The organism is Actinomadura chibensis NBRC 106107 (genome assembly GCF_001552135.1).
Taxonomy (GTDB): Bacteria; Actinomycetota; Actinomycetes; order Streptosporangiales; family Streptosporangiaceae; genus Spirillospora; species Spirillospora chibensis.
In genome coordinates this window covers 1-104972 of the sequence record NZ_BCQP01000052.1, presented here as the reverse complement: position 1 = coordinate 104972, position 104972 = coordinate 1, and the positions used below count along the sequence as shown (strand labels likewise).

General features: G+C 72.5%; 90 protein-coding genes. 37 read left to right on the top strand and 53 right to left on the bottom strand.

All coding sequences use genetic code 11. The features are described from left to right. Positions 1-687 (top strand): AMP-binding enzyme (locus tag ACH01S_RS29245; RefSeq protein WP_157406329.1); only part of this gene is annotated, 687 nt, incomplete at its 5' end. On the opposite strand, the gene ACH01S_RS29240 is transcribed toward ACH01S_RS29245, so the two are convergent. From ACH01S_RS29240 to ACH01S_RS29230, 3 genes are all read right to left on the bottom strand, one after another. Then, a complete protein-coding gene (locus ACH01S_RS29240) occupies positions 680-1342 on the bottom strand; it encodes a TetR/AcrR family transcriptional regulator (RefSeq protein WP_067898638.1) in 663 nt (220 codons plus the stop codon). The two genes, ACH01S_RS29245 and ACH01S_RS29240, sit on opposite strands and share 8 nt — an antisense overlap. Before the next feature lie 19 nt (positions 1343-1361). Further along, positions 1362-2519 carry an amidohydrolase family protein gene (locus ACH01S_RS29235; RefSeq protein ID WP_067898635.1) on the bottom strand — a complete coding sequence of 386 codons (1158 nt, stop codon included), beginning with the start codon at positions 2517-2519 and terminating at the stop codon, positions 1362-1364. A gap of 71 nt (positions 2520-2590) precedes the next feature. After that, the gene (locus tag ACH01S_RS29230) at positions 2591-3565 is read right to left on the bottom strand and encodes an amidohydrolase family protein (RefSeq protein WP_067898632.1); all 975 of its coding nucleotides are present in this window, start codon (positions 3563-3565) and stop codon (positions 2591-2593) included. Between the two features lie 237 nt (positions 3566-3802). On the opposite strand from ACH01S_RS29230, the gene ACH01S_RS29225 reads away from it, so the two are divergent. Genes ACH01S_RS29225 through ACH01S_RS29205 form a run of 5 tightly spaced genes read left to right on the top strand, consistent with a single transcriptional unit; the run spans position 3803 to position 9056 of the window. Next, positions 3803-5323 (top strand): ABC transporter substrate-binding protein, encoded by a 1521-nt coding sequence (locus ACH01S_RS29225; RefSeq protein WP_169809378.1) that lies wholly within the window; start codon positions 3803-3805, stop codon positions 5321-5323. A 33-nt stretch (positions 5324-5356) separates the two neighbouring features. Continuing rightward, positions 5357-6316, top strand: coding sequence for an ABC transporter permease (locus tag ACH01S_RS29220; RefSeq protein WP_083981267.1), 960 nt, complete (start codon positions 5357-5359; stop codon positions 6314-6316). Continuing rightward, a complete protein-coding gene (locus tag ACH01S_RS29215; RefSeq protein ID WP_067898626.1) occupies positions 6313-7191 on the top strand; it encodes an ABC transporter permease in 879 nt (292 codons plus the stop codon). Before ACH01S_RS29220 ends, ACH01S_RS29215 begins: the two co-directional genes overlap by 4 nt. After that, positions 7184-8257, top strand: coding sequence for an ABC transporter ATP-binding protein (locus tag ACH01S_RS29210; RefSeq protein ID WP_067898623.1), 1074 nt, complete (start codon positions 7184-7186; stop codon positions 8255-8257). The genes ACH01S_RS29215 and ACH01S_RS29210 overlap by 8 nt, the downstream gene beginning before the upstream one ends. Then, the gene (locus tag ACH01S_RS29205) at positions 8250-9056 is read left to right on the top strand and encodes an ABC transporter ATP-binding protein (protein WP_067898621.1); all 807 of its coding nucleotides are present in this window, start codon (positions 8250-8252) and stop codon (positions 9054-9056) included. Before ACH01S_RS29210 ends, ACH01S_RS29205 begins: the two co-directional genes overlap by 8 nt. 50 nt (positions 9057-9106) lie before the next feature. Here the strand turns inward: ACH01S_RS29205 and ACH01S_RS29200 are convergent, their stop codons facing one another. The 6 genes from ACH01S_RS29200 to ACH01S_RS29175 form a co-directional block, all read right to left on the bottom strand. Beyond that, complete coding sequence (locus ACH01S_RS29200) at positions 9107-10678, bottom strand: sulfatase family protein (protein WP_067898618.1); 1572 nt, start codon at positions 10676-10678, stop codon at positions 9107-9109. Between the two features lie 72 nt (positions 10679-10750). Further along, the gene (locus ACH01S_RS29195; protein WP_218010440.1) at positions 10751-12253 is read right to left on the bottom strand and encodes a sensor histidine kinase; all 1503 of its coding nucleotides are present in this window, start codon (positions 12251-12253) and stop codon (positions 10751-10753) included. Then, positions 12250-13011 carry a response regulator transcription factor gene (locus ACH01S_RS29190; RefSeq protein WP_067898615.1) on the bottom strand — a complete coding sequence of 254 codons (762 nt, stop codon included), beginning with the start codon at positions 13009-13011 and terminating at the stop codon, positions 12250-12252. The genes ACH01S_RS29195 and ACH01S_RS29190 overlap by 4 nt, the downstream gene beginning before the upstream one ends. Positions 13012-13034: 23 nt before the next feature. Beyond that, a complete protein-coding gene (locus ACH01S_RS29185; RefSeq protein WP_067898612.1) occupies positions 13035-15092 on the bottom strand; it encodes an ArnT family glycosyltransferase in 2058 nt (685 codons plus the stop codon). Further along, positions 15089-16393 carry a bifunctional glycosyltransferase family 2/GtrA family protein gene (locus ACH01S_RS29180; protein WP_083981266.1) on the bottom strand — a complete coding sequence of 435 codons (1305 nt, stop codon included), beginning with the start codon at positions 16391-16393 and terminating at the stop codon, positions 15089-15091. The genes ACH01S_RS29185 and ACH01S_RS29180 overlap by 4 nt, the downstream gene beginning before the upstream one ends. A 190-nt stretch (positions 16394-16583) precedes the next feature. Then, positions 16584-18761, bottom strand: coding sequence for an MMPL family transporter (locus ACH01S_RS29175; protein ID WP_174564919.1), 2178 nt, complete (start codon positions 18759-18761; stop codon positions 16584-16586). A gap of 122 nt (positions 18762-18883) precedes the next feature. On the opposite strand from ACH01S_RS29175, the gene sigJ reads away from it, so the two are divergent. Beyond that, positions 18884-19789: an RNA polymerase sigma factor SigJ gene (sigJ, locus tag ACH01S_RS29170; RefSeq protein WP_067898610.1), complete on the top strand. Its 906-nt coding sequence runs from the start codon at positions 18884-18886 to the stop codon at positions 19787-19789. Positions 19790-19794: 5 nt separating this feature from the next. Here the strand turns inward: sigJ and ACH01S_RS29165 are convergent, their stop codons facing one another. The 5 genes from ACH01S_RS29165 to ACH01S_RS29145 form a co-directional block, all read right to left on the bottom strand. Next, positions 19795-20451, bottom strand: coding sequence for a Rieske (2Fe-2S) protein (locus ACH01S_RS29165; protein WP_067898663.1), 657 nt, complete (start codon positions 20449-20451; stop codon positions 19795-19797). A gap of 10 nt (positions 20452-20461) precedes the next feature. Beyond that, a complete protein-coding gene (locus ACH01S_RS29160; protein ID WP_067898607.1) occupies positions 20462-21076 on the bottom strand; it encodes an RNA polymerase sigma factor in 615 nt (204 codons plus the stop codon). Positions 21077-21218: 142 nt separating this feature from the next. Then, entirely contained in the window at positions 21219-22160 is a 942-nt protein-coding gene (locus tag ACH01S_RS29155) for a metallophosphoesterase family protein (RefSeq protein ID WP_067898604.1), read from the bottom strand. After that, the gene (locus ACH01S_RS29150) at positions 22157-22636 is read right to left on the bottom strand and encodes a cupredoxin domain-containing protein (RefSeq protein WP_067898601.1); all 480 of its coding nucleotides are present in this window, start codon (positions 22634-22636) and stop codon (positions 22157-22159) included. Before ACH01S_RS29150 ends, ACH01S_RS29155 begins: the two co-directional genes overlap by 4 nt. 20 nt (positions 22637-22656) lie before the next feature. After that, complete coding sequence (locus ACH01S_RS29145) at positions 22657-23925, bottom strand: vanadium-dependent haloperoxidase (protein WP_067898599.1); 1269 nt, start codon at positions 23923-23925, stop codon at positions 22657-22659. A gap of 136 nt (positions 23926-24061) precedes the next feature. Here ACH01S_RS29145 and ACH01S_RS29140 point away from each other — a divergent pair, with 136 nt between their 5' ends. Beyond that, entirely contained in the window at positions 24062-24526 is a 465-nt protein-coding gene (locus tag ACH01S_RS29140) for a hypothetical protein (protein WP_067898597.1), read from the top strand. Positions 24527-24642: 116 nt separating this feature from the next. Here ACH01S_RS29140 and ACH01S_RS29135 read toward each other — a convergent pair whose 3' ends face one another. The 14 genes from ACH01S_RS29135 to ACH01S_RS29070 form a co-directional block, all read right to left on the bottom strand. Then, positions 24643-25809 carry an LLM class flavin-dependent oxidoreductase gene (locus ACH01S_RS29135; RefSeq protein WP_067898594.1) on the bottom strand — a complete coding sequence of 389 codons (1167 nt, stop codon included), beginning with the start codon at positions 25807-25809 and terminating at the stop codon, positions 24643-24645. A gap of 68 nt (positions 25810-25877) precedes the next feature. Next, positions 25878-26879, bottom strand: a complete 1002-nt coding sequence (locus tag ACH01S_RS29130; protein ID WP_067898591.1) for an ABC transporter substrate-binding protein — start codon at positions 26877-26879, stop codon at positions 25878-25880. Continuing rightward, a complete protein-coding gene (locus ACH01S_RS29125; protein WP_067898588.1) occupies positions 26876-27613 on the bottom strand; it encodes an ABC transporter ATP-binding protein in 738 nt (245 codons plus the stop codon). Before ACH01S_RS29125 ends, ACH01S_RS29130 begins: the two co-directional genes overlap by 4 nt. After that, positions 27586-28413: an ABC transporter permease gene (locus ACH01S_RS29120; protein ID WP_067898585.1), complete on the bottom strand. Its 828-nt coding sequence runs from the start codon at positions 28411-28413 to the stop codon at positions 27586-27588. Before ACH01S_RS29120 ends, ACH01S_RS29125 begins: the two co-directional genes overlap by 28 nt. 190 nt (positions 28414-28603) lie before the next feature. Then, positions 28604-29125 carry an NADPH-dependent FMN reductase gene (locus ACH01S_RS29115; RefSeq protein ID WP_067898582.1) on the bottom strand — a complete coding sequence of 174 codons (522 nt, stop codon included), beginning with the start codon at positions 29123-29125 and terminating at the stop codon, positions 28604-28606. A 36-nt stretch (positions 29126-29161) separates the two neighbouring features. Beyond that, positions 29162-30298 (bottom strand): LLM class flavin-dependent oxidoreductase, encoded by a 1137-nt coding sequence (locus ACH01S_RS29110; RefSeq protein WP_067898578.1) that lies wholly within the window; start codon positions 30296-30298, stop codon positions 29162-29164. Beyond that, the gene (locus ACH01S_RS29105) at positions 30295-31491 is read right to left on the bottom strand and encodes an LLM class flavin-dependent oxidoreductase (protein ID WP_067898575.1); all 1197 of its coding nucleotides are present in this window, start codon (positions 31489-31491) and stop codon (positions 30295-30297) included. Before ACH01S_RS29105 ends, ACH01S_RS29110 begins: the two co-directional genes overlap by 4 nt. Continuing rightward, a complete protein-coding gene (locus ACH01S_RS29100; protein WP_067898573.1) occupies positions 31488-32816 on the bottom strand; it encodes an NtaA/DmoA family FMN-dependent monooxygenase in 1329 nt (442 codons plus the stop codon). Before ACH01S_RS29100 ends, ACH01S_RS29105 begins: the two co-directional genes overlap by 4 nt. Before the next feature lie 31 nt (positions 32817-32847). Next, the gene (locus ACH01S_RS29095; protein ID WP_083981264.1) at positions 32848-33360 is read right to left on the bottom strand and encodes a flavin reductase family protein; all 513 of its coding nucleotides are present in this window, start codon (positions 33358-33360) and stop codon (positions 32848-32850) included. Then, complete coding sequence (locus ACH01S_RS29090; protein ID WP_067898569.1) at positions 33357-34550, bottom strand: LLM class flavin-dependent oxidoreductase; 1194 nt, start codon at positions 34548-34550, stop codon at positions 33357-33359. Before ACH01S_RS29090 ends, ACH01S_RS29095 begins: the two co-directional genes overlap by 4 nt. A 246-nt stretch (positions 34551-34796) precedes the next feature. Beyond that, positions 34797-36020 carry an FAD-dependent oxidoreductase gene (locus ACH01S_RS29085; RefSeq protein WP_067898566.1) on the bottom strand — a complete coding sequence of 408 codons (1224 nt, stop codon included), beginning with the start codon at positions 36018-36020 and terminating at the stop codon, positions 34797-34799. Between the two features lie 14 nt (positions 36021-36034). Continuing rightward, positions 36035-36733 carry a maleylpyruvate isomerase family mycothiol-dependent enzyme gene (locus ACH01S_RS29080; protein WP_067898563.1) on the bottom strand — a complete coding sequence of 233 codons (699 nt, stop codon included), beginning with the start codon at positions 36731-36733 and terminating at the stop codon, positions 36035-36037. Next, positions 36733-37566, bottom strand: a complete 834-nt coding sequence (locus ACH01S_RS29075; protein ID WP_067898559.1) for a fumarylacetoacetate hydrolase family protein — start codon at positions 37564-37566, stop codon at positions 36733-36735. The genes ACH01S_RS29080 and ACH01S_RS29075 overlap by 1 nt, the downstream gene beginning before the upstream one ends. Then, entirely contained in the window at positions 37566-38690 is a 1125-nt protein-coding gene (locus ACH01S_RS29070) for a cupin domain-containing protein (protein WP_067898556.1), read from the bottom strand. The genes ACH01S_RS29075 and ACH01S_RS29070 overlap by 1 nt, the downstream gene beginning before the upstream one ends. A 78-nt stretch (positions 38691-38768) precedes the next feature. On the opposite strand from ACH01S_RS29070, the gene ACH01S_RS29065 reads away from it, so the two are divergent. Continuing rightward, positions 38769-39542 (top strand): IclR family transcriptional regulator, encoded by a 774-nt coding sequence (locus tag ACH01S_RS29065; RefSeq protein ID WP_067898553.1) that lies wholly within the window; start codon positions 38769-38771, stop codon positions 39540-39542. 8 nt (positions 39543-39550) lie between these two features. Here ACH01S_RS29065 and ACH01S_RS29060 read toward each other — a convergent pair whose 3' ends face one another. Beyond that, positions 39551-40207 carry a TetR/AcrR family transcriptional regulator gene (locus ACH01S_RS29060; protein ID WP_218010439.1) on the bottom strand — a complete coding sequence of 219 codons (657 nt, stop codon included), beginning with the start codon at positions 40205-40207 and terminating at the stop codon, positions 39551-39553. 185 nt (positions 40208-40392) lie between these two features. Here ACH01S_RS29060 and ACH01S_RS29055 point away from each other — a divergent pair, with 185 nt between their 5' ends. The 8 genes from ACH01S_RS29055 to ACH01S_RS29020 all read left to right on the top strand — a co-directional run bounded on the left by ACH01S_RS29055 (position 40393) and on the right by ACH01S_RS29020 (position 48020). After that, positions 40393-41946: a bifunctional 3-(3-hydroxy-phenyl)propionate/3-hydroxycinnamic acid hydroxylase gene (locus tag ACH01S_RS29055; protein WP_067898547.1), complete on the top strand. Its 1554-nt coding sequence runs from the start codon at positions 40393-40395 to the stop codon at positions 41944-41946. Between the two features lie 29 nt (positions 41947-41975). Further along, the gene (locus ACH01S_RS29050) at positions 41976-42911 is read left to right on the top strand and encodes a VOC family protein (RefSeq protein ID WP_067898544.1); all 936 of its coding nucleotides are present in this window, start codon (positions 41976-41978) and stop codon (positions 42909-42911) included. Beyond that, entirely contained in the window at positions 42911-43756 is an 846-nt protein-coding gene (locus ACH01S_RS29045) for an alpha/beta fold hydrolase (protein ID WP_067898541.1), read from the top strand. Before ACH01S_RS29050 ends, ACH01S_RS29045 begins: the two co-directional genes overlap by 1 nt. A gap of 612 nt (positions 43757-44368) precedes the next feature. Continuing rightward, positions 44369-45091 carry a S1 family peptidase gene (locus ACH01S_RS29040; protein WP_067898538.1) on the top strand — a complete coding sequence of 241 codons (723 nt, stop codon included), beginning with the start codon at positions 44369-44371 and terminating at the stop codon, positions 45089-45091. 33 nt (positions 45092-45124) lie between these two features. Then, on the top strand, positions 45125-45688 hold the full coding sequence (locus ACH01S_RS29035) for a snapalysin family zinc-dependent metalloprotease (protein ID WP_067898535.1): 564 nt from the start codon (positions 45125-45127) through the stop codon (positions 45686-45688). A gap of 193 nt (positions 45689-45881) precedes the next feature. Next, positions 45882-46562, top strand: a complete 681-nt coding sequence (locus ACH01S_RS29030) for a hypothetical protein (protein ID WP_067898532.1) — start codon at positions 45882-45884, stop codon at positions 46560-46562. Between the two features lie 13 nt (positions 46563-46575). Further along, the gene (locus ACH01S_RS29025) at positions 46576-47469 is read left to right on the top strand and encodes an MBL fold metallo-hydrolase (RefSeq protein WP_169809377.1); all 894 of its coding nucleotides are present in this window, start codon (positions 46576-46578) and stop codon (positions 47467-47469) included. Then, positions 47466-48020: a carboxymuconolactone decarboxylase family protein gene (locus tag ACH01S_RS29020; protein WP_067898526.1), complete on the top strand. Its 555-nt coding sequence runs from the start codon at positions 47466-47468 to the stop codon at positions 48018-48020. Before ACH01S_RS29025 ends, ACH01S_RS29020 begins: the two co-directional genes overlap by 4 nt. On the opposite strand, the gene ACH01S_RS29015 is transcribed toward ACH01S_RS29020, so the two are convergent. The 8 genes from ACH01S_RS29015 to ACH01S_RS28980 all read right to left on the bottom strand — a co-directional run bounded on the left by ACH01S_RS29015 (position 48014) and on the right by ACH01S_RS28980 (position 57228). Next, a complete protein-coding gene (locus ACH01S_RS29015) occupies positions 48014-48817 on the bottom strand; it encodes an SDR family oxidoreductase (RefSeq protein WP_067898523.1) in 804 nt (267 codons plus the stop codon). The two genes, ACH01S_RS29020 and ACH01S_RS29015, sit on opposite strands and share 7 nt — an antisense overlap. A 38-nt stretch (positions 48818-48855) precedes the next feature. Beyond that, positions 48856-49959, bottom strand: coding sequence for an ABC transporter substrate-binding protein (locus ACH01S_RS29010; protein WP_067898520.1), 1104 nt, complete (start codon positions 49957-49959; stop codon positions 48856-48858). A gap of 61 nt (positions 49960-50020) precedes the next feature. After that, positions 50021-51184 carry an acyl-CoA dehydrogenase family protein gene (locus tag ACH01S_RS29005; protein ID WP_067898516.1) on the bottom strand — a complete coding sequence of 388 codons (1164 nt, stop codon included), beginning with the start codon at positions 51182-51184 and terminating at the stop codon, positions 50021-50023. Continuing rightward, positions 51184-53430, bottom strand: coding sequence for an acetate--CoA ligase family protein (locus ACH01S_RS29000; RefSeq protein WP_083981263.1), 2247 nt, complete (start codon positions 53428-53430; stop codon positions 51184-51186). The genes ACH01S_RS29005 and ACH01S_RS29000 overlap by 1 nt, the downstream gene beginning before the upstream one ends. Then, positions 53430-54164 (bottom strand): enoyl-CoA hydratase/isomerase family protein, encoded by a 735-nt coding sequence (locus ACH01S_RS28995; protein WP_169809375.1) that lies wholly within the window; start codon positions 54162-54164, stop codon positions 53430-53432. The genes ACH01S_RS29000 and ACH01S_RS28995 overlap by 1 nt, the downstream gene beginning before the upstream one ends. Before the next feature lie 135 nt (positions 54165-54299). After that, positions 54300-55463 carry an ABC transporter ATP-binding protein gene (locus tag ACH01S_RS28990; protein WP_067898507.1) on the bottom strand — a complete coding sequence of 388 codons (1164 nt, stop codon included), beginning with the start codon at positions 55461-55463 and terminating at the stop codon, positions 54300-54302. Next, a complete protein-coding gene (locus tag ACH01S_RS28985) occupies positions 55460-56338 on the bottom strand; it encodes an ABC transporter permease (protein ID WP_169809374.1) in 879 nt (292 codons plus the stop codon). The genes ACH01S_RS28990 and ACH01S_RS28985 overlap by 4 nt, the downstream gene beginning before the upstream one ends. Next, entirely contained in the window at positions 56335-57228 is an 894-nt protein-coding gene (locus tag ACH01S_RS28980) for an ABC transporter permease (protein ID WP_083981261.1), read from the bottom strand. Before ACH01S_RS28980 ends, ACH01S_RS28985 begins: the two co-directional genes overlap by 4 nt. Positions 57229-57581: 353 nt before the next feature. Between ACH01S_RS28980 and ACH01S_RS28975 the strand changes: the two genes are divergently transcribed. The 11 genes from ACH01S_RS28975 (at position 57582) to ACH01S_RS28925 (ending at position 71476) form a co-directional block, all read left to right on the top strand. Next, positions 57582-58841 (top strand): PucR family transcriptional regulator, encoded by a 1260-nt coding sequence (locus tag ACH01S_RS28975; RefSeq protein WP_067898504.1) that lies wholly within the window; start codon positions 57582-57584, stop codon positions 58839-58841. 140 nt (positions 58842-58981) lie between these two features. Beyond that, positions 58982-60415: an aldehyde dehydrogenase family protein gene (locus tag ACH01S_RS28970; protein WP_067898501.1), complete on the top strand. Its 1434-nt coding sequence runs from the start codon at positions 58982-58984 to the stop codon at positions 60413-60415. Continuing rightward, positions 60412-62058: a thiamine pyrophosphate-binding protein gene (locus ACH01S_RS28965; protein ID WP_067898499.1), complete on the top strand. Its 1647-nt coding sequence runs from the start codon at positions 60412-60414 to the stop codon at positions 62056-62058. The genes ACH01S_RS28970 and ACH01S_RS28965 overlap by 4 nt, the downstream gene beginning before the upstream one ends. A gap of 72 nt (positions 62059-62130) precedes the next feature. Next, positions 62131-62760 carry a PadR family transcriptional regulator gene (locus ACH01S_RS28960; protein ID WP_067898496.1) on the top strand — a complete coding sequence of 210 codons (630 nt, stop codon included), beginning with the start codon at positions 62131-62133 and terminating at the stop codon, positions 62758-62760. 52 nt (positions 62761-62812) lie between these two features. Next, complete coding sequence (hutU, locus tag ACH01S_RS28955) at positions 62813-64447, top strand: urocanate hydratase (RefSeq protein WP_067898493.1); 1635 nt, start codon at positions 62813-62815, stop codon at positions 64445-64447. Continuing rightward, positions 64444-65595, top strand: coding sequence for a CaiB/BaiF CoA transferase family protein (locus tag ACH01S_RS28950; protein WP_067898490.1), 1152 nt, complete (start codon positions 64444-64446; stop codon positions 65593-65595). The genes hutU and ACH01S_RS28950 overlap by 4 nt, the downstream gene beginning before the upstream one ends. A 5-nt stretch (positions 65596-65600) precedes the next feature. Next, complete coding sequence (locus tag ACH01S_RS28945) at positions 65601-66710, top strand: GDSL-type esterase/lipase family protein (protein WP_067898487.1); 1110 nt, start codon at positions 65601-65603, stop codon at positions 66708-66710. A 142-nt stretch (positions 66711-66852) separates the two neighbouring features. After that, complete coding sequence (locus ACH01S_RS28940; protein ID WP_083981260.1) at positions 66853-68073, top strand: M20 family metallopeptidase; 1221 nt, start codon at positions 66853-66855, stop codon at positions 68071-68073. Beyond that, complete coding sequence (locus ACH01S_RS28935) at positions 68066-69355, top strand: M20/M25/M40 family metallo-hydrolase (RefSeq protein WP_067898479.1); 1290 nt, start codon at positions 68066-68068, stop codon at positions 69353-69355. The genes ACH01S_RS28940 and ACH01S_RS28935 overlap by 8 nt, the downstream gene beginning before the upstream one ends. Positions 69356-69363: 8 nt before the next feature. Next, positions 69364-70815: a flavin-containing monooxygenase gene (locus tag ACH01S_RS28930; RefSeq protein ID WP_067898475.1), complete on the top strand. Its 1452-nt coding sequence runs from the start codon at positions 69364-69366 to the stop codon at positions 70813-70815. A 1-nt stretch (position 70816) separates the two neighbouring features. After that, on the top strand, positions 70817-71476 hold the full coding sequence (locus ACH01S_RS28925) for a carboxymuconolactone decarboxylase family protein (RefSeq protein ID WP_067898472.1): 660 nt from the start codon (positions 70817-70819) through the stop codon (positions 71474-71476). Positions 71477-71527: 51 nt separating this feature from the next. Here the strand turns inward: ACH01S_RS28925 and ACH01S_RS28920 are convergent, their stop codons facing one another. Together ACH01S_RS28920 and ACH01S_RS28915 are read right to left on the bottom strand one after the other, a co-directional pair. After that, complete coding sequence (locus ACH01S_RS28920; RefSeq protein ID WP_067898469.1) at positions 71528-73831, bottom strand: outer membrane protein assembly factor BamB family protein; 2304 nt, start codon at positions 73829-73831, stop codon at positions 71528-71530. Positions 73832-74109: 278 nt separating this feature from the next. Then, on the bottom strand, positions 74110-74445 hold the full coding sequence (locus ACH01S_RS28915; protein ID WP_067898466.1) for a hypothetical protein: 336 nt from the start codon (positions 74443-74445) through the stop codon (positions 74110-74112). Positions 74446-74988: 543 nt separating this feature from the next. Here ACH01S_RS28915 and ACH01S_RS28905 point away from each other — a divergent pair. From ACH01S_RS28905 to ACH01S_RS28895, 3 genes are all read left to right on the top strand, one after another. Next, positions 74989-75801 carry a helix-turn-helix domain-containing protein gene (locus ACH01S_RS28905; RefSeq protein WP_067898461.1) on the top strand — a complete coding sequence of 271 codons (813 nt, stop codon included), beginning with the start codon at positions 74989-74991 and terminating at the stop codon, positions 75799-75801. Continuing rightward, a complete protein-coding gene (locus tag ACH01S_RS28900) occupies positions 75798-75989 on the top strand; it encodes a DUF397 domain-containing protein (protein WP_067898458.1) in 192 nt (63 codons plus the stop codon). Before ACH01S_RS28905 ends, ACH01S_RS28900 begins: the two co-directional genes overlap by 4 nt. A gap of 246 nt (positions 75990-76235) precedes the next feature. After that, positions 76236-78212 (top strand): multicopper oxidase family protein, encoded by a 1977-nt coding sequence (locus ACH01S_RS28895; protein ID WP_246236834.1) that lies wholly within the window; start codon positions 76236-76238, stop codon positions 78210-78212. Between the two features lie 68 nt (positions 78213-78280). Here ACH01S_RS28895 and ACH01S_RS28890 read toward each other — a convergent pair whose 3' ends face one another. Beyond that, on the bottom strand, positions 78281-78769 hold the full coding sequence (locus ACH01S_RS28890) for an NUDIX hydrolase (protein WP_246236836.1): 489 nt from the start codon (positions 78767-78769) through the stop codon (positions 78281-78283). Here ACH01S_RS28890 and ACH01S_RS28885 point away from each other — a divergent pair. Together ACH01S_RS28885 and ACH01S_RS28880 are read left to right on the top strand one after the other, a co-directional pair. After that, positions 78749-79108, top strand: coding sequence for a hypothetical protein (locus ACH01S_RS28885; RefSeq protein WP_067898453.1), 360 nt, complete (start codon positions 78749-78751; stop codon positions 79106-79108). The two genes, ACH01S_RS28890 and ACH01S_RS28885, sit on opposite strands and share 21 nt — an antisense overlap. A 207-nt stretch (positions 79109-79315) precedes the next feature. Continuing rightward, positions 79316-79807: a hypothetical protein gene (locus ACH01S_RS28880; RefSeq protein ID WP_067898450.1), complete on the top strand. Its 492-nt coding sequence runs from the start codon at positions 79316-79318 to the stop codon at positions 79805-79807. A gap of 258 nt (positions 79808-80065) precedes the next feature. Here ACH01S_RS28880 and ACH01S_RS28875 read toward each other — a convergent pair whose 3' ends face one another. The 4 genes from ACH01S_RS28875 to ACH01S_RS28860 form a co-directional block, all read right to left on the bottom strand. Next, positions 80066-81994 carry an RCC1 domain-containing protein gene (locus ACH01S_RS28875; RefSeq protein ID WP_218010438.1) on the bottom strand — a complete coding sequence of 643 codons (1929 nt, stop codon included), beginning with the start codon at positions 81992-81994 and terminating at the stop codon, positions 80066-80068. Between the two features lie 148 nt (positions 81995-82142). Continuing rightward, positions 82143-83120 carry an NAD(P)/FAD-dependent oxidoreductase gene (locus tag ACH01S_RS28870; protein WP_067898445.1) on the bottom strand — a complete coding sequence of 326 codons (978 nt, stop codon included), beginning with the start codon at positions 83118-83120 and terminating at the stop codon, positions 82143-82145. Further along, entirely contained in the window at positions 83117-85378 is a 2262-nt protein-coding gene (locus ACH01S_RS28865) for a LodA/GoxA family CTQ-dependent oxidase (protein ID WP_067898442.1), read from the bottom strand. Before ACH01S_RS28865 ends, ACH01S_RS28870 begins: the two co-directional genes overlap by 4 nt. Before the next feature lie 10 nt (positions 85379-85388). Further along, the gene (locus ACH01S_RS28860; protein WP_067898439.1) at positions 85389-86495 is read right to left on the bottom strand and encodes a ferritin-like domain-containing protein; all 1107 of its coding nucleotides are present in this window, start codon (positions 86493-86495) and stop codon (positions 85389-85391) included. Positions 86496-86873: 378 nt separating this feature from the next. On the opposite strand from ACH01S_RS28860, the gene ACH01S_RS28855 reads away from it, so the two are divergent. After that, a complete protein-coding gene (locus ACH01S_RS28855; protein WP_067898436.1) occupies positions 86874-87836 on the top strand; it encodes a M28 family peptidase in 963 nt (320 codons plus the stop codon). 10 nt (positions 87837-87846) lie between these two features. Next, positions 87847-89103: a M14 family metallopeptidase gene (locus tag ACH01S_RS28850; RefSeq protein ID WP_067898433.1), complete on the top strand. Its 1257-nt coding sequence runs from the start codon at positions 87847-87849 to the stop codon at positions 89101-89103. A gap of 101 nt (positions 89104-89204) precedes the next feature. Here the strand turns inward: ACH01S_RS28850 and ACH01S_RS28845 are convergent, their stop codons facing one another. From ACH01S_RS28845 to ACH01S_RS28800, 9 genes are all read right to left on the bottom strand, one after another. Then, positions 89205-90044 carry an NAD(P)H-binding protein gene (locus tag ACH01S_RS28845; protein ID WP_067898430.1) on the bottom strand — a complete coding sequence of 280 codons (840 nt, stop codon included), beginning with the start codon at positions 90042-90044 and terminating at the stop codon, positions 89205-89207. A gap of 70 nt (positions 90045-90114) precedes the next feature. Continuing rightward, complete coding sequence (locus ACH01S_RS28840) at positions 90115-90585, bottom strand: methyltransferase family protein (protein ID WP_218010437.1); 471 nt, start codon at positions 90583-90585, stop codon at positions 90115-90117. Between the two features lie 601 nt (positions 90586-91186). Next, the gene (locus tag ACH01S_RS28835) at positions 91187-92833 is read right to left on the bottom strand and encodes a methyltransferase (protein WP_169809373.1); all 1647 of its coding nucleotides are present in this window, start codon (positions 92831-92833) and stop codon (positions 91187-91189) included. 285 nt (positions 92834-93118) lie between these two features. Beyond that, positions 93119-97279 carry an nSTAND1 domain-containing NTPase gene (locus ACH01S_RS28825; protein WP_169809372.1) on the bottom strand — a complete coding sequence of 1387 codons (4161 nt, stop codon included), beginning with the start codon at positions 97277-97279 and terminating at the stop codon, positions 93119-93121. A gap of 166 nt (positions 97280-97445) precedes the next feature. Further along, complete coding sequence (locus tag ACH01S_RS28820) at positions 97446-98306, bottom strand: alpha/beta fold hydrolase (protein WP_218010436.1); 861 nt, start codon at positions 98304-98306, stop codon at positions 97446-97448. Continuing rightward, positions 98303-99478, bottom strand: coding sequence for an acyl-CoA dehydrogenase family protein (locus ACH01S_RS28815; RefSeq protein ID WP_067898416.1), 1176 nt, complete (start codon positions 99476-99478; stop codon positions 98303-98305). Before ACH01S_RS28815 ends, ACH01S_RS28820 begins: the two co-directional genes overlap by 4 nt. Continuing rightward, positions 99475-100323 carry an alpha/beta fold hydrolase gene (locus ACH01S_RS28810; protein WP_067898413.1) on the bottom strand — a complete coding sequence of 283 codons (849 nt, stop codon included), beginning with the start codon at positions 100321-100323 and terminating at the stop codon, positions 99475-99477. The genes ACH01S_RS28815 and ACH01S_RS28810 overlap by 4 nt, the downstream gene beginning before the upstream one ends. Continuing rightward, positions 100320-101237 (bottom strand): VOC family protein, encoded by a 918-nt coding sequence (locus tag ACH01S_RS28805; protein ID WP_083981253.1) that lies wholly within the window; start codon positions 101235-101237, stop codon positions 100320-100322. Before ACH01S_RS28805 ends, ACH01S_RS28810 begins: the two co-directional genes overlap by 4 nt. Then, positions 101234-102409 (bottom strand): acyl-CoA dehydrogenase family protein, encoded by a 1176-nt coding sequence (locus ACH01S_RS28800; RefSeq protein WP_067898410.1) that lies wholly within the window; start codon positions 102407-102409, stop codon positions 101234-101236. Before ACH01S_RS28800 ends, ACH01S_RS28805 begins: the two co-directional genes overlap by 4 nt. Before the next feature lie 221 nt (positions 102410-102630). Here ACH01S_RS28800 and ACH01S_RS28795 point away from each other — a divergent pair, with 221 nt between their 5' ends. Together ACH01S_RS28795 and ACH01S_RS28790 are read left to right on the top strand one after the other, a co-directional pair. Further along, on the top strand, positions 102631-103587 hold the full coding sequence (locus ACH01S_RS28795) for an isocitrate lyase/PEP mutase family protein (protein ID WP_083981252.1): 957 nt from the start codon (positions 102631-102633) through the stop codon (positions 103585-103587). Then, the coding region (locus tag ACH01S_RS28790; protein ID WP_067898407.1) for an FAD-dependent oxidoreductase at positions 103584-104972 on the top strand (1389 nt) is incomplete at its 3' end. The genes ACH01S_RS28795 and ACH01S_RS28790, both read left to right, overlap by 4 nt.

The following is a 104972-nucleotide window of genomic DNA, read 5'->3' as shown; positions in this document are numbered from 1 at the left end:
CCGATCGCCCCGGCGCTGCTGACCGCCGCGCGGGCGGCGCTCGGCTGCGACTTCGTCCAGGTCTACGGGCTGACCGAGACGTGCGGGACGGTCTGCACGCTCAGCGCCGAGGAGCACGACGAGGCGGGCCCGCACCTCGGCTCGGCGGGACGGCCGGTGCCGGGCGCCGAGGTCCGCGTCCTCGACCCGGTGGACGGGCGCGTCCTGCCGCCGGGCGAGGTCGGCGAGGTGGCGCTGCGGACGCCGTGGCTCATGGCGGGCTACTGGGGCATGCCCGAGCGGACCGCCGAGGCGGTGGACGCCGACGGCTGGTTCCGCAGCGGCGACGCGGGCTACCTGCACGGGTCCGGCCACCTGTACCTGACCGACCGCATCACCGACATGATCGTCAGCGGCGGGGAGAACATCTACCCGGCCGAGGTCGAGAACGTCCTCGCCGAGCATCCGGCGGTGCTGGAGTCGGCCGTGGTGGGCGTGCCGGACGACCGGTGGGGCGAGACGGTGCTCGCCGTCGTCGTGCCGCGCCCCGGCGCCGCGCCGGACGCGGACGAGGTGATCGCCTTCTGCCGGGAGCGGCTCGCGCACTACAAGTGCCCGCGCCGCGTCCGGGTGGTGGACGCGCTGCCGCGCAACGCCTCGGGGAAGATCCTGCGGAGGAAGCTGCGCGGCCCCGCGACGGCTAGCTGAGCCCGGCCGGCGCCGCCCCCCGGACCCGTGCCGCGGGGGCGGCGCCGTCCGGCGGCGCGTTGAAGAAGACCGTCCGGTACCAGATGGCGGCGAGGGTGCGGATCGCCGTCTCGTCGTCCGGCGCGGGGACGTCCTCGTCGCCGCCGCCGACCATCCACACCCAGCAGAACGACTCCAGGGTGGACACCAGCGCGGACGCCAGCACCTCGGTGTCGAGGCCCGCGTCGTACCCCTCGGCGCGGGCCCGGACGATCCCGTCGACGACGCTCCGCACGCCCGCCGCCCGGTTGCGCCGCCATTTGCGCGCGTACTCGGGGTCGGTCATCGACATCTGGAAGACCCCGATCATCTCGGGCAGGTACTTCCGGTAGCCGTGCCAGTAGGCGCGCACGGCCTCCACGATGTTCTCGTACGGGTCGCCCTTGTGGTGCAGGCGCGCGGTCGTGCCCTGCACCTCGGAGGAGAACTGCCCGAGCAGCGCTTCGAGCAGTTCCTCCTTGTTGTCGTAGTAGTTGTAGAACGACCCGGCCGAGCGTCCCGCGGCCTCCGCGATGTCGGAGATCTTGGCGTTGAAGTAGCCCTTCTCGGCGAACACCTTGCGGGCCGCCTCGATGAACGCCGCCTCCGTCCGCCGGCCCTTCGGAGTGCTGGCCATTCCGTCCGGTCCTCCAGCGCTACCGCTCGCCGAGCGCGGACGGCGCGAAGCCGTAGACGCGCTTGGCGTTCGCGATCCGAAGCTTGTACTGGTCCTCGTCGGACAGGCCCGCGAGCTGCGCGTCGATGGCCTTCCGGACGTCCGGCCAGATCGAGTCGCCGTGCGGGTAGTCGACCTCGCACATCACGTTGTCCACGCCGAGTTCCTCGAAGAACCGGGTGCCGACGTGGTCGTCGATGAAGGCGCCGAAGACGTTCCGCCCGAAGTAGTCGCTCGGACGGTGCTCCAGCGTCGTGTCCACCCAGTCGGGACGGTCGTCGTAGTACCGGTCCATCGTCTGGAGCTGGTAGGGGATCCAGCCGATGCTGGCCTCGGAGTAGACGACGCGCAGGTTCGGGAAGCGGTCGAACGTCCCCGAGAAGATGTACTCCGTCATGGAGTAGGGCGCGTTCAGCCACACCTCGCTCATGTGGGTGAGGTAGTCGCCGTCCGGCGGGGAGTCCACGCGGGACGACGACCCGATATGGCACGACAGGGGGAGGTCCATCTCCTGGGCGGCGGCGAACACCGGGTCCCAGTAGCGGTCCTTGTCGTAGAGGGACGGGAAGCCCTGGTGGTGCGGCCGCTCCGAGAAGACGACGCTGCGCACGCCGCGCGGGGCGACGCGCTCCAGTTCCCTGACGGCGAGCGCCGGGTCCCACATCGGGACGAGGACCGCCGGGATCAGCCGTCCCGGGGCCGCCGCGCACCACTCCTCGGTGATGAAGTCGTTGTAGGCGCGGATGCACGCGTAGGAGAGGTCGCGGTCGGGGTTGAGGTTGAGGTACGTCCCGCCGAAGCCCGGCATGGTGGGGAAGCACATCGAGGCGAGGACGCCCGCGGCGTCCATGTCCTCCAGGCGGCGCTCGACGTTGGAGCACCCGTCGTACAGGTCCTCGAACCGGGGGACGATCCGCCGCCGCTCCCGCGTCGAGAGCTGGTCGACCGAGCACATCATCCCGGAGAAGAACCGGACGTCGCCGTCGAAGTCCCAGGCGATGCCCTCGTCCCCGCGCTCGACCACCTTCGGCGCGCGGTCGCGGTACCTGGCCGGGACGCGCGACGTCCAGGTCCCGGCGGGCTCGATGACGTGGTCGTCCACCGAGATGACTGCCCATTCTTCTGCCGCTTCCGCCATGGGCGGGTGCTCCTTCCAGTCCGGGAAAAGGGATGCCGGGGGCGGGCCGGGCGCCAGAGCCCGGCCGGGCGTCAGAGCCCGAGGATCCGCTCGGCGTTGCCGTGGGCGATCTTGGCGCGGTCGGTCTCCGAGATCGGGGCCTCGTCCAGGAACCGCACCGCGACGTCGGTGCGCTCGAACGGGTAGTCCACGCCGAACATGATGTTGTCGGCGCCGACGGCCGCTATGGCGCCGGTAAGCGCGGCCCCCGAGCACACCCCGGTCGTCGTGATCATGACGTTGCGCTCCAGGTACTCCGACGGGCGCAGGCCGAGCCGCAGCGTCATGAACTCGTACCGGGCGTCCAGCCGGGCCTTCTGGAACGGGAGGAACTCGCCCATGTGGCCGAGGATGAGCTTCGCCCCGGGGAAGTCGTCGAAGACGCCCGCGTAGATGAGGCGGAGCGCGTGCGCCGCCGTCTCCGCCGCCCAGCCGAACGTGGGGCCCTTGAGGTAGGGGTGGCCGCGGAACACCTGCCACTCGTCCCGCGGCGGGGCTCCCGGGTGCAGGTACAGCGGGACGCGCAGCTCCTCAAGCCGCTCCCACACCGGGCGGAACTCCTTCTCGTCGAGGTACCGCCCGAGCGTGTGCCCGTTGACGAGCGCGCCGCGCAGCCCGAGCCCGCCGACCGCGCGGTCGAGTTCGGCGCGGGCCGCCGCCGGGTCCTGCATCGGCAGCGCCGCGAGGCCCGCGAACCGGGTGGGGTGCGCGGCGATCGTCTCGGCCAGGAAGTCGTTCGCGGCCCGCGCCTTCGCGACCGCCTCGGCGGTGTCGCGCTCGGCCTGGATCCCCGGCGCGGTCAGGGACAGCACCTGGACGTCGATGCCGTGCGCGTCCATGTCGGGGATGCGGAACTCGGTGAAGTCGGTAAGCCTGCGGTTCCAGCCCGCGACCGCGTCCGCCCGGTAGTGCGGGTCGCCCACCATCGTGCCGACCTTGCTGCCCATGCCGGGCAGGGAGAACGCCTCTTCGAGGGCGATCCGCTTCAGCGTGCCGTTGTTCGTCATCGCGGCAAGTATGAAGTTGAATTTAGAATTAGTAAAGCCCTCGCGGCCCGCCGCCGCGACTGCACCGCCCAACGGTTGACCCAGTCAACGACAGTGGATCCAACCGGACCCGGACAGACCCTTGCCCGTCCCGAAAAAACTGAGTATAAAATCACTTTCAGAGAATCCTCCGGCCATCGCTGCTGGTCGCACCGGATGGCGCGGGATCTTTCATCCACGGAGAACGGTGGTCGGAGCATGAGAAGACGGATGGCGATCGCGGCCGCGGCGGCCCTCGGGCTGGCGGCGGCGACGGCGGCCTGCGGCCCGGGCGAGAGCGGGACGAAGGCCGACGACGGGGTCCTGAAGGTCGGCGCCACCTTCGCCCAGACCACCCTGGACCCCGCCCGGCTGCCGCTCCGGCAGATGGCGATGTACACCGCCCCGCTGTACGACTCGCTGACCTTCCTCGCCTCCGACGAGAGCGTGGAGCCGCTGCTCGCCACCGAGTGGAGGCCGGGCAGCGACGGCAAGGGCCCGTACCTCGACATGACCCTGCGCGACGGGCTCAAGTTCCCGGACGGGACGCCCTTCACGTCCAAGACGGTGGCCGCGAACGTCAAGCGCTCGCAGACGCTCAAGGGCAGCACCAACGCGCCGCAGCTCGCCGGGGTGACGGTCGAGGAGCGCGGGACGAGCGAGGTCAGGTTCCGGTCGGCGGCCGGGGTCGGCGCGCTGCCGCGCGTCCTGTCCGGCTCGGCCGGGCAGATGATCTCCGACAAGGCGATCGCGGACGGTGCGGACCTCACCCGCGCGGCCGCCGGGATCGGGCCGTTCACGCTCCAGCGCGTCCAGGCCAACCGGGTCGTCTACACGGCGACCAAGGGCTACTGGGACCAGAAGGCCGCGGCCGCCGGGACCCTGGAGATCGACTACCTGGCCGACGACGCCAAGCTCAACGCCGTCCGCTCCGGCGACCTGGACGTCTCCATCCTGCCGGAGAAGATGATCAAGTCGGCGGAGTCCGCCGGGTACAAGATCGAGCGCAGCATGGGCTCGGAGAACTACGTGTTCTCCTTCAACACGGCGATGAAGCCGTTCGACGACATCCGGGTCCGGCGGGCGGTCAACTCCGCGCTCGACCGCGAGGCGATCTGCAAGGGCCTGCTGGACGGGCGCTGCGAGCCCAACGGACAGTTCTTCGGCGCGGGCACCAAGGCCTATGACAAGGGCGTGGGGCTGAAGCTCGTCCCCTACGACATCGAGAAGGCGAAGTCGCTGGTCAAGGAGGCGGGCGCGACCGGGGCCAAGGTCGAGATCGTCACCGTGGCGGGCAACCAGGTCTTCGAGCAGCTCGCCACGATCGTGCAGGAGCAACTCAAGGCGATCGGGCTGACCGCGACCGTCAGCGCCGTCGCGCCGCCGCAGGTGGTGAGCCGGTTCACGGCGGAGAAGAACGTCGCGATGGCGTTCGGCGCGACCGGGAACGCGTTCGACCCGTCCGACACGCTCGACCGGTACGGGCTGGCCAAGGGCCTCTACAACCCGGGCGGCTTCAAGAACGCCGAGGTCGAGAAGCTCGCAAAGTCGGCGCTGCGCGAGACGGACCAGGCCGAGCGCATGAAGATCTACCAGCGGATCTCCAGCCTGATCACCGAGGGGATGCTCTACGTCCCGGTGCTCACCCCGGAGACCGCCTACGTGATCGCGCCCGGCGTCTCCGGCTGGAAGGCCCCCTGGGCGCCGTCGTTCCCGTCGTTCCGCGGCGTCAAGGGCTGATCCGATGGCACCGACCGTCCGGGGGGTGACGCCGTGGGGACGCTGATCGTCAAGCTGGTGGCGCGGCGGCTGCTCGCGGCCGTCCCGATCCTGGTCGTCGTCACCTTCGCCACCTACGCGATGCTGTTCTCCATCGGCGACCCCGCCTCCGTGGTCGCCGGGGAGAGCGCGAGCGCCCAGCAGGTGGAGCAGGTCAGGCACGAGCTGGGGCTGGACCGGCCGCTGCCCGCGCAGTACCTGTCCTGGCTCGGCCACGCGGTGCGCGGCGACCTCGGCGAGTCGCTGCACCACCGGGGCGCGGTCACCGCCCTGATCTCGGAGAACCTGGCGCCGACGCTGCTGCTGTCGCTGCTCGCCATGGTGATCGCCGTCGCGGCGGCGGTGCTGATGGGCGCCGCGATCGGGATGCGTCCGGGCGGGCCGCTCGACCGGGGGCTGCGCGCGGTCGCGTTCCTCGGCATCGCCGTGCCGAACTTCCTGGTCGGGCTGGTGCTCATCCTGGTGTTCGCGGTGTGGCTGCCGTGGTTCCCCGCGGGCGGGTACCGGAGCCCGTCCGAGGTCGGGCTCGGGGACGCCCTCTGGTACCTGCTGCTGCCCGCGCTCGCGCTGGCGCTGTCGCTGATGTGCCAGCAGATGCGGACGTTCCGGGCCTCGCTCGTCAAGGAGTACGGCGCCGCCTACGTCGGGACGGCCCTGATGAAGGGCGTCTCGCGGCGCGGCGTGTTCTTCCGGCACGTGAGCCGCAACGCGTCCGCGCCGCTGGTGACGGTGATCGGCCTTGAGGTCGGCGTGCTGATCACCGGGGCGCTGCTGGTGGAGGTCGTGTTCGCGATCCCGGGCATCGGGACGCTGACCCTGGACGCGGTGCGCGGCCAGGACTTCCCCGTCGTCCAGGCGCTGGTGGCGCTGTTCGCCCTGGTGGTGCTCGGCGCCAACCTGGTGGCGGACCTCGTCGCGTCCTGGCTCAACCCCGAGGCGAGGAGCCGGTCATGAAGGGCGTCGTCGAACGGGCCCGTCCGGCGGAGGCGGACGCCGCGGTCGCCGTTCGGCGCAGGCGACAGTGGGTGCGGCGGCTCGGCCGGGGACGGTCGGCGGCCCTCGGCTTCGTCGTCCTGTGCCTCCTGGTGACGGTGCTGACGCCGTTCCTGCCGCTGGCCGACCCCACGCGCCAGGACGTCGGCCGGACGCTCGCCGACATGTCGGGCGACCACTGGCTCGGCACCGACCAGCTCGGCCGCGACCTGTTCAGCCGCCTGCTCTGGGGCATCCGGACGTCGATGTTCGCCGCGCTCACGGCGGTCGGCGTCGCGGCGGCGATCGGCGTCCCGACCGGGCTGCTCGCCGGGTACCGGCGGGGCTGGATCGACGGGATCACCGGGCGGATCGCGGACGTCGTCCTCACCGTGCCCGCGCTGATCCTGCTGCTGACCGTGCAGGCCGCGCTCCGCACCGGCATCGAGGGCCAGATGGTCACGCTCGGCGTGATCTTCGCGCCGCGGATCTACCGGGTGGTGCGGGCCGAGACGATGCGGCTCGCGGTCAGCCCGTTCGTCACCGCCGGGCGGATGTCGGGGTGCTCGCACACCCGGATCGTGTGGCGGTACCTGCTGCCGGGCGTCCGCGACCAGGCGGCCGTCCAGGTCAGCTACCTGCTGGGGCTCGCCCTCGTCGTGGAGGCGGGGATCAGCTTCCTCGGCGTCGGCGTCCAGCCGCCGGGCGCGAGCCTCGGCACCCTGCTGACCGGCGCGTCGGCGATGCTCGCGTCCGAGCCCCGGGTGGTGCTCGTCCCGGCCGCGGTGATCACCGTGCTGATCCTCTGCCTGAACCTGCTCGGGGACGCCGACGACAAGGAGGACCGGCATGCCTGACCTCGCGAAGCCCGGCCCCGCCGAGCGGGGCGCCGCCGGGAAGGGCGCCGCGCCCGCGCTCCGGGTCGACGGCCTCACCGTCGAGCTGGACCGGGAGCACTCCCCCGCCCCGCTCGTGACCGACGTGTCGTTCGCGATCCGGCCGGGCGAGATGGTCGGGCTCGTCGGCGAGTCGGGCTCCGGGAAGAGCCTCACCGCGTCCGCCGTCGCGGGGCTGCTGCCGCGCGGCGTCCGGCTCGCGGGAGGGCGGATCGAGCTCGCCGGACGCGCCGTGGAAGGCGACGGCGTCCGGACGCGGCGCCGCGACTCCCTCGCGATGGTGTTCCAGAACCCGATGACCAGCCTCAACCCGTCGATGCGGGTGGGCGACCAGGTCGCGGAGGCGCTGCGGCTGCGCCGCTCGGGGCTGTCCCGCCGCGCCGCGCGCCGGGAGGCCGTGAAGCTGCTGGACGACGTCGGCATCGCGCGGGCCGCCGAGCGGGCCCGGCAGTACCCGTTCGAGTTCTCCGGCGGCATGCGGCAGCGCGTCATGATCGCGATCGCGGTCGCCGGGAACCCGTCCGTCCTGATCGCGGACGAGCCGACGACCGCGCTGGACGTGACCGTCCAGCGGGGCGTGATGGACCTGATCGACCGGCTGCGCCGCGACCTCGGCCTCGCGACCCTGCTCGTCTCGCACGACCTCGCGCTCGTCAGCGAGCGGTGCGACCGGCTGCTGATCATGTACGCCGGGGAGCTGGTGGAGACCGGGGGCACCGCGGCCGTGCTGGGCGACGCCCTGCACCCCTACGTCGACGCGCTCGCCCGGTGCATCCCGGAGCGCGCTCTCGAACTCGGTGAGATCCGGTCGCTGCCGGGGAGCGTCCCGCAGCCGGGGCAGATCGCGTCCGGCTGCCGGTTCCTGCCGCGCTGCCCGTTCGCGGTGGACGCGTGCGCCGAGCACCATCCGGCGCTCGCCGAGCACGCGCCGGGACGGTCCGTCCGGTGCGTGCGCGCCGGGGACCCCGCGCTCGCCGCCGCCGGCCCCGAAGCCGTGGCCCTGACCAGGAAGGACGCCGATGTCTGAGGCGCTGCTGCAGGTCGAGTCGGTGACCAAGACCTTCCGGGCGGGCGGGTGGCCGCGGCGGGGCGCGCCGACCGTCGCCGTCGACCGGGTCGGCTTCACGATGGCGGCCGGGGAGTCGCTCGGGGTCGTCGGGGAGTCGGGGTCGGGCAAGTCCACGCTGGCCGGGGTGATCTGCGGCCTCGTCCGGCCGGACTCGGGACGGGTCCGGATCGCCGGACGAGACATCGCGGGCCGCGACGTCCACGCGGGCCGCCGCGTCGACCCGGGGATGTGGCGCACCGTCCAGATGGTGTTCCAGGACCCGTACACGTCCCTCAACCCGTACATGACGATCGAGGAGATCGTCGCGGAGCCGCTGCGGCTGTGGCGGCGGCTGCCGCGCGCGGAGGCCCGCAAGCGTGCGGCGGAGATCCTCGACCGGGTGGGGCTCGGCTCGCGGGTGGCGGCGCGGCGCCCGGCCGGCCTGTCGGGCGGGCAGCGGCAGCGCGCCTCGATCGCCCGCGCGCTCGCCGTCTCCCCCGAGCTGATGGTGCTGGACGAGTCGGTGTCGGCGCTCGACGTGTCCGTCCAGGCGCAGATCCTCCAGCTCCTGCTGGACCTGAAGCGGGAAGAGAACCTCGCCTACCTGCTGATCAGCCACGACATCAGCGTGATCCGGCTGGTCTGCGACCGGGTCCTGGTGATGAACAAGGGCGCGGTCGTCGAGGAGTGCACGGCGGACGGGCTCACCGAGGACGCCGTCCAGCACCCCTACACCCGCCGCCTGCTGGCGGCGGTGCCCGTCCTCTCGGTGGGGTGAGCCGGTCCGGGGCGGCGGGCCTCCGCCGCCCCGGACCGGACCGGGCTCGCTCAGCCCATGGCCTGCGGGCGCAGGCGCGGCTCGCGCATCGGCGGCAGATGCTCGTGGAGGTCGCGCACCAGCCGGGCCCGCACCTCGGCCGCCGCCGGGTCGTCCCACCGGTTGTCCCACTGGTAGGGGTCGTCGGCCAGGTGGTACAGCTCGCCCTCGGTGCCGTCGTAGACGATCTCCCGCTCCGGCGGGCGCATCCCGAAGTCGGCGTACCGGTCGGCCTTCGGCATGCCGTACTCGCGGTCGGTCGGCTCGTACACGGTGCAGATCCAGCCGTCCTGGACGATCGTCCGCATCCGGTACCCGGTGTCGAGCTGGCTGTCCCACTCCACGATCGCGCGCTCGCGTCCGGACCCGGCGGCGGTGGGCAGCGCCCGGCCCTCCATCCAGTCCGGGGCCTCGACGCCCGCGATCGCGCAGAACGTGGGCGCGAGGTCGATCTGGCCCACCGGCTCCGGCACCACCGCCGCCGGGACGCCCGCCGACCGCGCCGGGCGCCACACCATCGGCAGCCGCATCAGCGCGTCCACGTGGTACGGGCCCTTGAACAGCAGGCCCAGCTCGCCCTGGAACTCGCCGTGGTCGGTGGTCACGAACACGTCGGTGTCGTCGCCCCAGCCGCGCTCCTCGATCTTGGCGAGGACGCGGCCGAACGCCTCGTCCAGCAGCTCGTTCTTGGCGTGGACGAGCGCGTTCAGCTCCCGGATCTGGTCGTGCGTCAGGTCGGCCGGGACGAAGTCGCCGGGCGCCGCGTCGATGTTCGGCACCGAGCCGTCGTACCAGGCCAGCCAGTGCGCCGGGCGCCCGGACAGGATCTCCCTGATCCGCTCGTCGGAGCCGGGGTGGCCGGGCGGCAGGTCGAGCTTGCGCCAGTCCACCCGGTCCACCTCGGACGCGGGGACGTCCCACGGGTGGTGCGGGTCGGGGAAGCTCATCCAGCAGAACCAGTCGTCGTCATCGTCGAGGGTGTCGAGCCAGGCCGCGGTCCGCTCGGCGACCCAGTCGGTGTGGTAGTGCTCGCGCGGCACCGGGTTGTGCGCGACGCCGGGCGCGCCGGTGTCGCCGCCCGGCGCGGCCGAGAAGATCCGCAGGAAGCCGCCGGTGTCCTCGGGGTGCTCGGCGCGCAGCCAGTTCGCGTAGTGCGAGGCGCCCTGCGGCCCGTGCCCGGCGAACTCGACGTACTCGAAGCCCCGGTAGGGGCCGTGCTCGCCCGCGAGCGGGATCCGGTTCTGCTCCCACCGCCCGTCCGGGTCGGCGATCGGCTCGAAGTGGACCTTGCCGATCAGCGCCGTGCGGTAGCCCGCGTCGCGGAGCACCTGGGCGACGCTCGGGGCGTCGTCCGGCAGCGGCACGCCGTTGGCGATCGCGCCGTGCGTCCGCGGGTACTGCCCGGTCAGCATGCTCGACCTGGCCGGGGTGCAGACGACGTTCTGGCAGTAGGCCCGCTCGAACCGGACGCCCTCGGCGGCGAGCCCGTCGGTCACCGGCGTCCGCGCGACCTCGCCGCCGTTGCACCCGTACGCGTCGTACCGCTGCTGGTCGGTGGTGATGAACAGGATCCTGCGTCCCATGCGGCCCCTCTCGGGAACGGGCGGCGCGCACTCGGACGCCGCGGTCAAAAAATGATACTAAGTTCAGTATCACTAAATGGCCAGGAGGACGAGCCGGAAGGTGCAGCCGTCGCCGGGCGCGGTGTCGAGTTCCAGGCGGCCGCCGTGGTTCTCGGCGATGGCGGCGGCGATGGCGAGGCCGAGCCCGCTGCCGCCGTGGTCGCGGGACCGGGACGGGTCGACGCGGTAGAAGCGCTCGAAGAGGTGGGCGGCCTTGTCCGGGGCGAGCCCCGGACCCTCGTCGGCGACCTCGATGACGCGGACGCGCGTCCCGTCCTCGATCGGCGGGGACGGGCTGACCCGCCCGTCGCGGTCGGCGCCGCAGGCCGGGCCCGCGCACGCGGTGCCGACGCGGACGTGGATCGGCGTCCCGGACGGCGTGTGCGCCAGCGCGTTGGAGACGAGGTTCGTCAGCACCTGGCGGAGCCGGTGCGGGTCCCCGGTCGTCTCGACCAGCTCCAGTTCGCCCGTGTCGTCGTGCAGCGGCTTCAGGCCGATCGGACGGCCGGGGTGCCGGACGGCGGCGGTGCCGATCGCGTCCGCCGCGATGGCGAGCAGGTCGACCGTCTCGCTGCGGTAGGTGGGCTCCTGGTCCAGCTTGGCCAGCAGCAGGAGGTCGTCGACGAGGACGCTCATCCGCTCCGCGTTCTGCCGGATCAGCCGGTCGGCGGCGGCCCGCTGCCGGGCCGGGAGCTCCGCGTGCCGCAGCGACAGCTCGGCGAAGCCCTGGATGGAGGTCAGCGGGGTGCGCAGCTCGTGCCCGGCGTCGGCGACGAAGCGGCGCAGCCGCGCCTCCGACGACTCGTGCTCGCGCAGCGCGCCCTGGAGCTGTTCCAGCATGGCGTTCAGGACGCCGCCGAGGCGTCCGATCTCGGTGCGGGGGTCGGCGTCGGCGACGCGCTCGTCCAGCCGTCCGGCGGTGATCTCCTCGGCGGTCCGCTCCATCCGGGTCAGCGGGAGCAGGGCGAGGCGCACCGCCCAGCGTCCGGCGACGACGAGCGCGGCGAGCGTCAGCGCCAGCACGACCGCGTTCAGCCACAGCAGCTTGGACATCGCGCCGTCGACGGTGTCCATCGGGAGGGCGACGATGACGACGCGGCCGTCGGGGGCCGTCCCGCGCCGCACCCGCCAGCGGCCGTCCCCGGCGGACGCGGGCAGCGTCGCGAGCCCGCCCGGACGGACGTCCAGCCGGGCCAGGGTCGGCGGGAGGCGGGGCGGCGACTTCGGGCCGCGCCCGAGGGTGTGCGGGGAGAGGCGGCCGGAGGTCTCGTAGAAGTAGAGGCGGAACTCCGACGGCAGCTCGGCGCCGTCCGGGGGCGGGTGGGGCGGTTCGCGCCGTCCGGACGACGCGTCGAAGTGCCGGGGCGCGGGCGGGAAGCCGCGGAGCTGCTCGTCGACCTGGCCGAGCAGCCAGGACCGCAGGACGACGTACCCGATCGCCTGCGAGGCGAGGACCGCCGCCGCCGCGAGCGCCGTCGCGCCGAGCACGAGGCGGCGGCGCAGCGACCCCGGCCCGCCGGGCAGCGCGCGGATCACGGCCCGGCCGTCTCGGCGCGCCCCGCCGCCTCGGCGCCCTCGCGCGGGAGGCGCAGGCAGTAGCCCACGCCCCGGACGGTGTGGATGAGCGGCGGGTCGAAGCGGTCGATCTTCCGGCGCAGGTACTTCACGTAGGTCTCGACGATGCGGCCGTCGCCGTTGAAGTCGTACCGCCAGACGTGGTCGAGGATCTGCGCCTTGCTCAGCACCCGGCGCGGGTTCGCCATCAGGTACGCGAGCAGGCTGAACTCGGTGGGCGACAGCCGGATGTACTCGCCCGCCCGGTGGACCTCGTGGGCCGACTCGTCCAGGACGAGGTCGGCGTAGCGCAGGACGTCGGCGCGCGCCGCCGTCCCGTCGCCGGCCGCGCCGGACCGCCGCAGGATCGCCTGGACGCGCAGCAGCACCTCCTCCAGGCTGAACGGCTTCGTGACGTAGTCGTCCGCCCCGGCGGCCAGCCCGGCGACGCGGTCGCGGACCTCGCCGAGGGCGGTCAGGAACAGGATCGGGGTGTCGACGCCCACGGCCCGCAGGCTCGCGGTGACGGTCAGGCCGTCCACGTCCGGGAGCATCACATCGAGGAGGATCAGGTCCGGGCGGAACCGCTCGACGGCGAGCAGCGCGCCCTGGCCGGTGTCGCGGCTGTCCACCTCGTACCCGGACAGCCGGAGCGTCGACTCCAGCAGGACGCGGATGCCGTCGTCGTCCTCCACGACCAGCACGCGCCGGGGGGTGTGCCCGGCGTCCGTCGCAGCCACGATCGATCACCTCGCCCACGGGGTCAGTGAGCCGCGCAGTCGTAGAGGGTAGCGCCGCGCCCGAAGCCCGCCGGGCCGCCGCCGGTCGGCGCGCCCGTGCCGCCGTAGGCGGACGGCGGGACGGCCCGGCAGTGCCCGGCGACCCACGCGGCCCGCCGCGCGGGCGGGCCGCCGCGTCCCGGGAACGGCATCGCGGAGCCGAGGACGAAGCGGAGCTCGCCGCCCTGCGTCCACCGCTCCAGCTGCCGGACGGACGGGGCGTCGTCCGCCGACATGAAGCCGCCCATGCCGATGACGTGCGAGTCGCTGTGCAGGATGAACGGCGACGCCGCCATCGCGCCGCCCTCGACGGCGAGGGTGATCCGCGCGGGGCCCGACTCGCGGCGCGCGTAGTCGAGGATCCGCCGCTGGTCGGCGGTGAGCGCGGCGCCGTCCCGGGGCCCCGGCGGGAACGGGCCGGGCGGGAAGCCGCGCGGCGGACGGTCCCGTCCGGCGGCGCGGGGGAACGGCGGCATCATCGGCGGGCCCGCCGCCGGGATGACGCCGCCCATCGACGCGGACCCGTCCGCCGGGACGGCCGCCGCCCACGCGCCCGGCGCGACGAGCACCGCCGCCGCGCCGACCGCGAGCGCGACCGGCAGCAGCCGGGCCGGACGCCACGCCGCCGCGCACAGCAGCGCGACGCCGACCGCGCCGGTCGCGGCGACCGGCCACACCAGCCAGCCGTGCCATTCCGGCGTCCGGCGGATGACGACGACGGCCCACGCGACCGTGACCGCGACGGTGACCGCCGCGACGGGCGCGGGCCACCGGGCGCCCGCCCGGTGCGCGCGGACGAGCACGGCGACCAGCCCCCCGCACAGGGCGCCGACCGCCGGGGCGAGCTGCGTCGTGTAGTACGGGTGGAAGATCCCCTCCTGCATGGAGAACACGCCCGCGCACACCAGCAGCCAGAGGCTCCACAGGACCCATCCCGAAGCGGGAGGAAAGGCCGCCCCCGGCAGCCGCCCGCGACGGCGCAGCACGGCGACCGCGAGCGCGGTCGCGAGAGCCGCCGCGCACACCGGCAGCAGCCAGCTGATCTGGCCGCCGACCGCGTCCCCGAACATCCGCAGCGGGCCGGTGCCGCCGCCGAACATCGCGCCGGGCCCGCGCGGCGCCCCGGGCCCGCCCCACGGCGGCGGCCCCCCAGGGCCGGGACCGCCGCCGGGGCCGGGCCCCTGGCCGACGACACGGCCGAGGCCGTTGTAGCCGACGACCAGGTCCCAGGCCGAACCGTCCTCGCTGCCGCCGATGTAGGGCCGGTCGCCCGGCCACACCGCGACCATCGCCACCCACCACAGGGACGAGACCGCGAGGACGGCGCCCGACGCCGCGAGCCGTCCCACCCTGCCGAGCCACGGGCCGCGCGTCCCGACGAGCCACGCGGCCGTGAAGGCGGGCAGGACCATCCACGCCGCCAGCATCTTGGTGGCGAAACCGCACCCGACCAGGAACGCGGAGCCGCACAGCCACCACGTCGCGGCCCGTCCCGTCCGCGCGTGGACGGCCCGCGTGAGCGCATACGCCGCGCACACCAGCAGCAGGAGCAGCGGGGTGTCGAGGTTGTTGCTGCGGGTGATCGCGACGGTGATCGGCGTCAGCGTCAGGACGAGCGCGGCGGCGAGCCCGGCGCCCTCGCCCGCCCACCGGCGCACCGTCCGGTGCAGCACGAGCACGGCGAGGACGCCCTCGGCCACCTGCGGCAGGAGCAGCGCCCACCCGTGCAGGCCAAAGACCTTGGCGCTGAGCACCTGCGGCCACAGCCCGGCGGGCGGCTTGTCCACGGTCACGACGCCCGCCGGGTCGTAGGAGCCGAACATGAGGTTGGTGAAGCCTTCGCCCATCGACTTCACGGCGGCCGAGTAGTAGGCGTTGCTCCACCCGAGCGACCCCAGGCCCCACCCGTACAGCACGCCGGACAGGACGAGGATCGCGCCGAGCGCGGCGGTCGGCGCCCAGCCCGGCAGGCCGCGCGGGCGGGCTCCGGACGGCCCCGTCCGCGACCCGGCGGACGAGGCGACGACGTCGGAGGAGCTCATGAGGGATCGCCTTCCGCTGCGCCGGGAGCCGGTCGGCGGCGGAACACCGCCGTCCGCAGCACGACGAAGCGGATCGCGGTGACCAGCACCGACGTGACCGCGAGGACGAGCGTCTCCGCGCCGTGCGACGCGCCCGGATCGGCCCGCTGGAACAGCAGCACGGCCGCGGACGTCACCGAGTACCCGACGGCGAACAGCGCCCCGGCGCCGAGGTGCGCGCGTCCCGGCCCGACCGCCGACCCGCGGAACGTGAGCCGCCGGTTGGCCTCGGTGTTGAGCACGGTCAGCGCCACCAGCGAGACCAGGTTGGCGAGCGCGGCGGGCCACCACGACCGCAGCAGCCAGTAGAGCAGCGCCTGCCCGGCCGTCGAGACGACGCCGATCGCGACGAAGCAGACCAGCTCCCAGGTCAGCACCGCCCGCTTCCGCGCGGGCGCGAGGACCGCGTCCGGGTGCGCGGCGGACGGCCCGGCCCGGCGCGGCACCGCCACGTCCGCGGCCCCGGACGCCTTCAGCCGCGCCATCCGCCACACGCCCCTGAGGTCGTCCAGGGCCGTCCGGACGACGTTGACGCGGGTGTCGACGTCCTCCACCCAGTCGACCGGGACCTCGTGGATGCGCAGCCCGTTGTGCTCGGCCAGCACCAGCAGCTCGGTGTCGAAGAACCACGCGTCGTCCCTGGTCGCCGCGATCAGCGGCCGGACGACCCGCGTCCGCGCGGCCTTGAAGCCGCACTGCGCGTCGCTGAACCGGGCGCCGAGCCCGTACCGGAGCAGGGCGTTGTAGCAGCGCGAGACCAGCTCGCGGCGCGGCCCGCGGACGGTGCGGGCGCCGGGCGCGAGCCGGCTGCCGATCGCGATGTCGGAATGCCCGCTGGCGAGCGGCGCGACCAGCGGCAGCAGGCCGTCCAGGCCGGTGGACAGGTCGACGTCCATGTAGGCGACGATGTCGGCGTCGCTGGTCGCCCACGCGGTGCGCAGGGCGAGGCCGCGCCCCTTGCGGTCCAGGTGCAGCACGGCGACCCCGGGCAGGTCGGACGCGAGCCACCGCGCGACGCGCAGGGTGCGGTCGGTGCTGGCGTTGTCGACGACGGTGATGCGCCAGGGGAACGGCATCCGTTCGAGGAGGTAGGCGTGCAGCGTGCGCACGCAGCCGGGCAGCGCCCGCTCCTCGTTGTGGACGGGCAGGACGATCTCGACGGTCGACGTCCCGGAGACCGACACGTCCGGGGCGGCGGGGGGCTGGTACGGCCCGGCCGCGCGCGGCGCGGCCGGGCCGAGTTCGCTGGGAGCGGGCGTCATGGAGACCTCGGAGGGCAGGGAGCGGGGAGCGCCCGCCGCACCGGGTGCGGGGACGCCTGCCGCGTCCCGGGGCGGGGGACCCCATGACACTTCCGGCGCCCCCGGAAGATCAACGGGGAGGACCCTGGGAATTGCCCGAGAGTCCGGAAACCCGCCGCTCGCCCGTGCCGGCCGCCGTTAACGGCCGTCCCTAACGGTGTTCCAGGGCGATCCTCGGGAGGAAGCGGGCCAGCGGGCCGGGCAGCCACCAGGCGCGGCGCCCCATCAGCTCCATCGCCGCCGGGACGATCAGGCAGCGGATCACCACCGCGTCCACGAAGATGGCCACGGCCATGCCGAAGCCGGCCTGCTGGAGCAGCCGGTCCGGGCCCAGCATGAACGCGCCGAAGATCACCACCATGATCGCGCCGGCCGCGGTGATCACCGAGCCGGTGTGCGCGAGGCCCTCCCGGACGGCGTGCGACGGGTCGTCCGACCGCGTCCACTCCTCGTGGATACGGGAGATCAGGAAGATCTCGTAGTCCATGGACAGCCCGAAGACGATGGCGAAGACCATCACCGGCAGGTACGCCTCGATCGGCCCCGGCTCCACGCCGAACAGGCCGTGCTGGAAGACGAGCGTCATCGCGCCGAGCGCCGCGCCGATGCTGAGCAGGTTCAGCAGCGCGGCCTTCAGCGGGACGAGCACCGACCGGAACACCGCCATCAGCAGCAGCACCGACAGCCCGACGACGATCGCCATGAACAGCGGCAGCCGTTCGGCGACCTTGTCCGAGTAGTCCTCGGCCGCGGCCGTCGCGCCGCCGACCAGGTACCGCGCGCCGTTCCGCTCCGCCAGCCCCGGCAGGACGTCGTCGCGCAGCGTGCCGACGAGGTCGGTGGTCGCCTCGTCCTGCGGCGCGGAGGACGGGAAGGCGAGCACGGTCGCGGCCCGCCCGTCCGGGGTGGGGACCGGGTCGGCGACGGCCTTGACGCCGGGGGTGTCGTACAGCGCGAGGACCGCCGCCTCGGCGGCCTTCCCGGCGCCCTCCCGGCCGCCGTCGGTCACCACCAGCAGCGGGCCGTTGAACCCGGGGCCGAAGCCCGTGGAGAGCAGGTCGTAGGCCTTGCGGCTGGTGGCGCCGGACGGGTCGCTGCCCGCGTCCGAGAACCCGAGCCGCATGCCGAGCGCGGGGACGGCGAGGGCGCCGAGCAGCACGCCCGCCGCCGCCAGCGCGGCCAGCGGCCGGCGCTGCACGAGGCCCGCGAGCCGCCGCCAGGCGGCGCCCGGCGCGGCCTTGCCCGTGGCCTCGCGCCGTTCGGCGCGGCGGGTGAACTGGCGGGCGAAGCGGCGGCCGAAGACGCCGAGCAGCGCGGGCAGCAGGGTCAGCGCGGCGACCATCGTGACCAGCACGGTCAGCGCGACCGACAGCGCCATGCCCTGCAGCGACCCGAGCCCGAACGCGACGAGGCCGAGCAGCGCGAGGATGACGGTGCAGGCGGCGAAGAACACCGAGCGCCCGGCGGCGTCCAGCGCGTTCACCGTGGCGCGTTCCGGGTCCGCGCCGCGCACCAGTTCGGCCCGGTAGCGGGCGAAGATCAGCAGCGCGTAGTCGATGCCGACGCCGAGGCCGACGAGGATCATCACCGGCGGCGTCCAGTCGGCGATCGTGAAGACGTGCGACGCCGCGACGATGGCGGCGACCGTGGACCCGACGGCGAACAGCGCGATGACGATCGGCAGCCCGGCCGCGATGACCGTGCCGAACATCAGGACGAGGACGACCAGCGCGGCGAGCAGGCCCGCGCCCTCCGCCGCGCCCGTCCCGCCCTGGCCGAGCAGCCGGGCCGCGTCGCCGCCGAGCTCGACCTGGAGCCCGCCGCCCGCCGCCTTCCGCGCGGTGTCGAAGATCCGCCGCGTGTCGGCCTTCGGCATCTCCCGCGCCGGGACGTCGAGCACGACGGTGGCGTACCCGATCCTCCTGTCCTCGCTGAGGGCGGCCTTGTCCTGGTACGGGCCGCGAACCTGGCCGACCTTGGGCAGCTTCGCGACGTCGCCCAGCATGGCCGTCACGCGCCGCTGTACGTCGGGCTCGCCGAGGCCGCCCTCGTCGTGCAGGACGATCTGCACCGTGTCCCCCGCCCGCGCCGCGCCGTGCCCGGCCAGCACGTCGGCGGCCCGCTGCGATTCGGTGCCGGGCAGCGAGAAGTCGTTGCGGTAGTCGGCGCCCGCGACCGACGCGACCGCCCACGTCCCGGCGAGGACCCCGACCCACAGGATCAGGGCGAGCCATTTCCGGCGGTGCGCGAAGCCCGCGACGCGGACGAACACCCCGCGCGGCTCGGGCGGCCTGGTGTTCTCTTCTCGGTTCGTCTCGGTCAGCGTCATGTTCTCCCCCCGAAGGGACGTCCGCGGGTGGACCCCGTTCGGTACTTGACGACGCGGCCCGCCGGTCTGTGACGCCGATCCCGGCGATGTCACATCCGGGCGGGCCGCGCCGTCACCGGGACATGGGACGGACGGGATCGAACACCGAGGACCTGCTGGCGCGGTCCTTCGAGGAGCACCGGCCGCGGCTGCTGCGCGTGGCGTACACGATGACGGGCTCGCTGGCCGAGGCCGAGGACTGCGTGCAGGAGGCGTGGCTGCGGCTGCGCGGGCTGGACGACCCGGGGACCGTCCGCGACCTCGCCGCCTGGCTGACGACCACCGTCGGCAGGCTGGCGCTCGACGCGCTCGGCAGCGCCCGCGTCCGGCGCGAGCGCTACGTCGGGGTGTGGCTGCCGGAGCCGCTGGTCGAGGCCCGCTCGGCGAACCCCGCCGACCCGGCCGACCGGGTCACGCTGGACGAGTCGGTGAGCATGGCGCTGCTCGTCGTCCTGGAGCGGCTGTCCCCGGCCGAGCGGACGGCGTTCGTGCTGCACGACGTGTTCGGCGTCCCGTTCCCCGAGATCGCCGAGGTGGTCGGCCGGTCCCCGGCGGCGGTGCGGCAGCTCGCGACGCGGGCCCGCCGCCACGTAAGGGACGGCCGGCCGCGCACCCCCGCGACGGCGGCCGAGCAGCGCAGGCTGGTCGACGCGTTCGCGGCGGCCTGCCAGGACGGCGACCTGCCGGGGCTCGTCGCCCTGCTCGACCCGGACGTCGTCCTGCGCGGCGACGGCGGCGGCAAGGTCGGCACGCTGCCGCACGAGGTGCGGGAGGCGGCGCGGATCGCCCCGATGCTGCTCGCGCGGGCGCGCGGCGCGGGCCGCCTGGACATCCGCCCCGCCACGGTCAACGGCGCCCCCGGCCTGGTCGTCCGGGACGCCGACGGCGGCCTGTCGGTGCTGGCGATCACGGTCGACGCGGGCCTGATCAGCGCGATCGACCTGATCCGCAACCCCGACAAGCTCACCCACGTCCCCGAACTGCCGTGACCGCGTCAGATGGGGCCGCGCGGGACGAAGACCTCGACGACGCCGTTCACCTGGCGGATCGCGAGGCGCGGGAGGCCCGGGATGGGGGCCTTCAGGCGGTGGTACAGGACGGCGCCGTCGAGGGCGAAGAGGGCGCCGTGGCAGGGGCAGCGCAGCTTGGTCCGCTCGTGGACGCCGAGGCGGCAGCCCTGGTGGGTGCAGGTGCCGGACACGGCGCGCAGCCGCCCGCCGTCGCGGGTGAGGAAGCCGTCGACGCCGCCCGCGGAGAAGCCGTGCACGGCGCCCTCGGCCACGTCGGCGGCGTTCACGACGGGATGCCAGGCGCCGACGTCGGGGGTCAGGGACTTGGCGGCGGGCGCGGCGGCCGGCGGCGCGACGACCATCCGGTCGGCGATCACCCCGGCGGCGGCCCCGGCCGCGCCCACCGCGCCGCCGACGAGGATGCGGCGGCGTACCGGCACGGGCGCGGCGTCGGCCTGGTCGCGGGCGAGGCGGCGGTGCAGCCCGGCGATGAACTCCTCGCGGGGCGCGCCGGAGCCGGGACGGGCCGCGCGCAGCTCGATGGCCACCCGCAGCGCGTCCGCGTCGGCGTCGTCCACCGGGAACGGGCGCGGCCGGCCGCCGTTCAGCAGCTTCTCGACGAAGCGGTGCAGTCGTCTCATGGTCACCTGCTCATCCCTGGGGCGTCTGGGCGGGCGGGTCGGCGCGGTCCAGCTCGGCCGCGCGGCGGAGCGCGCGGTGCTGGAGCACCTTCACGTTGCCGACGGTGAGCCCGAGCTCCGCCGCCGTCTGCTTGATCGTGTACGAGTGCAGGAACCGCAGCTCCAGGACGCGCCGGTAGCGCTCGGGCAGCGCGGCGAGGAGCCGCTCGGCCCGCCGCTCGGAGCCGCCCGTCCCGGCGGGGACGCCGGACGCGGCGGCCGCGTCGTCGTCGGCCAGCAGTTCCAGGTCGATGCTCGTGATCTCCCTTCCGAGGGTGCGCCGCCAGTGCGCGGCCAGGACCGTGCGGGCGGTGGCGAGCAGGTACGCGCGGACCTCCCCGACCGTCGCCGACACCCGCAGCGGCCGCAGCGCGGTGAGGAACACCTCGGCCGTGAGGTCCTCGGCGTCCGGGCGGTTGCCGACCTTGCTGAACATCAACCGGTAGATCCGGTCCACGTTGTGCAGGTAGATCGCCTCCCAGTTCGCGTACGTCTCGCCGTTGACGAGGTGCAGCCGCGCCCGCGGCTCGGGCTCGTCCCCCGCCGGTTCGGCGGGGCCGCGCCGGGCTAACTTCCAGTAGCGCATGACGGTTCCTTCCGCCTCCTGCCGCCTCCTGCCGCCGTGCCGGAGCGTCTGCCTAGAGCACGTCCGCCGGGCCCCGGAGGATCACCCGTCCTGGCCGAGTGGACGGGTGATCCGGTCCCGGGAGCCAGGTCCGGCGGCGTGCCTAGGCCAGCCGCCGGTCCTTCACGGCGAGCGCCGCGCGGCCCTTCACGTAGCCGACCTCGCGGACGCCGAGCGCGTCGCGGAGCCGTCCCGCCGGGAGCGTGACCGGGGCGGGCGCGGGGCCGTCGCCCGGGTGCGGCAGCGGGTACGCGGTGGTCGTGGCGCTGTGGAACGTCACGTTTCCCTCCGTCTTCGTGAAGAGCTGGTGGACGTGCCCGTTCAGGCAGGTCACGGACGAGAACCGGCGCAGGAGCGACAGCACCTGGGCCGCGTCGTCCGTCCCCCAGCCCCAGTTCGGGTACATGGCGAACAGCGGGATGTGGCTGAACACGACGATCGGGGTGTCGGACGGCAGCCCGGCCACGTCCTTGCGGACGAAGTCGACCTGGTCCACTCCGAGGTGCCCGAGCTTCTTCAGGTGCAGCGTGTTGACGAGCGCGATGAAGTGCACGCCGCGCACGTCGAAGCTGTACCAGCCGTCGCCGCGCGAGCCCGCGCCGAAAGCCGTCCGGTACTTCTGGCCCGCGTCGTCGATGGAGTCGTGCTCGCCGGGGACCGTCCACACGTGGCCGGTCTTCAGCGTCCCCATCATCTGCTTGACCTGGTCGAACTGGGCCGGTGTCGCGAGATGGGTCAGGTCGCCGGTGTGGATGACGAAGTCCGGCCGGTGGTCCAGCGCGTTGATCTGCGCGATGGCCCGCGAGAACGAGCCGGTGACGTCGGTGTTGGCGGGCCCCTTGAAGCCGAGGTGGCTGTCGCTGACCTGCACGAAGCGGGGGGACGCGTCGGCCGGGATCCCCGCGCCCTCGTCGTCGGCGTCGCCGACGACCTTGCTCACCACCTCGCCGCCGGTCACCGCGAGGACGACCGCGCCCCCGAACCACGCGCCGTGCCGCAGCAGCCCGCGCCGCGACATCCCCTCGGCGGCGTGCTCCCCGGTCATGGCTTCACCACCACCGTGCCGTGCATGAACGGGTGGATGGTGCAGATGTAGTCGTAGCGTCCCGGGCGGGCGAAGCGGTGGCGGTAGGTCGCCTTGGCGTCCATCGCCGGGGAGCGGAGCGGCCCCGTGCCCGAGGTGACGGTGTGCGGTTCCTCGTCGTCGTTCGTCCAGGTGACGGTCGCGCCCGCGTGCACGGTCAGGGTCGCGGGCACGAACGCGAAGCCCTTGATGGACACCGCGTTCCCCGCGACCGGCGCCGCCGGGGCGGACGACCCGGACGGCATCGGCATCCCCGGCATCGGCGCGCTCTTGGACGGCGCTGTGCTCGCCGGCGCCGTGCTGGACGGCGCCGTGCTCGACGGCGACTTCCCGGACGCGTGGCTCGTCCCGCCGCCGCAGGCCGCGAGCAGCAGCATGAGCCCGCCCGCCAGCGCGAGCACTCCCGGCCGTCGCGTCCGGACGGCGGTCTCGCTCATCGGACTCCTCACTCCGGCCCTCAGCGGGTCGCGCCGTGGGCCAGGTCGAACCGGGCGACCCGGACGCCGAGCAGCGCACCGGCGACGTGGTCGGGACGGGTGTGGACGCCCGCGTAGACGCGGCTGAGCCCGGCCTCGTCCGCCGCGTCCTGGTAGGACGTGAACGACCGGGTGACCCCCGGCAGCGACTCCGAGCTGACCGTGAACGTGTCGTCCGGCCCGAAGAAGGACCCGAGGACGATCGCCCCGGCCTCGGCGACGACGCTGTGCGCGCCCGGGTAGGACGGGTCGGCGGGCGTCGTCGCGAGCGGGTTCCAGCCCGGGTCGGCGTGGGTGTCGGGGTTGCCGTCGGTGTCGGCCTCGCGGATCGCCGTGATCGGACGCCACACCCGGTAGTGGTACTTGCCGTCGTAGAACGCGATGACGGAGTCGGCGACCGTCCGGTCGAGCGCGGCGAACAGCGCGGCGGTGGCGGCGAGGCCGATGCCGTGGCGGCGGGCGGCGCTCTGCGCGATCTCGTTCCAGTAGTTCCAGATCGGCGCGGCCCAGAAGCGGGCCTGCGTGGTCTGGTCGGCCGTCCGGGTGGTGCTCGTGTCCTGGCCCAGCGACTGCACCTCGTTGATTCCCCTGGCATAGGCGCGGGTGGTCAGCGCCGGGGGCGGGACGGGCCGGAACCGGTCGCCGCGCCCGAGCGCGAACGGCCGCACGGCCGCCCAGTGCGTGAACACCGGGGCGGGGAACGACGGCGGCGTCGGCCGGTAGTCGCCGGGACGGCCGGTCGGCGTGAACGGCGGCGGCGTCGCGGCGGACCCGTCGTCCGCGCGGTCCGCGAGGACGGCCGCGGCGGCGCGCTGCCCGGCGCGGATCCCGGCGGCCTTGGCCGGGCCGTCCGGGATGCCGCCCAGCTCGTCGGCGAGCCGCCGGTCCAGGTCGGCGCGGCGCGCCGGGTAGAGGGCGGCCAGGCTGTCGTGCCCGGCCTGCGCCGCCGCGGCCTCCCCGGCTCCCCCGGCACCGCGCCGGGCGGCGGCGACGCCGCCCGCGATCGCCGTGTGCAGGATCGCGAAGCCGCGCGTCGGATGGACGGTCGCGGGCTGCGCGCCCGGCGTCCGGACGATCTCCAGCAGGGCCCGGTTCCAGTCGATCACCACCTCCCGGCCCTGCGCGGCACGCGCGCGCCCGCTCCCCTGGATCCCGTCCGGCTGGGCCCCGACTGCCTGGGCCCCGGACGTCGCGGCCACCGCGAACACCGTCCCTGCCGCGAGGCCCGTGACGGCCAGCGTTCTCCTCATCTCCCCGTCCCTTCGTCGACATCGGTCGAGAAGAAGTAGGCGGGCGGGTTACACGCCGCCGGATCCCCGCCCCGCGTAACCCCCGCGCCTATCCATTCACCGAGACGAACCACCGCTCAGGGGGAGGAGAACGACGATGCGAATTCGCGCAGGGGCCGGGCTGCTGGTCGTGGGGGCGCTCGCGCTGTCCACGGCCGTGGCCACGGGGGGCGCCGCCCAGGCGAAGGACCGCCCGTGCGGCCGTCCGGTCACGACCTCGGGGACCGGCACGGCGGGCACGCCGTGGACGCTCAAGTCGCAGTACGACGACGACGGCACGCCGCCGAACCGGCTCGTCGCCGGTGAGGAGTTCGAGATCGACACCGGCGTCGCCGGGCAGCACTGGTCGGTCGTGTTCACCGACAACGGCACGGAGTTCTTCCGCAACGACGACGACGTCTCCACCGCGACGGGGATCCGGGAGGTCCACCCGAACCCGGTGCCGCGGGGGCTGCCGAACGTGATGGCCGCGCACGCCGAGCGCAAGGACGCGTCCGGCCACGTGGTCGAGACCATCGACGGCTCGGTCAGGCTCGACCCGCCGCCGCCGCGCTGCGGCTGACCGGACGGGCGTCCGGCGGCCCCCGAGCCGCCGGACGCCCCCCGCCCTCCGGGCCTGCGCAGGGCCTCCGGGGGTCTGCGGGGGTCAGTGGGAGTCAGTGGGAGTCAGTGGGGGGACTAGGCGGAGCTGCGGCGCAGCCGGGCCTCGGACGCGGCCGCGACCTCCCGCCACTCGGCGGCGAGCAGCTCGTAGGAGCGGACGCGGTCCGCGTGGTCGTGCGTGACCGTGGTGATGAGCAGCTCGTCCGCGCCGGTGACGCGCTGCAGGACGTCCAGCCCCGCCGCGACGGTGCGGGGCGAGCCGAAGAACTGGGTCTCGACCCGGTCGGCGACGAGGTCCAGCTCGTCCGGCTTCCACTGGTGCGCGGCGGCGTCGTCCGCCGTCGGGAACGGGACGGCCCCGAGCCCCGACCTGATCCGGTGCACCCACAGCGGGTACGGGGACGCGAGCACCTCCGCCTCGTCGTCGGTGGGCGCCGTCACGACGTCGGCGGACACGATGACGTACGGGGCGTCCAGCACGGCCGACGGCCGGAACGCCGCCCGGTAGGCGTCCACCGCCTGGAGGACGGTCGCGGGGCTGGAGTGGTAGTTCGCCGCGAACGGCAGGCCGTGCCGCCCGGCGACCCTGGCGATCCGGTGGTCGTCGCCGAGGACCCACGGTTCCAGGTCGGCGCCCTCGCCCGGGGTCGCGCGGACGCGCTGCCCGTCCTGGACGTAGGCGCCGTCCAGCAGGGCGAGCACGGCGGCGACGACGTCGGCGAACTCGGCGGGCATCGCGCCGAGCTGCACGAGCAGCGTCTCCTGGAGCTTGAGCGCGGCGGACCGGGCGAGGCCCGGCGGGTCCGACGCGACGGGGATGAGGAGCCCGTCCACGAACTCCACCGCCCGGCGCGGCGGGCGCCGCCTCCCGCCCGCCGCCCGGACGGTGGCCCGGTCCCTGTCGCGGTCGCGGTCGGAGCGGCCGAGGCCGAGGTCGATCCGGCCGGGGTAGAGGGCGTCGAGCGTGCCGAACTGCTCGACGATCGAGAGCGGCGTCCGGTGCCTGGTCTGCAGGGCGCCCGATCCGACGCGGAGCCTGGACGTGGCCGCCGCGACCGCCGCGATGAGCACGGGCGGGGCCGCCGCCGCGAGGCCGGGCGCGAGGTGGTGCTCGGCGATCCAGTACCGGCGGTAGCCCGCGCGTTCCGCGCGCCGGGCGAGGTCGAGGGTGTTGCGCACCGCGTCCGCCGGGCCGCCGCCCGCCGGGACCGGCGCGAGATCGAGAACGGAGAGGGGGATCATGGGAGACCGTCCGTCCGGGAGCGGAGGGCGGCGGGCCGGTGACCCGCCGCCCGGGGAATCGTGAGGGGTCACTTTCCTTGCTGGGGCCGCGCCGCCACGGCGAGGTCGTTGAACCGCCGGTCGAAGAACCCGGCGATCGCGACCTTGCGCGGGACGAGCCCGACCCCGGCGAAGGAGTCGGCGATCTGCTGCTCCGCTGCGATCACGGAGTCGTCGATCGGGATGACCGTCGTGAGCCGCCGCCGCACGGCGCGCTCGGCGACGGGCCCGGCGAGCCGGGTCTGCTTCGCCCAGATGGCCGCCCACTGCTCGGGATGCGAGCTGGACCACCGCACCGCCCGCTGGTACCGGGACAGGAAGTCCTTGAGCGCGGCGCTCCGGGCCTTGTTCTTGAGGGTGTCCTTGGACGTGACCTGGAATCCGTAGCCGTTGGTGTAGCCGGTGCCGTCCGCGAGGATCCGGGCGCCGTTCTGCAGCTCGGCCTGGGCGGTGTACGGCTCCCACGTGGCCCAGGCGTCGACGCGCCCGCCGGTGAGGGCGGTGAGGGCGTCGGCGGGCTGGAGGTACTGCGGCTGGACGTCGCCGAACTTCAGCCCGTTCTTCGTCAGCACCGACAGCAGGTGGTAGTTGGCCGAGCTGCCCTTGGCGACCGCGACCTTCTTCCCCTTGAGGTCGGCGGGGGTGCGGACCGGGGAGTCCTTCGGCACCACGATCGCCTGGCCGGTCAGCCGGGACGTGGTCGCGCCGACGAGCACGATCCGCGCCCCGGACGCCGCCGCGAACACCGGCGGCGTGTTCCCGACCACCCCGAAGTCGACCGACCCGGCGTTGATCCCCTCCAGGATCGGCGGCCCGGACGTGAACAGCGACCACTTGACCTTGTAGGTGAGGCCGTCGAGCTGGCCGGCGGCGGCCAGCATGTCCTGGAGGCTCGCGCCCTTCTGGTCCCCGACCCGCAGGACGACCTGCCCGTTCTCGTCCGACCCGGCACCGGACGAGCATCCGCCGAGCGCCGCGACCAGCGCGCCGAGCGCCACCAGCGCGAGCGCCGCGCCACGCCGCCCGCTCACAGGGACCCCTCCAGGGCCACGCCCAGGCGGGCGAGGAGGACCGAGCGCAGCTCCACCAGCTCCGGGTCGTCGCGCTTGCGCGGCCGGGGCAGGGGGACCTCGGACTGGTGGGCGATGCGGCCGTCGTCCAGGACGAGGACGCGGTCGGCGAGCAGCAGCGCCTCGTCCACGTCGTGCGTCACCAGCAGGACGCCGGGACGGTGCCGCTCCCACAGGTCGAGCACCAGCCGGTGGACGTTGATCCGCGTCAGCGCGTCGAGCGCGCTGAACGGCTCGTCGAGCAGCAGCAGGTCCGGGTCGCGGACGAGGGCGCGGGCGAGGGACACGCGCTGCGCCTCCCCGCCGGACAGGGTGAGCGGCCACACGTCCCGCCGCTCGGTCAGCCCGACCTCGGCGAGCGCCGCGTCGGCGGCGGCCACCGGGTCCGGGACGCGCAGCCCGAGCGTGACGTTGCCGAGCACCCGCTTCCAGGGCACGAGCCTCGGCTCCTGGAACGCGACCGCGACGGTGCCGTCCACGCGGAGGTCGCCGGAAGTGTCGCGGTCCAGCCCGGCGAGCACGCGCAGGAGCGTCGACTTGCCCGAGCCGCTGCGGCCGAGCAGGGCGACGAACTCGCCGCGCGCGATGTCCAGGTCCAGCCCGTCGAGGACGGTCCGCGCCCCGAACCGCTTGGTCAGCCCCTTCACCCGGGCGGCGGGAGGCGCGGTCACGTCCCGAGCAGTCCGCGTCGCCATGACAGGGCCCTCCTCTCCGCCAGCCGGACGAGCGCGTCCGTCGCGAGCCCGAGCACCGCGTACACGAGCAGCCCGAGGACGACGATGTCCACCCGCAGGAACTCGCGGGCGTCGTTGATCATGAAGCCGAGGCCCTCGCTCGCGTTGATCTGCTCGGCCACGATCAGCGCGAGCCAGGCGACGCCGAGGCTCTGCCGGAGCCCGACGAGCGCCTGCGGCAGCGCGCCGGGCAGCACGATGTGCCTGATCAGCGCGATCCGGCCGAGCCGGAGGACGTGCCCGACCTCGGCGAGCTTGGCGTCCACGCCGCGGATCCCGGCGTAGGTGTTGAGGTAGATCGGGAAGAGCACGCCGAAGGCGACGAGGATGACCTTCGGGGTCTCCCCGATCCCGAACCAGAGGATGAACAGCGGGATCAGCCCGAACAGGGGCAGCGCCCGCAGCATCTGGAGCGGCGGGTCGAGGAGCCCCTCGCCCGCGCGGCTGAGCCCGGCGGCCAGCGCGAGCGCGAGCCCGGCGGCGGCGCCGAGCGCGAAGCCGATCAGGGCCCGCTGGAGCGAGACGGCGACGGCGGCGCCGAGCGTCCCGTCGGCGGTCAGCGTCGCGGCGGTGCGGGCGACGGTCGCGGGCGACGGCAGCAGCCGGTCGGACAGCAGGCCCGTGCCGCTCGCGATCTGCCAGAGGATCAGCAGGGCGGGCGGGCTGACGGCGCGGAGCCCGAGGCGCGGCCGCGGTGGCGCGGGGAGTCGGGGACGCGCCCGAGCGGCCGGGCGCGCGATATCGACGGACGATGTGGACATGGAACTGCGAGTCCCTTCGTGAGAACCGGTCGGCTGGACGGCCGGTCGGCGGTCGCCGCGGCGTCCGGAGGCGCGTTTCGTCAGCGCGGACACAGGGCGCTCGCCTGCAGCCGCAGATCCACGTGCAGCCGCGCGACGAGGGTGGTCAGGGCACTCACGGGAACCACGATGAACGACATTTCCTACCAAGTCAATAGGAAATACATGAAACGGCCGCCTCGACCTGGGGGGCGACGCGGCGCGCCCAGGCGTCCAGGACCTTGTCCGCCTGGTCGAACTGGCTCTCCAGCAGCACGCCGCCCGGGGTGGGGACGAACGCGCCGAGCTCCACCAGCACCGGGCGCAGGTGCACCTCCACGGCGAGCGCGTGCCGCGCGTCGCCCATCACCATCAGCGGCAGCGCCACGGTCGAGGCCAGCGCCCCGCTGGACAGGCGGTCCAGGAACGTCTTCAGCAGGCCCGTGTAGGCGCCCTTGTAGGTCGGGCTCGCGACGACGAGCACGTCCGCGTCGAGGACGGTCTGCACCGCCGCCTCCACCGCCGCCGACGCGGACGGCGCGCCGAGCGCGGGCGCGAGCGCCGACAGGTCGAGGACCTCCTGTTCGACCGGCCCGATCCGGCCGCCGACCAGCTCGGCGGCCTGGACGGCGGCGGCCCGGGTGCGCGACTCCGGCCGGGGGTTGCCGATCAGCGAGACGATGCGCGTGGCCATCGGCCCTTCCTTTCAGTTCGAATCCGGTACGGCGGTTCAGGCGAGGGCCCATTCGGCGGCGAGCAACTCGTAGGAGCGGACGCGGTCGGCGTGGCCGTGGGTGATCGTGGTGATCAGGAGCTCGTCCGCGCCGGTGACGCGGCGGAGCGTCTCCAGGCGCTCCACGACGGTGCCGGGCGCGCCGACGAACTGGGTGTCCACGCGGTCGGCGACGAGGGCGCGGTCGGCGTCCGTCCAGCGGTGGGACGCGGCGTCCGCCGGGGACGGGAACGGCACGGCGGCGAGCCGCGAGCGGATGCTGTGCACCCACACCCCGTACGGCGACGCCAGCTCGCGGGCGCGCTCGTCGGTCCGCGCCACGACGACGTCGGCGGACACCATGACGTACGGCTCGTCCAGCCCGGCGGACGGCTTGAACGCCTCCCGGTAGGCGGCGACCGCCTCCAGCACCCTGGCGGGGGCGACGTGGTAGTTCGCCGCGAACGGCAGGCCGCGCTCCCCCGCGACGCGGGCGCTCTCGCCGCCGCTGCTGCCGAGGATCCACAGCCGCAGGTCGGCGCCCTCGCCCGGCACGACGTGGGCGGGGTGCCCGCGCGCGGAGCGGTAGGTGCCCTCCAGGAGGGCGATGATGTCATCGACCTGGCCGGGGTAGGCGGGCGGTTCGGCGCCGGGGAGCTGGAGCAGCTCGTCCATGAGCGCGACCGTCGCGGACTCGGCGAGCCGGGACGGGTCGAACGGCTTCGGGATGAGCAGCCCGTCGACCACGCGCGCCTCGGGCGGCGGCGGTCCGCCGCCGTCCGGGGGCGGGCGGCGCGCGGCCTCGGCCCGCCGCCGCTGCCCGGAGCGGCCGAGGCCGAGGTCGATGCGTCCGGGGTGGAGCGCGTCGAGGGTGCCGAACTGCTCGACGATGGCGAGCGGCGTCCAGTGCCCGGTCTGCACCGCGCCGGAGCCGACCCGGATCCGCTCGGTCGCGGCGGCCACCGCGCCGATCAGGACCTGCGGCGCGGAACTCGCCACGCCCGGCGCGAAGTGGTGCTCGGCGAGCCAGTAGCGGTGGTAGCCGAACTCCTCCGCGCGGCGGGCGAGGTCGAGCGTGCCGCGCAGCGCCTCGCGCGGCGTCCCCCCGGCGGGGATCGGCGCGAGGTCCAGGACGGACAGCGGGACGGCGTTCATGCTCGTCCTCCGGTGGTCGCGGCGGCGGGCGCGCGGTACCGGCCCGCCGGACGGGCCAGGCCGAGGCGGGCGCGCAGCGTCGTCTCCCGGTACGCGGTCCGGAACGCGCCCCGGCGCTGCAGCTCGGGCACCAGCCGCCGGGTGATCCCGGTCAGGTCGTGCGGCAGGACGCCGGGCCGCAGCCGGAACCCGGTGAGGCCCGCGTCGCGCCGCTCCTCCAGCAGGTCGGCCAGCTCGGCGGGGGTGCCGGTGAAGACCTCGACCGGCGCCGGGGGCCCGGCGCCGTCCAGCTCGTCCAGCCGGGCCTTGCGGACGGCCGCCGCGCCCGGCCGGTCGTCGACGAAGACCAGCAGGTCGGCGAACACCCGGAGCGGCTCGCCGCGCCGCCCGGCCGCCGCCTCGGCGGCGCGGACGCGGGAGACGGCGGCCCCCGTCCCGGCGCGCGAGTCCGGGGTGAGGTAGACGACGTCGGCGCTCCGGGCGGCGAACTCGTAGGCGGGCGCCGTGTCCGCGAGGACGGTGACGACCGGCTGCCCCTGCGGCGGGCGCGGCGTGATCGACGGCCCGCGCACGCTGAAGTACGGGCCCTCGAAGTCGATGTAGTGGAGCCTGTCACGGTCCAGGAAGCGGCCGGTGGCCGCGTCGCGGATCTCGGCGCCATCCTCCCAGCTGTCCCACAGCCGCCGGACGACCTCGGCCGCGTCGGCGGCCTCGGCGTACAGCTCGGCGTCGGACGCGAGCCGCCCCGGCGGCGCGCCGGCGGACGGGCGGCGGCGGCCGAAGTGCCCGGCCTCCCCGACCCCGGCCGAGACGCGCGGCCGCCAGCCCGCGCGCCCGTAGGACGCGAAGTCGAGCGAGGCGACGCCGATCGAGACGTGGAACGGCTCGGTGTGCGTGACGTCGGTGGTCGGCACCAGCCCGATGTGCCCGGTGACCGGCGCGAGCCTGGCCGCGACCAGGACCGCGTCCAGGCCGCCCTGCGACCGCCCGGCCGGTCGCGGGGTGAGCGCGTCCTCGATCGTGACGAAGTCGAGCAGGCCGCGCTCCGCCTCCCGCGCGAGGCCGGCCCAGTAGCGGGCGGTGAACAGCTCGTCCGGACGCGCGTCCGGGGCGCGCCACGCCGCCGGGTGCCACCCGGCGCCGTCCAGCGCCACGGCCAGGTGCAGCCCCGTCCCGCCGTACAGACCGGTCATGACACGGCCCCGGCGTGAGCGCGCCGCACCGCGCCGCGCGGCGGGCCCAGGCCGAGATGGTCGCGCAGCGTCGTCCCGGTGTAGTCGGCGCGGAAGACGCCCTTCTCCTGGAGCAGCGGGACGACGTGGTCGACGAGGTCGTCCAGCCCGCCGGGCGTCAGGTGCGGGACGAAGATGAACCCGTCCGCGACGCCCGTCTGCACGAACTCGTCGATCCGGTCGGCGACGGAACGGGGCGTGCCGACGAACGTCTGCCGCCCGGTCGCCTCGATGACCAGCTCGCGGATGCTGAGGCCGCGGTCGGCGGCGAGCGTCCGCCACCTGCGGACGGTCTCGCCCCGGTCGCCGCGGAACTGCGCCCGCCCCTTCGAGACGCCCTCCTCCAGGTCGGGCTCGACGTCGGGGAGCGGGCCGTCCGGGTCGTAGCCGGACAGGTCGCGCCCCCACACGCCCTCCAGGTAGGCGATCGCGGTCTCCGGGCCCACCTGCGCGCGGCGGATCTCGGCGGCGCGCTCGGCCGCGTCCTCCTCGGTGTCGCCGAGGACGTAGGTCACCGCGGGGAAGATCTTCAGCTCGTCGGGACGCCGCCCGTACCGGGGCAGGCGGCGCTTCACGTCGTCGTAGAAGGCGCGTCCGGCGGCCGGGGCGCCGTGCCTGCTGAAGATCACGTCGGCGTCGGAGGCGGCGAACTCGCGGCCCTCCGCCGAGTCCCCCGCCTGGATGATCACCGGGTGGCCCTGCGGCCCGCGCGGCGTGCCGAACCGTCCGGCGATGTCGAAGTGGCGCCCGCGGTGGGCGAACTCCCCCTCCGTCCCGCCGTCGTCCGGCCAGGAGTCCCACAGCTCGCGGGCGGTCTGGAGGAACTCGGCGGCGCGGGTGTACCGGTCGGCCTCCGCGAGGAAGCCGCCGCGCCGGAAGTTCTCGCCGGTGAACGCGTCGTAGCTGGTCACGACGTTCCAGGCGGCGCGCCCTCCGCTGAGGTGGTCGAGCGTCGCGAGCCGTCCGGCCACCTCGTAGGGCTCGTTGAAGGTGGAGTTGACGGTCGCGGCCAGCCCGAGCCGCGTCGTGACGGCGGCGAGCGCGGACAGCACCGTCAGCGACTCGGGACGTCCCGCCACGTCGAGATCGTGGATGCGCCCCTTCATCTCCCGCAGCCGCAGCCCCTCGGCCAGGAAGAAGAAGTCGAACTTGCCGCGCTCGGCCGTCCGCGCCAGGTGGACGAACGAGGCGAAGTCGATCTGGCTCCCGGACGCGGGGTCCGACCAGACCGTGGTGTTGTTGACGCCCGGGAAATGCGCCGCGAGATGGACCTGCCTTGCGGGCATCGCGAGAACTCCCTCCGTCGGAAGAGCGTCGTCAGGGCAGCCGGTGGAAGCGGCTGGCGTGGAAGACGAGCGGCGGGATCCCGGCGGCGGCGTCCAGGTCGTGGACGCGCAGCACCACGATGTCGTGGTCGCCGGACCTGACCCGCTGCTCGACGGCGCAGTCGTACCAGGCGGCCGCGCCCTCGATCAGCACGCAGCCGGTGGCGGTGGCGCGCCAGGCGATGCCCGCGAAGCGGTCGCCGCCGCGCGCGCCGAGCCGCCGTCCCGTCTCCTCCTGGTGGGCGCCGAGCACGCTGATCCCGATGTGCGGGAGGTCGCGCAGCAGCGGCCAGGTCGTGGACGTGTGCGCCATGCAGACCGACACGAGCGGCGGGTCCAGCGACACCGGCACGAACGAGCTGGCGGCGAGGCCGACCGGCCGTCCGCCGACGAGGCCCGCGACCGCCGCGACGCCGGTCGGGTACGCGCCGTAGACGCGGCGCAGGTCGGGTTCCGTCAGCGCCGCGCCGCGCGCCCCGCCGGGCGCGGTTCCGGTGGCGCTCACGCCGGGGTCACCACCGCGCCGGGCGCGGGCGCGGGGGCGGGCCGGGTCTCGCCGCGCCTGCGCAGCTCCGGCAGGACGCCCTCGCCGAACCAGTACGCCTCCTCAAGGTGCGGGTAGCCGGACAGGATGAACTCCTCGATGCCCAACTCCGCGTACTCCTGGATCCGGTCGGCGACCTCGGTGTGGCTGCCGACCAGCGCGGTGCCCGCGCCGCCGCGCACGAGCCCGACGCCCGCCCACAGGTTGGGGTAGATCTCCAGCTCGCGGGCGTCCGTGCCGTGGGCGACCTTGCCGTTGGCGCGGTACCGCTCGTGCAGGGCGCGCATCCGCCGCTGGCCGACCGACTCGCTGGCGGCGAGCGCCTGCTGCGCCTTGCCGACGGCGTCCCCGTCGAGGCTGTCGAGCAGGCGTCCGGCCTCCCGCCACGCCTGCGCGGACGTGTCCCGGCTGAGCGTGTGCAGCCGGATGCCGAAGCGCAGCGTCCGGCCCTGCTCGGCCGCCAGCCGCCGCAGCCGGGCGATCTTGGCGGCGACCTGGTCGGGCGGCTCGCCCCAGGTCAGGTAGACGTCCACGTGCCGGGCGGCGACGGGTCCCGCCGCGTCGGACGAGCCGCCGAAGTACACCTCCGGGACGGGCTCCGGCCGCAGCCGCACCGTCGCGCCCTCGACCTCGTAGTGCTTGCCGGTGAAGTCGAACGGCTCGGCGCCCCAGGCGCCGCGCACGATCGCAAGGAACTCGTCGGTGCGCGCGTAGCGCTCGTCGTGGTCGAGGTGGTCGCCGAAGCGGCGCTGCTCGGTGGACTCGCCGCCGGTGACGACGTTGAGCGCGAGGCGTCCGCCGGAGATCCGCTGGTAGGTCGCGGCCATCTGCGCGGCGAGCGTCGGCGAGATCAGCCCGGGCCGGAACGCGACAAGGAACTTGAGCCGGCGCGTCTCGCGGATCAGCGCGGCGGTCACCAGCCAGGCGTCCTCGCACCACGTGCCGGTCGGGGTCAGCACGGCCTCGAAGCCGAGGTGCTCGGCGGTCCGCGCGATCTGGGCGAGGTAGTCGATGTCGGGGGCGCGGAACCGGTCCGCGGCGCCCGGCCGGGCCTCCGGGAGCCCGACCCCGCGGGGCACGTTGTGGCCGCCGCCGATCAGCGTCCGGCCGTCTCCGTTGGTGGGCAGGAACCAGTGGAATCGCAGCGTCATGGCGTCCCTTCCGTCGTGCTGCTGCTGCGCCGCGCGCCGCTCCCGGCGCGGGCGGCGAGGTCACCGGGTTCTCAGCGTGGACAGAGGGCGCTGGCCTGCAACCGGAGGTCGACGTGCAGCCGCGCGACGAGCAGGATCACGACAGCAAGGACGAGGTGGTACACATCAGACACTCTGCTGAAGATTCCCTATCAAGTCAATAGGAAATATGGGGTTACCGGCGGCGGAGCCGCCGCCCGGTCCCTCTCAGAAGGGGATCGGTTTGAACATCTCCGGCTCCTCGTCCGGCTCCAGGGCGGTCGGGCCGTAGAGCCAGTCGACGAACGAGTAGTCGCGGACGTCGCGGTCGCGGAGCAGCGCGTTGCGCCGGTCGCGGCGCGGCCCGTCCAGGTGCCAGAGGTCGCCCCAGGCGCGCGCCGTCGTCTGCACGCGGCGGCAGTGCTCGGGACGCACCGCCTGGTAGGCCGCGAGGGCGGCGTCCCAGTCGACGTCCCCGGACGCGGACCGGTTCCGGGCGGCGTGCTCGGCGAGCACCCAGCCGTCCTCGATCGCCATGACCGCGCCCTGCGCGAGGTACTGGAGCGGCGGGTGCGCGGCGTCGCCGAGCAGCGCGACCCGGCCGAACACCCAGCGGTCGATCGGGTCGCGGTCGAACATCCGCCAGAAGCGATCCCGCCACATCAGCGGGATGCCGCGCCTGACCTGGTCGCAGGCGCCCTCGAACGCCTCGTCCAGCTCGTCGGGCAGGCCCCAGTCGGCCTGCCCCGCCTTGGCCCGGGGCGACTCGAACACGGCGACCTGGTTGAACATCGAGCCGCCGCGCAGCGCGTACTGGACGAAGTGGCAGCGCGGCCCGACGTACACGACGACGGCGTCCTCGTGGACGTCGTTGCCGCGCACGTCCTCGATCGGCATCGCGCCCCGGTAGGCGACGTAGGACGAGCTGACCGGCGCGTCCCCGACGAACGACGCCCGCGCCACCGAGTGCAGGCCGTCGGCGGCGATCACCGCGGACGCTCGCTCGACCCCGCCGTCCGCGCGGATCACGCCCGTCCCGTCGGCGGCGAGCCCGTCGACGCGGCTGTCGGTGACCAGCTCGACGCCCGCCCGCTCGCAGCCGCGGAGCAGCAGCGCGTGCAGGTCGCTGCGGTGCATGACGAGGTAGGGGAAGCCGTAGCGGCGTTCGAGGTCGCGGAGGTCGAGCCGGGTCAGCTCGGCCGCGTCCAGCGCGTCGAACATGATCATGTCGGCGGGCGCGACGCCGAGCGCGCGGGCCTCGTCCAGCAGGCCGTACTCGGCGAGGACGCGCGTGCCGTTCGGGGCGATCTGGAGCCCGGCGCCGACCTCGCCGAACGCGGACGCCTGCTCCAGCACCCGCGCGCGCAGGCCCTTGCGGGCGAGCCCGAGGGCGGCGCCGAGGCCGCCGATTCCGCCGCCGACGACGATCGCGTCGGGATCGCTCTGGGACATCGAGGGTTCCGTTTCTACAGCCAGTCGGGGAGCGCGGGCGCGCCCGGGAGTGCGGCGGCGCGTCCGGTGAGGTAGGCGGCGACGTCGGGCAGCCGGGCGGAGACGTGCGCGGGGGCGCCGTCGCCGGGCAGCTCCCAGCGGTCGCCGGAGTCGGTCGCGGTCAGGACGACCCAGGGCCCGGGACGGGTGCGGCGCCTGCCGGCCACGTCCTCGCACAGCGCGGTGAGGAAGCCCGCCGGGAGGTCGGCGAACCCGACCCCGGCGTCCAGGTCCACGGCGTGGACGCAGACCTCGCGGGCGCGCAGCCACGGCACCTCCGTCGCCGGGACGGCGCGCCCCTGCGCGGTGACGACCTCGCGCGCCCACTGCTCGGGGGTCAGCGCGGACATCGCCGCGTCCAGTTCGACGGCCGAGTTCCGCAGCCAGCCGACCAGCTCGGTGCGGCCCAGCGCCGCGCCGCGCTCGATCCCGGCGTTCCGCTCCTCCAGCGAGGCGTACATCGGCGTCGGCTCGCCCGTGGCCGCCCAGTGGAGCAGGTTGCCGAGCCCCTCGGCGTTGGCCGCGACGTGGGCGGCGACGTGCTTGCGCGTCCAGCCGGGCAGCGGGCTCGGCGCCGCGAACGCGGTCTCGTCCAGGCCCGTGGCGGCGTTGAGGAGCAGGCGGGTGCCGACGGACGTCCAGCGGCGGGCGTCGGCGAGCGTCCGCGCGGCCATCACGCGTCCTTCACCACGCGGTTGGCGAGCCGTCCGAGGCCCTGGATCTCGGTCACGACCGTCTCGCCGCCGAGCAGGTAGCGCTTCGGGTCGCGGGCGTGCCCGACGCCGCCCGGCGTGCCGGTGGCGATCAGGTCGCCGGGGTTCAGCCGGACGATCGTCGAGACGTACTCCACCAGCGCGACCGGGTCGAAGAGCAGGTCGCCGGTCGAGTCGGACTGCATCAGCTCGCCGTCGACGGTCAGCGAGACGTCCAGCGCGGGACGGACGCCGCCGGGCAGCTCGTCCGGCGTCACGACGTACGGGCCCACGGGCGTGGTCGAGTCCCACGTCTTGCCCTGGAGCCATTCGCGGGTGCGGAACTGCCAGTCGCGGCACGTGACGTCGTTGAGGACGGTGAACCCGGCGATCGCCCGCTCGGCCTCCGCCGTCCCGGCCCGCCGGACCGGCGCGCCGATCACGACCGCCAGCTCGGCCTCCCAGTCGAACTCCGCCGTCTCGCCCGGCCGGACGATGTCGTCGCCCGCGCCGATCAGGCTGTCGGCGAACTTGGCGAACAGGGTCGGGTGGGTCGGCAGGTCGCGTCCCATCTCCAGGATGTGGTTGCGGTAGTTGAGGCCGACGCAGACCACCTTCGACGGGCGCGGGACGACGGGCGCGAAGTCCGCGCCCCCGGCCGGGCGGACGGGCCCGGTCGCGGCCGCCGCCCGGTCCCGCCAGTCGGGCTGCGCGAGGAACGCGCCGACGTCGGCGGAGCCGAGGTCGATCAGCCCGTCGCCCTCCGCCTTCACGGCGCGGGTGCCCTCGGACGTGCGGACGGTGGCCAGCTTCATCAGGTTTCCTCACGGCGATCGAGACGGAGCGCCTCGAAGACGGGCGCGTCGCTGAAACGGAAGAGGTCGAGGCATCCGGAGTCGGAGTCGGACGGCCCCGCCTCGGACTTGGCGGAGAACGGCTCCCACGACGGCACGACGAACAGGTCGCCCCGGGAGACCGTCCAGGTCGTGTCGCCGACCGTCACGGTGCCCGACCCGTCGAACACCGTGTAGACCGACGAGCCGGTCTCGCGGACGGGCGCGGTCTCCGCGCCCCGCACCACGCGGTGGAACTCGGCGCGGACGGTCGGCAGGACGTCCCCGCCCGTGGCGGGATCGGTGCAGCGCACCGCCGCGTGGCCGGGCTCGACCGTCCCGCCGGAGTCGAGCTGGTCGGTGAGGGCGCGGTCGGTGACCTCCCACGGGTAGCGCAGCAGCGGCGTGCCGGGCCGCCCGGCGGGCGCCCCGAGCGGGCGCAGCCCGGCATGCCCCCACAGCCGTTCGGAGCGGGAGCGCTCCGGCGTGGAGTGCTCCTCAGCGGAGATCTGGTCGCGGCCGAACTCGAAGAACTGCGCGTCCGTCGCGTACTGGAACGGGATGTCGAGCCCGTCGATCCAGGCCATCGGCTCGGCGGCGGCGTTGTGGTGGGCGTGCCAGTTCCAGCCGGCCTGGGGCAGGAAGTCGCCCCGGTTCATCGGGACGGGGTCGCCGTTCACGACCGTCCACACGCCGGAGCCCTCGACGACGAAGCGGAAGGCGTGCTGGGTGTGGCGGTGCTCGGGCGCGTCCTCGCCCGGCATCAGGTACTGGATCGCCGCCCACAGCGTCGGCGTCGCGAACGGCCGCCCGCCGAGGCCGGGGTTGGCGAGCGCGATCGCGCGCCGCTCCCCGCCGCGCCCGACCGGCACCAGCTCGCCCGCCCGCGCGGCCAGCGCCAGCAGGTTCCGCCACTGCCACAGGTGCGGGACGGCCCGCGAGCGCGGACGCGCCGGCATCAGGTCGCCGATCTCCGTCCACAGCGGGACGAGCAGCTCGCGCTCGAAGCCCCGGTAGAGGTCCTCCAGGGCGGGCGTGACGTCCGGCTGGTCCGGCGCGGCGGCGGCGCGGAGCCGGACCGGGGAGTCGTCGGGGATGGTGGCCATACACGTACCATGGCCTGAATTATGCAAGACGGAAAAGGACATTCTGTCTTACAGAACCGCCCTGCGGGGAGGAGCCGCGTGGACAAGCCGCTGAAGACCCCGCCGCCGTACGCGGTGGCGAGCGTCGACAACGCCCTCCGCATCGCCGCGATGCTCCAGCTGGAGGGCCCGATGACGGTCACCGAGGTGGCCGGGCGGCTCGGCGTCGCCGGGTCCACCGCGCACCGGCTGCTGGCGATGCTCGTCTACCGCGACTTCGCCGTCCAGCAGCAGGACCGGTCCTACCGGGTCGGGCCCGTGCTCGAACTGGCGGCGCACTCGCAGTCGGCGGCGTCGCGGCTGCGGGCGGCGGCGCTGCCGCACCTGCGGCGGCTGGTCGACCTGCTGGACGAGTCCGCGAACCTCGCCGTCCGCACCGGCGACACCGTCCGCTTCATCGCGAGCGTCGAGTCGGGGCAGGCGGTGCGGGTCGGGTCGCGCGAGGGCATGGTGTTCCACGCGCACCGCACGACCGGCGGCCTCCTCCTGCTCGCCGAACTCCCGCCGGACGAGCTGGACGACCTCTACCGCGACACCCGGCGGAACGCGGCGGCGGGCGACCGTCCCGTCCTCGCCGACCTCAAGGCGGAGCTGGCGCGCGTCCGCCGCAACGGGTTCGCGGTGAACGACGGGCGCTCCGAGCGCGGGCTCGTCGCGGTCGGCGTCCCGGTGCGCGACCCGGACGGCACGGCGGTCGCGGGCCTGTCGGTGTCCATGCCGAGCATCCGGTACGAGAAGGAGCGGCTGCCCAGGCTGGTCGCGACGCTCCGGACGGCGGCGTCCGCGCTCGAACGGAATCTCCAGGCGGGCTAGCAGGCGGGCTAGGCGACGCCCGCGTCGGCGCGGAGCCTGGCCACCCGCGCCTCGCCGAGCGCGGCCACGGCCTCGGCGAGCAGCCGCATCGGGGCGGCGATGCCGCGCTCCGGCTCGGCCTGCATCGCGACGAACGCGCCGTCGAACCCGGCGATGGCGAAGTAGTCCAGCTCGTCCGCGACGGCCTGGGCGATCTCCGCGCCCTCGCTCGCGAAGGACGCGGCGATCATCGTGTTCATGTGCGCGCGGCCGTCCCGCCTGACCTGCTCGATGAGGACGTCCACCTCGGCTTCGGCCGCCTCGGCGCTCATCACCAGCAGCAGGTGCAGGCGCAGGAAGTCGGTCCGCGCCTGGAAGACCTCACCGGTGCGCAGGAGGTACCAGGTCAGGCGCTCCAGCGGGGTGTCGCCCTCCGGGCCGCCCGCCTGCGTCTCGCGCATCGCCGCGTAGAACTCGTACGCGCCGCGCGCCATGACCGCCGACAGCAGCCCGGCCTTCGACTGGAAGTGGTGGTAGACGACGCTCTTCGGGAGCCCGCTCTCCCGGCTCAGCACGGACAGGGACGTCGCGGCGTACCCGCGTTCCGCCATGATCCGCGAGGCGACGTCCAGGATCTCGTCCCGGGACCTGCGGCCGCGGCGGTTGCCGGTCTTCTCGCTGTCCACCCGTTGAAGCATAGGCACCCCTTCGGCCCGTCCCGTCCCGGCTCCGCGACACCCCGTCCCACCTGCCGTTCTGCACAGCGGAATTCCATGGACGGACGCCCGGCCGCCATGTGAGGGTGGTCACGATCGTACCGAACGATCGGTACAATACTTGTCCGACCCGGCACGTCTCATCCGGAGCCCGTATGACCCAGCAGTTCGACGCCGACGTCGCGATCGCCGGCTACGGCCCCACCGGCGTGACCGCCGCGCTCACCCTCGCCCGGCACGGGATCCGGGTCGTCGCCTTCGAGCGGGACGCGGCCATCTACCCCCGCGCCCGCGCCGTCACCGTCAACGACTGGACGATGCGGATCTTCCAGAGCCTCGGCGTCGACGAGCGCGTCGAGAAGGTGATCGAGCCGCAGCGGGCGCTGCGCTGGGTGACCTACGACGGGACCGAGATCATGCGGGTCGAGCACCCGCCGTCCTCGCTCGGCCGGCAGCCCCGCTTCTACAACATCTACCAACCGGTGATGGAGGCGGAGCTGCGCGCCTGCGCCGCCGACCACGGCGACCTGATCAAGGTGCGCACGGGCGTCGAGGTCACCGGCCTCGACCAGGACGCCGACGGCGTCACCGTGACGACGACCGACGCCGCGACCGGGGAGACGCGCGCCACCCGCGCCCGCTACCTGGTCGGCGCGGACGGCGGCGGCTCCGCCACCCGGGGCATGATCGGCGCGCGGCTGCTCGGCGACACGATCGACGTGCAGTGGATCGTCATCGACTGCCGGGTCAAGCGCTGGTGGCCGGACCGGGACGTCCTCACCTTCTGGTCCGACCAGGAGCGCCCGGTCGTCGACATCGCGCTGTCCGCCGGGAACCACCGCTGGGAGATCCCGCTCAAGCCGGGCGAGACCGAGGCCGACTTCGCCTCCGAAAACGATGTGTGGCCGCTGCTCAAGGCGCTCGGCGTCACCCCGGACGACGTGTCCATCCACCAGTGGGCGTTCTACCGCCACCACACCCGGATGGCCGACACCTGGCGCGCCGGGCGCGTGTTCCTCGCCGGGGACGCCGCGCACCTCATGCCGCCGTGGGCCGGGGCCGGGATGCAGACGGGCATGCGGGACGCCCACAACCTCGGCTGGAAGCTCGCCCGCGTCCTCAAGGGCGAGCTGGACGGGCGCTGGCTCGACACCTACGAGGCCGAGCGGCGCCCGAACGCGGCCTTCTACACCGGGCTCGCCGTCCAGCTCGGCCGCGTCATCAAGCAGGAGGCGACGCCCGCCGAGATCGAGGAGATGAACCGCGTGCCGGAGAACACCGTCACGCCGTTCGAGCCGCCGCTGACCGCGCCGCCGGTGCTCGACGCGGGCTGGATCCGCGGCCCGGTCGGGGACGCGAGCGCCGTCGGCCGCATGGTCCCGCAGCCGATCGCCGGGGACGTCGCGGGCCGCATGGCGCGGCTCGACGACCTCCTCGGGGACGGCTTCGTCCTGCTCGGCGCGGACGTCGACCCGGCCGGGCTGCTCACCCCCGGGGAGAAGGCGGGCTGGGACGCGCTCGGCGCCCGCTACGTGGCGGTCCGCCCGCGCGCCGCCTACACGCGCGGCCCGGACGAGCTGGTCGACCTCGCCGAGACGCTGCTGCCGTGGCTCGCGCGGTACGGGGCCCGCGCGGTCGCGGTCCGGCCGGACCGGTTCGTCGCGGCGGCGGACGTGTCCGGCCTCGCCGTCCCCGACCTGCCCGCCTGAACGCCCGCACCTACGAGGGAAGGAACGCGATGACCGGAGTCAACGAGCTGGCCTACGTCGTGTACGAGGCGAGCGACCTCGCCGACTGGGAGCACTTCGCGGTCGACCTGCTCGGCATGCAGCTCGCCGCCAAGGACGCCGACACGCTCGCCCTTCGGACGGACGGCAAGGCGTACCGCTGGCTCGTCCGGCGCGGCCCCGCCGACGACCTGGTGGCGAGCGGCTACGAGGTGGCGGACGGCGCCGCCCTCGACGCGATCGCCGCCCGGCTGGCGGCGGCGGGCGTGGAGGCGGCCGAGGGCGACGCGGCGCTCGCCGCGTCCCGCAAGGTGGACCGCGTCCTGGTGACCGCCGACCCGATGGGCAACCGCGTCGAACTGGTCACCGGATTCGCCGACGCCGAGAGCCCGTTCCATTCCGACGTGCTGCTCGGCGAATTCGTCACCGGCTCCGGCGGCGCGGGACACCAGGTGCTGCTTTCCAAGGGCGTCGCCCGCGAAACGTATCTGGAGTTCTACGAAGGGCTCCTCGGATTCCGCGTCTCCGACATCATCGTCGAGGAACTGGCGCCCGGCGTCGTCGCGGACCTCATCTTCCTGCGCTGCAACCCGCGCCACCATTCCGTGGCGTTCGGCGACATGCCGCACCCGAAGCGGACGCACCATTTCATGGTCGAGGTCACCGACATCCGCGACGTCGGCACCGCCTACGACCGCTGCATGGACGCCGGTCAGCCGTTCGAGATGACCCTCGGCATGCACCCGAACGACCACATGTTCAGCTTCTACGTGCGGACGCCGTCCGGGTTCAGCGTGGAGTACGGCTGGGGCGGACTGCTCGTGGACGACGAGACGTGGCAGGTCACGACCCTCGACCGGCTGCACAGCTGGGGCCACCGCCCCCCGGAGGCCGTCGCCTCGCTGCTCGCCAAGGCCGCCCCCGCCCCCGGAGAGGACGCCCGCTGATGACGCTCACCCAGGCCGAGGCGGCGCGGACCGTCCAGACCAAGGAATGGAACCTCCGCTATTACGAGGCGGGCGAAGGACATCCCGTCGTCCTGCTCCACGGAAGCGGTCCCGGCGCGACCGGCTGGAGCAATTTCGCCGGGAACATCGAGGCGCTCGCCGAGCATTTCCACGTCTACGCGGTGGACATGCCCGGCTGGGGCGACTCGGACGCCGTGACCGTCGACCGGCTCGACCACGTCGAGGCCGCCGTGCAGTTCCTGGACGCGCTCGGCATCGACAGGGCCGCGTTCGTCGGGAACTCGATGGGCGGGCAGACCTCGCTCCGCCTCGCCACCGAGCACCCCGGCCGGATCACGCACCTCGTCACGATGGGCCCGCCGGTCGGCCGCGCGCCGTCGCTGTTCGCGCCCGGCGACGGGCCGTCCGAGGGCCTGAAGGTGCTCATCGAGGCGTACCGCGACCCGAGCCCGGAGAACATGCGGCGGCTCGTCGAGATCATGTGCTTCGACAAGGCCCGCTTCGCCACTCCCGAGCTGTGCCAGGCGAGGTCGGACGCGGCGCTGGCCCGTCCCGAGCACCTGCGCAACTACGTGGACGGGCTGCCCGGCGGCGCGCCGCTGCCGGTCTGGGTGAAGCCGGAGCTGCTCCCCGGGATCTCCGTCCCGACGCTGCTGATCCACGGCCGGGACGACCGGGTCGTGCCGTTCGAGAACTCGCTGCGGCTGCTCGCCGCCATCCCCGACAGCCGCCTGGTCCTGCTGAACCGGTGCGGGCACTGGGCCATGATCGAGCACGCCGACGAGTTCAACCGGCTGGTCGCCGACTTCGTCCGGCACGCCTGACGAATCGCCACGTCGACGGGCCTTTATCACGCACCGTAACGGTTTCAGCGCTAGTTGAAATCAACATTGAACATCTAGTCGATTCACCCGGTGGTAAAGGCCCGTATCGCTCGACTACCCTCCCGTAGTTGTGGCAACCGCGAGAGAATTAATGGAGCAGCGCAGCGCCCTGTGCAGGCACTGCTCCATTATGCCGTTCCCTGGCGCCATTCTCGCAACCGGATTCCCGTGCCGCCGGCCGGGAAATTGTCAGGGCGAGCACGTCTCGCCGGCGGAGATCGACACCGCATCGTCGCCGAAGGCCCAGGTGGGCAACTCCCAGGTTCTCGGGTGGGCACTTCGCGACCGGCTCCCAGCTCCCGGGTCGACACGCCGCGACGGAATCGCCGTTGAGAGTTGCAGTCCCCTCGCCAAACCGGACTCGCATGGCCCGGCAACGCCATGCCCGACCATTCGCGCCGTCGGCGGTCGCGAGGAATCCAGGCCACGTCCGGGACGCGGAGACAGGCTCCGCCGTCCCGAGCGAACCCGCCGTTCCGGGACCGCGCCACCCCGCTCTGATCGCGGAGCGGGCGCACCTCCCCGGAACGAACCGCCGATTGGAGAATCGTCATGCGCAAGCTGATGCGAGCGACGGTGGCCGCCTGTGCGGCCGCCCTCGCGCTGAGCGGTGCGTCGGCCGCGAACGCGGCCGGCCCCGACAGCGGGGGCGGCCAGCCGATCATCGGTGGCCACAACGCCACCGAGACCTACCCCTGGATGGTGGCGCTGAGCAACGGCTGCGGCGGCAGCCTCGTCTCGCCCCAGTGGATCATCACCGCCAACCACTGCGGCTCCGCGTCGTCGGGCCGCATCGGCTCGAACAACAAGAGCTCCGGCGGCGAGGTCGGCCAGATCGACCGGCGCGTCACCAACCCGGGCACCGACCTCACGATGATGCACCTCAGCTCCCCCGCCCGGGCCACCCCGGTCAAGATGGCGCAGTCCAACCCCGCCGCGAACACCCCGGTGCGGCTGCTCGGCTTCGGCTGCATGAGCTGGCCGAGCTGCCAGCAGGCCAGCTACCTGCAGGAGATCGACCTCACGATCCTGCCGAGCAGCAGCTGCGCCGCGGGCGGCGGCACGTCCAACGACGTGTGCGTCTCCGGCGGCCCCGGCCGCTCCGCCTGCCACGGCGACTCCGGCGGCCCCGCGGTCACCGGCAGCAGCGGCAACTGGACGCTCGTGGGCGAGACCCACGGCCCCGGCGACAACCGCGGCGAGTGCGCCACGAGCACCCTCTACACCGGTATCGCGCCGTACCTGAACTGGATCAACCAGCAGATCGGCGCCTGACCCCCCGCGTCCTCCCCCCAGAGGAGTCACCGAATGTCCCTCCGCAAGATCATGGCGGCGCTGTCCGTCGCCTTCGGTGTGGCCTTGCTGGTCCCCACCGTCACCACCGCTCCGGCGTCGGCCGCCGCTCCCGTCGCGGTTCGCACGATCTACTACGACGCCAGCCAGTCCCAGGAGTTCAAGGCCGCCGTCGACGAGGGCGCCGCCGCCTGGAACAAGGCAGTGCCGATCATCGAGCTCAAGCCCGCGACGACCGCCGGCCAGGCGACCATCAGGATCACCGCCGACAACGGCTGGCCCCGCACCTACATGCAGGGCTTCGGCCGCGCCGACATCGTCATGGGCCGCCAGGCCGTCCAGGACGGGTTCTACCCGCCGCGGATCGCCGCGCACGAGCTCGGGCACGCCCTCGGCCTGCCCGACAACCGCAACGGCCGCTGTGACTACCTGATGTCGGGCCACAGCTCGCCGACGTCCTGCCAGGTCACCGCCCCGCACCAGACCGAGGCCGACCAGGTCCGGCGGAACGCGGGCGGCCGCCTCCCGGCCGCGCTCGCCGCCAAGCAGGCCCAGTACGCGGACTGCTTCGTCTTCTGAGCGATCGCTTGACCAAGGCCCCGCCGCGGACACACACCGTCATCGCCGTGTCCGCGGCGGGGCTTCGGCGTTTCCGGGGAACCAGCGCGGGCGCTCCCGCCGACCCCGGCCGCGCGGGGCCGATCACCGATCTGACATGCTATGGAGTGCATGATGCATTTCGGATGGTCCCGGACGCGGAGGTAAGCGCTTCATGGGAAGGCAGCCGTTCAGTTGCCCGTTCTTCCTGGCCGTGGGACTGCGGGCCGAACCGGGCGAGCCGGAGGCCGAACTCCGCGCGCTCGCCGACTTCTACGACTCGGTCCATCTCGACGAGGTGATCCGCCTCAACGAGGGCTTCGTGAGCGCCGCTCGATATGAACTCGTCGATCCGGTGGACGACGAGGGCGTCCCCCATTGGCTGGCCGTGTACGGGATCGGCGACGAGCAGTCCGCCCGCGATTTCCTTAAGCGGGAGCGTCCCGTCTACACGCAGGGGCCGGGCGCCTGGCAGCGCGCCACCGCGGTCTGGCGGATGATCTGGGAGAACACCGGCTCGGTCGGCGCGGCCGACGTCGATCCCGGCCGGATGTCCATGATCGGCATGGATCCCGCCGCGGACGCGACCGCCGCCGAGATCGCGGAGTTCGACGATTTCTATACCGGCGTCCACCTCCCCGAGATCCTTCCGCGGTTCGGCTATGACCGGGGGACGCGTTTCCGGCTCTGGCACGAGTTCATCCACCCCGCGCCCGGCTCTCCCCGCTACAACGCCGTCTACGAGGCGGACGACCCCGAGCCGAAACCGCCGTCCGGCGAACCGCTGACCCCCGGCCCCCGGGCCTGGGAGGAACGCCAGGTGCGGTGGCGGGTCAAGTTCCGGCGGGCGTCCTGAAATGGAGCGGGAAATGGCACTTCCTCCGGCGACCTCTCCGGCGACCTTCGCGATCGGCCGGACGCGGATATCGCACCTCAGCGACGGCGTCGCGACGGGGCCGCGCCGCTTCTGGTTCACGGGGGCCGAGCCGTCGGAATGGATGCCGGTCGTCGGCGTCGACGACCCGGACACCCCTTTCCCCGTGACGTTCGGCGGCTTCGTCGTCACCGGCGACGGCCACGTCACGCTGGTCGACGCGGGCTGGGGGCACCGCGCGCACGAGATCCCGGGCCTCGCGGGCGCCGGGAGACTGCTGGACGGCCTCGCCGCGCTCGGCATCGCGCCCGCCGACGTCGACCGGATCGTCCAGACCCATTTGCACGCCGACCATTGCGGCTGGCTGATCCGGGACGACGAGGGCTCGCTCACCTTCCCGAACGCGACCGTCCACGTCCACGAGCGCGAGGCCGCCTACTGGACGGGCGACGACGTCAAGGCCATCCCGTTCAACAATGGAATGGCCGACAAGGTGCGCGCCCGCCTGCGCGCCGTCGAGAACGCCGGACGGCTCCGCCTCTTCGACGGCGACCTCGCCCTTTCCGAGGAAACGCGGATAGTGCGCACCCACGGCCATACGCCCGGACACGTGTCGGTCGTCGTCGCGGACGGCCCCGACACCGCGATCCTCGCCGGGGACCTCGCGCACCATCCGGCGCATGTCGAGCACCATTGCTGGCTGCCGTCCGTCGACGAGGAGCCGTCCGAGTCGGTGCGCAGCCGGGAGAAGATCGCCGCGCTCGCCGCCGACACGGGGGCGATCGTCCTCGCACCGCACTTCCCCATTCCGACCGCCGTCCAGGTCGGCCGCGACCCCGGCGGCAGGATCAGGACCATTGCCCGCGACGACCTCCAGGAAGAGGAATGACCGAGCCCCGCATAGCCCCGCTGGACATCGACTCCTACCACCGCCTGGAACGCGAGGCGTTCGGCGCGGACGGATGGACGGGAACCGCGCACGTCTCCCGCACCTGGGCGCACAGCCCCGGCCTGATGAAGGCGCAGCGCCCGCTCCAGCATTACCTGCTCAACGACTCGCCGCTCCCCGCGCGCGACCGCGAACTCGCCATTCTGCGGGTCGTCTGGCGCCGCCGCTGCGAGTACGCGTTCGGGCAGCACGTGCGGATGAGCGCCGCCGCCGGGGTCACCCCGGACGAGGTCGAGCGCGTCACGCGCGGCCCCGGCGCGGAGGGCTGGACGCCGTTCGAGGCGACCCTCCTCCGCGCCGTGGACGAGCTGCACGACGACGGCGACCTGACCGACGCCACCTGGGCGGAACTCGCCGAGACCTACGACCGGGCGCAGCTCATCGACCTGATCGCCGTCGTCGGCCGGTACTGGACGGTCGCCACCACGCTGAACACGCTCGGCGTCCCGCCCGAGCCCGGCCTACCGGGGTTTCCCGCGTCCGGTCACTGAGCGGCGGCGGCGTCCGCGATCGGCGGCCCGTAGATCTGCGTGCCGAGCGACTGCCCGCCGTCGGCGGTGAGGACGGAGCCGGTGACGTACCCGGCGCGGTCGCTCAGCAGCAGCCCGACGAGGTCACCGATCTCCGGGGCGCTCGCGAACCGGTTCAGCGGGACGGACGCGAGGACGCGCGCCCGGTCGGCGTCGTCGGCCCACAGCGCCGCGCCCGCGCCCTCCGTCTCGGTCGGGCCCGGCGCGATGCAGTTCAGCCGGATCCCGTAGCGGGCCCATTCGACGGCGAGCGTCCGGGTCATCGCGACGACGCCCGCCTTCGCCGCCGCGCTGTGCACGGTGCCGGGATGGCCCGTCCAGGCGTAGGTGGCGATCACGCTGACGATCGCGCCGGGGGCGCCCGCCTCGATCATCCGGCGGGCCACGGCGGACGTGCAGTTCCACGTCCCGTTGAGGACGATGTCGACGACCGCGCGCCAGCCGTTCGCCGACAGCCGCTCGGCGGGCGCGACGAAGTTCCCGGCCGCGTTGTTGACGAGGCCGTCCAGCCGTCCGAACCGGGCGAGCGCCGCGTCGGCCGCCGCCTCGACGGCGGCCGGGTCGCGGACGTCGGCGGGGTGCGCCAGGGCGTGCCCGCCCTGGCGCTCCACGTCCGCGACGACCGCGTCCAAGGGTTCGCCGCGGCGCCCGACCACGGTCACCGACGCGCCGAGGGCGGCGAGGCGGCGGGCGGTGGCCGCGCCGATGCCGGTGCCGCCCCCCGTGACGAGGTAGGCGCGGCCTGCCAATGATTCCACTGCGTTCTCCCTTGGTGCGGACTTGCGCGCTTATGGCGTCAGGACTTCGAGAACTCCTGGAAGCGCTTGAGCACGGTGTCGCGGTTCTTGCCCCACCATTCGGCGTCCTGGAGGAACTGCACCTCCACGTTCTGCGGGTGGGAGGGCAGCGTCTTCGCGAATTCCTTGTCCATCAGGTCGAGCGCCTTGGCGTTCGACGGGCCGTTCGGGTACTTGCTCCAGACGCTCGCCTGGATGTCCGGGCGGACGGAGAACTCCATCAGCTTGAAGGCGTTCTCCTTGTTCGGCGCGCCCTTCACGACCGACCAGGCGGCCAGCTGGAACATGCCGCCGTTCCACGTGAAGTCGAGCGGCGCGCCCTTCTGCTTCAGCTCGCCGATGCGGCCGGAGAAGATGCTCGACGCGCCGACCTGCTTGCTGACCAGCATCTGGCCGGGCTGGGCGCCGGACGTCCACCACTGCGGCACGTGCGACTTGAGCTTGCCGAAACTGCGGAACGCGCGGTCGACGTCGATCGGGTAGACCGACTTCATGTCGACGCCGTCGGCGAGGACCGCGAACTCCATGTCCGGCGGGACGCCGTTGTCGGCGCCGCGCAGCGAGCGCCGTCCGGGGAACTTCTCGGTGTCCCAGAAGTCGGCCCAGCTCTCCAGCTTCTTCCCGCTGCCGACCACCGACGTGTTCCACGCCAGGACGATCGAGAACAGGTAGTAGGTGAGCCAGTTCGGGTCGACGTAGGACTTGTCGATGCCGGGGATGTTGAGCAGCTTGTCGGGCAGCGTCTCGAAGTACTTGCGCCCGATCGGCAGGACGGTGCTCGGGCCGCCCGCGATGAGGTCCCACTCGATGTTGCCGGTCTCGACCATCGCCTTGATCTTGGCGGGGGTCGGCGGCCCGGCGACGACGACCTCGATGCCGGTCTCCTTGCTGAACGGCTCGAAGATGTACTTCTTCTCCGCCTCGACGAGCGCGCCGCCCCAGTCGGCGACGACGACCTTCTTGCCGCCGCCGCCCCCGCCGCCGGAGCCGCCGCAGGCGGACAGCAGCGGCGCGGCGGCGATGCCGCCGGCGAGCAGGGCGCCGCCGCGCAGCAGGTTCCTGCGGGACAGTGCGGGACCGTGCGAGGTGCCGGGAATGTTCATGGTTCGTCCTTCGTTGCTGGCGCGATTTCGGGGGTGGGTGGTGACCTGGCCGAGGCGGGAGTCAGCGGAACATTCCTCGTTTGAGCAGGTTGCGGGCGATGATGATGCGCTGGATCTCGGAGGTGCCCTCCCAGATCCGCTCGATCCTGGCGTTGCGGTAGGCGCGCTCGACGTACGTCTCGTTCATGTAGCCGGTGCCGCCGAAGATCTGCAGGACGCGGTCCGCGACCCGGCCGAGCGCCTCGCTGGCGAAGAGCTTCGCCGTGGACGCCTTGGCGTGCACCGTCTTCGGCGGCTGCCCCTGGTCGGCCGCCCACGCCGCCTCGTACGTCATGAGCCGGGCGGCGTGCAGGTCGGTGGCGCAGTCGGCCAGCATGAACTGGATGGCCTGGTAGTCCGCGATGGGACGGCCGAACTGGACGCGCTGCTTCGCCCACTCCAGCCCGTCGTCGATCAGCCGGGCCATCGGGCCGAGGCAGCGCGCGGCGGTCATGATCCGTCCGGCGCTGAGCGCGCCGTGGCCGAGGCTGAACCCGCGTCCCGGTTCGCCGAGCACGTTCGCGGCCGGGACGGCGCAGTCGTCGAACACCAGCTCGGCCTGCCGGTAGCCGCGGTGCCCCATCGTCTTGTGGAGCTGCCCGACGCCGAACCCCGGCGTGCCCTTCTCGACGAGGAACGCGGTGATGCGGTCCTGCTCGCGGTCGGGATGGGTGAGCGCGAAGACGATCGCGAAGTCGGCCGTGTCGCCGTGGCTGATGAACCGCTTCCGCCCGTTGATCACCCAGGAGCCGTCGTCGCGGAGCGCGGCCCGGGTGCGGATCCCGGCGGCGTCCGACCCGGTGTCCGGCTCGGTCAGCGCGAAGCACCACTGGATGTCGCCGCGCACGCACGGGATCAGGAACCGCTCCCGCTGCTCCTCGTCGCACGCCAGCATGACGCTCGGCGTCGTCGGCACGCACTCGGCGACGCCGCCGAGCGCGCGGAACAGCTCCTCGGTCACGAGGACCTGGCCGAGGACGTCCATCCCTCCCCCGCCGACGTCCTCGGGCATGCCCATCGAGTTCAGCCCGATGGCGAGCGCGCGTTCCCGGATGCGCCGTTCGACGTCCTCCGGGAGCCCGTCGTGCTCCTCCACGTAGTCCTCGTGCGGGATGAGCTCGGTCTCGGTGAACCTGCGGACCGTCTCGCGGAACTCGACGAGATGGTCCGGGATCGCGAAGTCCATCAGCTCGCTCCTCCTTTCCTTGCCGGGTCCGCGACGACGAGCGCGTCCAGCGCGAGGCAGCCCTCGCCCTTCGGACGGCACAGCAGCGGGTTGACGTCGATCTCGGTGATCTCGGGGTGGTCGGAGAGCAGGCGTCCGACGCGGAGCGCGGCGTCCGCGAGCGCCTCCACGTCGGCGGGCTGGCTTCCCCGGTGGCCGCCCAGCAGGGCGTTCACGCGGAGCCTCGACAGCGCGGCGTGGACGTCGTCGCGGCCGAACGGCCACAGCAGGCCCGCCGCGTCGTCCAGCAGCTCGGTGAGGACGCCGCCCGCGCCGAGCACGACCAGCGACCCGGCCGCGTCGTTGCGGCCGCCGACGATCAGCTCGACGCCCGGCCCCGCCATCCGCTCCACGAGCACGCCGGGCCGGACGCCGCCGCCGGTGTCGAGGCCGTCGAGCGCCGCGGCGGCGCGGCGCATGATCCGGTGGAACGCCGCGCGCACCGCCGCCGCGTCGGCGAGGCCGATCTCCACGCCGCCGATGTCGGACTTGTGCGCGACGCCCGGGACGTGGAGCTTGCCCACCACCGGGTAGCCGAGCCGATCCGCGACCGCCACGGCGGAGTCGGCGTCGGACGCGACCTCGCCGTCCGGCGACGCCACCCCGTACAGGGCCAGCAGCCGCTTGGACTCGGTCTCGGTCAGTGCGCCCGTCCGTCCGGCGAGCAGCTCGGCGGCGCTCCGCCGCGTGGCCGAATCGGTCGGGTCCGCCTCCTCCGCGCGGACGGACGGGCGCGGCCTGCCGGCGAGCGCGATCGCGCGCAGCGCGGGGCGCGCCCCCGCGAGCAGCACCACCCCGTTCCGGCGCGCCAGCTCGCCCAGCTCGGGCGTCACATCGGTGGTCATGGTCAGCAGCACGACCGGGACGTCCAGCTCCGCCGCCGCGTCGCCCGCGCCGCCCATCATCTCCGGCCAGCCGAACTCGTCGAGCGGGTCGGAGTGCGTCGGGGCGTCGCCGGAGAACGCGACGACGTCGACCGCCGGGCACTCCCCCATCGCGCGGGCGGCGGCGTAGTAGGCGTCCCGGTCGCCCCACGCGGACGCGCCGAGGTCCATCGGGTTGCGCGGCCGCTGGTAGGGCGGCACGGCGGCGGCGAGCGCGGACTCGGCGGCCGCGTCCAGGTCGGCGAGCCGGACGCCCGCCGCGTCCGCGACGTCGGCGGTCAGCCCGCACTCGCCGCCGGAGCTGGCGAAGAACCCGATCGCGGCGCCGCGCGGCCGGTTCGGGACGGCGAGCAGCGAGCACAGCGCGACCATCTCGTCCAGGTCGTCGACGCGGTACACGCCGGTCTGCCGGAACAGGGCGTCGTAGGAGGCGTCCCGTCCGGCGAGCGTCCCGGTGTGCGCGACGGTCGCGGCCTCGCCGCCCGCCGACCGGCCCACCTTGAGGACGATCACCGCGACGTCGCGCTCCGCCGCCCGCTCCGCGAGGACGCGGAACCGGGCGAGGTCCGCGAGCCCCTCCATGACGAGGCAGACGACGCGCACGCCGGGGTCGGTGAGGAAGTACTCCAGGCAGTCCGCCAGGTCGAGCACCGCCTGGTTCCCCGCGGACACGGCGTAGGCGACGGCGGGGAGGCGTCCTGACAGCATCGTCGTCAGCGCCATGTTCCCGCTCTGCGCCGCGAGCGCGACCGTCCCGTCCGCGCCCGCGTGGACGTAGGGCATTTCGATGCCCCAGAGCGCGGCGCGTCCCCGGTAGCTGACGGTCCCCAGGCAGTTCGGGCCGATCAGCGGGAGGCGTCCGTCGGCGGCGGCGACCAGCTCGGCCTGGAGGGCGCGGCCCGCGTCGTCGCGCTCGGCGAACCCCGCGCCGTAGACGACCATCGAGCCCGCGCCGACCCGCACGGCCTCCGCCGCGAGCGCCGGGACGCCCGCCGCCGGGATCGCCGCCGCCACCGCGTCCGGCGCCTCCGGCAGGTCGCTCAGCGACGGGTACGCGCGGACGCCGCCGACCTCCGTCCGGCCGGGGTTGACGACGTAGAGACGCCCCTCGAACCCGACCCCGCGCATGTTCCGCAGAATCCGCAGCCCATACCCGCCCTTAGGCGACGCCCCCACCACCGCCACGCTCTTGGGGCGGAAGAGGCGGTCAAGCCGCTGGTCCGGTTCCCGGAATGGAGCGCCAGCGGAATGGAGGGAACCGGACCAGCGGCGCTTCTCGGGGGGCGTGGGGGGTCGTCCCCCCACAGCGGAGTCGCCGTCCATCAGCGGCCCTTGAAGACGGGGTGGCGCTTCTCGACGGCGGCGCGGAGGCCCTCGGCCATGTCCTCGGTGTGGACGCAGGCGTGCCCGCCGCGCTGCTCGTTGCGCAGCGCCTCCTCGATCCCGATGGTGTGCCCCATCCGGATGTTCTGCTTCGCGATGCCGATCGCCACGGTCGGCCCGGCGGCGAAGACGGCCGCCTGCTCCAGCGCGCGGTCCATCAGCTTCTCCGGCGGGACGACCTCGCTGACCACGCCGATCCGCAGCGCCTCGTCCGCGTCGATGATCCGGCCGGTGTAGATCAGCTCGGCGGCGCGGGCCTCCCCGACGACGCGGGGCAGCAGGTAGGAGCCGCCCGCGTCCGGGCAGATGCCGCGCTGCGCGTAGACCTGGCCGAACCGGGCCGCCTCCGACGCGATCCGCATGTCGGCGGTGAGCGCGATGTCGAACCCCGACCCGGCGGCGACGCCGTTCACGGCCGCGACCACCGGCTTCGGCAGCCAGTAGAGGCGGGCGATCGTCCGGTGCATCTTCGCGGGCCAGGACTCCTCGTCGGCGTCGGCGCGGGCCGCCCACTCCTTGACGTCCGCGCCGGAGCAGAAGCCCCGTCCGGCCCCGGTGATCACCACGGCCCGGACGGCGGGATCCTTGCCCGCCCGCATGATCACCCGGTCCAGCTCGTCGATGTCCCGGTTGGAGATCGCGTTGAGCCGGTCCGGACGGTTCAGCGTCAGCACACCGACGTCTCCGTCCATGTGCCACGTACAGCACGTCAGTGCCGGTGAATTCATCGCTTGCCCTTCCGTGCGAGTGCAGGCATGCCGAACAGAGGTCGTGGCGGGAGGCGGTTTCAGAGAGATCGGAGGAAGTCGTCAGTCGACGCGGGGGAGGAAGCGGCAGTCGCCCGGTCCCCAGCTCAGCCAGTGCGGCGAGCCGACCTCGAAGTCGGCGCGCAGCTCCGCGGGCACCATCGCCTCCAGCTCGGCGCCCTCGGCGGTGCGCAGGTGCACCTCGATCTGCGGACCGAGGTAGACGTGCGCCGCGACCGTGCAGCGCGCCGCGTTGCGGTCGGCCGCGTCCGGGCGCTCCGCGGAGATCCGCAGCCGCTCCGGCCGGATCATGAACTCGGCGTCGTCGGCGGCCGAGCAGTCGTTGCCCGCCTCGACCAGGACGCGCCCGTCCACCCCGGACACCTCCAGGACGGTGCGCGCCCCTTTCTCCACCCGCCGCGCGGGCAGGCAGATCGACTTGCCGAGGAACTTCGCGACGAACGAGTTCACCGGCGCCTCGTACAGCTCGTGCGGCGGCGCGGTCTGCTGGAGGACGCCCCGGTGCATGACGCCGATCCGGTCGGAGAGGGCGAGCGCCTCGTCCTGGTCGTGGGTGACGTAGAGGACGGTCGCGCCGATCCGCTGCTGCAGCGCCTTCAACTCAAGCCGCATGTGGTCGCGGAGGTTGCGGTCGAGGGCGCCGAGCGGCTCGTCCATCAGCAGGACGCTCGGGTCGAACACGAACGCGCGGGCGAGCGCGACGCGCTGCTGCTGGCCGCCGGAGAGCTGCCGCGGGTAGCGGTCCCGGAACTCGGTGAGCCGCGTCATCGTGAGGACGCGGTCGATCTCGCGGGCCGCGTCCGCCTTCCTCATCCGCCGCATCTTCAGCGGGAACGCGATGTTCTGCGCGACGGTCATGTGCGGGAACAGCGCGTAGTTCTGGAAGACGAGGCCGATGTTGCGCTTCTCCGGGACGTCGTCGGTGACGGCCCGCCCGGCGAGGTAGACCTCCCCGGCGGTCGCCGACTCCAGCCCGGCGAGGATGCGCAGGCTCGTCGTCTTGCCCGACCCGGACGGCCCGAGCAGCGTCACGAACTCGCGCTTGCGGATCGCGAGGTTGAAGTCGTGGACGGCGGGCGCGTCCCCGTACCACTTGTGGATCCCGGAGAACACCACCTGGTCTTCGGCGGCCGCTGGCGGGTCCGGCCGCACCGGGCGCTCGTCGGTCACCGGCGCGCCGGCGCCGGCGCTTGCTTGCTCGCTCATCGGCGCTCCCGCCGTTCACGGAGGATCTTGATCAACTCGGACAGGAGGAACAGCCCGACGCAGACGGCGATGAGGATCGTCCCGGCGACCGCGAGCGTGGGCGTGAGGTCGTAGCGCACGCTGTCCCACAGCTTGCGCGGCAGCGTGACCGAACCGGTGCCGGACACGAAGAGGATGATCACCGCCTCGTCGAAGGCGATCACGAACGCGAACAGCGCGCCCGCGGAGATGGCCGACGTCAGCGACGGCAGCGTGATCCGCAGCAGGGTGCGCGGCAGCGAGGCGCCGAGCGTCCGCGCCGCGTTCTCCAGCTCGGAGTCGAACTGCTGGAGCGCGCTCGACACCGCCACGAGGACGTACGGGACGCCCATCACCGAGTACGCGACCGCGATCACCTGCCACTGCCCGATCACGCGGAAGTCGGCGAACGTGAAGTAGTAGCTCATCGCCAGCACGATGATCGGGATGACCAGCGGCGAGTACATCAGCGCGAACACGACGCCCTTGCCGCGCGCCGGGCTGCGGGCGAGGCCCCAGGCCGCCGCCGTCCCGACGACGGTCGCGATCGCCGCCGCGAGCAGCGCGATCCGCGCGCTGAGCAGCGTCGCGTCCACCCACGCGGAGTCGGCGAAGAACTGCCGGTAGTGGGTCAGCGACCAGCCCTCCAGCGGGAACGACAGGTAGTCGACGCTGTTGAAGGACTCCAGGACGACGATCAGGATCGGGATCACCAGGAAGGCGAGGATCAGCGCGACCAGGCCGCGCAGCGCCCAGCCGAGCGCGCGTTCCGCCTTGGTCGCGGGGCTCCGCTTCCCGCGCCGCTTCCCGGCCGGGGGCTTCGGCCGTGCCGGGACGGCGCCGAGGTCGGCGGTCACAGCGTCACCAGCCCCTTCACCTTGGTGAGCCGCCGCACGATCATGGTGAGCGCGGTGGCCAGGATCAGGAGCAGGGTCGCGAGCGTCGCCGCCATCCCCCAGTCGAAGTTCACCTGGACGGCCTCGGCGATCACGACCGCGATCGTGCTCTGCTTCGGCCCGCCGACCAGCGCGGGCGTCACGTAGAAGCCGAGCGCGATGACGAACACCAGCATCCCGCTGCTCACGATCGCCGGGACGGCCAGCGGCAGGTACACGTGCGCGAACGCGCGGACCGGCCCGGCGCCGAGGGACCGCGCGGCACGCGGCAGCGAGGCGTCGATCTGGTCCAGCGTCCCCTTGATGATGAGAATGGGGAACGGCAGCAGAATGTGCGTCATCGCGATGATCACGGCGCTCTCGCTGTAGAGCATGCCCTGCCCGTCACCGGTCAGCGGTTCAAGGATCTTCGTCACCAGGCCGTTGTCGCCGAGCAGGACGATCCACGCGAACGAGCGCACGAGAATGCTCGTCCAGAACGGGATGACGACGAGGAGCACGAGGAATCGCGCTTTGCGTTTCGACGTCCGGGCGAGGAAATACGCCACCGGAAAGCCGAGCAGAACGGTCAGCACCGCGACTTCGGCGGACATCCGGACGGTGATCCAGAGGACGTGCCACATCGTGCGGTCGGTCGCCGCCTCGGTGAAATTCCCGAATCCCGCAGTCGGCTCGGTGACGCTTTTCAGCAGCATCGCGCCGACCGGATAGGCGTAGACGATCGCCATGAACGCGACCGGCAGGCCGAGCGCCGCGGTGACGAATCCCGGCCGCCAGGCCCGCCGCCGCGCCGCCGGCGGGCGGGCGTCAGCGGCGGGTGGCGGACGCGTCGCCGAGGTCTGCGCCGTCACGATTCACCGTCCCTCCGGTCCGGGGCGCCCTCGAAGGGCGGGTCGCCGTGCCGGGCCGTCGCGGCCCGTGCCGTTGTCGACACAGTGAACGTTTACGGTCCGCCATATGTCATGAGGGCGGAGTCACAAAAGTCCCTGGGGGTGCCTGTGTGGGGCACACAGTTGCCCAGGAATCGGACGCCCGCGAAGGGCCCGCCGAACTACCGCTTGCCTGGCCGGGGCGGGGCCCGGGGCGGGGTCCGGGGCGGGGCATCACGCCGTTGACGTGGGCCGAAATAGCGTGATACACCTCCACGGACCTGGGTCGGGAGCGTGACGCGTGTCTCCCCGACCCCGGTCCGGGGAAGGTGATCATGGCATCATCCGACACGTCCGCGGCGCTCGCCGACCACCTGTCGGCCGTTGCCCGCGATCTGAGGTCGGCGTCCACCGCCATCGCGAACGAGTTCGTCCGGCAGTACGTGAGCACGACCGAAACCGGCACCGTGGACCGCCAGGCGCCCGTCGAGGCGTTCGAGATGGCGGTGCGGGTGATCGAGCTGTGCGGCGACGGGCTCGCCGGGAACGGCGCGGTGCCCGAGCTGCCGCCGGGCCGCGGCGCGCGGGTCGCGCTGCAGGGCCGGTCGGTGGCCGAGGCGGTCGAGTGGCTGCGGCTGCTGGAGCGCGTCCTGACCGACCACGTGCTGGCGCACACCGAGTCCGGCATGGACGAGATCCGCGTCGTCCTCGGACGGCTCGGCGAGCTGTTCGACGTGCTCTGCACGCACGAGCTGGAGGCGTTCACCAGCACCTACAACGAGCTGGCGGGCTGGCAGGCGCGGGTCAGCACCGACCTGCTGAGCTGCCTGATCGCGGGCCCGGCGGTCGACGCGAGCACGGTCAACGACCAGGCCAGGATGCTCAACATCAACCCGCACCAGCCGTTCCGCGCGGTCGCCGCCTACCACGATCCGGTGCCGACGGCGCAGCAGTGGATGCGGGTCCGCCGCCGGGTCATGGAGGCGCTGTGGAAGCACGACCCGCGCCGCGAGATCCTTATCCGCGAGCGGCGCGGCGTGCTGCTGGCACTGGTGCCGACCGACCGTCCGGGCCCCGGCCTGGTGCCCCTGCTGGGCGACATGCTCGAAGGCGAGCCGGGCCGGTCGCTGTTCGTGTCGGCGGGCGAGCCGGGCGCGACGCTGTCGGCCGCCGGGCACAGCTGCCGGCAGGCGCTGTCCGCGCTGGAGATCAGCATCTACCGCGACCAGCGCGGCCAGGTCACGCAGTGCACCGACGTGATCCTCGAAGTCCTGCTCGCGCACAACCGGTGGGTGTCCAAGCGGCTCATCGAGACGCGCATCGGGCAGCTCGTCGAGAAACCGCACCTGCTCGACACGCTCCGCGTCTACATCGCCTGCGATATGGCGTTGCAGCGGACGGCCGAAGAACTCGTCGTCCATCCGAACACGGTCGCCTATCGGCTGCGCCAGATCGCCACGCTGACCGGACGGGATATGCGCCGCATCACCGACATCGGGGATCTGAATGTCGCGCTGATGGCGTTCGACGCGGTCCAGATGCGGCGCGACCGGGAAGAGGCGCGGACCGATCTGCGGGCCCGCCTGTTCGCCTGACCTTCCGGGGCGCTGTGTCCCGAACATAATGCCCGGTGGATTTCTTTGGTGGTCCGGGCTCAACGGTTTCGCGGTGGATGATTCTAGGCTTCGACCGATCGCGCAGAACTGGATCGCGCAGGACTGGTGAGCGGAGCGACATGGACCACCGTGCGGACACATACATCGACGGAGAATGGGTCGAGAGCAATGGCGAGGACGTCATCGCCGTCATCGATCCCTCCACCGGGCAGTGCGTCGCCACGGTCCGCGAGTCGTCGACCGCGGACATGGACCGGGCGGTGGCGGCGGCGTCCCGGGCCCGGACGGTGCTGCGCGGCATGCCGCCCGGTGAGCGGGCCGCGCTGCTGGACCGGGTCGCCGACGAGATCGAGGCCCGGCTCGGCGGGCTCGCGGAGCTGATCTCCAGCGAGATGGGGATGCCGCGCAAGCACGCCCCCGACTACCAGGTGCGGACCGCGATCGGAACGTTCCGCAACACCGCGCGGGCCGTCGCCGACGTCGAGTTCGCGGTGGAGACCGGCGGCTCGACGGTGCTGCGCGAGCCGGTCGGCGTGGTCGCCGCGATGACGCCGTGGAACTTCCCGCTGCTGCAGACCGCCGCGAAGATCGGCCCGGCGCTCGCCGCGGGCTGCCCGGTGGTGCTGAAGCCGAGCGAGGTCGCGCCGCTGGACGCGTTCGTCCTCGCCGAGGCGATGGCGGCGGCGGGCGCCCCGCCCGGCGCGTTCAACCTGGTCTTCGGCAACGGGATGCACGTCGGCGAGTACCTCGCCCGGCACCCCGGCACGTCGATGGTGTCGCTGACCGGCTCGACCCGCGCGGGACGCCGGGTCGCCGAGGTCGCGGCCGAGTCCGTCAAGCGGGTGACGCTGGAGCTCGGCGGCAAGTCCGCCGCCGTGGCGCTGCCCGGCGGCGACCTCGCCGGGGCGGTCGAGAAGAGCGTGCGGACCGTCCTGATCAACAGCGGGCAGACGTGCACGGCGCTGTCGCGGCTGCTCGTCCCGTTCCAGTCGCTGCCGGAGGCGGAGGAGCTGGTCGCGGCGGCGATGGCGAAGTACCGGGTGGGGCTCTCCGACGACCCGGACGCCGACGTCGGCCCGCTCGCGAGCGCGAACCAGCGGCACCGGGTGACCGAGCACGTCGAGCGCGCCCTCGTCGACGGCGCCCGGACGATCTGGTCCCACCCCGACTCCGACCTGCCGCAGACCGGGTACTTCGCGTCCCCCGCCGCCTTCGTCGTCACCGATCCGCGCATCGCGCTCGCCCAGCAGGAGGTGTTCGGCCCGATCCTGGCCGTGATCCCCTACGTGGACGAGGACGAGGCCGTCGCGATCGCCAACGGCACCCAGTACGGGCTGGCCGGGGCGGTGTGGGGCGCGGACGACGAGCACGCCCTCCGGTTCGCGGCGCGGATGGAGGCGGGCAGCATCCAGATCAACGGCGCCCCGTTCGACGGCATGGCGCCGTTCGGCGGCTACAAGCAGTCGGGCTACGGCCGGGAGCTGGGCGCGTACGGGATCGCGCAGTTCACCGAGCTGAAGGCGATCCAGCGCCCGGCGGGGAGCGGAAAGTGAGCGCCCGCACCGGCGGCGACCTGGTCGCGGAGGCGCTGGCGGCGCTCGGCGCGGAGGTCGTGTTCGGGGTGGCGAGCGTCCACAACCTGCCGATCCTGGACGCGGTCCGGCGGCGGGGCGGGGTGCGGTTCGTGGCCGTCCGGCACGAGCAGGCGGCGGTGCACGCGGCCGACGGGTACGCCCGCGTCACCGGACGGCTCGGCGTCGCGCTCGCCTCGACCGGCCCCGGCACGGCGAACACGATGGGCGGCCTGTTCGAGGCGCAGTTCGCGGGCTCCCGCGTCCTGCTGATCACCGGCCAGATCGAGTCGGGCTACCAGGGACGCTCCAAGGGCTACCTCCACGAGGCCGACCAGCAGCAGGCGATGTTGCGCACGTTGACCCGCGAGACGTGGTCGGTGCGCCGCGCCGAGGACGTCGGCGACGCGGTCGTCGCGGCCGGACGCGCGGCGGGCGCCGGATGGCCGCGCCCGACCGCCGTGGAGATTCCGGTGAACCTCCAGTACGCGGAGGTGCCGGACGCGCTGACCGTCCCGGAGCCCGCGCCGCACGTGCCGGGCGCGCCGCCCGAGGACCGGCTGCGCGCGGCGGCCGACCTGCTCGCGGCCGCGCGCCGCCCGCTGATCTGGGCGGGCGGCGGCGTGCTGAGCGCGGGCGCCTGGCCGGAGCTGCGCCGCCTGGTCGAGCGGCTGGAGATCCCGGTGGTGACGTCCGTCCAGGGCCGCGGCGCGCTGCCCGAGGACCATCCGCTCTGCCTCGGCGCGCTGGTCACGACGCCGCCGCTGCGCGCGGCGGTGGAGAGCGCCGACGTCGTCCTCGCGGTCGGCGCGCGGTTCCAGATGTACACGACCGACGCGTGGACGCTCCGCCTCACCGACCGGCTGATCCACGCCGACGCCGACGCGAGCGTGTTCGGCCGCACCTACCCGCCCGCCGTCGCGCTGCACGGCGACGCCCGCGAAACACTCCGCGCCCTGGACGAACGGGTCGCAACGAGCGCGGCCGACGCGGAGTGGGGCCGGTCCGCGCGGCGCGCCGCCGCCGAAGCGCGGGACGCGTCCCTGGAGACGCTCGGCCCCGACCACCGCGCGGTGATGGCCTCGATAAGGCGGCACCTGCCGCGCGCGGGCGCGGTCGTCCGCGACTCGACGGTCCCCGCCTACGCCTGGGGCGACCGGCTGCTGCCGGTGCTCGCGCCGCGCACGTCGCTGCACCCGGCGTCCGCCGCGATCGGCCCGGGCCTGCCGCTCGCGCTCGGCGCGGCGGTCGGGACCGGGGAGCGCGCCGTGGTGATCCACGGCGACGGCGGCATCATGCTGTCGATCGGCGAGCTCGCGACCCTCGCGCAGGAGGACGCGCCCGTCACCGTCTGCGTGTTCAACGACGGCGGTTACGGCGTGCTGCGCGACGTCCAGGAGGCCACCTTCGGCGGCGACCGGCACGACGTCGACCTGCACACCCCCGACTTCGTCGCGCTCGCGGCGGCGATGGGCGTGCCCGGCGAGAAGGTCGCGTCGGCGGACGGCTTCGACCGCGCGTTCGCCCGGTCGGCCGAGGGCTCCGGGCCGTACCTGATCGAGGTCGACCTGACCGCGCTCGCGCCGATGAAGCGGCGCGCGGGCCGCCAGCGCCTGCTGAGCTGAGCGCCGCCGTGACCCGACGCCGGGGAGAGGCGGGCTCGCCCACCGTCCAGAATAGATGGTACGATCTGCAGTATGGTTCGCCTCTCGTCCAGCTCCTATCTCGTGCTGGGGCTGATCGGACTGCGCGGTCCGAGCTCGTCCTACCAGCTCGAACGCGCGGTAGAACGCTCGATCGGCCATTTCTGGCCCTTCCCGCACAGCCAGCTCTACGTCGAGCCGCGGCGGCTCGCCGAGGCCGGGCTGCTGGACGAGTCCGCCGAGACCGAGGGGCGCCGCCGCCGCACGTACTCGCTGACCGAGCGCGGCCGCGAGGCGCTGCGCGAATGGCTGAACGACCCCGACACGGAGGTCTTCCAGGTCCGCAACGAGGCCGAGCTCAAGCTGTTCTTCAGCGAGCTCGGCGACGAGGGGACCGTGCAGCGGCTGGCCGAGTCGCAGATCCGCAGCCACGGCGACCGGCTGGCCGAGTTCCACAAGACGCTGGAACGGCTGTCGGACGTCCCCGACCTGGAGAAGCGGGTCGTCCCGCTGGTCCTCGGCGTGCGGATCGAGGAGGCGTGCCTGTCCTTCTGGCGGGACGTCCGCGACAACGGCGTGCGCGACGTCCTCGCCCGCGCCGGGCTCACCCGGCCCGGCGACGAGCCGCTCCCCGCCGAAACGTCCGAACCACCCGGTGGCCGTGCGGGGCGTCACCCGGGCTGAGCAAGGCACCCCGTGAACGGCGGTCCGCGCGGCGGACGGGAAGGGGACTTTCATGGCCATCACCACCTCCGAGATCGGTAAGCAGGGGCTGCGCTGCCGGGGCCCGCGGCAGGAGACGCTGCTGCGGATGCTGGAGAACACGCTGAGTCACGCGGAGCGTCCGGACGACCTGATCGTCTACGCCGGGCTCGCGAAGGTCGCGCGCGACCACGCCGCGCTGGAGAAGATCGTCCGGGCGCTGACGGAGATGGAGGAGGACGAGACGCTCGTCATCCAGTCCGGCAAGCCGGTCGGCGTGTTCCCGACCGGGACGCGGGCGCCGCTCGTCCTGATGGCGAACAGCAACCTGGTCGGCCGCTGGGCCACCAGCGAGCACTTCTACGAGCTGGAGAAGCGCGGCCTCATCGCGTGGGGCGGGTACACGGCGGGCGACTGGCAGTACATCGGGTCGCAGGGCATCGTCCAGGGGACGTACCAGACGCTCGTGGCCGTCGCCGACGAGCACTTCGGCGGCGACCTCGCCGGGCGCCTCATGGTGACCGCCGGGCTCGGCGGCATGGGCGGCGCGCAGCCGCTCGCGACCGTGATGGCGGGCGGCGTCGCGCTGTGCGTCGAGGTCGACGCCGACCGGATCAAGCGCCGCGTCGACAGCGGCTACCTGGAGCGCGGCACCGAGTCCCTCGACGAGGCCCTGGCCTGGGCGCGGGAGGCGATGGACGCGAAGCGGCCCGCCTCGATCGGGCTGCTCGGCAACGCGGCCGAGGTGCTGCCCGCGCTGCGCGAGCGCGGCGTCGTCCCGGACGTCGTCACCGACCAGACCGCCGCGCACGACCTGCGGTACGGGTACGTGCCGGTCGGGATGTCGCCGTCCGAGGCCGCCGACCTGCGCGACACCGACCCGGACGAGCTGGCCCGCCGCGCCCGCGCGTCCATCGCGACGCACGTGGAGTGCATGCTCGCCTGGCAGGACGCGGGCTCGGTCGTCTTCGAGTACGGCAACAACCTGCGGGCGCAGGCCGCCGAGAACGGCGTGGACGCGTTCCGCATCCCGATCTTCGTGGAACGCTACATCCGGCCGCTGTTCTGCCGCGGGCTCGGCCCGTTCCGGTGGGTCGCGACGTCCGGCGAGCAGGCCGACCTCGACCTCATCGACGACATGGTGGTGCGGGAGTTCCCGGACAACCCGCTCGCCCAGCGGTGGATCCCGATCGCGCGCGAGTCCGTCCGGCAGGCGGGGCTGCCGTCCCGGATCTCGTGGCTGGCGCACGGCGAGCGGGCGAAGCTCGCGCTGCTCGTCAACGCGGCGGTGCGGATCGGCGAGCTGCGCGGCCCGGTCGCGTTCACCCGCGACCACCTCGACCCGGGCGGGGTGTCGCAGCCGCTCCGCGAGACCGAGAACATGCCGGACGGCTCCGACGCCGTGTCCGACTGGCCGCTGCTCAACGCGCTGCTCAACGCCGGTTCGGGCGCCGACCTCGTGGCGATCCACGCGGGCGGCGGCGGGTACGCGGGCTACATGCAGAGCGCGGGCGTCACGCTGATCGCGGACGGCACCGCCGCCGCCGACGACCGGATCACCGCCGCGCTCACCGCCGACACCGGCATCGGGATCATGCGGTACGCCGACGCGGGCTACGAGACGGCGGCGGACGCCGTCCGCTCCAGCGGCCTGCGGTGGTTCGGATGACCGCGCTGGACGGCGTCCGCGTCCTCGACCTGAGCCGCGTCCTCGCGGGCCCGCTGTGCGGGCGGATCCTCGCCGACCTCGGCGCGGAGGTGATCAAGGTCGAGTCCCCGGCGGGCGACGACGCGCGCCTGTTCGGGCCGTTCACCGACGCGGGCGACAGCACCTTCCACCGGCTGCTGAACCGCGGCAAGTTCGGCATCACGATCGACCTCAAGGACCCGGTCGACCGGGAGCGGTTCGCCCAGCTCGTGGCGCGGTCCGACGTGCTGATCGAGAACTTCAGGCCCGGCGTCCTCGACCGGCTCGGCTTCCCGCCCGACGAGCTGCTCCGCCTCAACCCGCGCCTGGTGGCCGTCGCCATCAGCGGCTTCGGCCGGACCGGGCCGCTCGCGGACCGTCCCGCCTACGACCTGATCGTGCAGGCGATGTCCGGGCTGATGTCGGTGACCGGGCCGGACGGCGGTCCCGGCGTGCGCGTCGGGATCAGCGTCGGCGACGTCGTCCCGGCCCTGTACGCGGCGGTCGCGGTGTTGTCCGCGTTGCACGAGCGCGGGCGGACCGGGCGCGGGCAGCACATCGACGTGTCCATGTTCGACGGGCTCGTCTCCGTCCTGGAGTCGGTCGCGATGCGGGCGCTGCACACCGGCGAGGAGATCCGGCCGAGCGGCGGGCACCACGCGATCAGCGCCCCGTACGGGACGTTCGCCGTCAAGGACGGCACGATCACGATCGCCGTCGCCAGCGACGCGCTGTTCGCGCGGCTCGCGGGCGTCCTCGACCGGCCCGGCTGGCTCGCGGACGACCGCTACGCCAGCGACGCCGAGCGCGGCCGGAACCGGGTCGCGCTCCAGCACGAGATCGAGGCGGCGCTCGCGGACGTGACCCGCGCGGAGGCCCTCGAACGGCTCGGCGCGGCGGGCGTGCCGTGCGGACCGGTCCTCGGCGTCCGGGAGGCCCTGGCGCACCCGCACGCGCTGGCCCGCGGCCTGGTCGTGGACGAGCCGGACGGCTTCCGCACGCTCGCGGGCGGCGTCCGCACGACGGGGACCGTCGGGGAGTTCCGGCCCGCGCCCGCGCCCGGCGAGCACGACCACCTGCTGGCGCGCTGGCTCGCCGAGGAGCCGCGCGCCGCCGTCCGGAAGGGGTAGCCGCGATGTCCGTACCGCACAAGATCGACCTCCTGGACGGCCCGGTCACGATCGCGGGCGCGCTCGACGTGGAGCACACCGACACGGGGCTGATCCCCCGGCGGCTCCCGGCGTGGACGCGGCCGCAGCTCACCGACTCCTACATGCGGCTGATGGTGCCGCGCCCGGCCGGGGTGCGGCTCGTGTTCCGCACCGACGCGGACGTCCTGGAGCTGGACGTCTTCGTCACCCGCTACCGCAACGCCTACCACCGGCTCTTCCCCGTCTCGTTCGACGCGGTGATCGGCGGGAACCGGATCCTGTCGGTCCCGGTGACGGGCGGCGACCTCGGCGTCGTCCGCGCGGGCCAGGTGGTGGAGACCGTGCCGGGCGAGGCGGAGACGATCCGGTTCGACGGGCTCGGCCCGTCCTGGAAGGACATCGAGATCTGGCTGCCGCAGGCGGCCCTCGTGGAATTGCGGGAACTGCGCGCCAATGGGGACGTCGCACCCGGCGAACCGCCGTCCCGGAAATGGATTCACTACGGCAGCTCGATCAGCCATTGCGCGGAGGCGGGCGGCCCGACCGACGCCTGGCCCGCGTGGGTGGCGCGGCGCGCCGGACTCGACCTGACCTGCCTCGCGTTCGCCGGGAACTGCCATCTGGACCCGTTCGTCGCGCGGACGATCCGCGACCTTCCCGCCGACGTCATCACCCTGAAACTCGGCATCAACGTGCAGAACCTCGACTCGCTGAAGGAGCGCACTTTCGTCCCGGTGGTGCACGGGTTTCTCGACACCGTCCGGGACGGCCACCCCGACACCCGGCTGCTGGTCGTCTCGCCGATCGTCTGCCCGACCGCCGAGGACCGGGCCGGGCCGTGCGTCCAGGACGGGACCGGCCGCTACGTCGCGACCGGCCCCACGACCGGGGGCCTCAGCCTGCGCCGGATCCGGACGCTGCTCGCCGAGGTCGTCGCCGTCCGCGCCGACCCGAACCTGACCTACCTCGACGGCCGCTCGCTGCTCGGCCCGGACGACGCGGCCGACCTCTACGACGGCCTGCACCCGAACGCGGCGGGCTACCGCCGCCTCGGCGAACGCTTTCACGACCTGGTGTTCAAGAATCCGCGATAGGCGCCTGTGCGCGCCCCATAGCCGCGCCCTGAATTCTTTGGTGCGGCGCCCCGAAGACGTCCGAGAGAAACGATCCTAGGCTCGACAAGAATCGCCTGGAACGCACCAATCCAGCCGCGCCTCGACCGGAGAACGAAACGCCATGGCACCCGTAGTGACGGACGACCACGCGGCCCGCGTGATCGACATCATCGACCGGAACGAGTCGGAGATCGTCGCCTTTCTGCGCGATTTCATCCGCATTCCCAGCGTGTGGGGCGACGGCCCGAACCTGACCGCCGCCGCCGAGCACCTCGCCGCCGCGCTCGCGGCCGCGGGCGTCGCCGTGGAGCTGCCCGGCTCCGGCACCGACGGCATGCCGAACGTCCTCGCCCGCGCGGCCGGAGCGGCGCCGCCCGAGGAGGCGCTCATCTTCAACGGCCACATGGAGGTCTACCCGCCGTCGGAGTCGTGGCGGCGCGACCCGTTCGGCGGCGACGTCGACGACGGGCAGGTCTACGGCGTCGGCGTGGCGGACATGAAGGCCGGGACGGCCGCCATGACCATGGCGACGGTCATGCTGGCGAGGTCCGGCGTGCCGCTGCCGAGGGACGTGGTGGTGCTCGCCGTCCCGAACCACTTCGAGGGCGGCGAGGGGACCCGGCAGGCGATCCGGGACGGCCTGCGCGGCGCGTACGCGATCAACTGCGAGCCGAGCGAGCTGCGCGTCCTCACCGGCCAGCGCGGCATCGCCTACGTCACGGTGACCGTCACGGGCCGGGCCGCGCACACGACCGCGCTGGACATCGGCGTGAACGCGGTCGCGCGGGCGGCCGAGGTGATCCGCGAGGTGCTGGCGATGCCGATCACCGACGCGCGCGGCGACGTCCTCGACGAGGTGAAGATCTGCAACGTGGCGCAGATCTCCGGCGGGGTCGCGCACAACCTCGTCCCGGAGAAGTGCGAGATCACGTTCGACTTCCGGTTCCCGGCCGAGCAGACGCAGGACGACGTGTTGCGCGACGTTCGCGCCGCCGTGGAGCGCGCCGTCGACCGGCTCGCGGAGTTCCCGGTGGACGTGTCGCTGGAGGCGACCTGCCTGAAGAACCCGCGCAGCTCGCTGCGGGTGCCGGACGGCGAGCGGCTCCTCGCCGACGTCGCCGCCGCGCACCGCCGCACCACCGGGCAGGACGCGCGGCACGGCTTCCACCAGGCGTGGCCGGACACCCCGATCTTCTGGGAGTCGGGCATCAAGGCCGTCACCTACGGGCCCGGATCCATGGACTGCTACTGGGACGACGAGTCCGTGCCCGTCGCGGACTACCTCGCCGCCGTCCGGACGTACGCGGTCGCCGCGCTCACCGTGGGGAACGGCGATGGCTGAGCCGTCCCTCCCGCCGCCGGTCGAGGAGATCTGCTCCGACCTGATCAGGTTCGACACGAGCAACCCGGGCTCGTCCGAGCGGAAGGCGGCCGAGTACGTGGCCGCGCTGCTGTCCGGGATGGGCCTGGAGCCGGAGATCATCGAGGCGGAGCCGGGCCGTGGCAACGTCGTTGCGCGTGTTTCGGGCACCGATCCGGGCCTGCCCGCGCTGCTCGTCCAAGGCCACCTGGACACCGTGCCGGCCGACGCGTCCGCCTGGACGCGCGACCCGCACAGCGGCGAGATCGCGGACGGCCACGTCTGGGGGCGCGGCGCGGTCGACATGAAGAACGCGGTGGCCATGACACTGGCCGCGGTCGGCGGCACGTTCGCCCGGGGCCGCCGACCGCGCCGGGACCTCGTCCTCGCGTTCCTCGCGGACGAGGAGACCGGCGGAAGACTCGGGGCGGGCCACCTCGTGGCCGAGCACGCCGACCTGTTCGAGGGCTGCGCCGCGGCGATCGGCGAGGTCGGCGGGTTCAACGTCCCGGTCTCCTCGGGCCCGCCGCTGTTCGCGGTGTCGGTCGCGGACAAGGGCCTGCGCTGGTACGAGGTGCGGGAGGAGGGCGTCGCCGGGCACGGCAGCATGGTGCCGCGGGACAACCCGATCCCCCGGCTGGCGGAGACGACGCTGCGGCTGGTGTCGTCCGAGCAGCCGTACACGGTCACCGAGCCGATGCGCGTCCTCGCGTCCCGGATCGCCGGGCGCGAGCTCACCGACCCGGCCGACGTCGCGGACGTGCTCGCGACGCGGACCGGCCCGTTCGGGCGGATGTTCGCCGCCGGGGTCCGCACCACGGTCAACGTCACGCGGGTCGGCGCGGGCTACAAGGAGAACGTGATCCCGGGCGAGGCGTGGGCGCGGTTCGACTGCCGGTTCGTCCCCGGGCACGAGGACGAGTTGCACGAGCACATCACGTCGGCCGCCGGGGAGCGGGCCGAGGTGGCGCTCCTGCGGCGCAGCCCGCCGGTCCTCTCCGACCACGAAGGCGAATGGTTCGGACGGCTCGGCGAGGCGCTCGAAGCGGTGAGCCCGGGATGCGCGGTGGCGCCGTTCGTGTTCAGCGGCGGCACCGACAACAAATGGTTCCGGACGCTGGGCATGGAGACGTACGGCTTCACGCCGATGCTGTTCCCGCCCGGCTACGACTATCCGGCGATGTTCCACGGAGTGGACGAGCGCTGCCCGGTGGACGCGCTGCATTTCGGGGTGCGAGTGATGGAAAGACTGATGACCCTATGAGCCGGAGCATGGGGCCCCGGGTGGCGATCGTCGGCTGCGGTTTCGGCGGTATCGCCGCCGCGGTGAAACTGAAGAAGAAGGGCGTCACCCGCTTCACGGTCTTCGAGCAGTCGGACGGCCCGGGCGGCACCTGGTGGGACAACCGCTATCCCGGCTGCGAGGTGGACATCGCCTCGCACGCCTATTCGTTCTCGTTCCTCACCTACGACTGGAGCCGCACCCACGCCCGGCAGGAGGAACTGCAGGAGTACGCGGAGCACGTCCTCAACCGGTTCGACCTTCGGCGGCACTGCCGGTTCGGCGTCCGGGTCGAGTCGGCGACGTGGGACGAGTCGGCGTCGCGCTACGACGTCCGGCTCGCGGACGGAACGGTCGAGCGGTTCGACGTCGTCATCAGCTGCCTGGGGCTGCTGAGCCGTCCGCGCTATCCCGAATGGCCGGGCCTGGACGAATTCGAGGGCCCGAAATTCCACACGGCCCGCTGGGAGAGCGAGCACGACCTCACCGGGAAGCGGGTCGCGGTCGTCGGCACCGGCTCCACGGCGACGCAGATCGTCCCGGCCATCGCCGGGAAGGTCGAACGGTTGTATGTCTTCCAGCGGCAGCCGGGCTGGATCCTGGCGAAGGGCGAACGCGACTTCACGGCGCGGGAACGGGCCATGTACCGGCGGTTCCCCGTCCTGCAGAAACTGCGGCGGCTGCGCCTGTTCTACGAGTTCAGGGTGATGTTCAAGGGCTACGACCTGCACGGCAAGAGGCAGCAGGAGAATTTGCGGAAATGCCGCGAGTACATCCGGGAGACGATCGACGACCCGGAGCTGCGCGAGCGGCTCACCCCCGACTATCCGTGGGGGTGCAAGCGGCCGGTGCTGGCGAGCGGCTTCTACCCGGCGCTGAACCGGCCGAACGTGGAACTGGTCCCGCACGCGGTCACGCGGGTGACGCCGAAAGGCATCGTGGACGAGACCGGCGCCGAACGCGAGATCGACGTCCTGGTCATGGCCACCGGCTTCCACGCGACGAAATTCCTCGCGTCGCTGGACGTGCGCGGGGTCGGCGGAATCTCCATCCACGACACGTGGAAGGACGACCCGAAGGCGTTCATGGGCATCACCGTTCCCGGATACCCGAACTTCTTCATGCTCTACGGCCCGAACACCAATGGCGGCTTCTCCATCATCGCCCAGCTCGAACGGCAGGCCGAGGTGGCGGCGCGGACGGTGGCGCGGATGCGGCGCCGCCGGGTGCGCGCCGTCGACACCCGTCCGGAGGCGGCCGACCGCTGGGTGCGCTGGGTGGACGGCCAGCTCGTGAAACACGCGTCCGCGATGGGCGCGAACTGCACGAACTACTACCGGTCGGAGTCGGGGCGCAACGTCACGCAATGGCCGAAGCCGCACGGCGAGTACTACCTTCTGACGAAGACGCTCCCCTTCGTCGGCTTCGTGGAACGGCGCTGACTTGACCGACATCGACCCCGAATTCGAGGCCGCGTCCGCGCGGTTGGCGGACGTCGCGTCGCGGCACCCGTCCTTCGACCCGAAGGTCCGGGAACTGGTCGCGCTCGCGGTGAACGCGGCGGTGACGCATCTGCACGAGCCCGGAATCCGGCGGCATGTGCGCGGGGCGCTGGAGAACGGCGCGACGCGGGCGGAGATCTTGGAGACGTTCCAGCTCGTGTCCGTGCTCGGAATCCACGCGGCGAGCGTCGGTTTCCCGCTCCTGCGCGACCTGCCGCTCCCCCCGGCCGACGCGGATGTGGACGCGATCAGGGCGGAGTTCGTCCGGCGGCGCGGCTACTGGGACTCCGGCTGGGACGAGGTGCTGCGCCGCGCGCCCGGCTTCTTCGCCGCCTACCTGGACTTCTCGTCCGTCCCGTGGCGGCGCGGCGCGCTGGAGCCGAAGGTCAAGGAACTGATCTACGTCGCGATCGACGCGTCGGCGACGCACCTGTTCACCGACGGGCTGCGGGTCCACATCGGCAACGCCGCCCGGCACGGCGCGACGCCCGACGAGATCGCCGCCGTGCTGGAGATCGCCAGCGCGATCGGCGTCCAGACGTGGGACGTCGGCGTCCCGATCCTCCTCGAAGAGCTCGACAGGCGGGACGACTCCCCCTGAGCGCCCCGCCGGGCGGGCCGTCCGCGAACGGTCCGCCCGGCGGGCGGCCGCCTACCGGTAGCGGTAGGAGTAGACCGACAGGCCCGCGCCCACGGCCACCCCGGCGCCGCCTCCCGTCGGCGCGATGTCGATGCCGTGGCCCTGCTGGAAGCGCGGGCTCGTGGCGAGGACGCGGCCGTCCAGCGACAGCACGTGGACCTTGGTGCGGTTGCGTCCGCCGCTCTCGCTGACCGCGATGACCGGGTCTCCCCCGGCCTGGGGCAACACGCTCAACGGCCCGGCGGTGGCGGCTTCCGAGACGATCCGCGTGCGGAACGCGACGCGTCCGGTGGCCGTGTCGAGCAGCGCGACCTCGCCCGCGCCGGTGGAGGCGGCCACGCCGGACCGCTGCGGGACGAGCGTGCCGAACCCCACTTGGGAGCCGAGCCTCGTCCGCCAGCGCGGCGCTCCGTCCGCGGCGGACACGGCGGCGACCGAGCCGGTGTCCGACCTGGACCCGTAGACGACGGCGCCGCCGGAGACGGTGAGCCAGTCGCGGATTTCGAGGTTCTCCTGCTTCCACCGGACGTCGCCGGACGGGGACAGCAGCGCGAGCGTCCCCGGCGTGTCGGGCGGGTACGGCTTGCTGGAGTAGGCGATCTCGTCGAGGCCGTCCCCGTCGGCGTCGGCGGCGGCCAGCGTCGGACCCGCCGAGCCGATCATGTGCTCCCAGAGCGTCGCGCCGGTGCGGGCGTCGAACGCGGCCACCCCCGACGACCCGCCCCGCTGGACGGCCCCGACGATCGCCTTCGGCCCTGAGGCGGTGAGCTTCGCCGTGATGAGCTGGACGATCTCGCCGTCCGCACGGCCCGTCCACAGCTCGTTCCCGCGCCCGTCGTAGGCGCGGACGACGCCGCTCCCCTGCGTGCCCGCCCCTGCGGCGACGATGGCCGGTTCGTCCCGTCCGACGTCGGCGAACGCGACATCGTCGGCGGCGGCTTCGTCGTCCCCGCCCAGCCAGCGCCGCCACAGTTCCGTACCCCGCTCGTCGGACAGGACGACGTGGCCCTGGTCGTCGGTGTGGGCGACGGCGTCCGTCCGGTCGACGCGTCCGGCCGCGACGCCCGTGACCCAACTGTGGCCGAGGTAGTCGAAGGCGGGCTCGCCGCTGTCGGCCCAGACGGCGTGGACGACGGCGTCGTCCGCCCCGGCGGTGACGACGCGGCGCCCGCGCCAGGCGCCGACCGCGAAGTCCTCGACGCGGCCGTAGACGGTGGACTGCCAGGTCCGGCGGTCGCCGTCGCGCTCCGGGTCGACGGCGACGACCCGTGCCACGCGATTGGCGACCGAGACCGCCGCGAGGAGCCGTCCGCCCTTGCCGAGGTCGGCGGGCTCCAGCTTGGTGACCTGCCCTTCCATGGGCTGCGACCAGACTTGCCTGCCCGCCGCGTCGAAGGCGACGAGATTGTCGTCGGCGGCGGCGTAAACCCGGCCGCCCTGGACGGCGACGGCCCCCACGGGCCTTTCACCGGCCTGGACGCGCCACAGCAATTCGCCGGTCGGCGAATAGGCCGCGACATGGCCTTGGTTGTCACCCGCGACGGTTTCGGCGAGCCCGTCTCCGGTGACGTCGTCCGTGACCATGGACGTGGTCTGCCCTCCGGGCTTCACCTCCCAGAGCCGCTTTCCGTCCCCGCTGTAGGCGAAAAGGTGCCCGGTGCAATCGGGGCCGCCACCGGGCCCGCAGTCGGCCTCCGCGCCGAACACCACCGCCGGGTTCGCGCCCCGGCTCAATTGCGCGGCGGTCACCCACCCGGGCGCGAAATCGCCGTCCGGGACGGCGGCTTTCCAGAGCGGGCTGCCATCGGCGCTGGAATAGGCGGTCGTCCCGTATTCGCCGACGATGGCCGGGGGCTTGCCCGCGCCCTGCGGGACGAGGCTCAGATGGTCGCCGAGCGTGTAGAGGAACGCGTCGTCGCGGCGCCAGACGATCCGTCCGGTGCGGCCGTCGAACCTGATCAGCTCGTTGACCGAGGTGGACGCGATCAGGTCGGTGCGTCCGGTGGCCGGGTCGCGGAGCGGCTCCACCGCGGTGATCCACTGGTTGTCCCCGCCCTGACCGCGGACGGGAAAGTCGGCCCAGTGGTAGGACCAGCGCGGCTTGTGCGTCTTGAGCGAGTTCTCGTCCAGGACGGCGAGCCCCCGCCCGCCGAGAACGACCTGGTCGCCCTTGCCGTCCAGCGAGGTCATCGCCACCGCGAACCCCTCGCCGAACCCTTCGTAGACGCCGACGTCGGTGAGCGCGGCGGCGGCGTCCGCACGCCCGACGGGCAATGCCGACGCGACCAGCACGACCAGCGCGGCGCCCGTTCTCAACAATGCTCTCTTCCCTGCGAAACTCAAAACTCCTGCCCTTCCCTCCATGGCCGAGTCACCTTGATCATGTGCACGCTCGAACCGCAAAAGGAAGCGCAAGAACAAACACTGCCCGCACGCACCAACCATTCGGGCAAACAACTCTGACCGCCCGGGCAGCATTCACCGCCGCGGGAATAGGCCGGACGAATAAAAAGCCCCCGGGACCCCAAGTGGGGGGCTCAGGTCCCGGGGGCGCTCACACGGGGGGTCACCCCTCCCGCGTGAGAGTTCACGCTCTAAGGACTCTCCGGAGGCGTCGCCGTCTCGTCCAGCGCGTCCCGCATGATCCCGGACGCCAGCGACCGCAACCGGTTCGCCGTCTCGGGCAGATAGCCGTGCGACAACAAGAGCCGACGCATGACCGGGTGCACCACGTCGCACGCCGCTCGAAGCGCGTCCACCGCGGGCCTCTCGGTCGTCATGGCCAGCAGGCCCCGGGCTTCGTCCTCGGCGATCGCGCAGACGACGTGCCCCAGCCGCATCGGCATCCGCTCCTGCCGCCACGCCTGCTCATAGGCCGCGACCGCGACGGGCACCAGCGCCTCCGGCCGCGCGACCAACTCACCGCCCACACCCAGCCCCTCCCGCCAAGATCTCCATGACCCCCCGAACTCCGACGTGAAGCCGCCCGGCATCCGCCAGCCACCGCGTCCCGTCACCCCACCCGGTGACGATCCACCACGCGCCACGGTCCCGGCGGTAAGCGCAACCGACCAACAAGGACCCGCGCCCGTCCAGCCGCGCGACGCGCAGCGCCGGATATCCGCGATCCTCGGTAATGACGGCCGCCAAACGCCTGTCGGGCGTCAGGAGTTCCTGCACCGTCCGGAGAATCGTCAGCCGCTCGGAATGCACGGGCGAAAGCACTTGCAGCACGTCCAACATCGCGGACGCGTCCGGCACATCCGGAACGTCCGAAATGCGGCGAGCCGGAACATCCGAAGAAGACCGCTCCGTTCGAGCATTTGCCCGACTTCGACCGGATTTCCTTTCATGCACGCCCATGCCCGACACCAACTCCCAGGCCAGATGTTTGTTTCTCCGGGCCCAATGATGCGCTCACCCGAGGTAAATTCGCTACGTTCGCGAATCGAATGCAACAGGGAGGTGAAGCCGTGGTCGAACGAATCGATCTAGATCCCGACCGCTCGCTCTGGCACTTAATAGCGGTCCAACTGCGCTTCCACCGCGAGCAACGCGGCTGGTCAGGCACTCGGCTGGCCGACCAGATAGACCGAACTCGTTCGGTGGTTTCGCGCTACGAATCGGGGGCGATTCACCTTCCCGCCAAGCTCGCCAAGGTGATTGACGAGGCTTGGGACACAGATCTGCTGTTCACCCGTCTTGTCGGATTTGCCAACGCGGCGCAAGATGGAGACTGGCTGGTCGGGCTCACGGACTGGGAACGACGCGCAACACGGCTACGGCTGTGGGAGCTCGTCCTCATCCCGGGGCTCTTCCAGACCGAGGCATACGCGCGGGCCGTGCTGGCGTCAGGGCTCTCAGGAGAACTGGAGGAGCGACTGCAGCGGAGAATGGACAGACAGAAGGCCGTGTTCGAGCGCGACGACCCCCCGCACATCTCCGCGTTGATCAACTGGGCGTCCCTCGCGCAGCCCATCGGCGACAAGGACGTCATGCGGGAACAGATCGAGCACCTCGCCCGACTGGCGGACCTCCCGCACGTGAGCATCCGACTCGTGCAGCCGGAGGCGAACGCGCATCCGGGCCTCAGCGGCGCGTTCGAACTCCTGACCGTAGACGCTCGCGACGTGGCGTACACCGACGATCCCGACGAGGGGCGGCTGATCATCAGCCCGCCGGACGTGCAGCGGTACACGCTGCTGTACGACCGGATAGGCGAGGTGGCCGCTCCGCTGGGCCCTTCTCAGGCCCTGCTGATGGAAGCACTGGAGAGCTACTCATGACGACCAACTGGCGCAAGTCGAGCCGGAGCAACACGGAAAACGGTGCGTGCGTCGAACTCGCGAGCCTCCCCGGAAGGGTCGGCGTCCGCGACAGCAAAAACCCCACCGCCCCCGCACTCGCCCTCACCCCGGCCTCCTTCCGCACCCTCCTCCACAACGCCAAGGCCGGAAACCTCGACCTCCCCTAACCCCCGCCCCACCCACGACAACGAACCCCGGCTTACCTTGGCAAGCCGGGGTTCTCTCGTGCGGTCCAGCGGACGGGCGGCGGGTTTCGCAATTCGTCTGGCCGTGAGCATGGCTGGGGGGCGCGCCCAAATCGCGACTTTTGGGGACGTCCTTCACACCTTGTCCACTGGACGGGTTCAGGGCGATGACTTTGCCGGGTGCTGGTTTAGCGGCGAGGGCGCATCGGGCAGTTCCCCGGCGTTTCCTTGAAGTCGCCGTCGGTAGTGGAGCGCAAACGGCTCATGTATACGCGTAGGCACGTATTGAAGGTCGGCGCCGCCGTCGGCGGGGCGCTGGCGCTGTTTCCCTCGCGTACCTCCTGGGCCGCCCTGCGAGGGGCGTCGCCGCTGGATCCGGCGACGATTCCGAAGTATGTCTCACCGCTGCTGGTTCCGCCCGCGATGCCGCCGGTGGGCCATGGACGCGGGATCACCGAATATCGGATCGGGATACGCCAGTTTCGGCAGCAGGTGCTTCCGTCCGGTCTGCCGACGACCACGGTGTGGGGCTACGGTTCGACCAGCGACCACGCGACGTTCAGCTATCCCGGCTGGACCATCAACGCCCGGGTCGACCACCCGGTGCGGGTGACCTGGATCAACCAGTTGGTCGATCGGCGGGGCGCGTTCCTGCCGTCCATGCTGGCCGTGGATCCGACCCTGCACTGGGCGAACCCGCCGGGCGGGATCAGCGGCCGCGACTCCGCCCCGACGTTCACCTCGACGCCCGGACCGTACCGGGGGCCGGTGCCCACGGTGACGCATCTGCACGGCGGGCACGACACGGAGGACAGCGACGGCTACCCGGAGGCGTGGTATCTCCCGGCGGCGACCAACATACCGCCCGATTTCGCCCGCGTGGGCTCCTATTACGACCGGTTCCGGGAAGAATTCGCCGAACGGCACGGCGTCCGGTGGCGGCCGGGAAGCGCTACCTTCCAGTACGACAACGATCAGCGCGCGACCACCCTTTGGTATCACGACCACGCGCTCGGCATCACGCGGCTGAACGTCTATTCGGGCCTCGCCGGGTTCTACCTGCTGAGCGGCGGCCCCTCGGATCTCCCGCCCGGGGTGCTGCCCGAGCCCGCACCGGCGGTCGGCGACCCACCGGGAACGCGCTACTACGACATTCCGATCGTGATCCAGGACCGATCGTTCAACACAGACGGTTCCCTTTTCTATCCGGCCAGCCGGGCTTTCTTCGGAGCCCCCGACGGTTACACCGGCCCCTATATTCCGACCACCGACGTACCGCCGATCTGGAATCCGGAGTTCTTCGGGAACACCATCGTCGCCAACGGACGGACCTGGCCGGTGTTCAACGTCGAGCAGCGCCGGTACCGCCTTCGATTCCTCAACGGCTCCAACTCCCGGTTCCTGATCCTGAAGATCGCGGCGAACCCGACCGCACGCCCCGCGCGGGCCGCGCTGCCGATCTGGCAGATCGGCAGCGACGGCGGATTCCTGCCCACTCCGATCCGGTCCGACCAGGTACAGGTCGCGCCCGCCAACCGGATCGACAGCATCGTCGACTTCACCAACGAGCCCGTGGGCACCGAGCTGTGGCTCATCAACGAGGGACCGGACAGCCCCTTCCACGGCGACGCCACCAAACCACCGGCGGACCCGTCCACGACGGGCCAGGTGCTGAAGTTCGTGGTCGGTCCGCGCGTCGGCACCGACAAGAGCGTCCCGCCCGATCAGCTCCGGCTTCCCCCTTTCCCGCGGCTCGGCCCGGCGTCCAACACCCGTCGGCTCCTGCTCACCGAGGAAATGTCAACCATCCAGAACCCGAACGCGAGCCCGACCAGAACGCTCCTCGGCACGGTCACCGCAGACGGCGTCCCGGAGCCGCGAATGTGGGGCGACCCGGTCACCGAGCTTCCCCTCCTCGGCTCGACGGAGATCTGGGAACTGCACAACAAGACCGAGGGCGCGCATCCGATCCATCTGCACCAGGTACAGTTCCAGGTCGTCGGGCGCGGCCCTGACGGCACGTCCCCGCCCGGCGCGTCCGACACCGGCTACCTGGACACCGTGACCGCCCTGCCGGGACAGATCACCCGGGTCAAAGCCCACTTCGACATTCCCGGCCGATTCGTCTGGCACTGCCACATGATCGAGCACGAAGACAACGAAATGATGCGGCCGTACCAGGTGATCAAGCCGAAAGGCAAGTAGAGCGAAGCCGACCGAAACACGGCCTTCCCAAGGAGAAGAGCCGATACCGGTGAATCGGCTTCGCCGCGTCAGTGGAGTCGGCCGCTTTGGTGAAGGTGGTCAAAGATGATCTGGTCGACCGGGGACACCCGGTCGCGGTCGGCGTAGGTGAGCCAGACGACTTCCGCGATCTCGCTGCTCGGGGTCGGCCGGCCGTGGTGGTCGGCGGTGTAGCAGGTCATCTGCACGGTGACGCCGACGGTGTGGCCATGGGCCTGCGCCCGGAAGGTGCCCACATGTGCTGCGGTGGCCGGGACGATGGCGACGGCGAGTTCTTCCTCGATTTCCCTGACCAGGGTGTCGAGGTCGCTTTCGCCTTCTTCGCGTTTGCCGCCGGGGAGGTAGTAGACGTCCTTGCCGAGCGAGCGGGTGCTGAGGATCCTGCCGTTCTCCAGATGGATCCAGGCGATCTTGTCGATGGTCGTGGTCACCGCCCGATCCTCTCGCACGAAGACGGGCGCTTCCGGCCTGGCGCCGATCCGGCGCATACTGGACGGATGCGGCAGGCATTCGTCCATGACGCGGTGGTGAGCCTGGAAGCGGGCGGCGACGTGCGAGCGCCGGGAGCGGCCATCACCGTCGCACTCTGCGGGCACTGGGAGCACGAGCCGCCGTGCCCGCTCGCGCCCCACCACACCACCGCGGAACGCTCCGGCGACGAGGTACGGCTACGGGTCCTCTTCGCCGCCGCCCCCGCGGACGAGGCCGAGGTCCGCACCCGGATCGAAGCGGGCCTCTCCCGAGCCGGCCTCGACGGCCCGGACGGCGTCACCACGCACTGGCGGCTCCGCACCGCACACCCCGGCCGCCTCCGCCCCGACGAAGCCGCCCACGCCGCCCAACTCGTCCAGTCCTGAGACCCAGGTCACCCAGCGGTGCGATCACGGTCAGCGCCTGGAGTACCAGCCGACCTCAGAGCAACGACGGCAGGGGCGATATGAACGGCTTGAACATCCTGCCGTCGTCCCAGAACGTGGGCACCCATGAGTTCAGGGGCCCGGCCACCTGGCGCGCAGGTACCGTTGCCACCGCACCGACCAAAAGACAGGACTAGCGGAGGACATATGCGACTGCCCAGGTGGGCGCCGTGGATCGAGGACGTACTGAACGGAAGTCCCTCCATCACCGGGGTGCAGACGTTCGCCGCCGCAGGGATCAAGGACAAGCCCTGTGGCCACGTCATCACACTCCGGACCGGCGCGACGGTCGCCCTCCAGTGGGTGCGGACCGCAGCGACCGGGGGCGAGGATCAGTCCCAACCGGAGAAGCCGGTCACCGGCGAACCACCCGCCCCCGTGGAGTTGCCCGACCTGCCCGCCTCAGGACGCGTCCAACTATCGCTTATCGAGGCTCACGTAGCGGCGCTGATCGCCAACGGCGGCAGCGATGAGATCTCCTCCGTAGAGAGGACGTCGCAGCGGCCGGATTCCAAGAAGTGCGGCGTCAATGTGCGCATGCACTCAGGTGCCAACGTGTACGGCGTCTTCCTTTACACCGCACCCGCCGGTGCGAGCTTCAACTCCGGGGGCGAGTACCAACAGCGAGAGGAGGTCTGACCATGGCCAACTGCCCTAGTTGCGGTCAGAGCACGTCGGCGGGATCGGGCAGCCCGACCCCGGCGCACCAGAAGCCGGGGAGCCGGGAGACGTGCCCGGGCACAGGTAGCCCCGCCACCTGAGGCAGCCCCGCACACCACGATAACCCCCGGCTTACTTCGATGGATCGGGGTTCTTCTATTGGCTCGGTGGCTGATGGAGATGGTGGGACCGGGGCCGCTCAGGTGATGTGGCTGAGCGGGCCCCGGTTGGTGGTGGTTAGTGGTGTTTGCCTATGACCTTTGTCGTGGTGGTTATGGTGCAGTCCCAGCGGACCTTGCTGGTTTCGGGGGCGCGGCAGTGCCAGGTGACGTGGTTGCGCAGTTTGCCTGGCTTGCGGGCGACGAAGGTGTAGGTGATCTCGGCGGTGGCGCCGGGTTCCAGGTCGCCGACCCAGTGCAGTATGGGCGGGTCGTAGGTGACGTGCCCGGTGGTGGCGTGCGGTGATCCGACGAGTCGGGCGTCGTCCAGCACACCGGACAGGTCGTCGGTGAAGGCGGCGTCCCGGAAGACGGTGTCGCACGTGTTGGTGACGCGGACGCGGTAGGTCACGTGCTGGCCGACCTTGACCTTGGTCCGGTCGACGGTCTTCTCCACCTTGAGCTTGTCCCAGCCGCACGGCCCCGGCGGCGGGGGTTCCTCGGTGATGGTGACCGTCACCGGTTCGGAGGTGGAGGGCGGGCATCCGCCGTTCCCCTCGTACCGGGCGGTGATCTGGCGGCGGCCCGGTTCCAAACTGCTGGTGGTCAGGGTGGCGGTGCCGGTGGCGTCCAACTCGGCGGTGCCGATGACGGTGTCACCGTCCAGGAAGGTGACGGTGCCGGTCGGGGCGCCCGCGTTGCAGGTCACGTTCGCGGTCAGGCTCACCTCCTGGCCCGGGGCCGCTTCGGTGGGCACGGCGGTCAGCGACGTGGCGCTCCTCGCCGGTTCGGCCAGGAGGAGAGAGTGGTAGGCCCCGCCGGAGATCGCGGTCACCACCTCTCCCTCCGGGAGAATCATGAAGACCGGGGTGGTGCGCTGGTCGGTGGTGCCGTCCCCCAACTGCCCGAAGACGTTGTAGCCCCAGGCCAGCACCCGGCCGTCGGACGTCAACGCGAGACTGTGGAACTGCCCGGCGTCGGTGTCGACCACAGTGACACCTTCGGGCAGGATCACCTCGCCCGGAGTGGAACGGTTGGTGGTGGTGCCATTCCCCAACTGCCCGAAGTTGTTCCGGCCCCAGGACAGTTCCCGTCCATCGGACGTCACCGCAAGGCTGTGGTAGTAACCGGCGGCGATCTGGGTGATGGTCGTACCGGTGGGCAGCAGCACGTAGACCGGAGTGTGGCGGTCGGTGGTGGTGCCGTCGCCCAACTGGCCGTACTGGTTCCGGCCCCAGGCCAGGCCCCGGCCGTCGGACGTCACGGCCAGGCTGAAGTCCTCGTACGTGTCGACCTGGGTGATGGTGGCGCCCGCAGGCAGCGCCACGAACACCGGGGTGAGGCTGTCGGTGGTGGTGCCGTCGCCCAACTGCCCCGACTGGTTCGCGCCCCAGGCCAGGCCGCGCCCGTCCGACGTCACCGCCAGGCTGTGATACTCGGCGGCGGCGACCTGGGTCACGCTGACTCCCGCGGGGAGAGCGACGAACACCGGGGTGTTGCGCTGGGTGGTGGTGCCGTCGCCCAACTGCCCGTGACTGTTGCCGCCCCAGGCGAGCACCCTCCCGTCGGACGTCACCGCCAGGCTGTCGCTCCAGCCCGCGGAGACGTGGGTGACGGTGACGCCCGCGGGCAGGTTCACGTACACCGGGGTGGTGCGCTGGACGTTGGTGCCGTCCCCCAACTGCCCGGAGAGGTTGAGGCCCCAGGCCAGCACCCGGCCGTCGGACGTCACCGCCAGGCTGTGGTTCCCGCCGCCGGAGACCTCGGTGAGGGTGACGCCCTCGGGCAGGGCCACCTCTCCCGGCGTGGTCCGGTCGGTGGTGGTGCCGTCGCCCAACTGCCCGGCGCCGTTGTAGCCGGTCGCGAGGGCGAGATCGGTGGGCGGGGCCGCCACGGCCGGACGGCGGGCCGCCGCCGGGTCGGCGACCAGGCACATGGCCGCCATCACGAGGGCCATCAGGCCGGTCAGCCACACCCGGTTCCAGCGCCGTCTTCGGTCTCTTCTCATGCCGGTCTGAGACATGGTCATCGCGTTTCCCCCCGAGATCGCCGCGCGCCGGCCTGCGAAGCCGTCCGCGGCGTTCATCGCGACGGTCTCGCCCACGGACCTCGGGCGGCTGGATCAACTCATCATGGCTCTCCGTGCCCCCACAAGATCAAAAAGTAACCTCGTTTTGTTTATGGCGTGCTACCCAGAAGGGTGTGGCGTGGCCGGGAAGGGTCAGGTAGTGGCGACGATTGGCCAGGTGCTCTTCGACCATTGTTCGGACGGTTTGCGCGTAATGGCGGGCGGGTTTCGTGTCGCCGTCCAGGAGGCCGAGTGCGGCGTCGGCGGCGGGGGCGGCCAGGCGGAGCGCGTTGTCCAGGCCGGACGACGACAGCGGGTCCACCGCCACGGCCGCGTCGCCCGTCGCGATTATCGCGTCCGACCAGGGTGGATTCGCGTGCCCGATCGTCGCGACGCGGAATTCGGACGCGGCGGGAAGCGGACGGCCGAGGCGGTGCGCCGTATGCGGTGGCGGCGCGGTGTCCGCCGCCGGATTGTCGCCTACTCGCATTACGGTCAATTGCCCGTCGGCGGCGTCGGGGGACGTATACCACCAGCCGTCTGGAGCGGCCTCTACCAATGACCAAGGCTGCGGCGTCGGGGCGGGTGTTTTCCACAGGGCGCAGCGCAGGCGGTCTATCCGCGTCCACGAAAGGCGGGTCCGGGACGCGGCGCGCGTTGCGCCTGTTGCGTCGATCAGGACGCGGTGGCCTTCGGCCCTTCCGTGGGCCGGGCGGGCGCCCGCCCGCACGGCGGCGTCGCGGAGGAGGGCGTCCAGGCGGGGACGGTCGACGGCGAGCGGAGGGCCGAACGGGCTCATGATGGCCGGACGGCAGACGACCTCCGGGCCCGGCCACGCGCTCCGCGCCTCGTGGACGGGCACGGACACGGCGGCCACCGCGTCCAGCACCCCCATCTCGTCCAGGAGCGGGCGGGCGGTGGCGGCGAGCTGCTGGCCCACCGGACGCCACCGGTCCCGCCCGTCGTGGACGAGCGTCACCGCCGCCCCCGCGCGCGCCAGCCGCCACGCGACCGCCGCGCCCGCCGGTCCGCCGCCGACCACGGCGACGTCGGGCGGACGGGTCACGGCAGGTCGCTCGTCCGCAGGAGCCGCTCCCGGACGAAGGGATGCCCCATCGGCGACGTCCCCGTGACCTGTATCCGCAGGTACTCGGCCTTCTGCAGGGCGACGTCACCCGCCACCCGGTCGGCCTTCGCGCCGGACGCGCCCTCCGACCGCAGCGCGACCTCCTCCAGTTCCCGCTCCGGCGACAGCGGCTGGACGACGGCCGTCCCGTCGCTGATCGGCGCGCCGGTGAAGTCGACGCGGGCGCTGATGGAGCCGTCCTGCCCGGCGGTCGTCACGGCCGGGAACGTGATCAGCGACCTGGCCGTGGCGGCGAGCTGGTAGGTCGTCTCCCGGTCGGCCCGCACCTCCACCTGCCACAGGCCCGCCCGGGTGTAGCGGCCCGCCTGGACGTGGAACGGCAGCTCGACCCGCAGTTCCACGCGCCCGTCCGCGCGGGACGTGCCGACGCCGAAGTCGCCCGGCGCGAGCGGCGGGCCGAGCGGCGGCGCGAGCCTCACCTCCAGCCGGTCGAGGTCGGCGCCGCGGACCTCCACGGTCAGCTCCTCGTCGAGCTCGGTCAGCCAGAGCGGCCAGGTGTGCGGACGTTCCGCCTCGGCCGTCGCCTGCCCGAACGAGAGCACGGCGGCTCCGGCGAGGTCGGCGGCGAGGCGTCCGGCGTCCGGCCACAGCGGCTCCGGTCCGGAGACGGCGGCGCTGACCTTGTGGGCGACGCGGGTCAACTCCAGCGGGGTCGGACTCCGCAGGCTCCGCGCGACCTCCACCCACCGGCCGTCGGCGTCCCGCAGCACATAACCGAGTTGCCACCATTTATTGACCATTCCGGAGTCGACGGCGACGTTCCTGTCCCAGTCCACGTAATTGGTCTTGTTCCGGGGGACGACCTCGTTCGGACGCGGCGCCGGCCACCAGACGGGGCCGCAGGCGTAGAAGTCGGCCTGCCAGGGGACCGCCATCCGCGCGGTGACGTCGCCGGGCTTCACATGGGCCGCGAACCGGAGCCGCGGATAGGGCGTCTTCCAGTTCTTCGGCTTCCCGTCCTTCTTCTCGATCAGGAAACGGCCGCCTTCGATGCCGGGGTAGAACGCGGCTCCGACACAGGCGTGCAGCGCGGCCCGGTCCAGTCCGTCCGGGGTGATCGGGAAGGACGCGAACGGCGGCCTGTCGTTCCCCCATTCCGCCTTCCAGTCGTTCTCGAAGGTGCCTTCCCGCCATTTCTTCATGATCTCGTACTGGCGCGGCGTGAGGCTCGGGTACTCCTTGGCCAGTTCGGTCAGCTTCGGCATGAGGGAGTCGGTGCCGCCGGTGCCGTTCTTCGACGGGTCCCCGATCCGTTTGAAGACGCGCCGCCGGGTGGCCTCGTCGATGACGGGGTGCCGCCAGCCGTGATGCCCGCTTGAGGCCGCGCTCACGCCCTTCATCGTCCGGGGGCTCTGCAGGATGGGGAAGATGTCGTGCACATAGGACGGCCGGGCCGGGGCCTTGACGCCGAACGCGTGCATGATCTGGTCCCACAGCGAGGTCGGGCTCTCGGCCTCCGGCGCGAACTTCGGCGGCGTGACGATCACCCAGGCGGGCTCCGCGGTGAACTTCCGCTCGGCGCCGCCCACGGTGATGGCGACCTCCGCTTTGACCGGCCCGTCGGAGACGTCGTCGCACCAGTTGGGGCTGTTGAACGTGTCGGTCAGCTCGGCGCCGGGATGGTGCTGCGAAACGCCCCGCCCGCCCAGCACCAGGAGGCGTCCGTCCTCGTCGGTGCGCAACTCGCCCAGATAGATCTTGTCGATCACCTTCGGGACGTTGTCCAGGGTGAACTTCACCCGGCCGTTGTCGAAGGCGACCGGCGCGGGCGGCGTCGCCGTCTTCTTTCCGACGATGCCGCGCGAACCGGGGGCGATGATCAGATCCTTTTCCTGCTGGCCGGGGTTGCGCCGCTGCGCGCCGTCCGGGAACTCAAGGGCCGCCGCCTTCTTGTTGGCGAGCGTGACCTCCCAATTGACGGTCACCTCGGCCTTCCCGCTGAGGTCGACGTATTTGCCGTGGTCGTCGTAGCCGAAGCAGCGGAACCGCGCCGCCTGCCGTTTGACGCGGCCCTGCGCGTCCTTGAACTTGGTCTCCAGCGTGTTCCCGGGCGGCTCGGGCACGGCGCCCGGCACCTCGGGACCGATGAAGAACTCGTCGCTGCCGCCGACCCTGGCGATTCCGATGGCGGGATGGATCTCCACCTTCGTGACGTCGGCGATGCTGATCTCGGCCATTCCCCGCCCCTCAGTCGGTCAACGCGGCGCTGCGGTCCGCTTTTTCGCGTGTGTCGGTTCGCGGGCCGGGCGGGGGCGTGAACTCCGGGCCGTAGATCTTCGGGAGGTTCCTGCCGACCTGGTATTTGATGAGCTCGGCGGCGCCGTCCTCAAGGTTGCGCATCCGGTCGACGGCCTGGTCCAGGTCGTCCTCCCGGCCCGTCTTCCACGCGGTTTCGAGGTCGCTCAGGACGAGGTGGTAGGTGTCGTTGCATTCCTTGAGCCGCTTCTTCAGCTCCGCGCTCGGCGACGGGACGCCGGACGCCCCCATCTTCGCCAGCGGATAAACGGCGGGACGTTTCATCACCGGCCCGTCGAACTTCCATTTCCCCTGCGCCGAGTTGTATTTCAGGTGGTGGCCGGTCCAGATCTCCTTGAAGCGGTAGTAGTGGGCGACCTTCGCGGGGCTACGGTCCGCCGGGAGTTCTTCGAGGGTGCCGGGGCCGGTCTCGGGCCTGCCCTCGCCCTGGTCGATGATAAGGTCGATGGCCTTGTTCGCGTCCGCCAGCTTGCTGATTTTGAACAGGCCGATCGCCCGCGCCGCCTGCTGCGTCCCGCCGAACTGCGGCGAAAGCTTGTTGATGCACTTCTTGACCGCCTGGTAAAAGGCGCCGATGGTGGGGAAGGTCTCCCGGCCGCCGGAGCCGTCCGTCGGCGCGAACGCCACCGGGTGCTCCGGCATCTCGATCTCCATGTAGACCTTCTTCACCACGTCGCCCGGCTTGTTCGGCGCGGCGGCCAGGCCCTCCAGATAGACCGGGAAGTTCTCCCGCACCCCGCCGGGGAGCTTCGCGGGATAGTGCAGGGCCGCCGCCGAGATCTCCGGATGCCCGCCGACGGCGGAGAGCAGATTGCACGCCAGGCCCATGTGCAGCATCTCCTGCATCACGATGGCGTGGATATGGCGGTAGACCTCCTGGGACTTGTCCTTGATCGACCACATTCCGTAGAGATAGGGCGGGATCGTCGCCAGTTCCACGGCGATGGCCGCCTGCAGGCTCTCCCGCAACCAGGCGATGTCCCGATCGTCCTCGGGCACGGTGAGCTGCGCGGAGATCGTCTCGACCAGCATGGCCATCGCATACCCGTCCTTTCCTAACGCGCGTCGCACCCCCATGGCCCCCTAACCGGATCGCGCTCGGCACAACCGCTCCGCCGGGAAATACCGGGGTGAACCTTTGGTCAAGCGGGCGTACCCTTGCCGGGCCGCCGGGCGCGCCATCCGCCGTCCCGTTCGGCACCCGGGTTTCTAGATCACCGAAACGGGTCCGCGCGCCGACCGCGCGAAGTTCAATCCGTTTCCTTCGTTCAAGCCGGTTGACCGGCCTTTTCGATGCGGTGTAGAAAACTCGTCCGGTGTTGCCGTTTACCCGGCCAATGACCGCGTATAGCATCCACCGTCATCCCCCCTCTGGCGCGGCATGCGCCAGAGCCCCCCGCCAGGAGGAATTGCGAAATGCGCGACACGACACCTGCCAGGCTCCTGAAACGCAGAAGCCTGCTCGGCTCGGCCGCGGTCGGCGCCGGGCTCCTCGCCGCGCTGCTGGGAGTCCCCGGCGGCGCGCTGGCCCAGCCCGCGCCGCGTCCGGCGCAGGTCGCCGTCCAGTCGCCGGACATTCCGGCGGCCAACTCGATGGCGCACGCCCAGCAACTCCAGTCCATCGCCACCTCGAACGGAGGCAACCGGGCGCACGGCAAGCCTGGGTTCCGCGCCTCCGCCGACTACGTGAAGGCCAAGCTGGACGCGGCCGGATTCCAGACCACGCTGCAGTCCTTCTCCTACAACGGCTCCACCGGCTACAACGTGATCGCCGACTGGCCCTACGGCGACGCCAACCAGATCGTGTTCCTCGGGTCGCACCTCGACAGCGTCCCCGCCGGGCCCGGCATCAACGACAACGGGTCGGGGACGAGCGCCGTCCTGGAGACCGCGCTCGCGGTGTCCCGCGCCAACGCCCGTCCGACCAAGCGGCTGCGGTTCGGCTGGTGGGGCGCCGAAGAGCTCGGCATGATCGGCTCGAAGTACTACGTGCAGCAGCTCCCCGCGGCCGAGCGGTCCAAGATCAGCGCCTACCTGAACTTCGACATGGTCGGCGCGAAGAACACCCGGACCTGGGGCGTCTACACCGACTCCTCCACCCTCGGCGCGACGTTCACCGAGTACTTCCGCAGCAAGGGCATCGGGACGAACGGCATCAACGTCGGCGCGCGGTCCGACCACGCGTCGTTCAAGAGCGCGGGCATCCAGGTCAGCGGCATCAGCAGCGGCGACGACCCCTGCTACCACACCCGCTGCGACGACATCAACAACATCGAGTCGTCCGTGCTCGGCACCGCGACGAACGCCGCCGCGTACGCGGTGTGGAAGCTCGCGGGCATCCCCGCGACGCCTGCCGTCCCGTACCGTCCGGCCGCGTGAGGGGCCCGCGATGAGATCACGCAGCCTCAAGGCGGCCCTCGCCGCGGCCTGCCTGTGCGCGACGGTCCTGCCCGCCGGGCAGGCCCAGGCCGCCGCGGAGCCCGCGCCGTCCGGTTCCGCCCGGTACCTGGTGACGGGGCCGAAGACCTCGGAGCAGCGGACGCAGCTCGCCCGCACCGGCGCGGCGATCGACCTGCAGCGCCCGGACGGCGGGATCGAGGTCAGCGCGATCCCGGCCGAGACCGCCGCGATCAAGCGGCTCGGGTTCAAGGTGCGGCCGCTCGGCGCGTTCCCCCGCTACCCGGCGAGCGCCGCGTCCTACCACACCCACGCGGAGACGATGGCCGAGCTGGACCAGGTCGTCGCGAACTACCCGCAGATCGCGAAGAAGTTCACGATCGGCAAGACCTACGAGGGCCGCGACATCGTCGGCGTCAAGATCAGCGACAACGTCGCGACGGACGAGGACGAGCCCGAGGTCTTCTACCAGGCGAACATCCACGCCCGCGAGCGCATCACGAACGAGCAGGCGCTCTACCTGATCAACATCCTCACCAAGGAGTACAACTCCACCAAGCGGATCACCGACCTGGTCAACAGCCGCGAGTTCTGGATCATCCCGATCCTGAACGTGGACGGCCAGATCTACGACATGACCAGCGACACCCAGGCCGGGCGGATGTGGCGCAAGAACCGGCAGGGGCAGGGCACCGACCTCAACCGCAACTACAACTTCAAGTGGGGGTGCTGCGGCGGGTCGTCCAGCAGCCCGGCCAGTGAGACCTACCGCGGGCCGTCGCCCGAGTCGGCGCCCGAGCTGAAGGCCGTCACGAACTTCATCCGGAGCCGGAACATCGGCGGCAAGCAGCAGATCAAGATGTTCCTCGACATCCACTCCGTCGCGAACCTGGTGCTGTGGCCGTTCGGGTACACGACGGCCAACACCGTCCCCGGCTCGATGTCGGCGGACGAGGAGGCCGCGCACCGCGCCATCGGCACCGAGGTCGCCCGGATCAACGGGTACACGCCCGAACAGTCGAGCGACCTCTACATCAACGACGGCAGCTCCGGCGACTGGACGTGGGGAGACCAGCGCATCTTCTCCTACACGTTCGAGCTCGGCGGCGGCAGCTTCTACCCGGCGCCCTCGCAGATCGAGGCGCTGACCCAGGTCAACCGGGACCCGCTGCTGATCCTCGCCGAATACGCCGACTGCCCCTACCGGGCGATCGGAAAGCAGGACCAGTACTGCAAGGCGAGCCGCTAGAGCGGCTAGAGCCAGGCGGTCACCGCTCTTGGTGCGTTTAGGACGCGCCGCCGGGTGCTTAACACTCCCGGCGGCGCGTTCCTGCTTTCTCAGGTGCCAGTTCAGGGCTGGACGGGGGCGAATCCCGCAGTGGCGGCCCATTCGGCGTAGGTGAATGCGGGACGTCCGGTGACCTCTTCGACCGTGGGGAGGACCTCGGCGTCCTTTCCGACGTTCTCGGCGAGCAGGTCGAGGAGTTCGTCGACGCCCGGCTCGGGCAGTCCGGCGTGCAGCCGGAGGATCCGTTCCCGGTGCTCGTCCGGGGACAGTTCCTCGAAACGCACCGGCCAGCCGACCGTCTCCGCGATGATCCGCACCCGCTCGACCTGGGTGAGCGATTCCGGGCCGGTGAGGGAGAACGACTCCCCGGCGCGTTCGTCGAGCAGCGCCCGGACGGCGACGGCCGCGATGTCGCGCGAGTCGACGGGCGCCGTCGCGGCGTTCCCGTAGGCCGCGCGGACGACCCCGGCCTCCTGGATCTCGCGCTTCCAGGCCAGGTCATTGGTCATGAACGCGCCCGGGCGGACGAACGTCCACGGGATGCCGGACGCGGAGACCTCGTTCTCCAGCCGCAGATGCTTCTCGCCTATCCAGCCGAGGCGGCGATAGGTGGCGGCGACCGACGACAGGAGGACGAGATGGCGGGTGTCGGCGCGGCGGGCCGCGTCCAGGAAGCCGCCGAGCCCGGTCATGACGGGGAACAGGAACACTCGGGGAGCACCGGACAACGCCGCCCGCAATGTCTCCGGACGTCTCAGGTCGCCGGGGACGACCTCGACCCCGTCCGGAAACGAATGCGCGCCGGGGTCGCGGGTGAGGACCCGCACCTTCTCCCCCGCCTCGACCAATTGGCGGACGACGTGACCGCCCACGTTTCCAGTACCGCCAGTGACCAGAATCACGGGGAATTCTCTCCTTTCGGCGTCGAGTCATTCGTGGGGCCGTTCGTGGGGTCATTCGTCGGCGGGCGGGTCATCCGTGCCAGGGGCGCAACCGGGGCACCCATCCGGGGACGGCCGCCCGGTAGCGCTCGTATTCCTCGCCGTACTGTTCGATCAGGAGCGGGGCTTCGTGGAAGGTCGCGAACACCCACATCATGACGGCGACGACGACCGAGTAGCCGAAGAGGACCGGGCGTCCGAGCAGCAGCGCCTGCCCGACGACGGCGACCACCAGCGCGATGTACATCGGGTTGCGCACGTGGCGGTACATTCCGCCGACCACGAGGCGCTCGGGCATGCCGACCGGCGCCGGGGTGCCGCGGCCCTCGACCACGAACCGGGCGAAGCTGTGCAGCAGCACCGCCCCGCCCGCCACGACGAGGACCGCGCCCAGCGCCCGCGCCGGGAGCCACCACGAGTTCGTGTCCCATTTCGTCAGTAACCAGGGGACGAGTCCGGCCACCGTTCCCGGGGCGAGAGCGAGGAACACCGAACTTCCCATTGCCGCAGTTGAGGTACGCACATGATCAAGTATCCACATCGACAATGGGAATACCAGAGTGGATTCTGAAGCCAGTGATCCACATATCGAGTTTCGGTCACATCCATTCTCACTTCGTCTGACAAGGATGGTGTCCAAGCGGATACGGCCGCCGACCTGCCGCGATGTGGGTACGAACTCCTCCTGCCGGAAATACCCGACAAAACCCGGTTGGCGCGGCGGGCAGCGGTGTAATCGCCGCTGGCGGGGCGGCGGCCTTCGCCGGGGGGACGTCGCGGCCGAGGCAGGCGCGCGTTCCCGGCCCCTTTCCGTTCGCGTTCGGACTTCGTCTGACGAAACCAAGCGGCGGAGGCGAGCCGGGACGGGCGCCGCACCCGGACGGCGGCGCTTTCCGCTCAAGCCCTGATCAGCCGTGGCCATGCGGCCACGACGCCGCGAGCGGGGCGGTGAACGCGGAGCGGCGAACCACCGATTTCGGCCACCTCGGCGAAGGCGTATCGGAAACCGTCGTGCCCGAACGTCCCCGGGCGATCACCGACAGCGGCGCGGTCGCGCATGGGCGATATGGAGGAGTCCGCATCGCACGGCCGCTCGCGGCGGGTCAGTCGGCCGGGGAGGGTGCGGTTTCCGGTGTTTCGTGGACGCGGGCGACCGTGACCGAGATGTCGAGCCGGAGCGGCCGTTCCCCGATGACCGTGAACCCGGCCCTGCCGAGGAGTCGGCGGTATTCGTCGCGGGTGCGCTCCCGTCCGCCGACGTTGTTCACCAGCATGTTGAGGTCCCACAGCGCGGACACGCAAGGGTCGCTGGGATCGTCGGAAAGCGGACGCTCGATGACGAGCAGCGTGCTTTCGGTGGTCGCGGCGGCGCGAATGGCGCGCAGGATCGAAAGGCAGGTCCGGTCGTCCCAGTCGTGCAGGATCCGGGCGACGACGTAGACGTCGGCGCCGACCGGCATGTGCGCGCTGTCGGTGAAGGAGCCGGGGAAGAACGTGCAGCGGTCCAGGTGGCCGCGCGCCTCCAGATTCTCCCGGGCCGCGCCGATGACCTCCGGGCGCTCCAGCAGCGCGCATTTCAGGTGCGGGTGGGTGTCGCACAACTGGGCGAGCAGTTCGCCGTTCCCGCCGCCGATGTCGGCGACGATCGCGGCGCCCGAAAGGTCGACGACGGTCGCGACGTCCGCGAAGAAGGCCGACCCCTCGGCCATCGCCCGGGTGAAAAGGCGCCGCTGGTGCGGATGGTCGGTGAGGTAGTCGAACGGCGGTTGCCCGTAGACGCTTGTGAAAGGCTGCGCGCCGTCCCTGATCCCCTCGGTGAGCGCGCCGAAGCTCGTGTAGAAGAGGTCGCCGTACATCAGCGCGAGATGGTGCATCGAATTCGGGGCGCCGCGCGCCAGGCGGCGGCCGAGGTCGGTCAGCGCGAAGGCCGCCCGCCCGGACGGCGCGAGCGCCCCGATCCACGGATGGCACAACGCGCGCAACAACCGGTGCAGCCGGTCGGCGTCGACACCGGTGAGGTCCGCGAGTTCCGCGCAGGTCAGGGGACGGTCGGCGAGGTGGTCGGAGAGGTCGAGTTCGGCCATCGCGCGGAGCGCCTGGGTGGCCCACGCGCCGGTCAGGCGGCGCAGCAGCCGCCGGTCCTCTTCGTCGGCTTCCCGGGGTGCGGTCTCGGCGGCGAGATGGCGCAGCAGTATGTCGGTGTGCCGCCCCGGGGCGATGACTTCGAGGCGGCGCGGCCAGCCCATCTCGGTGCGGCCGTCCGCGCGGAAGTGCAGCACGGTGGCGCCGCCGTCGCCATGGGACGGGTCGTAGCCGCCGCCATCCGCCCGCGGGCCGCCGGGGCGTCCGAGGGCGTCCCGCACGTCCTCCAAAAGGGCCGGATCGGTGAGCCGCACCGCGAGGTGATTCTCGTGTTGCGCCGCGCGCTCGTCGCGCAGTGCGAGCGCGTCGAGTTCGTCGCCCGGATCGACGCAGAAGAGTTCGACGCCGCGGGACGTATCGTCCGGGAATTGCGCGAGAATTGCCCGGACATCGAGGCACCCGGACCTTAACCGCATTTCCGGCACGCGATATCGGGCGGCGAGCCGGTCGCGCACCAGCCCCCCGGAACTCGGCCGCCCCGGCCGCAGCCCGAGTTCCTCAAGATGGGACCGTACGACCCGAATGTCGGACGAGAAGACGAGACACCCGACGTGATCGACCGCGCAGTTCCCGGTGACGGCCTCGACCATCTCGACTGGAGCGTTCACGGGCAGGACGTCGGCCACGGCGGCGGAGTCGCTCCGGGACCGCAGATAGTCGCATACTTCCCCGATTCGCCGCCGGTCATCGCCGGTGACGCGGGACGCGGGAGCGACAGCCCTACCTGAGCCGCTTTCCATGCACACTCCATTTAAAACTATGGTTTTCGCCGCCCCCGGCGAGAGTACCACCCGTCCCTTACGTGTTTATGGTGGCGCACAATCACATGATCTTGACTCCCGCTCATAAGAAAGCACGTGCGCCATGCCGGGGACCGATTCGGAACGTCCCGTTCAGCAGACGGTGCGGAACTTCTGCCCGGGGACGTAGCGCGCCCATTCTTCGCGCGTGAGGGAGCGTCCGGCGATGGAGCAGACGGCCGCGTGGAGGTCGGGCGGCGTCCCGACGTCCCACAGCCGCACCGTCCCGTCGGCACCGCTGCTGATCAGCGTGCGCCCGTCCGGGCTGAAGGCCACGCCCCCCACCACACCGCTGTGGCCGGTCAGCGCCTCTCCGAGTTGTGCTTGCGTTTCGGTGTCCCAGAGCCGGATCGTGCCGTCGCCGCTCGCGCTGGCCAGGAACCGCCCATCGCGGCTGAACGCCACCGAACTCACAAAGGCGTGATGACCGGCGAGAGGCGGGCCGATCTGGCGATGCGTCCGGACGTTCCACAGGCGGATCGTGCTGTCGAGGCCACCGCTCGCCAGCACGCGGCCGTCCGGGCTGAACGCCACCGACGGGACCGGGTTCTGGTGACCCGCGAACGCGCCGCCGATCTGCTCGTGCGTCTTCGCACTCCACATTCGCACGGTGTTCTCGTCATCGGTGGCCAGTGCGCGGCCGTCCGGGGAGAAAGCCGCGGAGTAGCCGGTACCGGTGACGGGCGCACCGATCTGGCGCCGCGTCCGGACGTCCCAGAATCGGATGTAGTCGCCGCCGCCGGTGACCAGCGTGCGCCCATCCGGGCTGAACCCCACGGCGCTCACGTATTCGCCCGGGAGGATGAGAGCGCCGAGCTGGCGCCTGCCGTGGACGTCCCAAAGCCGTACGGATTTGTCATTGCCATTGGCACTGGCCAGGACGCGGCCGTCCGGAGCGAACGCGAGAGAGACGACGGGATCGGCGTGCCCTTTCAAGGGGGCGCCGAGCTGCCGTTTCCCACGCAGATCCCATAGCCGTACCGTCTCGTCACTGCCGCCCGTGGCGAGAAGTCCGTCACGGCTCAGTGCCTGCGCGAGAATTCCGTGGCGGTGACCGGTCAGCGGGTCTCCGATCTGTCTGTGCGCCGCCGGGTTCCACAGGCGTACGGTTCCGTCGGTGCTCCCGGTGATCAGCGTGCGACCGCCGTCGAGGAAGATGAGGGACGTCACCGAATCGGTGTGACCGGTGATGGGTTCACCGATTTGGCGCCGAGTGCCGATGTTCCACAGCCGCACGGCGTTGCCGTCGCCGCCGACGGCGAGCGCGCCTTCGTCCTGGCTGAACGCCACGGACGTCACACCGGATTTGTCCGCGACGAAGGGATCGCCGATCTGCTTGCGTGTCTTGACATTCCATACCCGTACCGCGGAACCCGCGATAATGGCGAGCATATGTCCACGTGGGCTGAACACCACGGAATCGACCCCGGCACGGCCGTTCCGGATCGGCGGGCCGATCTGCTCGCGCGTCCTCGGATCGATCAGCCGCGTCATGCCGTCCGCGCCGATGGCCATGGTGCGTCCGTCCGGGCTGAACCCCACCGAAGGCGGGCCGCCGCCGCTCCCGGAACCGTATAAGGGGCGGCCGATCGGCCTTCGCGTCGAGGCGTCCCACAACCGCACCTTGCCGCTGGTGCTGACGGCCAGCATGCCCCCACCCGGCTGGAACACCAGGTCCGGGGACATGCCGAATTCACTGGGAAGCGGCGCCCCCAACTGCCTGCGCGTCCTGACGTCCCACAGCCGCACAGCGTGATCGACGGTGCTGCTGGTGGCCACGACGCGTCCATCGGGGCTGAACGTCCCGTAGGCCCTGCCCATCGGGCGGGTGAGGGGCGCGCCGACCCGTCGACGGGTCCTGACGTCCCAGAACGACAGCTCTCCCAAGGTGCCGACGAGCAGGGTCCGGCCGTCAGGGCTGAGCTCCAGCGAGGTCACCGTCTCGGGGACGGAGGCGAAGACGCCGCGGCCGGGCTTGGCCAGGAGCGTGATCAGGTTCGCGCGGGCCTCGGGGGACGGGTCGAGGCGCCAGGCCGCCGCGCCCAGCAACGCGGCGGTGCCCGGGTCGGCGGTCTGGAGCCTGCTCTGCGCGATGAGCTGGCGGGAGAGGGCCACGTCTCGCTGGTGGCGCGCGCTGCTGGACGAGCGCGCGGCCATCGTCCCGAAGACCAGCGCGGTCACGACCAGGACGGAAAGCGCGCCCTGGACGGCTCGGCGCCGCCGCCGAGCACGGACCTGGGCGCGGGCGCTGGCGTCCAGGAAGTCACTCGTGGCGGGGGTCAGCGCGGGGAACCGTCCGGGGTCGGCCTGCCAGCGGGCGCGGGCGCTCTGGACGACCGCCAGCCGCTCCCCGCGAAACAGGAACGACGCGGCGTGGCCGTGCCCCGCCCACTCGTCGGCGGCGTCCTGGAGCTGGTTGTAGAGGGCGTGGTCGGCGAGGTCGGCGTCCAGCCAGCCGCGCAGCCGCGGCCAGGCGTGCAGCAGGGCCTCGTGGGCGATCTCGACGCCGGTGTCGTCGACGACGATCAGCCGCCGCGCGGCGAAGGCGTCCAGGATCCGGTCGACGGCGGGACGGTCCGCGTCCGTGGGACGGAGATCCGAGCGCTGGACGGTGCGCCGCGCGAGCCGCCCGTCGCGCGAAACGGCCGTCAGCCGGTGGAACACGTGCCGGGTCAGCCGCCGCTGGTCGTCGTCCAGATCGGTGTAGGCGGCCTCGGCGCTGGTCGCGACGGCCTCGGTGACGCCGCCGGTCAGGGCGTAGCCGCGGCCGGTGAGCCGGTCGTCCTCGCGGTGCTCCCAGATCGTCAGCATCGTCTGGGACAGCAGCGGCAGCACCCCGGCGTCGTAGCCGCCGGTCGGCGAGCGCAGCCCGGACAGGATGGTGTCGATCAGGCCGGGCTCGATCTCCAGCCCGGCGGCGTCGGCGGGGCCGGTGATCGCGCGCCGCAGGTCGGCGGCCGGCATCGGGCCGACGATGAACGGGCCGTCCTGCAGCGCGGCGGCGAGCAGCGGATGCCGCGCGCAGCGGTCGATGAAGTCGCCGCGAACCGCGATCAACACGAGCGCGTCGGCGGGCGGGGCGGTGGCGGCGTGCAGGGCGGTGACGAACGCGTCCCGCTCGGCGTCGGCCCGCTCCGCGGCGTCCTCCAGGGTGAAGAGCTCCTCGAACTGGTCGACGACCAGGATCAGCCGCGCCGCGCCGCCGGGCAGCCCGCGGCGCCGCGCGTCGGTGTCGGCCGCCTGCCGGACGAGGAGGCCCGCCTCGTCCGGACGCTCGGCGAGCGAGCGCAGCACCCCGGGCGCCTCCAGCCCGGCGAGCCCGGCGATCAGCGCGGCGAGCCGCGCCAGCGGGGTCCCGGTCGGACGGTCCAGCACGTGGCGCGGCCAGTCGCGGGCCTCCGCCGACAGCTCGCCGCGCCCGATCGCGGGGAGCAGGCCCGCGCGGAGCAGCGACGACTTGCCCGCCCCGGACGCGCCCGTCACCACCAGCGGCCCGGTGCCGGGGAGGCGTTGCGCGAGTTTCGCGACGAGCTGCGCGGTGACGACCTCCCGGCCGTGGAAGACCCCGGCGTCGGCCTCGGTGAAGGCGACCAGCCCCCGGTACGGGCATTCGCCGGACCGCCGTTCCCCTGTTTCGGCACGTCCGGGACGCGGCCGGGTGCGCCGCTCGATCGCCGCGACCTGCTCCAGCAGCAGCCGCGTGTCGGTGGCCTGCCGGTACCCGAGGTCGACGGCGAGCCGGAGCTCCGCGCTCTGCCGCCGCAGCCGACCGCCCTGCCGGTCGATGTCCTCACGAAGGTGCCCGAGCTGGACCCGCAGGTCGGCGAGGACGAACCCGAACTCCTGGAACTCCTCCCCCACGGCGGCGAGCCCGGCGGCCAGCTCCGTCTGCGTGCGGCGGTCGCCGGTCTCGATCACGGCCTCGATCGCGGCGCCGACCGCGCCGACCTCCCGCAGCACCTCCGCGATCTCGGCGCGCAGCAGGTCGGCGCGTTCCCCGCCGTCCTCAAGGATCCGCTGGACGCCCCGCTCAAGCTCCGCTTCGAGATCCTCACGGGAGTGCCCGCCGCCGAGCCGGGCGACGCCCGCCTTCACCACGTCGGTCAGCACGTTCCCGCCGACCGCCGCGACGGCGCCGAGCCCCGCCGTGGCGACGCCCGAGGTCAGCAGCGGCGCGAGCGCCCCCGCCGCCAGCACCGACAGCAGCCCCGCGGACGTCCAGCGCCGCCTCCGCGCCCCGGCCCAACGGATCACCCGGGCCCGCACCCCGGCCCGCATCGACTCCGTTCGATCACTCTCCGTGTCCCGACCCACACGCTCATTCCAACCCACAGAGCAGGCCGAGGAACGCCGAACCCCGCAATTGCCCCGACGAGGACGGCCCGACCCGCGTGGTCGGCGATGCGCGTTTACCCGTTCCTCAGATCGCGCCGCTGAGGAGGGCCAGGAGGAGGGTTTCGAATTTTTCGGGGTGTTCTAGTTGGGTCCAGTGGCCGCATTGGGCGATTTCGTAGAGGTTGGCCCTGGGGAGGGAGTCGGCGAAGTAGCGGCTTGCTTCCAGCGGGATGATCCGGTCGTCGCGGCCGTGGACGCAGAGGACGTCGTGTGTGATGGTCGCCAGTTCTTCGCGGGTGAAGAAGCGGCGGGTGCCGTTCGGGTCGAAGGACGCCTCGTGTGAGCGGCGGACGTCGTCGCGGTTCACGTAGGACATCCGCTCCGCCACCACGCGGTCGACGGTGTCGAGCATGGGGGCGAGGTCGTACACGAATTCGCTGAGCAGGCCCTTCAGGGATTCCGCGCTTGGCGATGCGTAGAACTCGCGGAGGTGGGTGAGGCCGGGGCTTACCGGCATGTCCGGCGCGCCGCCGCTGCCCATCAGCAGTATTTTGCCGACCAGGTCGGGGCGGGCGAGCGTCATCAGGATGGCCAGTTGGCCGCCCATGGAATTGCCGACCAGGTGGACCTTTTCCAGGCCGAGGGCGTCCACCAGGGCCAGGAGGGCTTCGGCGCGGAGTTCGTTGAACGGGCCCATTCCGCGCGGCGGGTCGAGCGGGTGGGAGGAGTCGCCGAAGCCGATCTGATCCGGGGCCAGGCACCAGAAGCGGTCGCCGAGGTCGGCGATGATGCGTTCCCAGTTCGACAGGCCGGTCGCGCCGGGGCCGGAGCCGTGCAGGAACAGCACGGCCTCCGAGTTGGGGGCGCCGGATTCGTGGAGGCGGAACGCCAGTTCGTCCCCGCGGACACTCACGGCGATGTCCGAGGATTTGATCGGGGAGGTCACAGGTGCACCTCCGCGGGGTTTTCGGCGCCGAGGTGGCGTCCGCCCCATGCCTTGGCCAGGGGGTCGCCGAAGAGGAAGGCGTGGCTTCCGGCGGCCACCGCGTCCTGGAACTTCGCCTGGAGCGGGTGGTCGATGAACGCCGACCGGCCCGACGACACCCGCATCAAGGCTTGGACGGTGTCGAGTGCCGCGTTTGCCGAGCGGGCCACGTCCCAGCGCCAGAAGGCGCGCTGCTCCAGGGACGGGATCTCGCGGCGCTCCGCGTGCTCCATCAGCTCGCCGGCGGTGCGGCGCACCTTGAGGACGGCCGCGTCGAGCTGCCAGGCCGCCTCCGCGACCTGGTTCTGGACGGTCGCCTCCTCCCGGAGAAGCTGCCCGTAATTGGTGCGACGGCCGCGCGTCTCGCTCACCCACTGGTCGTAGAAGCCGAGGCACGCGCCGAGCGCGCCCGCCGCGATGATCAGGTTGAAGGTGACGGCCCAGGGCGTCCGGTAGAGCGGCCCGTCGTTGAGCTCCTGGCCGGGCAGCGGCGTGCCGAGCCCGTGCGTGTAGAGCACGTGCGACTGGCCCCGGTGCTCGGGGACGAACACCCCGTCCACCACGATGTCGTTGGAGCCGGTGCCGCGCAGGCCCGCGACGTTCCAGGTCTCCTCGATCCGGTAGTCGCCCTCGTCGAGGATCACGGACGTGAAGTCGGGGTACTCGACGCCGTTCAGCTCGCGCCGCCCGGCGATGCCGCCGAGGATGACGCCGGAGCAGATCCCGCTGCCGGACGAGAACGACCAGCGTCCCGAGACCTGGTATCCGCCGGAGACTTTCTCGATTTTCCCGGTCGGCGTGTAGGACGAGGCGATCCGCCGTCCCGGGTCAGCGCCCCAGATCTCCTTCTGCGTCTCCTCCGGAAACAACGCGATCTGCCACGGGTGGACGCCCACGACGGACGCCACCCACCCGGCGGACGCCGACGCCCGCCCGATCTCGATCACCGTCTCCGCGTACTCGGCGAGATGGACCTCGCCGCCGCCCCACCGGGCGGGCTGGAGCGCCCGGAGCACGCCCGTCGAGTCGAGCGCCGCCACCGCCTCGGGAGTCAGTTTCCCCTGCTCGGCGCTTGCCGCGTCGGCCGCCGCGAGCGCCGGCGCGGCCGCCCGCGCCTTGTCGATCATGCTCATTCGTTCCGTCCTCCGAGGAAGGTCCGCACGATCGCCTGGAAGCGCGCGGCCTGCTCGATCTGCGTCCAGTGCCCGCATTCGTTGATCACGTAGAGATCCGCCCGCGGGAGGTGTTCGGCCAGGTAGTAGCTGCACTCCAGCGGGACGATCACGTCCTGGCGGCCGTGCACGACGAGCGTCGGCTTGTCGATCTTCGCGAGGTCGTCCGGCGTGAAGCTCAGCATCTCGGGGGCGAACATGGCCCGGTGCCCCGCCTCGATCCACGGCCGCCGCACCATCGGCATCCGCTCTGCGGCGACCTTCTCCACCGTGTCGCCGAACGCGCCCTTGTCGTGGACGAACTGGATCAGCAGATCCGCCATCGCCTCGACGGTCGGGTCGTCGAAGTACGTGATCAGCTTGATCAGCTCGGGGGTCGGCTCCAGGCCGGGCATGCCGCCCGAGCCCATGAGGACGATCGACTCGACCAGATCGGGGCGGAGCTGCGCCATGCGCAGCGAGTACATCCCGCCCATCGAGTTTCCGACGAGGACGACCTTCTCCAGCCCGAGCGCGTCCACGAGCTGGAAAAGCGCGTCGATGCGGACCTCGGCCTGCGCCTTGAAGCCCTTCGGCTGCGGGTCCGGAAAACTGGAGTCGCCGAACCCGAGGATGTCGGGCGCGATGCAGTGGAACGCGTCGCCGAGCCCCTCGATGACCTCCCGCCAGTTCGACGCGGCCGTCACGCCCGGCCCGGAGCCGTGCAGGAAGAGCAGCGCGGGCGCGCCCGGCGTGCCGGTCTGGTTGACGCGCAGGTGCCGCCCGCCGCCGATCGCGACGTCCTCGACCCGGATCGCGGCGCTCATTCGGCCGCCTCCGGGAGAGTCCGGAAAATTCCGGGCGGGCCGTCCAGGTACGCCTGGGAGCGGTGGTGCCCCCAGATGGACGGCAGGTCGTGCGTGCCCGCGACCCAGGTCAGGTCGTCCACCGTGATCCCGCCGTGGCCGTACTCGATCTGCATCGAGGACGGCGTCTGCACGTAGATCGACGTCATCAGGTCGTTGGTGTGCCGCCCGAGGGACAGCAGGATCTCCCGCTCCGGGTCGGCCGTGAACAGGTCGATCGCCGTGCCGAGGTCGTCGAACGACTCGACCTCCAGCATCAGGTGGTTGATCCCGGTCATGCCGGGGATCTCCGCGACGGCCAGCGAGTGGTGGCGGCCGTTGCAGTGGTAGAAGCGCAGGTTGAAGATGTCGCTCTTCACCCGGTCGGACAGGCGGAAGCCCAGCGTGTCCGCGTAGAAGGCGTTGGCCTTGTCCAGGTCCGGGACGATGAGGACGATATGCCCGAGCCCGAGATCGCCGGTGACGAAGCGGCCCCGCATGGGACGTCCCGGAAAGAACGAGTTCGGGTTCGAGTACTGGCCCCAGACCAGCTCGTGCCGGTTGCCGAACGGGTCGGCGAACCAGTACAGCTCCGCGACTTGCCGTTCTTTCAGCTCGTCCGCCGTGCCGTCGCGCACGTCCACGCCCTTGCCGCGCAGCTCCGCGACGTAGGACCGCAGGACGGTCTCGTTGCCGCAGTCCCAGCCGACGTAGCGAAGTTCGTCCCGCTCCGCCGGGTGCACGGCGATGCGGTAGCCCCGGTCGTCGACCTTGACCCGGACGGCGCCGTCCGACCCGTCCTCGGCGATGACCGCGCCGAGCAGCCGGGTGGCGTAGTCGCGCCACTCCTCGGCCTTCGGGGACGCGATCCCCAGGTAAGCGAGTTGCGAAATCACAGCATGACCTCCGGAGCGGACGAGTCGAGGAGCGCGGCGCCGTAGTACCGGCCGACGCCGTCGGAGACGAGGAACGCGTGCCCGAGCTCGGCGATCACGTCCTGGTAGACGCGGTGGAGGGGGTGGTCGACGAACACGGTCCGGCCGGACGCGGCCCGCATCAGCTTGTTGATGGCGAACCCGACCTCCTGGCAGCCCTTGGTGACGTTCCAGCGCAGCCGCGCCCGCTGCCGCTTGTCGAGGTGCACGCCCGCCTCGGCGGCCTCGGTGATCGTGTCGATCGCGTCGTACATCTTCATGACGGCCGCGTCGTGCACCCATTCGGCCTCGGCCAGGTGCATCTGCATCAGCGGGTCGTCGGCGTAGGTGCCGCCCCAGTTCGCCTTGCGGACGCGGGTGTCGGACGTCCAGTCGTCCAGGACGCGGCGTCCGAGCCCCAGCATCGGCGCCACAAGGACGAGGTTGAACATCACCGCCCACGGCAGCTTGTACAGCGCGGACGGGTTCGTCTCCATGCCGGGCGCGGGACGGTCCGGGTTGTACTCGTACAGCGGGCTGGACAGGAAGCGCCGCTCGGGGATGAACGCCTCCGCGACGACGATGTCCTTGCTGCCGGTGCCGCGCGACCCGCGCACGTGCCAGGTGTCCTCGATCTCGTACTGGTCGCGGTGCAGCAGCGCGGACCCGTAGTTCGGCACCTCGACGCCCGGCGCCACCTCGACCTTTCCGGCGAAGCCGCCGAGGATCACGCCCTGCGCGTGGTCGCAGCCGGACGAGAACGACCAGCGTCCCGACACCCGGTAGCCGCCGTCGACCGGCTCGATCTTCCCGGTCGGCGCGTAGGACGACGAGGCGTTCCAGTCCGGGTCGGACTCCCAGATCTCGGCCTGCGTCTCCTCGGGGAACAGCGCGAGCTGCCACGGGTGCGAGCCCATGACCCCGGCCACCCAGCCCGCCGACGGCGCGATCCGGCCGAGCTCGTAGACGGCGGCGAGGTGCTCGCGCAGCGACAGCTCGGCGCCGCCCCAGCGCTTCGGCTGGAGGCCGCGCATCAGGCCGGACTCCTGCATGAACGTGAAGGCCCGGCCGGTCAGCGAGCGCTGCTCGGCCGACAGGTCCTCCTCGGCGCGAAACTCCGGCTCCAACCGGCGGATCTCGTCCAGGACGGTCATCGGCGTCAGTTCCTTCGGTGGTCGGGGTGGGACGGTCACCAGGTGACCGACATCTCTGTAATAGTCACTACATGGACCGTAGAACGATCGCTCCAGGGAAGGCAAGAGACTTCGGCGTAAATTGTGAGCTGACGATAGAGGCTCCCGGAGCGGGGTTGCGTTGCGGCGGTGACTGGTGTCACGGTTAAGCTCTGTAGTAATCACTACATGGAGGAGTCGTCGTGCCGCACACCCCGCCCTGGGAGCCGGGCCTGCTCGCGTCGCTGACCGGCGTCGGGCCCGGTCCGAGCGCCCACGACAAGCGGGTCGCGCTGCGCGCCGCGCTCGCCTCCGGCGCGGCCCTGGTGCTGCCGGGCGTGACCGACGCCCTCGGCGCGCGGCTCGTGGAGGAGGCGGGCTTCGCCGCCGCGTACGCGACCGGCGCCGGGCTCGCCAACGCGGGCTACGGCCTGCCCGACATCGGGCTGATCTCCCAGGCCGAGGTGGTCGACCACGCCGGACGGCTGGCCGAGGCGACCCGCGTCCCGCTGATCTGCGACGCCGACACCGGCTACGGCGGGCCGCTCGCCGCGATGCGGACCGTCCGGCTGCTGGAGCGCGCCGGGGTCGCGGGCCTCCAGTTCGAGGACCAGGAGATGCCGAAGCGGTGCGGGCACTTCGACGCGCACGCGCTGATCCCGGCCGGGCACATGCAGACCAAGATCGCGGCGGCCCGGGAGGCGCGGACCGACGACCAGCTCGTGATCATCGCCCGCACCGACGCGCGCTCCGCCCACGGGATCGACGAGGCGATCGAGCGGGGCCGCGCCTACGCCGAGGCCGGGGCCGACGTGCTGTTCGTCGAGGCGCCCCGGACGGTGGACGAGCTGGCCCTCGTCGGACGCGAGCTGGCCGGGATCCCGCTGGTCGTCAACGTCGTCGAGGGCGGAAAGACCCCGCAGCTCACCGTCCCGGAGTACGCCGAACTCGGCTTCGGGATCGTGCTCTTCGCCAACTACCTGATGCGCTCGATGCACTTCGCGGGCCGCGAGGCGCTCGCGCACCTGCGGGAGCACGGGGAGACCGCGTCGCGCGCCGGACGGATGGCCGACTGGACGCAGCGGCAGAACCTCTTCAACCTGCCGGAGTTCAGCGCCGCCGAAAGCGCGCTCGACCGGGAGTTCGGGAGTTTCCGGTGACCTCCGCCCCCGGCGGCCTGCCGGTCGAGACCGAACTGCCGGAGCGCGTCGGCGTCCTGGTGCTGGGCGCCGGGCTCGCGGGATGCGCCGCGCTGCTCGCCGCCGCCGAGGCGGGGCAGTACGCCCTGCTGCTGGAGAAGACCGGCGAGATCGGCGGCTCCACCGTGAAGTCCGCCGGGCTTTCCGCCTTTTCCGGGACGGACGAGCAGGCCGAACAGGGCATCGCCGACTCCGTCGACCTGCTCCGCAAGGATCTGCTCGACGTCGGCAAGAACCGCAACGATCCGGCGCTGGTCGACCTGTACTGCGAGCACCAGCTCGCGACGTACCGCTGGTTGAAGGGGCACGGCGTCCGGTACGGCGAGATCCACGCCGCGTCCGGGCAGTCGGCGCCGCGCAGCCATCCCACCGACACCACCCGCATGCTGGAACTGCTGCTCAGGGCGGCCGGTGAGCGCGGCGCGCGGATCATGTTCGACACGGCGGCGAGCCGGCTGCTGCACGACGGCTCGCGGGTGACCGGCGTCCGCCTGGCGGACGGACGCGAGGTGCGCGCGGACGCGGTCGTCCTTGCCACCGGCGGCTTCTCCATGAACCCGGAACTGCTCGCCACGTTCGCGCCGCAGATGGAGAACGCGCTCCGACAGGGCGGCGCGGGCAATCAGGGCGACGGCCTGAAAATGGCGATGGCCTTGGGCGCGGGCCTGCGCGACACCCCCTATATCAAGGGCACTTACGGCCATTACCACGTCGAGCATCCGGACGAGGACGGCACCGGAATCCTCGCCGTCTACAAGGGCGCCATCGCGGTCAACCGCGAAGGCCGCCGGTTCGTGGACGAGTCGAGGAACTACAAGGAGATCGGGGACGCCGCGCTCGCCCAGCCCGGCGTGACGACCTGGCAGGTCTTCGACGCCCGGACGATGGCCCAGGCCAACGACGAGGTCCCGATCTACGAGTTCGCCGGACGCGAGCGCGCCGGAATGCTCCTCAAGGCCGACACCATTCCCGGGCTCGAAGCCGAGATCGGCCTCCCCGAAGGCTCTCTGCAGCAGACGGTCGCCGAATACAACGGCGCGATCGAGCGGGGCGAACCCGATCCGTTCGGACGAGCCCACCTGTCCGGCGGGGTCGGGAAACCGGCGCCGATCGACCGTCCGCCCTTTTACGCGCACCCGTCCGGAACGGTCATGCTCGCCACCTATTGCGGGCTCACGGTCGACACGCGGATGCGCGTCCTCGACTGGTGGGGCGCGCCCATCGACCGCCTCTACGCGGCCGGGGAGATCACCGGCGGACTGCACGGCGCGGGCTACATGACCGGCACGTCCATCGGAAAGTCGGGCGTCTTCGGCCGCCTCGCCGGACGCAACGCGGCACATGAG

What these genes read in the sequence shown, in the direction of transcription:
- ACH01S_RS29240 (WP_067898638.1), bottom strand. Translation starts at nt 1,342, where the DNA reads ATGGCCAGCACTCCGAAGGGCCGGCGGACGGAGGCGGCGTTCATCGAG.
- ACH01S_RS29235 (WP_067898635.1), bottom strand. Translation starts at nt 2,519, where the DNA reads ATGGCGGAAGCGGCAGAAGAATGGGCAGTCATCTCGGTGGACGACCAC.
- ACH01S_RS29230 (WP_067898632.1), bottom strand. Translation starts at nt 3,565, where the DNA reads ATGACGAACAACGGCACGCTGAAGCGGATCGCCCTCGAAGAGGCGTTC.
- ACH01S_RS29225 (WP_169809378.1), top strand. Translation starts at nt 3,803, where the DNA reads ATGAGAAGACGGATGGCGATCGCGGCCGCGGCGGCCCTCGGGCTGGCG.
- ACH01S_RS29215 (WP_067898626.1), top strand. Translation starts at nt 6,313, where the DNA reads ATGAAGGGCGTCGTCGAACGGGCCCGTCCGGCGGAGGCGGACGCCGCG.
- ACH01S_RS29210 (WP_067898623.1), top strand. Translation starts at nt 7,184, where the DNA reads ATGCCTGACCTCGCGAAGCCCGGCCCCGCCGAGCGGGGCGCCGCCGGG.
- ACH01S_RS29205 (WP_067898621.1), top strand. Translation starts at nt 8,250, where the DNA reads ATGTCTGAGGCGCTGCTGCAGGTCGAGTCGGTGACCAAGACCTTCCGG.
- ACH01S_RS29200 (WP_067898618.1), bottom strand. Translation starts at nt 10,678, where the DNA reads ATGGGACGCAGGATCCTGTTCATCACCACCGACCAGCAGCGGTACGAC.
- ACH01S_RS29185 (WP_067898612.1), bottom strand. Translation starts at nt 15,092, where the DNA reads ATGAGCTCCTCCGACGTCGTCGCCTCGTCCGCCGGGTCGCGGACGGGG.
- ACH01S_RS29180 (WP_083981266.1), bottom strand. Translation starts at nt 16,393, where the DNA reads ATGACGCCCGCTCCCAGCGAACTCGGCCCGGCCGCGCCGCGCGCGGCC.
- ACH01S_RS29175 (WP_174564919.1), bottom strand. Translation starts at nt 18,761, where the DNA reads ATGACGCTGACCGAGACGAACCGAGAAGAGAACACCAGGCCGCCCGAG.
- sigJ (WP_067898610.1), top strand. Translation starts at nt 18,884, where the DNA reads ATGGGACGGACGGGATCGAACACCGAGGACCTGCTGGCGCGGTCCTTC.
- ACH01S_RS29165 (WP_067898663.1), bottom strand. Translation starts at nt 20,451, where the DNA reads ATGAGACGACTGCACCGCTTCGTCGAGAAGCTGCTGAACGGCGGCCGG.
- ACH01S_RS29160 (WP_067898607.1), bottom strand. Translation starts at nt 21,076, where the DNA reads ATGCGCTACTGGAAGTTAGCCCGGCGCGGCCCCGCCGAACCGGCGGGG.
- ACH01S_RS29155 (WP_067898604.1), bottom strand. Translation starts at nt 22,160, where the DNA reads ATGACCGGGGAGCACGCCGCCGAGGGGATGTCGCGGCGCGGGCTGCTG.
- ACH01S_RS29150 (WP_067898601.1), bottom strand. Translation starts at nt 22,636, where the DNA reads ATGAGCGAGACCGCCGTCCGGACGCGACGGCCGGGAGTGCTCGCGCTG.
- ACH01S_RS29145 (WP_067898599.1), bottom strand. Translation starts at nt 23,925, where the DNA reads ATGAGGAGAACGCTGGCCGTCACGGGCCTCGCGGCAGGGACGGTGTTC.
- ACH01S_RS29140 (WP_067898597.1), top strand. Translation starts at nt 24,062, where the DNA reads ATGCGAATTCGCGCAGGGGCCGGGCTGCTGGTCGTGGGGGCGCTCGCG.
- ACH01S_RS29135 (WP_067898594.1), bottom strand. Translation starts at nt 25,809, where the DNA reads ATGATCCCCCTCTCCGTTCTCGATCTCGCGCCGGTCCCGGCGGGCGGC.
- ACH01S_RS29125 (WP_067898588.1), bottom strand. Translation starts at nt 27,613, where the DNA reads ATGGCGACGCGGACTGCTCGGGACGTGACCGCGCCTCCCGCCGCCCGG.
- ACH01S_RS29120 (WP_067898585.1), bottom strand. Translation starts at nt 28,413, where the DNA reads ATGTCCACATCGTCCGTCGATATCGCGCGCCCGGCCGCTCGGGCGCGT.
- ACH01S_RS29115 (WP_067898582.1), bottom strand. Translation starts at nt 29,125, where the DNA reads ATGGCCACGCGCATCGTCTCGCTGATCGGCAACCCCCGGCCGGAGTCG.
- ACH01S_RS29110 (WP_067898578.1), bottom strand. Translation starts at nt 30,298, where the DNA reads ATGAACGCCGTCCCGCTGTCCGTCCTGGACCTCGCGCCGATCCCCGCC.
- ACH01S_RS29105 (WP_067898575.1), bottom strand. Translation starts at nt 31,491, where the DNA reads ATGACCGGTCTGTACGGCGGGACGGGGCTGCACCTGGCCGTGGCGCTG.
- ACH01S_RS29100 (WP_067898573.1), bottom strand. Translation starts at nt 32,816, where the DNA reads ATGCCCGCAAGGCAGGTCCATCTCGCGGCGCATTTCCCGGGCGTCAAC.
- ACH01S_RS29090 (WP_067898569.1), bottom strand. Translation starts at nt 34,550, where the DNA reads ATGACGCTGCGATTCCACTGGTTCCTGCCCACCAACGGAGACGGCCGG.
- ACH01S_RS29085 (WP_067898566.1), bottom strand. Translation starts at nt 36,020, where the DNA reads ATGTCCCAGAGCGATCCCGACGCGATCGTCGTCGGCGGCGGAATCGGC.
- ACH01S_RS29080 (WP_067898563.1), bottom strand. Translation starts at nt 36,733, where the DNA reads ATGGCCGCGCGGACGCTCGCCGACGCCCGCCGCTGGACGTCCGTCGGC.
- ACH01S_RS29075 (WP_067898559.1), bottom strand. Translation starts at nt 37,566, where the DNA reads ATGAAGCTGGCCACCGTCCGCACGTCCGAGGGCACCCGCGCCGTGAAG.
- ACH01S_RS29070 (WP_067898556.1), bottom strand. Translation starts at nt 38,690, where the DNA reads ATGGCCACCATCCCCGACGACTCCCCGGTCCGGCTCCGCGCCGCCGCC.
- ACH01S_RS29055 (WP_067898547.1), top strand. Translation starts at nt 40,393, where the DNA reads ATGACCCAGCAGTTCGACGCCGACGTCGCGATCGCCGGCTACGGCCCC.
- ACH01S_RS29050 (WP_067898544.1), top strand. Translation starts at nt 41,976, where the DNA reads ATGACCGGAGTCAACGAGCTGGCCTACGTCGTGTACGAGGCGAGCGAC.
- ACH01S_RS29045 (WP_067898541.1), top strand. Translation starts at nt 42,911, where the DNA reads ATGACGCTCACCCAGGCCGAGGCGGCGCGGACCGTCCAGACCAAGGAA.
- ACH01S_RS29040 (WP_067898538.1), top strand. Translation starts at nt 44,369, where the DNA reads ATGCGCAAGCTGATGCGAGCGACGGTGGCCGCCTGTGCGGCCGCCCTC.
- ACH01S_RS29035 (WP_067898535.1), top strand. Translation starts at nt 45,125, where the DNA reads ATGTCCCTCCGCAAGATCATGGCGGCGCTGTCCGTCGCCTTCGGTGTG.
- ACH01S_RS29030 (WP_067898532.1), top strand. Translation starts at nt 45,882, where the DNA reads ATGGGAAGGCAGCCGTTCAGTTGCCCGTTCTTCCTGGCCGTGGGACTG.
- ACH01S_RS29025 (WP_169809377.1), top strand. Translation starts at nt 46,576, where the DNA reads ATGGCACTTCCTCCGGCGACCTCTCCGGCGACCTTCGCGATCGGCCGG.
- ACH01S_RS29020 (WP_067898526.1), top strand. Translation starts at nt 47,466, where the DNA reads ATGACCGAGCCCCGCATAGCCCCGCTGGACATCGACTCCTACCACCGC.
- ACH01S_RS29010 (WP_067898520.1), bottom strand. Translation starts at nt 49,959, where the DNA reads ATGAACATTCCCGGCACCTCGCACGGTCCCGCACTGTCCCGCAGGAAC.
- ACH01S_RS29005 (WP_067898516.1), bottom strand. Translation starts at nt 51,184, where the DNA reads ATGGACTTCGCGATCCCGGACCATCTCGTCGAGTTCCGCGAGACGGTC.
- ACH01S_RS29000 (WP_083981263.1), bottom strand. Translation starts at nt 53,430, where the DNA reads ATGGACGGCGACTCCGCTGTGGGGGGACGACCCCCCACGCCCCCCGAG.
- ACH01S_RS28990 (WP_067898507.1), bottom strand. Translation starts at nt 55,463, where the DNA reads ATGAGCGAGCAAGCAAGCGCCGGCGCCGGCGCGCCGGTGACCGACGAG.
- ACH01S_RS28975 (WP_067898504.1), top strand. Translation starts at nt 57,582, where the DNA reads ATGGCATCATCCGACACGTCCGCGGCGCTCGCCGACCACCTGTCGGCC.
- ACH01S_RS28970 (WP_067898501.1), top strand. Translation starts at nt 58,982, where the DNA reads ATGGACCACCGTGCGGACACATACATCGACGGAGAATGGGTCGAGAGC.
- ACH01S_RS28960 (WP_067898496.1), top strand. Translation starts at nt 62,131, where the DNA reads ATGGTTCGCCTCTCGTCCAGCTCCTATCTCGTGCTGGGGCTGATCGGA.
- hutU (WP_067898493.1), top strand. Translation starts at nt 62,813, where the DNA reads ATGGCCATCACCACCTCCGAGATCGGTAAGCAGGGGCTGCGCTGCCGG.
- ACH01S_RS28950 (WP_067898490.1), top strand. Translation starts at nt 64,444, where the DNA reads ATGACCGCGCTGGACGGCGTCCGCGTCCTCGACCTGAGCCGCGTCCTC.
- ACH01S_RS28945 (WP_067898487.1), top strand. Translation starts at nt 65,601, where the DNA reads ATGTCCGTACCGCACAAGATCGACCTCCTGGACGGCCCGGTCACGATC.
- ACH01S_RS28940 (WP_083981260.1), top strand. Translation starts at nt 66,853, where the DNA reads ATGGCACCCGTAGTGACGGACGACCACGCGGCCCGCGTGATCGACATC.
- ACH01S_RS28935 (WP_067898479.1), top strand. Translation starts at nt 68,066, where the DNA reads ATGGCTGAGCCGTCCCTCCCGCCGCCGGTCGAGGAGATCTGCTCCGAC.
- ACH01S_RS28930 (WP_067898475.1), top strand. Translation starts at nt 69,364, where the DNA reads ATGGGGCCCCGGGTGGCGATCGTCGGCTGCGGTTTCGGCGGTATCGCC.
- ACH01S_RS28900 (WP_067898458.1), top strand. Translation starts at nt 75,798, where the DNA reads ATGACGACCAACTGGCGCAAGTCGAGCCGGAGCAACACGGAAAACGGT.
- ACH01S_RS28885 (WP_067898453.1), top strand. Translation starts at nt 78,749, where the DNA reads ATGCGGCAGGCATTCGTCCATGACGCGGTGGTGAGCCTGGAAGCGGGC.
- ACH01S_RS28890 (WP_246236836.1), bottom strand. Translation starts at nt 78,769, where the DNA reads ATGGACGAATGCCTGCCGCATCCGTCCAGTATGCGCCGGATCGGCGCC.
- ACH01S_RS28880 (WP_067898450.1), top strand. Translation starts at nt 79,316, where the DNA reads ATGCGACTGCCCAGGTGGGCGCCGTGGATCGAGGACGTACTGAACGGA.
- ACH01S_RS28875 (WP_218010438.1), bottom strand. Translation starts at nt 81,994, where the DNA reads ATGAGAAGAGACCGAAGACGGCGCTGGAACCGGGTGTGGCTGACCGGC.
- ACH01S_RS28865 (WP_067898442.1), bottom strand. Translation starts at nt 85,378, where the DNA reads ATGGCCGAGATCAGCATCGCCGACGTCACGAAGGTGGAGATCCATCCC.
- ACH01S_RS28860 (WP_067898439.1), bottom strand. Translation starts at nt 86,495, where the DNA reads ATGGCCATGCTGGTCGAGACGATCTCCGCGCAGCTCACCGTGCCCGAG.
- ACH01S_RS28855 (WP_067898436.1), top strand. Translation starts at nt 86,874, where the DNA reads ATGCGCGACACGACACCTGCCAGGCTCCTGAAACGCAGAAGCCTGCTC.
- ACH01S_RS28850 (WP_067898433.1), top strand. Translation starts at nt 87,847, where the DNA reads ATGAGATCACGCAGCCTCAAGGCGGCCCTCGCCGCGGCCTGCCTGTGC.
- ACH01S_RS28840 (WP_218010437.1), bottom strand. Translation starts at nt 90,585, where the DNA reads ATGGGAAGTTCGGTGTTCCTCGCTCTCGCCCCGGGAACGGTGGCCGGA.
- ACH01S_RS28815 (WP_067898416.1), bottom strand. Translation starts at nt 99,478, where the DNA reads ATGAGCATGATCGACAAGGCGCGGGCGGCCGCGCCGGCGCTCGCGGCG.
- ACH01S_RS28810 (WP_067898413.1), bottom strand. Translation starts at nt 100,323, where the DNA reads ATGAGCGCCGCGATCCGGGTCGAGGACGTCGCGATCGGCGGCGGGCGG.
- ACH01S_RS28800 (WP_067898410.1), bottom strand. Translation starts at nt 102,409, where the DNA reads ATGACCGTCCTGGACGAGATCCGCCGGTTGGAGCCGGAGTTTCGCGCC.